This window comes from Sporosarcina sp. Y352 (assembly GCF_056786535.1).
Genome location: NZ_JBXCJE010000009.1, coordinates 57,672 through 141,143 on the forward strand (window position 1 = coordinate 57,672; position 83,472 = coordinate 141,143).

At 41.1% G+C, this 83,472-nt stretch carries 69 protein-coding genes, 2 pseudogenes and 5 riboswitches; of the genes and pseudogenes, 63 read left to right on the forward strand and 8 right to left on the reverse strand.

What is annotated here, in order from left to right; all coding sequences use genetic code 11:
* Positions 1 to 209: 209 nt before the first annotated feature.
* The 6 genes and pseudogenes from tatA (at position 210) to AC1TO6_RS14955 (ending at position 7,798) form a co-directional block, all read left to right on the forward strand.
* Complete coding sequence (gene tatA / locus AC1TO6_RS14930) at positions 210 to 413, forward strand: twin-arginine translocase TatA/TatE family subunit (protein WP_482102415.1); 204 nt, start codon at positions 210 to 212, stop codon at positions 411 to 413.
* 275 nt (positions 414 to 688) lie between these two features.
* On the forward strand, positions 689 to 958 hold the full coding sequence (locus tag AC1TO6_RS14935; RefSeq protein WP_482102416.1) for an excalibur calcium-binding domain-containing protein: 270 nt from the start codon (positions 689 to 691) through the stop codon (positions 956 to 958).
* A gap of 261 nt (positions 959 to 1,219) precedes the next feature.
* A complete protein-coding gene (locus AC1TO6_RS14940) occupies positions 1,220 to 2,629 on the forward strand; it encodes a GGDEF domain-containing protein (RefSeq protein WP_482102417.1) in 1,410 nt (469 codons plus the stop codon).
* Between the two features lie 587 nt (positions 2,630 to 3,216).
* Positions 3,217 to 4,581: a M20/M25/M40 family metallo-hydrolase gene (locus tag AC1TO6_RS14945; protein WP_482102418.1), complete on the forward strand. Its 1,365-nt coding sequence runs from the start codon at positions 3,217 to 3,219 to the stop codon at positions 4,579 to 4,581.
* Positions 4,582 to 4,611: 30 nt separating this feature from the next.
* Positions 4,612 to 6,036: a YfcC family protein gene (locus AC1TO6_RS14950; RefSeq protein ID WP_482102419.1), complete on the forward strand. Its 1,425-nt coding sequence runs from the start codon at positions 4,612 to 4,614 to the stop codon at positions 6,034 to 6,036.
* Positions 6,037 to 6,350: 314 nt separating this feature from the next.
* Positions 6,351 to 7,798, forward strand: a pseudogene (locus AC1TO6_RS14955) (RNA-guided endonuclease InsQ/TnpB family protein).
* A 239-nt stretch (positions 7,799 to 8,037) separates the two neighbouring features.
* Here the strand turns inward: AC1TO6_RS14955 and AC1TO6_RS14960 are convergent.
* Positions 8,038 to 9,705: a glycerol-3-phosphate dehydrogenase/oxidase gene (locus tag AC1TO6_RS14960; protein WP_482102420.1), complete on the reverse strand. Its 1,668-nt coding sequence runs from the start codon at positions 9,703 to 9,705 to the stop codon at positions 8,038 to 8,040.
* 217 nt (positions 9,706 to 9,922) lie between these two features.
* A riboswitch (SAM riboswitch) is annotated at positions 9,923 to 10,025 on the forward strand.
* A gap of 73 nt (positions 10,026 to 10,098) precedes the next feature.
* On the opposite strand from AC1TO6_RS14960, the gene mtnK reads away from it, so the two are divergent.
* Complete coding sequence (mtnK, locus tag AC1TO6_RS14965; protein ID WP_482102421.1) at positions 10,099 to 11,304, forward strand: S-methyl-5-thioribose kinase; 1,206 nt, start codon at positions 10,099 to 10,101, stop codon at positions 11,302 to 11,304.
* The gene (locus tag AC1TO6_RS14970) at positions 11,304 to 12,497 is read left to right on the forward strand and encodes a 2,3-diketo-5-methylthiopentyl-1-phosphate enolase (protein ID WP_482102422.1); all 1,194 of its coding nucleotides are present in this window, start codon (positions 11,304 to 11,306) and stop codon (positions 12,495 to 12,497) included. Before mtnK ends, AC1TO6_RS14970 begins: the two co-directional genes overlap by 1 nt.
* 587 nt (positions 12,498 to 13,084) lie before the next feature.
* On the opposite strand, the gene AC1TO6_RS14975 is transcribed toward AC1TO6_RS14970, so the two are convergent.
* Entirely contained in the window at positions 13,085 to 15,124 is a 2,040-nt protein-coding gene (locus AC1TO6_RS14975; RefSeq protein ID WP_482102423.1) for a molybdopterin oxidoreductase family protein, read from the reverse strand.
* A 421-nt stretch (positions 15,125 to 15,545) separates the two neighbouring features.
* A riboswitch (SAM riboswitch) is annotated at positions 15,546 to 15,636 on the forward strand.
* Between the two features lie 125 nt (positions 15,637 to 15,761).
* Here AC1TO6_RS14975 and AC1TO6_RS14980 point away from each other — a divergent pair.
* From AC1TO6_RS14980 to AC1TO6_RS15115, 28 genes are all read left to right on the forward strand, one after another.
* Complete coding sequence (locus tag AC1TO6_RS14980) at positions 15,762 to 17,012, forward strand: MFS transporter (protein WP_482102424.1); 1,251 nt, start codon at positions 15,762 to 15,764, stop codon at positions 17,010 to 17,012.
* Positions 17,013 to 17,222: 210 nt separating this feature from the next.
* Positions 17,223 to 17,897, forward strand: coding sequence for a 2-hydroxy-3-keto-5-methylthiopentenyl-1-phosphate phosphatase (locus AC1TO6_RS14985; protein ID WP_482102425.1), 675 nt, complete (start codon positions 17,223 to 17,225; stop codon positions 17,895 to 17,897).
* 38 nt (positions 17,898 to 17,935) lie between these two features.
* Positions 17,936 to 18,448 carry a 1,2-dihydroxy-3-keto-5-methylthiopentene dioxygenase gene (locus tag AC1TO6_RS14990; protein WP_482102426.1) on the forward strand — a complete coding sequence of 171 codons (513 nt, stop codon included), beginning with the start codon at positions 17,936 to 17,938 and terminating at the stop codon, positions 18,446 to 18,448.
* A gap of 47 nt (positions 18,449 to 18,495) precedes the next feature.
* The gene (gene msrA / locus AC1TO6_RS14995) at positions 18,496 to 19,029 is read left to right on the forward strand and encodes a peptide-methionine (S)-S-oxide reductase MsrA (protein ID WP_482102427.1); all 534 of its coding nucleotides are present in this window, start codon (positions 18,496 to 18,498) and stop codon (positions 19,027 to 19,029) included.
* Between the two features lie 1,008 nt (positions 19,030 to 20,037).
* Entirely contained in the window at positions 20,038 to 20,919 is an 882-nt protein-coding gene (locus tag AC1TO6_RS15000; RefSeq protein WP_482102428.1) for a DUF1672 family protein, read from the forward strand.
* Positions 20,900 to 23,113, forward strand: a complete 2,214-nt coding sequence (locus tag AC1TO6_RS15005) for an SA1320 family protein (protein WP_482102429.1) — start codon at positions 20,900 to 20,902, stop codon at positions 23,111 to 23,113. Before AC1TO6_RS15000 ends, AC1TO6_RS15005 begins: the two co-directional genes overlap by 20 nt.
* A gap of 335 nt (positions 23,114 to 23,448) precedes the next feature.
* The gene (locus AC1TO6_RS15010; RefSeq protein WP_067212644.1) at positions 23,449 to 23,742 is read left to right on the forward strand and encodes a WXG100 family type VII secretion target; all 294 of its coding nucleotides are present in this window, start codon (positions 23,449 to 23,451) and stop codon (positions 23,740 to 23,742) included.
* 76 nt (positions 23,743 to 23,818) lie between these two features.
* Complete coding sequence (gene yukD, locus AC1TO6_RS15015; RefSeq protein ID WP_482102430.1) at positions 23,819 to 24,058, forward strand: ESX secretion system protein YukD; 240 nt, start codon at positions 23,819 to 23,821, stop codon at positions 24,056 to 24,058.
* 13 nt (positions 24,059 to 24,071) lie between these two features.
* Positions 24,072 to 25,394, forward strand: a complete 1,323-nt coding sequence (essB, locus tag AC1TO6_RS15020; protein ID WP_482102431.1) for a type VII secretion protein EssB — start codon at positions 24,072 to 24,074, stop codon at positions 25,392 to 25,394.
* 34 nt (positions 25,395 to 25,428) lie between these two features.
* Entirely contained in the window at positions 25,429 to 29,910 is a 4,482-nt protein-coding gene (essC, locus tag AC1TO6_RS15025) for a type VII secretion protein EssC (RefSeq protein WP_482102432.1), read from the forward strand.
* On the forward strand, positions 29,907 to 32,723 hold the full coding sequence (esaA, locus tag AC1TO6_RS15030) for a type VII secretion protein EsaA (protein ID WP_482102433.1): 2,817 nt from the start codon (positions 29,907 to 29,909) through the stop codon (positions 32,721 to 32,723). Before essC ends, esaA begins: the two co-directional genes overlap by 4 nt.
* A gap of 4 nt (positions 32,724 to 32,727) precedes the next feature.
* The gene (gene essA / locus AC1TO6_RS15035; protein WP_482102434.1) at positions 32,728 to 33,243 is read left to right on the forward strand and encodes a type VII secretion protein EssA; all 516 of its coding nucleotides are present in this window, start codon (positions 32,728 to 32,730) and stop codon (positions 33,241 to 33,243) included.
* 11 nt (positions 33,244 to 33,254) lie between these two features.
* Positions 33,255 to 33,617, forward strand: a complete 363-nt coding sequence (locus tag AC1TO6_RS15040; protein WP_482102435.1) for a YwqH-like family protein — start codon at positions 33,255 to 33,257, stop codon at positions 33,615 to 33,617.
* Positions 33,617 to 33,919 (forward strand): YwqI/YxiC family protein, encoded by a 303-nt coding sequence (locus AC1TO6_RS15045; RefSeq protein WP_482102436.1) that lies wholly within the window; start codon positions 33,617 to 33,619, stop codon positions 33,917 to 33,919. The genes AC1TO6_RS15040 and AC1TO6_RS15045 overlap by 1 nt, the downstream gene beginning before the upstream one ends.
* The gene (locus tag AC1TO6_RS15050) at positions 33,916 to 35,433 is read left to right on the forward strand and encodes a ribonuclease YeeF family protein (protein ID WP_482102437.1); all 1,518 of its coding nucleotides are present in this window, start codon (positions 33,916 to 33,918) and stop codon (positions 35,431 to 35,433) included. The genes AC1TO6_RS15045 and AC1TO6_RS15050 overlap by 4 nt, the downstream gene beginning before the upstream one ends.
* Positions 35,434 to 35,482: 49 nt before the next feature.
* Complete coding sequence (locus AC1TO6_RS15055) at positions 35,483 to 35,797, forward strand: DUF4176 domain-containing protein (RefSeq protein WP_482102438.1); 315 nt, start codon at positions 35,483 to 35,485, stop codon at positions 35,795 to 35,797.
* A gap of 49 nt (positions 35,798 to 35,846) precedes the next feature.
* Positions 35,847 to 36,410 (forward strand): hypothetical protein, encoded by a 564-nt coding sequence (locus AC1TO6_RS15060; protein WP_482102439.1) that lies wholly within the window; start codon positions 35,847 to 35,849, stop codon positions 36,408 to 36,410.
* 83 nt (positions 36,411 to 36,493) lie between these two features.
* The gene (locus tag AC1TO6_RS15065) at positions 36,494 to 36,859 is read left to right on the forward strand and encodes a hypothetical protein (protein ID WP_482102440.1); all 366 of its coding nucleotides are present in this window, start codon (positions 36,494 to 36,496) and stop codon (positions 36,857 to 36,859) included.
* Positions 36,860 to 37,325: 466 nt separating this feature from the next.
* On the forward strand, positions 37,326 to 38,006 hold the full coding sequence (locus AC1TO6_RS15070) for a hypothetical protein (protein WP_482102441.1): 681 nt from the start codon (positions 37,326 to 37,328) through the stop codon (positions 38,004 to 38,006).
* 771 nt (positions 38,007 to 38,777) lie between these two features.
* Positions 38,778 to 38,888: riboswitch (SAM riboswitch) on the forward strand.
* A 99-nt stretch (positions 38,889 to 38,987) separates the two neighbouring features.
* Entirely contained in the window at positions 38,988 to 39,548 is a 561-nt protein-coding gene (gene msrA, locus AC1TO6_RS15075; protein ID WP_482102442.1) for a peptide-methionine (S)-S-oxide reductase MsrA, read from the forward strand.
* 69 nt (positions 39,549 to 39,617) lie between these two features.
* Positions 39,618 to 39,728, forward strand: a riboswitch (SAM riboswitch).
* Between the two features lie 118 nt (positions 39,729 to 39,846).
* Positions 39,847 to 40,014: a YezD family protein gene (locus AC1TO6_RS15080; protein ID WP_482102443.1), complete on the forward strand. Its 168-nt coding sequence runs from the start codon at positions 39,847 to 39,849 to the stop codon at positions 40,012 to 40,014.
* 114 nt (positions 40,015 to 40,128) lie between these two features.
* Positions 40,129 to 40,950 (forward strand): MetQ/NlpA family ABC transporter substrate-binding protein, encoded by an 822-nt coding sequence (locus AC1TO6_RS15085; protein ID WP_482102444.1) that lies wholly within the window; start codon positions 40,129 to 40,131, stop codon positions 40,948 to 40,950.
* A gap of 5 nt (positions 40,951 to 40,955) precedes the next feature.
* Positions 40,956 to 41,957 carry a methionine ABC transporter ATP-binding protein gene (locus tag AC1TO6_RS15090; protein ID WP_482102445.1) on the forward strand — a complete coding sequence of 334 codons (1,002 nt, stop codon included), beginning with the start codon at positions 40,956 to 40,958 and terminating at the stop codon, positions 41,955 to 41,957.
* Entirely contained in the window at positions 41,947 to 42,600 is a 654-nt protein-coding gene (locus tag AC1TO6_RS15095) for a methionine ABC transporter permease (RefSeq protein WP_482102446.1), read from the forward strand. Before AC1TO6_RS15090 ends, AC1TO6_RS15095 begins: the two co-directional genes overlap by 11 nt.
* A 13-nt stretch (positions 42,601 to 42,613) precedes the next feature.
* Positions 42,614 to 43,633, forward strand: coding sequence for a CoA transferase subunit A (locus AC1TO6_RS15100; protein WP_482102447.1), 1,020 nt, complete (start codon positions 42,614 to 42,616; stop codon positions 43,631 to 43,633).
* A 2-nt stretch (positions 43,634 to 43,635) separates the two neighbouring features.
* Complete coding sequence (locus tag AC1TO6_RS15105; protein ID WP_482102448.1) at positions 43,636 to 44,394, forward strand: CoA-transferase subunit beta; 759 nt, start codon at positions 43,636 to 43,638, stop codon at positions 44,392 to 44,394.
* A 30-nt stretch (positions 44,395 to 44,424) separates the two neighbouring features.
* Positions 44,425 to 45,210: a CoA transferase subunit A gene (locus AC1TO6_RS15110; protein ID WP_482102449.1), complete on the forward strand. Its 786-nt coding sequence runs from the start codon at positions 44,425 to 44,427 to the stop codon at positions 45,208 to 45,210.
* Positions 45,203 to 45,931 (forward strand): CoA-transferase subunit beta, encoded by a 729-nt coding sequence (locus tag AC1TO6_RS15115; protein WP_482102450.1) that lies wholly within the window; start codon positions 45,203 to 45,205, stop codon positions 45,929 to 45,931. The genes AC1TO6_RS15110 and AC1TO6_RS15115 overlap by 8 nt, the downstream gene beginning before the upstream one ends.
* A gap of 314 nt (positions 45,932 to 46,245) precedes the next feature.
* Here the strand turns inward: AC1TO6_RS15115 and AC1TO6_RS15120 are convergent, their stop codons facing one another.
* Together AC1TO6_RS15120 and AC1TO6_RS15125 are read right to left on the reverse strand one after the other, a co-directional pair.
* Entirely contained in the window at positions 46,246 to 46,887 is a 642-nt protein-coding gene (locus AC1TO6_RS15120; RefSeq protein ID WP_482102451.1) for a response regulator, read from the reverse strand.
* Positions 46,887 to 47,708, reverse strand: coding sequence for a sensor histidine kinase (locus AC1TO6_RS15125; protein WP_482102452.1), 822 nt, complete (start codon positions 47,706 to 47,708; stop codon positions 46,887 to 46,889). Before AC1TO6_RS15125 ends, AC1TO6_RS15120 begins: the two co-directional genes overlap by 1 nt.
* Positions 47,674 to 47,755, reverse strand: a riboswitch (cyclic di-GMP riboswitch). Its footprint overlaps the gene before it by 35 nt.
* Before the next feature lie 784 nt (positions 47,756 to 48,539).
* Between AC1TO6_RS15125 and AC1TO6_RS15130 the strand changes: the two genes are divergently transcribed.
* The 7 genes from AC1TO6_RS15130 (at position 48,540) to AC1TO6_RS15160 (ending at position 58,580) form a co-directional block, all read left to right on the forward strand.
* On the forward strand, positions 48,540 to 49,124 hold the full coding sequence (locus AC1TO6_RS15130) for a TetR/AcrR family transcriptional regulator (RefSeq protein ID WP_482102453.1): 585 nt from the start codon (positions 48,540 to 48,542) through the stop codon (positions 49,122 to 49,124).
* A gap of 14 nt (positions 49,125 to 49,138) precedes the next feature.
* Positions 49,139 to 50,641: a class I adenylate-forming enzyme family protein gene (locus AC1TO6_RS15135; protein WP_482102454.1), complete on the forward strand. Its 1,503-nt coding sequence runs from the start codon at positions 49,139 to 49,141 to the stop codon at positions 50,639 to 50,641.
* A 157-nt stretch (positions 50,642 to 50,798) separates the two neighbouring features.
* Positions 50,799 to 51,980 carry an acetyl-CoA C-acetyltransferase gene (locus AC1TO6_RS15140; protein ID WP_482102455.1) on the forward strand — a complete coding sequence of 394 codons (1,182 nt, stop codon included), beginning with the start codon at positions 50,799 to 50,801 and terminating at the stop codon, positions 51,978 to 51,980.
* On the forward strand, positions 51,973 to 52,872 hold the full coding sequence (locus tag AC1TO6_RS15145) for an NAD(P)H-dependent flavin oxidoreductase (protein ID WP_482102456.1): 900 nt from the start codon (positions 51,973 to 51,975) through the stop codon (positions 52,870 to 52,872). Before AC1TO6_RS15140 ends, AC1TO6_RS15145 begins: the two co-directional genes overlap by 8 nt.
* A gap of 65 nt (positions 52,873 to 52,937) precedes the next feature.
* A complete protein-coding gene (locus tag AC1TO6_RS15150) occupies positions 52,938 to 53,783 on the forward strand; it encodes a 3-hydroxyacyl-CoA dehydrogenase family protein (RefSeq protein ID WP_482102457.1) in 846 nt (281 codons plus the stop codon).
* A gap of 358 nt (positions 53,784 to 54,141) precedes the next feature.
* A complete protein-coding gene (locus AC1TO6_RS15155; protein WP_482102458.1) occupies positions 54,142 to 56,946 on the forward strand; it encodes a sensor domain-containing phosphodiesterase in 2,805 nt (934 codons plus the stop codon).
* The gene (locus tag AC1TO6_RS15160; RefSeq protein ID WP_482102459.1) at positions 56,943 to 58,580 is read left to right on the forward strand and encodes a thiamine pyrophosphate-binding protein; all 1,638 of its coding nucleotides are present in this window, start codon (positions 56,943 to 56,945) and stop codon (positions 58,578 to 58,580) included. Before AC1TO6_RS15155 ends, AC1TO6_RS15160 begins: the two co-directional genes overlap by 4 nt.
* Before the next feature lie 45 nt (positions 58,581 to 58,625).
* On the opposite strand, the gene AC1TO6_RS15165 is transcribed toward AC1TO6_RS15160, so the two are convergent.
* A complete protein-coding gene (locus AC1TO6_RS15165) occupies positions 58,626 to 59,255 on the reverse strand; it encodes a hypothetical protein (RefSeq protein WP_482102460.1) in 630 nt (209 codons plus the stop codon).
* A 455-nt stretch (positions 59,256 to 59,710) separates the two neighbouring features.
* Positions 59,711 to 60,187, reverse strand: a complete 477-nt coding sequence (locus tag AC1TO6_RS15170) for a VanZ family protein (protein WP_482102482.1) — start codon at positions 60,185 to 60,187, stop codon at positions 59,711 to 59,713.
* 492 nt (positions 60,188 to 60,679) lie between these two features.
* On the opposite strand from AC1TO6_RS15170, the gene AC1TO6_RS15175 reads away from it, so the two are divergent.
* The 3 genes from AC1TO6_RS15175 to AC1TO6_RS15185 all read left to right on the forward strand — a co-directional run bounded on the left by AC1TO6_RS15175 (position 60,680) and on the right by AC1TO6_RS15185 (position 63,081).
* Positions 60,680 to 61,192 carry an RDD family protein gene (locus AC1TO6_RS15175; RefSeq protein ID WP_482102461.1) on the forward strand — a complete coding sequence of 171 codons (513 nt, stop codon included), beginning with the start codon at positions 60,680 to 60,682 and terminating at the stop codon, positions 61,190 to 61,192.
* 257 nt (positions 61,193 to 61,449) lie between these two features.
* Positions 61,450 to 61,878 carry a MarR family winged helix-turn-helix transcriptional regulator gene (locus AC1TO6_RS15180; protein ID WP_482102462.1) on the forward strand — a complete coding sequence of 143 codons (429 nt, stop codon included), beginning with the start codon at positions 61,450 to 61,452 and terminating at the stop codon, positions 61,876 to 61,878.
* Positions 61,879 to 61,890: 12 nt separating this feature from the next.
* Entirely contained in the window at positions 61,891 to 63,081 is a 1,191-nt protein-coding gene (locus tag AC1TO6_RS15185; protein WP_482102463.1) for an MFS transporter, read from the forward strand.
* 59 nt (positions 63,082 to 63,140) lie between these two features.
* On the opposite strand, the gene AC1TO6_RS15190 is transcribed toward AC1TO6_RS15185, so the two are convergent.
* Positions 63,141 to 64,070 (reverse strand): YsnF/AvaK domain-containing protein, encoded by a 930-nt coding sequence (locus AC1TO6_RS15190; protein WP_482102464.1) that lies wholly within the window; start codon positions 64,068 to 64,070, stop codon positions 63,141 to 63,143.
* Between the two features lie 572 nt (positions 64,071 to 64,642).
* Between AC1TO6_RS15190 and AC1TO6_RS15195 the strand changes: the two genes are divergently transcribed.
* The 10 genes from AC1TO6_RS15195 (at position 64,643) to AC1TO6_RS15240 (ending at position 76,671) form a co-directional block, all read left to right on the forward strand.
* Complete coding sequence (locus tag AC1TO6_RS15195; RefSeq protein ID WP_482102465.1) at positions 64,643 to 67,027, forward strand: polyprenyl synthetase family protein; 2,385 nt, start codon at positions 64,643 to 64,645, stop codon at positions 67,025 to 67,027.
* A 469-nt stretch (positions 67,028 to 67,496) separates the two neighbouring features.
* Positions 67,497 to 68,843 carry a M28 family peptidase gene (locus tag AC1TO6_RS15200; protein WP_482102483.1) on the forward strand — a complete coding sequence of 449 codons (1,347 nt, stop codon included), beginning with the start codon at positions 67,497 to 67,499 and terminating at the stop codon, positions 68,841 to 68,843.
* Between the two features lie 159 nt (positions 68,844 to 69,002).
* Entirely contained in the window at positions 69,003 to 70,379 is a 1,377-nt protein-coding gene (locus AC1TO6_RS15205) for a M28 family metallopeptidase (RefSeq protein WP_482102484.1), read from the forward strand.
* A 57-nt stretch (positions 70,380 to 70,436) separates the two neighbouring features.
* A complete protein-coding gene (locus AC1TO6_RS15210) occupies positions 70,437 to 71,633 on the forward strand; it encodes a M14 family zinc carboxypeptidase (protein WP_482102466.1) in 1,197 nt (398 codons plus the stop codon).
* 55 nt (positions 71,634 to 71,688) lie between these two features.
* The gene (locus AC1TO6_RS15215) at positions 71,689 to 72,732 is read left to right on the forward strand and encodes a M14 family zinc carboxypeptidase (protein ID WP_482102467.1); all 1,044 of its coding nucleotides are present in this window, start codon (positions 71,689 to 71,691) and stop codon (positions 72,730 to 72,732) included.
* A 281-nt stretch (positions 72,733 to 73,013) separates the two neighbouring features.
* Positions 73,014 to 73,610: a class I SAM-dependent methyltransferase gene (locus AC1TO6_RS15220; RefSeq protein ID WP_482102468.1), complete on the forward strand. Its 597-nt coding sequence runs from the start codon at positions 73,014 to 73,016 to the stop codon at positions 73,608 to 73,610.
* 297 nt (positions 73,611 to 73,907) lie between these two features.
* Complete coding sequence (locus AC1TO6_RS15225) at positions 73,908 to 74,474, forward strand: DUF4256 domain-containing protein (RefSeq protein ID WP_482102469.1); 567 nt, start codon at positions 73,908 to 73,910, stop codon at positions 74,472 to 74,474.
* 156 nt (positions 74,475 to 74,630) lie between these two features.
* A complete protein-coding gene (locus tag AC1TO6_RS15230) occupies positions 74,631 to 75,059 on the forward strand; it encodes a hypothetical protein (protein WP_482102470.1) in 429 nt (142 codons plus the stop codon).
* A 186-nt stretch (positions 75,060 to 75,245) separates the two neighbouring features.
* Positions 75,246 to 75,605, forward strand: coding sequence for a hypothetical protein (locus AC1TO6_RS15235; RefSeq protein ID WP_482102471.1), 360 nt, complete (start codon positions 75,246 to 75,248; stop codon positions 75,603 to 75,605).
* A gap of 616 nt (positions 75,606 to 76,221) precedes the next feature.
* The gene (locus AC1TO6_RS15240) at positions 76,222 to 76,671 is read left to right on the forward strand and encodes a DinB family protein (protein ID WP_482102472.1); all 450 of its coding nucleotides are present in this window, start codon (positions 76,222 to 76,224) and stop codon (positions 76,669 to 76,671) included.
* A 783-nt stretch (positions 76,672 to 77,454) separates the two neighbouring features.
* Here the strand turns inward: AC1TO6_RS15240 and AC1TO6_RS15245 are convergent.
* Positions 77,455 to 78,339 (reverse strand): DMT family transporter, encoded by an 885-nt coding sequence (locus AC1TO6_RS15245; RefSeq protein ID WP_482102473.1) that lies wholly within the window; start codon positions 78,337 to 78,339, stop codon positions 77,455 to 77,457.
* Positions 78,340 to 78,665: 326 nt separating this feature from the next.
* Between AC1TO6_RS15245 and AC1TO6_RS15250 the strand changes: the two genes are divergently transcribed.
* From AC1TO6_RS15250 to AC1TO6_RS15280, 7 genes and pseudogenes are all read left to right on the forward strand, one after another.
* Complete coding sequence (locus AC1TO6_RS15250) at positions 78,666 to 79,406, forward strand: alpha/beta hydrolase (protein ID WP_482102474.1); 741 nt, start codon at positions 78,666 to 78,668, stop codon at positions 79,404 to 79,406.
* Positions 79,407 to 79,512: 106 nt separating this feature from the next.
* On the forward strand, positions 79,513 to 79,866 hold the full coding sequence (locus AC1TO6_RS15255; protein WP_482102475.1) for a glyoxalase superfamily protein: 354 nt from the start codon (positions 79,513 to 79,515) through the stop codon (positions 79,864 to 79,866).
* A gap of 221 nt (positions 79,867 to 80,087) precedes the next feature.
* Positions 80,088 to 80,561 (forward strand): SMI1/KNR4 family protein, encoded by a 474-nt coding sequence (locus tag AC1TO6_RS15260; RefSeq protein WP_482102476.1) that lies wholly within the window; start codon positions 80,088 to 80,090, stop codon positions 80,559 to 80,561.
* A gap of 138 nt (positions 80,562 to 80,699) precedes the next feature.
* Positions 80,700 to 80,822, forward strand: coding sequence for a hypothetical protein (locus AC1TO6_RS15265; protein ID WP_482102477.1), 123 nt, complete (start codon positions 80,700 to 80,702; stop codon positions 80,820 to 80,822).
* Positions 80,823 to 81,187: 365 nt separating this feature from the next.
* Positions 81,188 to 81,883, forward strand: a complete 696-nt coding sequence (locus tag AC1TO6_RS15270; RefSeq protein WP_482102478.1) for a hypothetical protein — start codon at positions 81,188 to 81,190, stop codon at positions 81,881 to 81,883.
* Positions 81,884 to 82,209: 326 nt separating this feature from the next.
* Positions 82,210 to 82,563 carry a DUF3221 domain-containing protein gene (locus AC1TO6_RS15275; protein ID WP_482102479.1) on the forward strand — a complete coding sequence of 118 codons (354 nt, stop codon included), beginning with the start codon at positions 82,210 to 82,212 and terminating at the stop codon, positions 82,561 to 82,563.
* Between the two features lie 252 nt (positions 82,564 to 82,815).
* A pseudogene (locus tag AC1TO6_RS15280) lies at positions 82,816 to 83,331 on the forward strand (bclA protein); the annotation flags it as partial.
* Positions 83,332 to 83,472: the final 141 nt, after the last annotated feature.

Sequence of the window (83,472 nt, forward strand, 5' to 3'; positions counted from 1 at the left end):
CTTCATAGTATCCCTGATAATCGAATTCAATTTTTCTAATTAATATTCCATTCATCTATTTATTTGAAATCAGCGTTCTTGTATTCAGCTGGTCATATTAAAAAAAGTGAGCAAATGAAGAGGAAATTTTAGCTCAAGGGGTGTAAAAAGTGGTATACTGATGTACGTACCTGAATAAAATGCACCACAATTCAAAGGAGGAACAACTCATGCCAAACATCGGTGTACCCGGTTTAATTATAATTTTAGTGATTGCGTTAATCATCTTCGGACCAGCTAAATTGCCTCAATTAGGAAGAGCTGTTGGACAAACACTAAAAGAATTCAAGAATTCAACGAAAGACATCGTCGATGATGTCGCTGATGAATTCAAATTAGACGACAAAGAATTAACAGAGAAAAAGAAAATATAATCGCTATTCCAAAAGAGCTAGCATCAAATACAATTTGTATTTGACTCTAGCTCTTTTTTTGATGACAAGGCAAGTTAGAGATTGGTGAAGTGTCCAACTAACAGGGAAGTGTCCAACAAACCGGAAGTTTTATAATCGGGCTTTAAGACGGCATTGGACATCAAGGTTTAGTTAAAAGTAGGTAATTTCCAGAAATATATCGAATTTCCTTTATCAGGGTTTCTATATCGCTTGAAAGCTGATAATATAGAATTATGGAATAGGAGGTCGTTCGTTTGAAGAAGATACTCACAGCAATACTTACACTTGCAATTGCCATCAGTTTCTCATTTAACGCGTTGCAAGTAGATGCAGCTAGCCCGAAAGCAGTGAGCTACAAAAATTGTACTGAACTGAACAAGGTGTATAAAGGCGGCGTGGCAAGATCAGCCTCTGTTAAAAATGTAGGCGGCAAAACAAAGTACGCTCCATTCGTATCCAAAGCTGTATATGATCTGAACAAAAAAAGTGATCGCGATAAAGATTTGATCGCGTGTGAGCGATAAGAATAACAATAACAATAACAATAACAACAGCTCCATTCACAGTTTCAATTGTGGAATGGAGCTGTTTTTATTGACCACTGTCCATGCCTTGTTCAACTATGAGTGATTCATCTAAAAAAACAGTCACTAGATTATTCAATAGATTAAAATAACTACAATCTGCACTTCTAAAATATTCCACAATATGATACAATGGAACTATTGAGTGAATTAGGACAAAGTCTGCAAAAAACTATAAAATTCGACAAGTAGGAGAAGGTTATGGAGAAAAAAGACTTAGATTTACTACTCGAAAACGTATCGACTTTAAGAGCTGAAGGCAAATACAAAGAAACAATCGAGGGGTGCCGCCATCTGTTGGAAAACGGGCTTAGGCTAAATGAATTTAAATTTGTCCTCGCGGCTCATGCGTATTCAGCCGCCGCCTACTACTCAATTGGTGATTTTACCGAAGCCTTTAACAGCATCGAAGCTCATGAAGAACTATGTGCTAAATATGGCGATGAAACCGACAAACTGCATTCATATAATACGTATTTTTTACTCCATGCCTATAACAAAGATTACAACAATGCAAAAGCAACACTCGAAAAAAGCATTCATTTGGGTAAGAAATTAAAACATTACAATCTAGTTAGCAACGGATATAGCAATTACAGTCATATATGCATTGTTGAAGAAAACTTTAATGTAGCGCTGGAAATGGCTGAAATCGGACTTGAGATGGCGAAATTACATCAACCGGCAAGCCCGATTTTAGAACTAAGGGTCACATTAAACATGGCAAATGCTTATATTGGTCTGGGGGATTTAACAACTTCGAAACTACTGGTGGATGAGATGATCAACCATCCAATTTTAGACTCGTTTATCAGGGAAAAGGCCCAGTGTTATTATTTACTTGGTAAATGGTTTGCTGCGCAAAACCAATTTAGGGAAGCATTTGATGCATACACCACTGCCAAAGATTTAGTATCAAGCTTAAATGATTTAAATTTATTGAAAGACATACAAGAACAAAGATGCGACTTATGCGAGCTCATGAATGACAAATTACTTGGCTATGAAGTTCAAAAAGAATACATCAGCGTGCTCAATGAAATCACCAATAGTGGACTAGCGTTAGCGGCACTTAAGTTTGAAATCAAACATGGTCTTTCCACCATTGAAAAGAGAGCCAACACGGACTATTTGACGGGACTTTACAATCGCTGCTATTTGGAAAGTACTACGAATGAGTGGCTTAAAAAAGCATCTCGGAACAATGAAAGCATCGTATGTATCGCATTTGATATCGATAACTTTAAGCTCATTAATGATGAATATGGACATCTGGTGGGTGACGCTGTTATGAAGCAAATTAGTCAATATTGCTCAACGGTTTTCAGAGAAACGGACTTAATGAGCCGATTTGGCGGAGACGAATTCGTCGTTATTCTGAAAAATATTTCTCTGGAAGACGGGAAAAAGAAAGCTGAGCAGCTATCGGAAACGATTAGAAGTATTCAAGTGGAACACGAAGGGAAGTTCGTTTCAATCACTGCAAGTATTGGTGTGGCTGATAACAGAAAAGGGACAGTAGTGGAATTTATGGAATTATTCAATTCTGCAGATGTCGCACTTTATCAGGCAAAAGAGAATGGGAAAAACCAAGTTTGCGTTGTAGGTTAAAGCATAACTGCCTGTGAAACGAATCAAAAAATAGCCCTCTCTGGAATGTCCCTAACCCGTTCAGTTCTGTGGTGCGAAATTCAAAATAAAGCACGAAATAGACCGCTAATTCGTATATGAATTTGCGGTCTTTAAAATGCCTATGCATCAACGTTTAATAACAAAGCGCAACTGTTTCAACAACCAAATCGACACACGAAATTATTGTAAGGTGAAAGTATCGTGTTAAAACCGCTGCTAATTCAGTAGTCAAATTGAAGGGAATTAGAGAAGAAAGATATGGTATTTATTCAACAAAAAAAAGACTGGAAATAATTCAGCTTTTTGTTTCTGTAAGTAAATTTTTCCTTCTCCTCTTATGAATTCCTGCATTAAAGCATCGGTATTGGATATCTCTGTTTCAGTGGAAATTAATCGTTTCTCAAATACAGCGGCAGGCTTCAGACATAGGGCTTTTAAAAACACTTGTCTAAAAGCACACCTTCCGATATAATTACTTTATTATTTTATCACTTTACCAAGGTAAAGTAACAGATAATAAACCTATCAATTTATTATCGCTAAATTCAAGAAAGTAGGAACTTCAAATGTCGCTTGAAAAGCTTCCACAACTCCTGAAAAGTAAAAGAGAGGAGTATTTGGAACAACTATTTACACTTATACGCCAAAGAAGCATCAGCACGCAAAATGACGGAATCACTGAATGTGCCGAACTTCTTAAAAATATAATGGAGGAAATCGGGATCAACACCACCATCAAGGAGACAAACGGACACCCGGTTGTTTACGGCGAGATGATCAAGGACGAAAATGCGTTCACCGTCCTTTTTTATGGACATTATGACGTCCAGCCTCCAGACCCGATTGAAGACTGGATTTCTCCACCTTTTGAACCGACAATCCGTGATGGAAGAATCTATGGCCGGGGCACTGGAGATAACAAGGGGCAATTAATGGCTACGCTGCTTGGTGTGAAGACGTATATGGAGCTAGTTGAAGAATTACCGATTAATATAAAATTTATCTTTGAAGGCGAAGAGGAGAACGGAAGTCCTCATTTAGCCGCGTTTGTCGAGGAAAACCAAGAACTTCTAAGCGCAGATCTCGTTTATACAGCAGATGGTTCTGCTCATAACAGTGGTGCCCCGCTTGTTTTATTAGGTGCAAGAGGCTCACTCCAACTCGAAATAAAGGCGAGCGAAGCAGCATGGGATAATCATTCCGGCAATACTGGCAATATCGTGCCTAACCCTGCCTGGAGATTAATAAATTTGCTGAAGACGATGCGGTATAAAGATGGAACCGTGTTAATCGAAGGATTCTACGACAACATCCGAAAGCCGTCAGCTACCGAAAAAGAGCTGCTTAAAATCATACCTTTTGACGCAGAAGATATCGGTGAAAAAATCGGCTATCCGCAGCTTGATATGGACGGACAAACCTATTACCATAAACTAACAATGGAACCGACATTCAATATCGCAGGAATCTCCAGCGGGTATTCTGGTGAAGGCGTGAAGACCATCATCCCTTCTACTGCTTCCGTGAAGTTAGATATCCGTCTTGTCGTGGATCAGGATCCTGCTGATGTGTTCAACAAAATCGTAAACCACATCAAAAAGCACGATCCAGGTGTTGAAGTGACACATTTAGTATCCATGGAACCGTCCAGGACACCTGCTGACCTCGAGATTGTCCAAGTCGTAACGGATGCGGTAGCGAATGCGTACGAGAAGGATCCGATTATCCAGCCAAGTTTGGGGAGTTCGCTTCCGGTTTATGTATGGACCAAAATTTTGAAGATACCGTCGATTATCGTGCCTTATGCGAATTTCGACCAACGAAATCATTCCCCAAATGAAAATATAATAATCGATAACTTTTTAAATGGGATTGCATGTACATGTCATGTGATTCAAGACCTTGGTGCTTACGCCAAAAATCTAGCATAGATATTTCAGTCAGAGAGGATAGTTAGTTACATGGCAGAGAAAAAACAGCTTCAGACAAATACAGCAAAAACAAAGAAACAACCTAAAAAACCGCCACACATTCTTGTGATTTTGTTTTGTATGGTCATTTTTGCCGCGCTCATCACATATCTTGTGCCGGCCGGGCAATATGAACGAACGACAAATGAGGATGGTAGAGAGATTGTCGTGAACGGTACCTACCAACAGACAGAAGGGAATCCAACAGGGTTCTTGGAGTTTTTCAATTCCCTTTATGACGGTATGACCCAAGCATCAGGCATTCTATTCCTGCTGTTTATTACCGGTGGCGTATTCGGTATTTTAGGCAAAACGGGGGCGATTGAAACGGCCCTCTATCATCTCATTAAAAAAATGCACGGGAAAGAGATTATCCTGATTCCGATTCTATTCACTATTTTTTCATTAGCCGGAGCGAGTTTCGGACTAGGTTCCGAAGCAATGGTTTATATTATTATCCTGCTCCCGCTGCTTTTACGGGCAGGTTTTGATTCCATTATTGCGGTTGCAGTGCCGATACTAGGTGTCGGAATCGGATACTCGGGTGGATTTTTAAATCCGTATAATGTTGGGGTCGCCCATGGAATTATCGGTTTGCCACTGTTCTCAGGGATGGAGGTACGGATCTTTTGCTGGATTATTCTTACCATCGTTGGTGCTACCTACCTTACGCTGTATGCAAGAAAAGTTCAGAAGGATCCAACCAGAAGTCTCGTATACTTTGAAGACCAACATAAAAATTTCGATGAAGTGACGATCGAAAACCGTTTATCTTACAAGCATATTGTCATTTTATTAGTCCTTGCAGCCACATTCGTCGCCTTACCTTTTGGCATTATCAATTATGGCTGGTTCTTTAAAGAGATTACAGGGTTGTTCTTATTAATGGGAGTGGTCGTTGGAATCATTTCGAGGATGAAGCCGAGTGAAATGGCGTCCGCCTTTACAGACGGATGTAAGGATTTAATGGAAGGTGCGCTCGCTGTGTCCTTTGCTTATACGATTGTAGTGATCCTGAACGACGGGAATATCATCGACACCATCGTATTCGGCTTATCGAATCTAGCTAGTCAATTCCCATCCAGCGTGGCAGCTGTCGGGATGTTCTTTGTTCAATTCCTGATCAACCTGCCAGTCAACTCCGGGAGCGGTCAAGCAGCATTAACGATGCCAATCATGGCGCCAATCGCAGACTTAGTTGGAATCAGCAGACAAACTGCTGTCCTTGCCTTCCAATTCGGCGATGGATTTACGAATGCCTTCTACCCTACCAACGGCGGATTGATGGCCGGGTTGGCACTTGCAGGAATCTCCTGGCTGAAATGGGCAAGATTTATGATTCCACTAGTCATCTTGCTGTTCGTTACGTGTGCGATTATGGTAACGATTGTTCATTTGTTTGTGTGGCCGGCTTAGGTTTTGGTATGTAGGGGTATTGTAGTTCTGTTGTTAAGTTGAAGAACTGAATTCATAAGGTTAATATCAAGGTAAATCGCATACCTTTAGACAATAAAATTGTACAGAAAAACGCAGAGGTTGTATCGATCCCCGAGAGTTAGAATTTTTCACTCTAACTTTCGAGGATTGTACCATTTTATGATTAAGCCAAGAACACCCGTGACTTCAGTCGTGGGATGAATTGGCTTTCTTTTTTTTGTTTTAAAGCGACATCGCTAGACGAACACCAGTTCTTTTCGGTAGAATATTCTTAGGAAGGCAGGTGACGAACTATGGAGCCGAATAAAGAATATCGAACTTTTCAAATCAACATTAAAAATGGCCATAAAATGTATACTTATTTCGATGAACTTTGTCTAAATAGTAATAACCTATATAACACGACAAACTTCTTTATCAGGCAATTTTATACTGCTTTAAACAATGAAGGTGTATTACAACCTTTACAACAAGAAGTAATAAAAATAGTTCTTGATAACATCAATAAAATGAATGTCATTCAACAAAAAGCTTATCTAAAAAGAATAGAAAAAGAACAAATGAAACCAAGAGATGAACAAATAGAAATAAAGGTAAATCTATTTGAGCTGCCTTCAAAAGAAAAGTCCTTCTTAGGTTACAATTTTCTGGATTGTTTATTTAAAACAATTAAACAAAAAGACTATTATTCACTACCAGGTCAGATAAATCAACAGGTTCTTAGAAATGTCGTGCAAAATTGGACAAGTTTTTTCGCAAGTTTGAAAGACTTCAAAAAGAATCCAGGAAAATATACAGGAAGACCTTCTATTCCTGGTTACCTACCAAAAGGAAGCAGGAAAGAATCAACACTTTCAAATCAAATTTGCAAAATTAAAGACGGTAAATTCCTGAGCTTTCCAAAAACCAAAAGAAAAATAAATATCGGTAAGTTAGCAAATTTCAACGGTAAATTTCAACAAGTGAGAATCATACCCAAGCACAATTGTTTTACTGTTGAATTAGTGTTTTTAGTCGAGTGAAAAAACAAATATCTACCAAAATGGAACGATGCATGAGCATCGATTTAGGTCTTGATAACATTGCAGCGCTAGTTTTTAATACAGAGCACGTTCCAGTCCTTTTTAAAGGCGGTAAAGTTAAATCCATCAATCAATGGTACAACAAAATGCGTGCTTACTTCTACGCAGCTCTTCGTAATGGAAAAAAACCAAAAGAAGGTCATTTCTATTCAAAAAAATTAGTGAAATTAGATTCCGCAAGACACAGACAAATCAAAGACTTTTTCCATAAAGTTAGTTTCAATATCGTGAAAATAGCCGTGGAAAGAAACATTGATGCAATTGTTATTGGCAAGAATGTGGGTTGGAAACAAAAAATAGAATTAGGGAAAAGAAACAATCAAAACTTTGTCCAAGTACCACACTCATTGCTAATAGATTTAATCACTTACAAAGCGAATGCCGAGGGTATTTCAGTAATTGTAACTGAAGAAAGCTACACATCTCAGGCGAGTTTTGTAGATGAAGACATTATTCCGACCTATAAATCGGGGAATAATACAAATCACATTTTCAGTGGAAAACGATTAAAGCGCGGTATTTACCGTGCAAAAAGTAAAACATTAATAAATGCAGATGTGAATGGTGCAGCAAACATCCTAAGAAAAGTAGTGCCGAAAGCATTCGCTAACGGTATAGCGGCTGTGTGTTCCCAGCCCCAAGTGGTCAATGTGCGATAGCACCAACCCTGAAACCCGTGACTTCAGTCGTGGGAGGTTCATCCGCTGCATTTTTTATAATTTATTACAGAAACCTCTCAATAAACATAAAAAAAGCACTGCTAAAAGCAATGCTGATTTGTACTTTGATTCAGAGAAATTTGTATTGTTATTTGCGGAGTTATTTTAAGTTTTGTACCATAGAACTGAACGGGTTAGAATCTACCTGGAGAAGGCTATTTCTGTATATCCGATTTAAACTATTCCCCCTCAACCGGAACAGTCGCATAATTCAAATGCTTTTCAAGGTCAGCACGGAAATCTGCTTTCTGCGCGTCACTCCAACCAAGCTCTTTGCTCATCATTTCGATGACGGGCACTTTCCACTCGTTCACCCATTGAATGTCAAACAGTAATGCGCCCGTACGTCGCCAGAAAAAGTCAACGGGCGTACGAACGAATTCATCTGTGATCGAGTAAAGGACTTGCGTATAGAGGTAGACGGGTAGCCCAGAATCCTGCGCCGCCTGCTCGTTTTTCTGTAATAAATCAAAAAGGATATCTACATTTGAGCCATACTTTTTCACGAGGGACTGAGCTCTTTCCTGATCCAATCCGAGCTTTATGCCTTGTTTGATTTTCCGATACATGAACGTTTCAAAGTTCCTTGAACCTCCGACGTGTCCGCCTGAAATGGGCATATTCTTCGTGCTAGACGAAGAAAATATTGTACCTGTATCTGTTTTGAGTTTTGATGCGACGACATCTACAATCGTTTCCGCCATTTTTCGATAGCCAGTCAGTTTTCCTCCAGCAATGGTAATTAGCCCCGAAGCGGACTCCCAAATTTCGTCTTTCCTTGAAACTTCGGATGCCCCTTTACCTTTTTCATTGATCAAAGGCCGTAGCCCAACCCAGCTGGATTCAATATCACTTGCCGCAATGGTCAACTTTGGAAAGATGAGAGCGATTGCGTTCATCAAATAATCGCGGTCGTTTACGGTCATTCGGGGATGAACCATGTCCCCTTTGTAATCAGTATCTGTCGTCCCGACGTACGTTTTCCCATCCCGTGGGATCGCCAACACCATCCGGCCATCTGGCGTGTCAAAGTAAACAATCTGATTCAAAGGAAATACACTTTGGTCAAAAACGAGATGAATGCCCTTCGTCAAACGAATTTCCCGTGAATCCAAGGAGTTGTCTTTCTCCCTCAATGTATCCACCCATGGACCGGCGGCGTTCACTATTGTTTTTGCACGTATTTCACTAGTTTTGCCATTTAATTGGTCAACTACGGATACGCCTGTAACTTTTCCTTCATTATAAATAAAATCGGTCACTTTTGTATAATTGTGTACAGTAGCGCCTTGACTGACAGCTTCTTTGATCACTTCAATCGTCAGTCTCGCATCATCCGATCGGTATTCGACGAAACGGCCAGCCCCAAGTAACCCTTCAGCCCTAAGTTTAGGTTCCGCATGCAACGCTCTTTCTCTGGTCAACATGCTTTTTCGTTCTTCTTTTTTCACGTCCGCCAAGAAATCATAGACGCGTAAACCGATAGAGGTACTGAATTTACCCATTGATCCGTCCTTATAAATCGGCAAAAGCAGCCACTCGGGCTTCGTCACATGGGGTCCATTTTCATAGACAACCGCCCGTTCCTTGCCTGTTTCCGCAACGATCTTCACTTCAAGGTTTTTCAGGTATCGCAAGCCGCCATGAATCATTTTTGTAGAACGGCTGGACGTCCCAGCAGCAAAATCCTGCATTTCCACAAGCACTGTTTTCATGCCGCGACTCGCAGCATCCAAGGCAATTCCGGCCCCCGTAATGCCGCCCCCGATGATTAATACATCAAATTCTTCCGCTTGTAATGTTGAAAGTACTTCACTTTTATGTAACTCATTAAATTGTTCAGTCATTTTAGTTAAAGCCTCCACATATTTTATTCGTTCATTAATTATACTACAATTTAGATAACTGAATCTCTTGATTTACAAAACGTTTAGAAAATAGCAATATATAGTCAGTGTTTTAACTATTTGGTGGGTTTCAATTAAATAGACAATGGGTAAAAGTCATGCTATAATTTCATATAACATTGTGAGAATCTAATGGTAATTAAAAATAATAAATATACTCTTATCAGGAGCAGGCGGAGGGAAAAGCCCGATGAAGCCCGGCAACCGACTCAATTGAGCACGGTGCTAATTCTTACAGCATTTATGCTGAAAGATAAGAAGTTGTGTGAAAAACCTCTTCTTAACTGAAGGGGTTTTTTTATCATCATAGACGATGCAGAAGGAGGATAAAACATGAATATATCAAGTAGTCAACAGGAACTGGCAACCTATGCATTCTTAGAATTAGATGAAATTGTGATGTATGTTAAAAAGCGTGGCTTCTTTAGTGAACAAGAAGAAGTTGTTGTGACGGAAGTAAGTGATGGGAAGATCAATCATGTTTATCGATTAACGGGGGAACAGAAGAGCTTGATACTCAAGCAGGCTGTACCTTACGCGAGGATTGTAGGAGAGTCAATGCCTATCCCAATCGACCGGGTCGTTCTCGAAGCGAAAGTATTACAGGAATACGATAACATCATTCCCGGTTCTGTTCCGAAAGTGCATCTTTTGGATGAAATCATGGCAATTGTTGTGATGGAAGACATGCATCCGATGGAAATGGGACGCACGGCTTTGAATAATGGGACGGAATCTACCGTATTTGCGAAAGACATAGGCGTATTCAGTGCGAAGACCACTTTTTATACGTCCGATTTCTACCTGGATCCAAAACTAAAGAAAGAGTTGAATGCCTCTTTTACAAATCCGGCTATGCGGGAAATGACGGAAGAGCTCTCTTTCGATTGTCCATACAATTTGCATGACAGCAATTTCTTTGAAGAAGGCTTGAAAAATGATGTGTTATTTCTAAGTCAAGACCACCAGTTAAAGCTAGAAGTGGCGAAATTAAAACATAAGTTTATGACGAAAGCGGATGCGCTCATCCATAGTGATTTACATAGTGGTGCCATTTTTATGGGTGAAGACAAAACAGTTGTATTCGATACCGAGTTTGCTTGTTTTGGACCGTTCGGATTTGACATGGGGCATTTTATCGCAAGCTTGTTGTTAAATGGAATCGGACATCCTGAATTTCAAACGAAGCGCTATGAACAAGCGCGGGAAGCTTGGTATGCGTACGCCGATACATTCGCTCAAGTTTGGAGAGAAGAATCCAATGAACCATATACACAACTCGACGGCTTCCTGACGCATGTAATGGATGAGAACTTTACCGATATGCTAGGGTATGCAGGCTGCGAATTGGTCCGCCGCTCTATTGGTATTGCACAAATTGACGATTTAAATTATGAAGAAGATGAAGAAAAACGTATGGCCAGAAGGAAAAAAGTGTTGGAGCTCGGGAAGTATTTGATACTTAACCGTAATACAATACGCTCTCTTGAAGAATTGGAGAGCTGGTTCATCGACAGTAGTCACAAGGAGGAATTTTAATGGGAGTTACAGCCACTTATCTATTTCCGACACATCCAGAGCAAGAAAAAATAGCGGAGCAACATGCACTCGGGCTCACAATTGGGTCTTGGACAGACATTCCGCATCTTGAACAGCAGCAATTGAAGCACCATAAAGGTGAAGTCGTTTCTGTGGAAAAAGGGGAAGTGAAGGATACGGTGAAAATCTTTTATCCATCCGCTAACTATTCGGCAGATCTTCCCGCGATCTTCACGACTGTCTACGGCAAGCTTTCTTTCTTTGAAGGCTATGAATTAATCGATTTGGATTTTGGCAAACAATTGCTTGCACAATTTCCGGGGCCACGATTCGGTACAAAAGGGATTCGAGAGCAGTTGAATGTGATGGATCGCCCATTGCTGAAAGCCATATTCAAAGGGGTCATGGGAAGGGATCTGTCCTTTTTCTCCGCTCAACTAGAAGAATTGCTAGCAGGCGGTGTCGATCTCATCAAAGACGATGAAATTCTTTTTGAGAATGAATTAACACCGTTTTATAAGCGAATTACAACAGCAAAAGACATTATCGATCGGCATTATGATAAAACAGGAAATCGGGCATTGTATGCAGTGAACTTATCGGGGCGGACGAATGAGCTTCATGACAAGGCAGAACAGGCAGCAGCGCTCGGCGCGAACGCGTTATTATTCAACGTCCATGCGTATGGGCTAGATGCACTTCAAACGCTGCGTGAAAATAACAATATCGGTTTGCCGATTGTTGCGCATTCCGCATTATCGGGCGTTCTAGCAGGACAAGCAGGTGGCGGATTCTCTTACTCGTTATTGGTAGGGAAATTAACGCGACTCATCGGCGGAGATCTGTCCTTGTTCCCAAGTCCTTATGGCAATGTCGCCATTTCGAAATTCGATGCGTTGGCAATCAATGAAGCGCTGATAGAAGACAATGGCTTCGAAAAAACATTTGCAGTACCATCCGCTGGAATTCATCCAGGCATGGTGCCGCAATTGCTGAAGGATTTCGGAGATAATCTAGTCGTCAATGCTGGGGGCGGAATATTTGGCCATCCAGATGGACCGACGCAAGGTGCCAAGGCATTCCGGGCGGCGATTGACGCAAGTGTCAAACAAGTTTCACTCGTAGAAGCAGCAAAAACGTCAGAACCTTTGAAGCGCGCCATCGACCAATGGGGCGTTGTCGAGTCAGTATAAGCACAAAACGAGCCTCCTGGGATAATCCCGAGAGGCTCGTTTTTTTATATAGAATGAAATTAGAAATCCAGTATATAATCTAAGCGAAGGGGTAGCTACGCCTAATTCAGAGTGTAGATTGTAGACCGCTTGGCGCTTTGGGGATGCCTCTGGCCCTGAGCCTGGATTAACGCTACGCATCCAGTCTCACGGCTTCGGCTACCCCTTTGCCGCGCCTGCGCTGGAGTGTACATTATTGAAAGTGATTTTGAGATGTATAGACTGAAATTATAATGTGATTACTATTTAATACAAATTTCATTGTAGAAAGATTCACTATGGGCTGCAGATCTTATCCCTGATAACGAAATGTGCTTTTTATAATAAGAACTAGTTGATTGTAGTGGAGAGCGGCGACTCCAGCGGGAATAGCGCGAGCTGAAGACCCCGCAGGAACGCAGTGACGAGGAGGCTGAAGCCGTGCCCGCGGAAAGCGTCCGCTCGGAACGGAAATCAACGGGATTGAAGGAAGTCGGACTTTTTTAGTGCCCTCGCTCATGGCCAGAGGCATCCCAAGGCGCAAAGCAATCTCCAATCCACACTTCTAGTTATAATCCCGCCACTTCAACACGCCCCGAGAAGAACGTTGCGCCGCCGCCCATATCCGCAATCCGATCCGGCGTTAATGCATTAACCAGACGTTTATGACCCGATTGATCTCCCCATATCCCTTGGCTGACAACAACGCCAGGAAGAACCTGCTCGCCGACAGAAACAGTAAACTCACATTCACCGCGCTCATTCCATATACGGACAGCCGCTCCGTCTTCGATTCCTCGACTTTCCGCATCTAGTCGATTCATGAACAACTTAGGCACTTTTTCGAGCTTGATATGTTTTTCATTGTTCGAAAAAATCGTATTCATGAAGTTATGGTTAATTGCCGGTACATAAAGTAAAGGATGATCGGAATCCTGAATAATCGGGATATACGTAGGCAGGGCAGGGAATCCCGCTGACTTCATCTGTTCCGAATACAACTCGATTTTTCCACTAGGTGTCTTTAAATTGTTCAAGAAATCGCCGGTACCACTTGCTTTCATATAGCGTTTTTCCTTTAAAGCAGAATACGACACTTCGGATAAATGAGGGTTGGACAAATTGCTTAACGCTTGGTCAACCATTTCCTCATCGTTGTCTAGAAATGGTTGATCGTCAAAGCCCATTGCTTGCGCCAGCAATCTGAAAACGTCCGGGTTGGATTTACTGTCCCCGTAAGTTTCGATGACGGGTTCCTGCAAATGAATGTAGTGATGCCAGAAGGACGTATAGATGTCCGTGTTTTCGAAAGCGGATGTCGCTGGCAAAACAATGTCCGCGTACAAGGCAGTGTCTGTCAAAAATAAATCATGGACAACTGTGAACAAATCTTCACGGGCTAAGCCATTCCGTACTTTATTGGCTTCCGGTGCGACAACGGCGGGGTTGCTATTATAGACATACAAAGAGCGAATCGGCTGTTGTTCCTCCATTAATGCTTGTCCCAATAAATTCATATTGAATCTGCGCGTTGGCACTACCTGAAGTTCGGGACGTTCGAGTGCGGCAGTATTATGCGTCAAATAATCGGAATTCGATTTGAGCGCCCCTCCGCCTTTCAATGCCCATTGCCCTGTCAAAGCAGGCAAACAGGAAATCGTCCGGACCATCATGCCGCCGTTATCATGATGCTGCAGCCCATTGCCGATGCGAATCATCGAAGGGGAGACGGTCCCGTACATTCGCGCCAATTCATAGATATCTCCCTCTGGCACGCCCGTAATGGCGGAAACCGTTTGCGGGTCGTAGTGCTGCAATACATGCTCGCCGAGCTCTTCGTGGCCGATTGTATATTGTTCCAAAAACGATTGATTGACCAGTTTTTCCTTATAAAGAACATGCATGATTCCGAGTGCAAGCGCTCCATCAGTTCCGGGAAGGATGGGGATGAACCAATCAGCCATGCGTCCGGTCTGGTTTTTATGGACGTCAATGACGACGATTTTAGCACCGTTTTTTCTCGCTTTTTGTGCAATCATGATTTGGTGCATATTGGTACTGACGGCATTGATGCCCCAGAAAACAAATAATTTCGTTTCCGTCATCTCTTCCGGATCTGTTCCAAAACGCCCGCCCATCGTGTAATTGTAGCCGACCTCACCAGCGACTGAACAAATCGTCCGGTCCAGTTGACTCGAACCAAGGCGGTTGAAGAAACGGCGATCCATCCCTTTGGAACTGAGTTTCCCCATATTGGCATAGAAACTGTAAGGAAGGATCGATTCCGGACCTTCTTCCGAAATCAGTTTTTTCCATTGATCTGTGATGGTTGTAATGGCTTCTTGCCAACTGATTGGAACGAATTGTCCATCGCCTTTTTCCCCGACGCGTTTTAAAGGAGTAGTAATCCTTTTTGGGTCATAAAGGCGTTCAGTCATATGTCGAACTTTGTTGCAAATACTTCCTTTTGTGATGGGATGATCGGGATCGCCTTCAATTTTAACGATTTTCCCGTCTTCTTTATGAATAAGCAATCCACATTGGTCTGGGCAATCAAGCGCACAAACCGAGGGGACAACCCCATTTTCTATATCAATAAAAGATTTCATAGCAAAAATCCTTTCAAATGAATCAATTTTATAATTTCTTATTTTAGTTGAAAACTCTAACATTAACTAAAATAATCGAATCTTCGTTTGCATAGCTGAGTTCCGTTGATTGTAACGTAAGGCGGCGACTCCAGCGGGAATAGCGCGATCTGAAAGCCCCGCAGGAACGTAGTGACGAGGAGATTGAAGACGTGCCCGCGGAAAGCGTCCGCCTGGAGTGTAAATCAACCTTGTTCGGATTTTATTACTATATCCTCTATTATGAAATTGACTAAAACAAACGATTCATGGTAGAAAGTATACCATATACCAAACTATTTTTTTAGAAAGTTTGAATAAGTGGTTGACTTAAGATTAATTGTTCTATACAGTTAACTCATTAGTTTAACTTCCGACACTGTTCGACCAATTTCATAGTTTTTTTCTATCGAGAGAAGTTGAGGGACTGGCCCTATGAAACTTCGGCAACATAATTGTGCCAAATCCAGCAAGCGTAGCTTGAGAGATAGAAAGGGTAAAGCATATTTACATTGCACTAGCGATGTATGCCACCAACTCTTTCTGTCTTTACAGGAAGGGTTTTTTTATTTTTCAGTCAATTTGTCCCGCATTTATAAATAGAAATGGAGAGAACAGTATGTTAGAAAGAATTGGAATTACGAAAAATTTAGGATGGGGTTTTTTCGGAGTCATGCTGTTCATGATGGGAGACGGAATTGAAGCTGGTTGGCTAAGTCCGTTTCTAATTGAAAGCGGGTTAACCATTCAACAGTCAGCTGCTATTTTCACGGTCTACGGAATCTCGATCGCGCTGTCTTCTTGGTTTTCAGGCGTCTGTGTAGAGGTATTTGGTCCAAAACGTACAATGGCAATCGGCTTAGCTGTTTATATTGTCGGTACCGCAGGGTTTATCACATTCGGTTTTTCAACGATGAATTATCCGATTATGCTACTCACTTATTTCATTAAAGGTTTCGGTTATCCATTGTTTGCCTATTCCTTCTTGACATGGGTCATTTATAAAACTCCACAAAACAAATTGAGTTCTGCCGTTGGTTGGTTCTGGTTTGCGTTTTGTGCGGGAATGATGGTGCTGGGCGCATACTATTCAAGTTACGCAATCCAGTATCTCGGTTACATCAATACAATGTGGTCATCTATTTTCTGGGTATGTCTCGGTGCATTCTTTGCTTTAGTACTCAATAAAGACAAGTTCCAAAAGAAAAAACTCGCGAATAAAAAAGAAGCGGTCACGGAATTATTGAAGGGTATCACCATTTTGAAAACAAACAAACGGGTTGCTGCAGGTGGGGTTGTCCGTGTTATCAATAGTTTAAGTGTCTATGGATTCCCAGTATTCTTACCGATGCATATGGCGCAACATGGCATTGAAACAAGTGCTTGGCTGCAATTATGGGGAACGTTTTTCTTAGGAAACATCATTTTCAATTTAGTGTTCGGGTTCATTGGGGATAAATTCGGTTGGAAAAACACAATCATTTGGTTTGGTGGAATCGGTTGCGCGATATTCACGCCACTTCTGTTCTATGTACCAGTGATTACAAATGGTAGTATTCTCATGACGAGTATTGTTGGATTCATCTGGGGTGGCTTGGTAGCGGGCTACGTTCCAATCGGTGCCCTGGTACCATCCGTTGCAGGTGAGGATAAAGGCGCGGCAATGTCCGTGTTGAACTTTGCCGCGGGTCTGTCTACATTCGTAGCACCAGCAATCGCTTTGGCGTTTATCGGGTTAGTTGGAGCGGAAGGGGTCGTGTGGATTTTCAGTGCCCTCTATGTAGTGAGTGCGATCATCGTGAAATTCATTCGTATACCGGAAGAGGAAGAGCGAAAGGCGCAGGAAAAAGCTTCGCTGGTTACCTCATAAAACCACTGTCGGGTAGGCATTGATTGACAAAGTTATGGGTAGATGAAATAATCACAATTAATTGAAAAAAATACGAGATTTCTTATCTAGGTAGAGGGACACTAGGCTATTTCTCGCTATGTGTTGTTGTAGATAAGAAGATGTATCAATAAAACCTCTTCTTATATAATAGAAGAGGTTTTATTGATAAAAGGCAAGGAGGACATATAGATGAGTGCAGAGTTCAATCCAGTAATTTTCTGTGATTTCGATGGTACCATTACGATGAAAGATAATATTATCAATATTATGGACAAGTTCGCTCCCGCTGGTTGGGAAGAGATCAAGGACGATATTATGGCGCAAAAGGTGTCCATTCAAAAAGGGGTCAAAGAGCTCTTTGCTCTATTGCCCACTTCCCAAAAAGAACAAATCGTGTCGTTCGTTTTGGAGGATGCGGAAATCAGGGAAGGTTTTGGTGAATTTGTTCAGTTTACCCGTGAAAAAAACATACCGCTCTATATCGTAAGTGGCGGCATCGACTTTTTTATCCATCCATTGCTTGAACCATTCGGTCCATTCGATCAAGTCTATTGCAACGAAAGCGATTTTACAGGGGAACACATCAACATCCTTTTCCCGCATGAATGTGATGCAAACTGTGTAAATCAAGGCTGCGGTTGCTGTAAGCCGACGATTATTCGCGAGAACACTGCCCAGCAGCAAACGAGCATTGTCATCGGCGACTCGATTACAGACCTAGAAGCGGCAAAGCTTGCCGATATCATCATTGCTAGGGATTTCTTAATTGAAAAATGCGAGGAATTGAACATTCCTTATTCCCCATTCACTAATTTCCATGACTGTATTCGGATCATTGAAGCCCGCTTAAATGTGCAAGTGTAAATAAAAACCAAAAATCGATTAGAGGAGAGATGAGTAAAATGGCGACAATTACAATTCAAGGAACAAACGAAGTTATTGAAACACACACAGAGGTTGCAGCATTTCTAGAGCAACAAGAAGTCGTTTATGAGCACTGGGATATCGCAAAGCTACCCGAAAACCTTCGTGAAAAATTCAATTTAACGGATGAAGAAAAAGCAGAGATTTTAAAGGCTTTTAAAACAGAAATCGACGACATTTCAGAACGCCGCGGTTATAAAACGGCAGACATTATCTCACTATCAGATGCGACACCTAATTTGGACGAGCTTCTGAAAAACTTCGAACAAGAACACCATCATACAGACGATGAAGTACGTTACATTGTCAGTGGACATGGCGTATTCATCATCCAAGGAAAAGACGACCGTTTCTTTGAAGTGCATCTTAACCCAGGCGATTTAATCTCCGTTCCGGAAAACATCCGCCACTACTTCACACTCGCTGCTGATCGCAAAGTAGTAGCTGCACGCATCTTCGTAACACAAGAAGGATGGGTACCGGTCTACTAAAAGAGGCGTTTTGTACACGCGCTATATAATGAAGGGAGATATTGACAATGACTGAAAAAAAGTTTGAAAAAGCTGCATTTGCAGGTGGATGCTTCTGGTGCATGGTGAAACCATTTAAAGAATGGCCAGGCGTCCAAGACATCGTATCAGGTTATATGGGCGGACATCTCGATAATCCAACGTATGAAGACGTGAAAAAAGGCGATTCCGGCCACATAGAAGTCGTTGAAATCACTTTTGATCCTGCCTTATTCTCATACGATAAGTTGCTCGAAGTATTCTGGCAACAAATCGATCCAACAGACGCAGAAGGTCAATTCCACGACCGCGGCTCATCTTACACAACTGCCATTTTCCATTACACAGAAGAACAACAGGAAATTGCTGAGAAATCAAAAGCCAACCTAGCGGCAAGCGGCATTTTCTCTAAACCCATCGTCACAGCAATCCGTCCCGCAGAAACCTTCTACCGGGCAGAAGAGTACCATCAAGATTATTACATAAAAGAAAAAGAACATTACACGGACAACCGTGCCCGTTCCGGCCGCACTGAATTCATCGCGGAGCACTGGGGAAAATAATAAGAAATAGGTAGAGGGTCGAGCGTTTGCTGGACGCTCTGCCTTTTTTTGTTGGGAAATAGGGGAGGGACCACCCACTCGACCGCCCGAATATCGTTTGTGACCGCTCAAACCCCGTGGCTGACCGCCCGTATAAAGAATGCAACCGCCCAAATCCCGCGTTCGACCGCCCGTATCCCGAATGCGACCGCTCAAACTCCGCGTCCGCCCGCCCATATAACGAATGCAACCGCTCAAACCCCGCGTCGGACCGCCTGTATACCGAATGCAACCGCTCAAACCCTGCGTCGGACCGCCCGTATAACTAATACCACCGCCCATACACCACACCAAATCAAGTAACCACTCCACTATTCAAAATAAATCCCCACCCAATTTCTATACCAATTAAATCCCTTCATTTCAAGCATCTTTATATCGAGATATATATTAAATATTCAAAAACTTAAAATGAATCCAAAGTAACGAGTCTAGAGTGGGTATATCGATATTTTATCAAAAAAGTACCAGTATACTAGATTTGAAACAACTTTTTATCACTTCGTAAAATAGAGACTACATGGTTAAGTAGGCTAAACTATCTAAGCCTAATTCGTGAAATATTGGCGTTCTTTGACAGTAGGTTAGCAGAGTGGTATTTATTATTAGAATGAAACTAGCTTATTAATAAAAGGGTGAGAGAAAATCACGCAATACTTAAATTTGTCGGCTAGTGATAATGACTTATTTAAATTTCCTAGATAATCTAAGCAGCGTACTCCGAAGTTGTTAGATTTATTTTGCGAAGCCGTATTCCATCAAGATTAAATGCCTACATGAAAAACACATACAAATAATTTACAAAAAAATACAAACTAACTTACATACGAGGGGTACAATTGGAAGGAGACATAGAAGTGCGATGGAAATCTACTTTGAAAATTCGAGGTGTATTTGTTGAATATTATTTATAAAAATATACTGGCACTAACATTGAGCTCATCATTACTAGTAGGAGGATGTACGGGTATGGACAATTTAACCAGTAAGGAAAAAGTTGAAGTTAAGGAACCGTCAACTGAAAATAAGAAAAATGCATACGAAACAGAGAACTTCGTACGTATACAAGACTACACTGGTGAAGGATATAAATTGCGCGACAGCCGACCAGAAACGGGGAAATTGGCTGAAGAACACCGTGGAGAAATTGAAGAAGCGGTCCAAGAGTTTTTCCTTAGCAACTATAAAACAGAAGTGATTGTTCATAACATCGTTGGGGCAGTCGATGGTGCAACCGTATTTGTGGAATCGGTAGGTGAACCCCATTTTTATACATATGCAATTATATCAATCGATGTGGATAGTGGAACCGTTGAAACTGATGAAGTCTGGTCCGAAGAAGGGCAAGTTGAAAATGCGATCCAAGGTGCACTATATGCAATGATTTATGAAGATGAATTTGCGACGCTAGATAACTACTTGGAAAGTATACTTCAAAATCATCCTGTTGTCGGAATGCCCGTAGAGGCAGTAGAAAAAGTCGGAGGGACTGGATTCTCAAGTTCAGTGTACAGAACAAGCAAGCTCGGTGACGCATTTCAAGGGATATATGATATGTATTTAGAAAACCCAGAAATTAGTAAAGAAGCATTACAAAAAAGTTTGAGTAAAGCTGATTTCAAGCCAAATCAAATGTTGATTCTCATAGAATTATATATGAAAGAATCTGACACTGAACCCGATCAGGCGGTCTTTGATAAAATCGTTTCAGATATTAATGAGATGGAAGGTATACCTAGAGGTGCATATACAATTATTTTGAATGATAACTTGATTGATAAAAGAAGAGGTATCGGAACAAAGGATAATTCGCTGGAAAGTATGAATCCAAATGAAATCATTAAAGAATAGTGAGGGAATCAGAGAGATGCCTAAATTCACTGATAGTTTGAATTCTACGGATAGCCCTTCCTTTATCGAAGATGTCATTAAACTCATCGATGTAGATGCAGTTAAACGCTTCAATCCGGAAAACGTAAATCATATATCGAAGGCTAATGACGAGGACTTAGTTGAAATGGCGGGATATCATGCTTATAAGCACCATAATAAAAATGATGTATTCACTTTAAATGGATCAGACTACAAAGTGATTGACACTAGATACGACACTGATTCAGGGCTTGACGCACTAACTGTCCAAAACTTCGACACGAACGAACTAACCATCGTCTTCGTAGGGAGCGAACAACTGAAAGAAGACTGGATCGGCACGAACTTAAAATTATTAAGCGATACAACACCTGTACAACTAAAAGATGCCCAAGACTATTTCAAAGACGTAAATGATGATTACGGAAAAGTCTCCTCCGTGACAGGAAATTCCCTTGCAGGTGCATTGACAAACGCAGTTGCAATTGAAAATCCGCGCGTCAAAGCTGTTACATTAAATCCGGCGATGCTACCTGAAGGCATGGTGGATCCAACAAAAAACTACTCCAACATAACGAACTACTATAGTAAATACGATTTTCTGACGAGTACACAAGGTACACTCAATTTGGAAGACCGCATCCCCGGCAAAAAATCTAACATCAACAACGGGCTACCGCTATTCTCCATGTTCACTTCCAATCATACAGGTTATGTGGAAGCAGACAAAAATGGTGATTATACAATTCAAATAGGACTTAAAGGGGAACCGGGATATGGCTTCATTCATATTGGTGCAGCCGACCATATAGTGACCAGCATCTGGACGGGGTCCCCTCTTCATGGAGGCAAAGCTGAAAAAATTGCTATCGACCATAAACATATGACCGCTCTCGCAAGCGGAATAAAAGATCATGTGAAAGGTCGAATGGGCTTGGCAACGGGCTATTTAGAGAATTCGGTCAGCATTGTGGATGATGAAAGTGCACATTTTTCCCAGCGTGTAACGATGCTGCAGATATTATTTACACAAAAACTTGAAGAAACGGCAGGCAATCCAATTTTCATCGGTATTGCGGGTACAGGTTCTCTAATTAAAGCCTGTATTGATGGTCTAATTTTACTTCTAGACCTAGCTGAAGAAAGATGCCGCTTTTTAAACTCTATCTTAAATTCTAAACCTGTAGAGCTAATAGAATATGTGATGTCAATAGAAATTAGTGTAGAAAGTCTATTTGCTCCTGTTAGGAACTACTTAAATGATTTAAAAGACGATGTAGATAACTTAGTCGCCGGTGCACAAACCATTATCTTAAAAGACATACCAGACTTCTTTAGAGGCGGAAAAGATTTCTTTGTCGATGCTGTTGTTGGGGAACTGACTGCGCACTATGCCATAATGCTTACGAACAAAGACAAAATGAATGGGCAGTTGACTGACTATGAAAACCAAGTTCAGTCTGTGGCAGATGCGTTTACCAATAAAGACGCGAGCTTGGCAGGAGTAATCCGTACAAATGCCTCATCGCTTGAAGATACAGATTCCGTACAAAAAACAGCTGTTTTTTCCCTAGACCCTTCGCCGTACTTAGAGACGAAAATGAAAATCAAAGAAACACAAGTCGAACTCGCTCATACCAATATGACTGCAGTTACGACTAGGGTTCTCATGCCAATTCTTCTAGCGATGGAAATCGTACTTCTATTAATTGAGGCAGCTCTTGTAATGATTGTCGCTAGTATTAATACAGCAGTAAATGTCGGCTTATATGGAAATCCTGTCGGGCTGGTTGTCAGTTTGTTTTCCGATTTCGATCAAAAAGTGAAAGCAGCAGCAAAACAAGCCTTGGAACCGATAGAAGAAATGAAGTCTACGATTGAAGGTCTTCTAAAAGGGGTAGGTAGTATGATAGGGAACTTGCCCGAAATGGTGAGTAATTTTAAGCCCTATATCGATACAGCTATTTTTGAACCGGGTAAATTTGAAAATGTTCGTTTATACAATCTCGCAGCCTCTGCAATTATGGATGAAATGGAAATTCTGTTTAAAGATATAACATTTCAATTGGCATATGAAAAAGGAAATGCAATTGAAGCCTCATTGGAAATATCGGAAAGCGTGTTAAGTAACATTGTCCTATTAAATGAGCAGGTGGACCGGGGGACGATTTAACTTCATTCAGTAGAAGTCTACTACCGTTATAGGTGGCAAGAATTGGCGATACAGGCATTCATTTCAGAATGGCAACCGCCTGAATAGGGGAACTCAGACTAAGATCGCCGCGTCCTGCGGCAACGTCTGAGTAACCAACATCCTGTCGGCCCAAAGTCTCCGGCGCAAACACGCTGAGGCGTGTTTGATTAAGTCCCATCAACTTAAGGAGGTGATGCTACAAAAAAACGGTAGTCTAACTTCAGAAGTTTCTGTATCGTAATGAGAAATTGTCATTATCCATACAGTTATTTTATAAATGCACTAAAATTCGATCAAAAAGGGAGATGTTTTGAATGTCAGGAATTATTCGCGTAACACCAGCTGAACTGGATGCAATGGCATCACGCTACAACCATGAATCAGGAGAGGTTGCTTCACAAATCGGCCGTTTGGACGGGATGATTGGTGAATTGCAATCGATGTGGGAAGGGGCTTCTAGTGCAGCGTTCGCTGAACAATATGAGCGCCTTAAGCCAAGTTTCAATGAAATGCGTGAATTGCTTAGCGAAGTCGGCGTACAACTTAGCCGTGCAGGACAAGCTTTGCAAGACGCAGATCAGCAAATCGCAGGACAAATCCGCGGTTAATCGTACAGCGTCAGAAAATAGTGGAGCGTCATTCCCTCATAGGAAGGCGCTCTTTCCTTCATTGAGGTGAATAGGAATGTATATCGAAATTACAGTAGATCTGTCAAATTATCAAGGGGATGTCATCGACCTACGATTATCAGACTATTATTCAATGAAAAAGATGATAGATATTGCTTGGCAGGCCAATTCAATTTCAAAGGATCCTCGTGAAGGTCATTGGATTCGGGTAGTTAATAAAGATAAACGATTTCCTGGGCATTTAACGCTAGCGCATTGTGGGATCACGACAGGTGACCGTATCGAAATCATTTGAAGGAGTCAATAAGATGGCGGAAAAAGGACATACATATTTAAAAGATTTAATCGGTGCGGAGATCAACGAGGAAGAGAATAATAGCACCTTCGTCTTCCAAAAAGAACGAATCGGTTTGAAAAGTAGTAATGAAATCCTCTTTTTACAAGAAGTAAATCCTGAGATTGGTAAAGAGATTACCAGTACAGATGATGAATTGATCATCCAGGCAACGATTCCAAGTTCGTTGAAACGATTTAGTGAAATGCATTCGGAAGAAGTTAGGTCAAGATGGATGTTTGCGCATCAGCTTGTAACGAACGTCGAAGCGCATCCGTATCCCCGTCTCAATCTGATCGTCAGTCCGGAAAACATTGTTTACAGTAAAGGAATGACGCCGGTCTTCATTTATTACGGTGTGATGGGCAGTTTGCCGCCATTTGGAACTAATAAAGAGCGCGTCTGGCTGGAAACAAAAGCAGCGGTGGCCGCGGCAGTAGATGATTCATTCACATTTGAAGATTTTTTAAAGTATAACGAGGTCCTAGAGTTGAAAGAAGTCGGCGCGAAAGTAATGAATATGCCAGACAGTCAATCCTTACTAGATTATATTGAACAGCAGCTTGAGCTGTTGGAAACGAAAGAGACAACGATTGTAAAACTTCCGCGGAAAAAATGGAAAATGGCAAAATGGACATCGATCGGACTTAGCGTGCTACTGATACCCGCACTTCTATTCGCAATACTATACTTACTACACGAAAAGCCGAAAAACGAAGCGTACATCGATAGCCATGAATATTTTTTACTACGGAATTACAGTGAAGTTGTCACCGTGTTAAGCCCTTATAGCATCAAGCCAATGCCTTACGTGATGCTCTATGAACTGGCGTATTCATTTGTAACCAATGAAAGATTGGACGAAGAGCAGAAAAAGAATGTGTTGTCTAACATTACACTGCAGACGGATACGGACTACTTAAAGTACTGGATCTATCTAGGTCGTGGAGAAGCTGCGGATGCCGTGGATTTGGCCAGATCGATGGAAGACGGCGAGCTCATTGCTTTTGGATTATTGAAAAGGCGCGAAGAAATTCAAGCGGACCAAGATCTAACAGGGGAAGAGAAACAATACCTCTTGGAAGAAGTGGACACTGAAGTCGATGCTTATGAAGAGTTAATGGAGCAAGAGGAAGAAAATGTAGCAAAAGAACAAGAAGCTGAAGAAGCAGCGAAACAAGCTGAAGAGGAAGAAAAACAAGCCAAAGAGAAAGAAAAAGCAGCCGAAGAGAAAGCGAAGCAAGTAGAAACAGAGAAACAACTAGAAAAAGCGAAGGACAAAGAAGCAGGTTCCTAAGCTTCAACTCGAATTATATAAAGAAGGTGTGCATGTGCTACAACTATGGGTGTTTTACGGGGAGAATTATCAGCGTATCGATCTACATGAAGAAGAATTTACGTCTCTAACAATCGGACCCAACATCGAAAATGACGTCACGATTCGGTCTTTTCCCTTTATGTCAGGTCCTTTTACAGTGGTAAAAGATGAGGGCGGCTTTTCGGTGAGAGACGACGCTGATTATGTAGGGTCGCTAACGCCTGAAGCAAGTTTATCCATTGAGCAAAAAGAACTGGAACTGGTTTTGTATGTGGTAATTACGCCTGTAACTTCTAAAACGTACTACCTTGATTATGAAAATGAGGTTTCTTTTAATAGATTACATGACACGGCTACGTTCAATCGAAATGAAACCCGTTTTCCTGAAGCGGAGCCCGGTCAATTTTCATTGAACAAAACAGCAAAGGGCTGGATTATTAAAAAGAATTACAGTTGTCCTTTGTATGTAAACGGCAAAAAAGAGGACATCAATGAAGTGCTTCAAATCGGGGATGTGCTTCAATGGGCATTCATGGAAATGAAGTTAATTGAACAAGATATTTTAGAAGTCACTTCTGCGATTGACTACACTACCCATCTAACAGAAATCGATGTACCGACATCTGAAATTATCTCTATGTATCCTGATTATAGACGGACGCCGCGAATGATTTACGATCTCCCTGAAGAAAAAGTATCGTTGTCATTTCCAGCGCAGGAAAGTGATGATTCGGGCCGTGGGTTATTGCTCATCATTGCGCCACCTCTTGTGATGCTCATCGTCATGGGGCTCGTTGCAATCTTAATACCGCGGGGAATTTTCATCATCATTTCCATTTCAATGTTTTTAATGACGCTCGTTACATCGACAGTTCAATTTTTCAAAGATCGAAAACGCCGTAAGTCAAATGAAGCAAAAAGACGCCGAGTGTACGCAGCTTATTTGCAAAATATGCGCGAGGAACTTTATACGCTTTCCACGAAACAGAAGGAAGTGCTCGATTATCATTTCCCTCCATTTGAAGAGATGAAACAAATGACTGATCAGTTGTCAGGTAGGATTTGGGAGAAGGCGCTGGATAGTAACGATTTCCTAGAATTCAGGCTTGGTACGGGGAATGTCCCAGCGAGTTATGCCATTTCGCTGTCATCCGGAGATTTGGCGAATCGGGAAGTCGATGATTTGCTCGAACAAGCGCAGCGGATGGAGAGTGTTTACAAAGAAATTCCGAATGCCCCCATTACTGCTCGCTTATCAGAAGGGATTCTCGGTATTGTCGGAAAGGAATCGGTTAGCAAGCGTGCACTGAATCAGATTGTGGGTCAACTCGCTTTTTCACATAGTTACCATGACACGAGATTCATTTATATCTTTAAGAATAAGGATTACAAAGACGTTGAATGGATGAAGTGGCTGCCGCATTTCCAATTGCCGAATATGCATGCGAAGGGGTTAATCCATAACGAGGAGACTCGTGATCAGTTGCTATCATCGCTTTATGAAATCATTCGCGAACGCGATATAGATGAAATGAAAGGGAAAGTGAAATTTACACCTCATCTCGTTTTCATTGTATCCAACTATCCGTTAATCGCGGAGCATGTAATTTTGGAGTATTTGGAAGGGAAAAACAATGCGGATCTCGGTATTTCCGTGATCTTTGCAGAGTCCGCACAAGAGCGTATGACGGAGAATGTCCATACGCTGATCCGATACGTCAATGAGCGGGAAGGGGATATCCTCATCAATGCTGGGAAGGCAGTCAATACCCCCTTCCAGCTTGACGATAATGACCGCTCGACGAATGAGCGCTTTGCCCGCATGTTGAAAACGCTCAATCATCAAATCGGCATGAAAAATTCAATTCCTGATTCCGTCGCTTTCCTAGAAATGTTTGGCGTGAAGGATGTGGAAGACGTTCCAATTGCGCACAACTGGAAAACCAATGAATCAGCGAAGTCACTCGCGGTTCCGGTTGGTTTCAAAGGGAAAGAAGAGCTCGTCCACTTGAACCTGCACGAAAAAGCACATGGTCCACACGGCTTGCTGGCTGGGACGACGGGTTCCGGGAAGAGTGAATTTCTTCAGACCTTTATCTTATCGCTAGCCGTTAACTTCCATCCTCATGAAGTTGCATTTCTGTTGATTGACTATAAAGGCGGCGGGATGGCACAGCCCTTTAAGCATATCCCCCATCTGTTAGGCACAATCACTAACATTGAAGGCAGTAAAAACTTCAGTATGCGCGCACTTACTTCTATTAATAGTGAATTGAAACGCAGGCAGCGTCTTTTCGACCAATACGTTGTCACGCATATCGATGATTACACGAACCTTTATAAAGAAGGGAATGCAACGGAGCCCTTACCGCATTTATTCCTGATTTCAGATGAATTCGCAGAGTTGAAAAGCGAAGAACCTGAATTCATCCGCGAGCTTGTCAGTACTGCCCGTATCGGACGAAGCCTCGGTGTCCACCTCATTTTAGCTACACAAAAACCAGGTGGCATCATCGATGAGCAGATTTGGAGTAATGCCCGTTTCCGTGTCGCTTTGAAAGTACAGGATGCATCGGATAGTAAAGAAATTTTGAAAAACGGCGACGCAGCCACGATCACCCAAACGGGCCGCGGCTATTTACAAGTTGGGAACAACGAAGTGTACGAATTGTTCCAGTCCGCTTGGAGCGGCGCACCTTATATGGAAGAGACGCTAGAAGGGGAAGACGACATTGCCATTGTTACGGACCTCGGTCTATATCCGCTGTCCGGCATTGAAACAAGTGTCAGCAAGAAAAAGAACAGTTTAACCGAAATGGAAGCCGTCACCGCAAAAATTGCACAGACGCAAGCAGAACTATCCATTCGTAAACTGGCCAGTCCATGGTTGCCACCATTGTCACTGCGCATCGAAAGACCGAAAGATGCGTTTCCCAAGCTGGGCAGTTTCCCAATCGGTATGATTGATGAACCAGAAAAACAAAGTCAGACGCCGATTGATTATGACTGGATGAAAGACGGCAATCTTGGTGTTTTCGGTTCTTCAGGATATGGAAAGTCATACACATTGCTGACGACACTTATGGGCATTGCTGACAATCTGACACCAAGTGATGCGAACTTCTACATTTTGGATTATGGAAATGGCGCACTGCTTCCGCTTCGTCAATTGCCTCATACGGCAGATTATTTCACTATGGACGAAGAGTTGAAACGTGAAAAACTGATCAAAATGATGAAAGACGAGATATCGAAAAGGAAAATCGCCTTCCAGCAAGCGGAAGTCAGCAATATTACGATGTACAACGAAGTAGCAAGTCAACGTTTACCGCTCATCTATTTGGTTGTCGATAATTACGATATCATCCGTGAGGAAATAGAAGAACTTGAAATGCAACTGATCCAATTCGGCCGGGATGGGCAGTCGCTGGGTATCTACCTCTTCGTCGCCGCGACAAGGGTTCAATCGGTCAGACAGTCGCTCATGAATAACTTGAAAACGAAAGTGGTTCATTATTTGATGGATTCCACAGAATCTTTCACAGTCATTGGGCGCGTACCGTTTGAACTGGAGCCGTTCCCTGGGAGAGCGATTGTGAAGAAAGAGGATGTGTATTTTGCACAAATGATTCTCCCCGCGTCTGGGGAAAATGATTTCGAAGTACTGGAAGCCATAAAAGTGAAAGCCCGCGAATTGAAGGAGCACTACCGCAACGACGAAATGCCTCAATCGATTCCGATGTTGCCGCTTGAATTGACGTCAACCATTTTCCCTTCCTTCATTCAGGCAGAAAAACAAGTAGGCCTTGTGCCAATTGGTTTGGATGAAGAAAGCGTCCAGCCAGTGATGATCGATTTCAGGAGAAACCGTCATTGTCTTCTTGTAGGCCAAGTCCAACGTGGGAAAACGAATACGTTGAAGTGGATTCTTCAGACATTACTAGAGCAAGATGCTGGTTTCATCGCCATCTTCGACTCATTCGACCGTGGTCTGTCACTATTTGCTGGCGAATCAAAAGTCGACTACTTGGAAACGAAAGAACGTCTCATTGAATGGATCACACAGGTTGAACAATTTTATATACAAGCAGAAAAAGAGTATCTTGAATCTGTAACAGCAGGACAAGGAACCTTAGAAATATTGCCTTCCTATTTTATAATCGATGGCTATACACGGTTCTTACAAGTTGCGGATAGTGGGATACAAGACCGCTTATCGAAATTGATGAAAAAGTATTCACACTTAGGATTCAATGTCTTAGTCTCCGGAAACAACGCAGAGATTACAAAAGGATATGATGCATTTACGAACGAATTGAAACTCGTTCGCCAAGCGCTCATCTTCATGAAGAAATCGGAACAGACCTTATACACAGTTGCTTACGAGCGTAAAGAAGCGGAACTTCCGTTAGGATTCGCTCATTACATTTTGAACGGCAATGCCGCTAAAATTCAAATCCCGTTATGTAAGATTGAAAGGAAGATTCTGCAATGACAACAAATAAGAATATCAAGATGATTAAAATGATTGTGGGAATTGTGCTCATCGTAGCGCTTCCGATTCTTTTCTTCCAGCTCCTTGGCGTCAATCTCTTAAACGCTGACAACTCAAATAAACGGGTTATCGCGATTGTCAACGAAGACCAAGGCATATCAAAGGATGACGAAAATGTCGCAATGGGTGAAGAAGTCGTTTCCATTCTCGGGGAAGATTCACCGTATGAATGGAAAGTAATGAGCCGTGGTACTGCCGTTAACGGATTGAAATCGAATCAGCATGAGGCAATTGTGTTCATCCCATCAGACTTTTCGGATAGCATCATGTCTTACGATCAACAGAATCCGGAAAAAGCGGAATTTTCTTACCAGGTACAACCTCAAAAAGCGGGTACTAAAAAGGAAAAAGTACTGCATGAAATTGAAACGGCTACAAACCGTGTCAATGATAAAGTGTCGACACTGTATTGGAGCTATATTGCACAAGAAATGGATCATATCAAACAAGAGTTTAATAATATCTTAGGTAAGGAAACGGAATTTCTCACTGCAATGTCCGACTACTACAAACCAGGTTCTGAGAAACTAGCAGCAGAGATGAATTTTCAGAAAGAACAGATGGATGTTTTACGTACTGAAATGAGTGATGCGAATGAAGGACATACGACCCGAATTGAAAATGCAGATTCGTTCGGGCAACAAATGGACGGTTTCATAACTTATGTACAGCAGTATAAAGAGTTCCAAGCAAATCAGAAAGACATTCTGCAAACCGTCCAAAATGACAGTCTGGCTAAGATTCACGCAGCAGCTGCCAACCAAGCAAACCAATTTAACCAATCGGTTCAAACACTTGAAGACAGTAACGAACATTTAAACAGCAAAATTCAAAAAGTGAATAATATAATTGACGTCAACAAACAGAAATTCGACGCACTGTCCGACCTACGAAAAAGCGAAGTCGATCGGCAACTGAAAGATCTCCTCGTCGTACAAGGAACAGCAATCGACCGTTATAATAATTCCATTTTACGCAATTTAGAAAATGGCATCGCAAATGGGAAAAACGGCTCCACAGAAGGAACCTCTAACCCATCTGCTATAGAAGCACAGATGCTTGCGATAAAAGAAGAAATGGATCGTAAAGCAGCTGATCAACTGGCTTTGGCACTGCCAGGTCTAGAAGAAGAACAAACGAAAGTCAACGCAGTTCTAGCAGCTCTTTCTACTATGAAAGCAAATGTGGCTGTAACAAATCCCGAGTCAGCACTCATTAGCGAACTGACGAATCTTGAAAACGAACTTTCATCCATGAATACAATTCTGTCCGAAAAAGAATCAATCTGGAACAGTTCCAAAAAAGAGGGTGTAGATAATTACGTCAAAGCATCCGCAGACTATAATGACTTGATTGGCAATTACAAAGTATTGTACGGCGAGTATGACACCGTTCAACATCTAGTGAAGTCCAACCCTACAGATACGGCGCAAATATTAATCGAAATCAAAGAAAAAGAAGCATCTCTTCTAAAACACAACAGTTTATCAGCCGATCAGCGAGCTCGATTGGAAGGGATCTTTGCAAAAGGTGCTACCAGCAAAGATACACCGGCACTGCTGTCCTATTATGCAACGCTGGAACAATTTGAATTCATGCTCAATGAACAAGGGCAAAACACCCTTAAAGACGGCATTCTGAAAGATGAGATCTTAACTGCATTATTAAAAAACGTTGTCAACCTGAACGAAACGGAACTTGAAGGCTGGGACGCAGTGGGGGGAAGTATCCCTGCAACTGAAATCGGCATGAGTGATTTGAGTACAACGTTTGCAGCGATCATGTCCGGCTATAAAGAAACTGTGGAGGAGCAGCATGCAGCGTTATTGACTGAATTGAATGCCATTGATGAGCAGGCAAATCTTCTTCTGAGTCAGATACAAGAAACGTCAGGAGAACCAGTTCCCGCAACAACTGAAGGGGAAGTGGCAACAGGGCAAAGGGAAGTGAGCAATCAGCTTGTTGCGCTGAGCGGCATGATGAATTCACTATCCGACAGACAAAATGGCCTTGTCAACTATGCCAATGATTTAACTGTCAAAGCAGACGATATTAAAGCTACATCCACCGAATTCAGCGATAAATGGGAAACAAATGTGGGTGCCATGTCCGAATTTGATACTGATATTCAAGACTTCCTAGGCAACACCTATGTGGACGGTCAAGAGAATGGCTATGTCTTTAATCACTTTGTTAATCCACTGCAAGTCAAAGGGGAAGCCGCATTTTCGGATGAAGTGCAAAAAGTGCCGCCCGTCATTCTATTCCTCATTCTGTTAATGAGCAGTTTGTTAATCGGTTTCTTCACTTACCGCATTAAAGAAGGACCCATCGGTTTCCGTCTCGGAATGACTGGAATTCTTTCGTTGCTCGTAGGGCTAATCATTAGCTTGTATAGCATCAATATGTACATTCTAAACGACCAACGTGCAGTCCAGTGGACCATCTTCACGATTCTACTGCTTCTTGCCGGTAGTGCGATTATCCGTGCAACCCTGGAGTTTGGACAAACGGCAGGGTGGATAGCAAGTGTTGCTTTGATGAGTTTATACATCATTCCTTTACTCATTCTTGCTGTCCCGGAATTGAGTATTCCTGATATTTTATCGACAGTTTATATGTCTATAAGGTATGAACCTGAAACAAGTTTCATAGGAGGTTCAATCGTAACTGGCCTCGTTGCAATTGCGATGCTCGCTGTCTCTTATTTAATCAGTAACTATAAAAAGAATGAAATTGTAACGGAAGAATAAGCCTATGAAAAATAAAATAAGGGGCTTGTTTTATCTAACGCTGCTACTCTTTTGGACAGTGGGAGGGGTTAGTGCTCAGGCTTCTGTTGAGGATGAACCCAATCTCGATTTGGAACCGGTTATTTATGAGAAACTGAAATTCAAAAAAAACACCGATTATTTGCATGACAGTAAAAAAGTTGAAATGAAAAACACCATTCCGACTAAACAGTTCGATATTTACTTTGACGGAAGAAAGAAATTACCGAAAAGAAGCGACGGCTCCTCTCTTTTCAGGACTTCAGAACGTGGAGAGAAAAGTACTGTCGCGGTGAAATCAGCTGAACTCAATCTTTTCACAAAGACAGAAGTTGCTAAAAACGAGCGATCACCTGTAAACAGCATTGAAGAGGAAACTGCCGGCAATAGCACGCGGACAATGATTCTACTAGCCATCATTGCAGCCGGCCTTGTTGCGGTATTCACGATTTTCTTACCGAAACTGGTCAATGCACCAGACGGCAGTAAACCTACAGGATAGGAGGAAAAAGCTTGCTTGCATATTACATTGCCCTGTTAAAGAAAAAACAAGAGGATCTGAGACGGCTCATTGCCTGCCAAACAACCTTAACAGGAAAACAATCGGAATTTCAATCGCATGAACAAAAGTGCCTACAACCCGAGCTATCGGCAACAACATGGCATGGCACGATCGCCACGGCTTTCCAAGACATTCGCGAAGCGGGAATCCATACACCTTACCTGGAAATCGTGGGAACCCAGTTCACGAACGTATTCACTGCAATTACGGATAAAATAAATGCGCTCATTGCTGAAATCGCTTCAATCGAAGCAACCATTGCGAGTTTACAGGCGGCGGAAGCCAGGGCAAGAGCAGAGGAGGCACAAAGATAATGTCTACCGAAGTAAAAATAGTATACGCGGATGTTGAAAGCAAAATAGCAGAAATGACGCTTGCAACTACGTCACTGAAACCAACTGCAGAACCGCCGATTACAGGAAATACGTTGGATGTCGTGACAAAATTGACGGAGCTCTCAAACAAGCTGGAAACGCTACTGACAAATTACCAACGGGTACTCCAAGCGAATATCGCAACGACCACCAATTCAGTTCAATTCATGAGTGAATCCGACGAAACAGTTGCATCGGGTATGCAGAACACACTGTCTGGACCGAAGAAGGTGACCCAATGAAGGTACTGGACGTTGGGCCGTTTGAAGAAGGGGTGCAAAAGAATATTACGATGCTCGGTCGTTTGGAAGGCGAGATGAAAGCAATTGAATCTTCCATAGAAGGGCTTGTTGCGCTGGAGGATTCCCTGAAAGGGGAAGGTGGGAACGCGATACGGGCATTTTACAGTGAATGTCATTTGCCTTTTGTTCAATTTTTTCTTGTTTTCAAAAATACCTTTGATAGCGTTCTTACTCAAATCCAATCGTCCCTAAATACGCTTGAACCGAGTTCAAATGGTTTCATTCGTGAAAGTTTTCTTGAAGGAGAAGTCGAAAGTGGCCTATCTACGATATCACAATTGACTGGCGCGTTAACAGATGAGTCAAATGCGATCATGGATCAGGTTTCAGATATTGTGGGCTTACCTCACTTGAATGATCAGGGAATACAGCAAGGCGTGAGAGATGGAAAAAGAAAATGGGAGGAAACCGTCACCAATTTGAATCAATTTGACGCAGAACAGACGAATGCTCTTTCAACGATTGAAAGTAACTTGAGAACTATGGAAAATTGGCTGATTGATTTAGAAGGACTTTTTAAAAATAATCTTACGGGAATCAACTTTCCAAAGTCCGAGTGGATTGCGTATTCTTCGCTGAATCCCATAAAGAGAGATCTAACTCATCAGGCAATGTTCGATATGCCGCTATCTATGCTGGGAAAAGCTTCACCTCTAGGAGGCATTTCAGAAAAACAAAGCCCGTTTCCTTATGAAAATTCACTTCTCTTCAATAATGGAACCTTTTCAAATGCTGGATTTAATACCGGGTTCATTCAATACATGAACAACATAAGTACTAACGCGAAGAAAGTGGAGTCTCCAAAGAAAACCTCGGATACTGACTTTTTCATTGGTGGAGATACCGTAGAGGCAAATGAATATGTAACGGTTACTGGCGGAGCAGGTATGTATAAAAATGATTGGTCTGGTTTTGATGGGTATAGCAAAGGGGATAACAAAATTGGAGGAAGTTCAGAGGCCAGTTTGATCCATGGAAAAGTGGCACTTGATACAGATATTATTGATGCGGAAGGAACCATCAATGTTTTAAAAGGTTCTGCTGATGCAAGAATCGGTGGGGAATCTGTGCTAGGCTTGAATCTGCCTCTGCCATTGGCAAAGGTGAAAGGCGCCGCTTATGAGCTGGAAGGTAAAACACAATTTGATAGAAATATTCCCTACCTCGGAAAAGTGATTGGTGGAACCGGAATAGGTGCTGGTGCAAGTGTAGGTAACGCAGAAGCATATGCAGGGTTTGATAAAGGATCGATTGGAATTGGGGCAAAAGCTTCGGTGGCGGAAGCGGAGGTTAACCCAACACTCGGGATACCATTCACGGATATAAACGCGAAGTTTACGTTTGGTGTATCCGCGATTGGCGTTGGGGGTGAAGCAAAGATTGGTAAGGAAATATTATTAGACTTACGTTTATTATTCGGAGCAAAAGTGGGGGTCAGCTTTGAAACAGAGTGATAATAAGTTGCCTTCTACTTACTAAATGCTGAAAAAGGAGTTTTTTATAATGAAGAAACAATTTCAATCAAGATCAATCGATAAAGGAAATAACCTGTTGCCAATTGGGACAGTACTAAAGATAGAGGGTGTAGAGCCTTTCATCATGATCTATGGTAGAAAACAAAACCAAGTGGACGGCGACGGGAAGATGTGGGATTATGTTGGATGTCCTTATCCGCAAGGGCATATTTCAACGAATACGAATCTTTTTTTTCAGCACGATGATATTGCAGAAGTTGTATTTAAAGGGTTTGAAACAGAAGGAGAGCTAGCATTCCGAAAAGAGTTAGATAGACTACTTTCAAAAGAAAAGGTACAGTAACTAAATAATAGGCGTCAGTAATTTTTATTCATGATTGGAGAGTCTCGAAATGAAGAAGCTAATTGGAGTTTTATTCTTTGCAATACTATTAGTGGGGTGTAATGCCACCAATGACGAACAACCGAAGACGGGAGATGAAGAAAACGTGGAAAAAGATAAAGAGCAACAAGTTCTTTCGATGCAAGTATTGAAAGCGGACGAGGAAAATGGCGTCACGTTGGAAGAAGAGATGTATCAACAATTGTCCGGACTTGTAGAAGCCAATCCCGATATTGGGGTTGCGGAAGACTTTAGTATTCATGCAATTGACCTTGTAGAAAAGAGTGCAGGCGAGAGTGTCATGTTATTCTTAGGGATTAACCGGTTGGAAAAGGGAATCAAAAATATTACGTTAGAATACACGTTGAGCGTTGAAACGGAGGGTACTGTAAAATATGTATTCAATCGTGAAAAAGTAGACCTATCCGAATCATTTGCAGGTGTTATTCAGCCAAACCATGCGATTCCATTTACCGTTCCGGTTACACCAGAGGGGAAAGAACTGCTTCAATTGATGACTGAAGAAAACAAAACTGTGAAAATCGAAAACGCTAAATTCGAATTGGAAAAATAAAAAAAGTGCTACAGCTTTTCACGAAGTTGTAGCGCTTTTATGTTTAGGGAAATGATGGAGGTTTAGAAAACGTGAGGAAAATAATGAGCAACGTATGGGAAGTATTGAAGCAATCTTCTTCGGAAATAAAGGCGAACTGGAAGTTTAGTCAACTCGTTCAAGGAAGAAGTAAAAAGATGAAAATGTATGTATTAGTTTACATGAATACCGGTTTTTTTCTTGTCTACGCAAGTCTTTGTTTTATATCCATTCTTTATATTCTGTTTGGTATCATAGGCGGCACAATCCTAGGAATCACGGAAAGCCCATATTGGTTCTTGTTATTTCTATTGCCAGTAGCCGCGCTGCCATTTTTGTATTTTGTACATAACATTTGGACCTCTTACTATCCTGGCTTTAAAAGGGAATATTTAACAAAGAATTCGATTCAAGTGCGTCAAGAGGAATGAGTTTTTCTATGCATCCCTATTGTGCGGGATAGTGCTACAGCTTCACCAGGCTCCAAATACAGAAAAATCAAAGGAACCTGCCAGTGAAAAAGCGAAAGAAGCATAAATAAAGTAAACAAGAAAATCAAGAGAAGAAAGAAATGAAGGTATGATTCCTAAATTCACGGAAAATGAAATTTTCAGGATTGTAACGCTTTTAGTTGTTCAATGGGATATGTAATCGTCCAACTTGCCTTATCACTCCTTTATAGTGAATCAGCAAAAGTGCTTTTTTATTAGATTAGAAAGGATAAGTTATTTCTTCCCAGGTCGGTGTCACCCGGCATAACGACGGAGAAACAGATTCAATTTGTGATGCTATAAAAAGTTGTAAAAAACATTAACGATAATATTTTTTCTTGGTTTAAAGGATAGGAGAGAACCTAAAATCGAAAAGAAAAAAATTGATAAGATTGCGTTATCTTATTTGAAATTCCAAACACCTAAGGAAAACAGATCGAATATTATTGGGTTTTTCTTAATCTGCTTATATTTGGCTGGAATGCTTCCAATTCTGGGTGCGCCATTTTCGTTTATTTATTTTATGGCGGCAATTGTGCCGGTAGTAATCCTACAAATTTGGGGATTGCTTTATTTATTCGCCCCATACAAATTTGAGAAGTCCTATTATCTCTTTTTTGGTGTATATGGGGTTGTTAATACATATGTCTATTTTTTAGCATCGCAAAAACTGTTGTATTACAATGTTGGAGCGGTGGGGAAAGTACCTTTTATTATTGGGCTGTTTCTGCTTATCGGATTACTGTTGACGATTAATTGGCTAAATATAAAAGCCCTTTACTCGGGAACCTACCATAAAATGCAACAGATGAAGAGTATCAATATCCGTTGGCTGTCAATTGGTGGGATTGGATATGTGATAGGTCAACTTGTGCTATCACTCCTCTATAGTGATTCTGCAAAAATGCTTTTCTTAGTATTATTACTTTCCTTTGTCTCGATTATCACTGCCTACTTCTCTGTTTATATCCATAGGTATTTTTATATTGTTAAAAATATAAGTATTGTAAAGCAGGTTTATCCAGAGTTTGGTTTACCACTGAATGAAAGACAAGACGAATCTAAAAAAAGTAAAAGAAAGAAGTGAAGATATGATTCCAGAGTTTACGGAAAATGATATTTTCGTCATGGTATAAACGCTGAATACAATGTCAATCATTCCATCAGAAATAAGATAGACAATAGCCCGGAGTAGCTTGTTATCTTGTGTTGCAAGTTCTGCTTCAAAAGCTTTAATTTCGATAAAAGAGGTTATTTAGATATTGAACATGTAGCTAAAAGTAACTCTATGTGATTGACGGCCTGAAGCTCGTGCTGTACCGCTCATGTATCGGGTGAGTACCGCCCGATGCTCGCTGGGGACCGCCGATATAATGTGTGTGCCCGCTTGAATATCGCGGACGACCACTCATATATCGGTTGAACCCGCCCAACCAAACGCCCAAAAAACGTTTTAAACAAGCACCTAACGAATAAAATTATTATTATTAAAACAATAATTCATCACTAGCAATCCCCATCGAATTCCCACCCACTAAATCGACTTACTGACAGTCACTAAGTCACACAAAAAGCTATCCAGAAAAACCGTTAAGAAGTAACGAAGAAACCCAACCAAATTTAAATCGGCTAATTTTCTGTAATCCGAAAGTACCAAGAGTGCCTATTTCACTCACTTCCTCACCTAATTAAAAGCTTTGCCAAAACTGAAGACTTCTAGTTCTTTTCTCATAACCATATTAAACATTCAAACATCGTATATCTTACTCAATATAGTAAAAAATCACAAAATTATATTTTCAGACATTGACTTATCTAAATGGATAGACTAGTATGAATATCAATTACATAGCTAAAACTCTTATAAAGAGAGGCGGAGGGATTGACCCTGTGAAGCCTCGGCAACCATTGAACAGTGTTCAAACGGTGCCAATTTCAACAGATTTATTATGAATCTGACAGATGAGAGGTTTTGCACGCGATATTTGTCATGCGGCGACCTCTTCTTTTAGGAAGGGGTCGTTTTTATATGGCAGGGGCGTTTATTATAACGAAGAGGGGGATTATGATGACTCAGAAAAAAGTTGAATTGGCAACATTTGCGGGTGGGTGTTTTTGGTGTATGGTGCAGCCGTTTGATACGCAACCCGGTATTGAAAAAGTAGTTTCCGGTTATATTGGAGGCGTCACTGAAAATCCGACGTACGAGGAAGTGCGTGCGGGGGTTACGGGACATACGGAAGCGGTGCAAATCACATATGATCCGACAGTCTTTTCTTATGAAAAACTAGTAGACATCTATTGGCAGCAAATTGACCCGACGGATGCAGATGGTCAGTTTGGCAGTCGTGGAACTTCTTACCGCACGGCAATCATTTACCATCATGAGGAACAGCGACAGGTTGCGGAACGCTCAAAAGAGGCGTTAATCCAAAGTGGTCGCTTTGAAAAACCAATTGTTACTGAAATCGTTGAAGCCACAATCTTTTATCCTGCCGAGGACTATCATCAAGACTATTATCAAAAGAACCCAGAAAAATATAAAGTCTTCAAAGAAGAGTCGGGAAGAGCGCCCTTCATTCGCGAGAATTGGAATGAAAAATTGGTAGAGGCGTCACTTAAAAAGTAAATAGTTTTAAAGTATAGTTGACACATCGGAATAGATGGATTATTATGAATATCAATTACATAAACAAAACTCTTATAAAGAGAGGCAGAGGGACTGGCCCTTTGACGCCTCAGCAACCATTGAATTCATTCAAACGGTGCCAATTCCAGCAGATGTCGTTCGTCATCTGACAGATGAGAGGTTTTGCCTACAAACTACGTGTTGCGGCGACCTCTTAGTTCACAAGAGGCCGCTTTTTTGTAGTCGATCATCAGACTAGACGTTGTGACCGTCACTCAGAAAAAAAGGAGGATGCGCAATGGTTTTGAAAGTGAATGATGTAGTTAAAATCGATGCGATTACGCAGGCGCTGAAAGGTTTGGATTTTGGAGAGGTACACATTACCATCCATGAAGGACAAATCGTTCAAATCGATCGAACTGAGAAAAAACGGTTCCCAGTACTGAAAACTGAAAATAAGAAGTGAAGCTGACCGGACAACCGGAGGCCTCTTGACTTTCACGATATTGTTCAAAGACAATATTGCGAATTGCTGGAGGCCTTTTTTGTATATAAATTAGAAATTTAGGGGGAATAGAAGATGAAAAAAGTGTTTAGAAATTTATTGCTTATTGCAATTAGTGTACTGGTATTGGCGGGGTGCGGGTCTGCATCTGCGGATGATGAAAAGAAGATTAAGATCGGCGCAACAGCGGGTCCTTATAGTGATCAATTGAAGGAAGGGATTATTCCTATACTTGAAAAAGACGGCTTCGAGGTTGAGATTGTCGAGTTCAATGATTATATCCAGCCGAACAATGCGCTAAATGAAGGAAATATCGATGCGAACTTATTCCAAAATCGAAACTATTTAGTGAATTTCAATGAATCCCATGACATGGACCTCGTACCTGCATATGGCGTTCCGACTGCTCCAATTGCACTTTATTCGGACCAACATACAGCTCTTGAGGATGTGAAAGAAGGCATGACGGTGACGTTGCCAAACGACCCGACAAACCTGGCAAGATCTTTGAACATGATGGAAGACTACGGCTGGATCACAATCTCTGAGGATGTTAATCCGATAACAGCTTCCGAAAAAGACGTGGAAACCAATAAATACAACTTGAAAATCCAACCACTGGATGCGGCGCAAACACCTAGGTCACTCGGTGATGCTGACTTCGCATTCGTCAATGGGAACTTCGCTCTGGCATCAGGTTTGAAATTAACAGAAGCGGTCGATGTGGAGAAAACATCTGAAGATTACTTGATTTACTTGACGATACGAAAAGAAGACGAAGATAAGCCGTTTGCCAAAGCATTGAAGGCTGCGTATCATTCCGACGAATTCTATGAATACACGAAAGAAAATGCAGCGGGTTATGTGCTACCACCTTATCAAGCAGAAAAGGAGTGACTTAAATGATTGAAATCGTCAATGTGACAAAACAATATAAAGACGTGAAAGCCGTTGAAGATGTCACCCTGACCATTCAGCAAGGTGAAATCTTCGGAATTATTGGCTACAGTGGTGCCGGAAAAAGTACATTGTTGCGCTGCTTGAACATGTTGGAAGCACCGACGGCGGGGCAAATCTTCATCGACGGAAAAGAAATGACTTCATTGACGAAGAGAGAGATAAAGAAAGAACGTGTGAAGATTGGCATGATTTTTCAACACTTCCACTTGATTAGCTCGAAAACGGTCGCAGATAATGTCGCATTTTCATTGAAAGCTGCGGGCAAAAGCAAGAGTGAAATCAAGAAACGCGTAGCGGAATTACTTGACATGGTTGGCTTGTCGGATCGTGCGGGACATTATCCAGCTCAATTATCGGGTGGACAAAAACAACGTGTGGGCATTGCACGTGCACTGGCAAATGAACCGAAAGTGTTGCTGTGTGATGAAGCAACCTCGGCTCTTGACCCGACAACGACAGCGTCCATCTTAGAATTGCTTCAGGAAATCAATCAGACATTAGGCATTACAATTGTCTTGATCACGCATGAAATGGCAGTCGTACAACAGATTTGCCACCGCATCGCCGTGATGGAAAACGGAAAAGTCGTTGAAGCAGGTGACGTCTATGACTTGTTCGCGAATCCAGCAACGGCTTTAACAAAGCAATTTGTGCAAACGGTCCATTCTTTAACATTGCCAGAACGCTTGCTAACGGGCCGAAAAGGGTCAATCGTCCAAATCGTGTTCCGCGGGGAATCTGCTGAAGAAGGCGTCATTGCAGAAACGTTGAAGAAATACAACGTCGCCATCAATATTCTTCACGGTCAGATAACGTACATACAGGACCGTCCGCTTGGAACGCTCATCATTGAAATTGATGGAGAAAAAACAGAATTACAGAATGCAATCGACTATATTACAACACGGACAAACCAATTGGAGGTGCTCGCAAATGCCGCCTGATATTATAACTGATTTCGGAAATGCTTTTCTTGAAACGTCTTGGATGATGGGGATTGCCGTCGCATTTGCAATCGTCATCGGTGTTCCTTTAGGCGTTGGACTATTTGTAACAAGTGAAGGGATGTTCTGGCAAAACCGAGTCCTACAGAGTGTCGCAGGGACAATCGTCAATGTTATTCGATCGATTCCCTTCATTATACTACTCGTTGTTTTGATTCCTGTGACGAAACTTATTCTCGGTACGACGATGGGACCCACTGCCGCGAGTGTTTCACTGACTTTTGCCGCAATCCCATTCTATGCCCGTTTGGTGGAAACGTCTTTGCGGGAAATTGACAAAGGCGTCATTGAAGCGGCCGAATCTACGGGTGCATCTGCGTGGTTGATCATCAAAGATGTGTTGCTTCCAGAAGCGAGATCAGGGATGATTGCCGGACTTACCGTCACAGTTATTAGCTTACTTAGCTACTCGGCAATGGCCGGGATGATTGGTGGAGGTGGTATCGGGGACTTAGCGATTCGCTTCGGTTACTATCGTTTTGAAAATGAAATCATGCTGGCAACTGTCGTCATTTTAATCATCATAGTACAGCTCATTCAATTCGCCGGAGACCGCTCGGCAAAAGCAGTCGATAGAAGATAAGGGGGAATAAAAAATGACTACTACACAAGAAACAGCTTCATCCAAGTTATACGGATGGGCGCACCCAGACGAAATGAGGGCTTTCCGTCAACAGCGTAAATCGATGGTGAAAAGAGATAAGTTGACGACAATTGACGAGGCGGTATCGCGCGGTGTCAAAGCAGGCGATTACGTCGTATTCGGCGGCATGGGTTCTGTTCGTAACCCACTTGCGGCAGTCCACGAAATCATTCGCCAAAAAGTTGGAGACCTAACAATCGGAACGAAAGGATCTCAGCATGACTGGCAATTGCTCGCGGCATCAGGCAACGTAACGAAAGCAGAAGTATCTTACGGATTTGCGGATGAAGTGCGCGGATTGGCCAGACCTGCAAGAGCAGCGGTCGAATCGGGACGACTTAAAGTCCTATCGGAAACGACGAATGCAGGATTCCAATGGCGTTTCACAGCTGCGATGAAAGGACTGTCATTTTATCCGACCAGGTCATCTCTTGGAACAGATACATTGCAGTACAGCGGTTCTAAAACAATTGTTGACCCGTTTACCAATGAACCCGTGGAACTCTTGCCGGCATGCTATCCAGATGTAGCCATCATTCATGTCCATCGTGCAGATCGGTACGGCAATTGTCAAATAGACGGCAATATCGCGGAAGACATCGAAATTGCACATGCTGCGAAATTCGTTTTGATCACTGCGGAAGAAATCGTGCACGATGAAGTCATCCAGAATGATCCGGCATTGACGAAAATTCCTTATTTCGTCGTTGATGCGGTGGTCGAAACCCCATACGGTTCCCACCCAAATCAAGTTCCAGGCTTGTATTCATTCGATGAAGACCATTGGCAAATCTGGCTCGACGCATCTGTATCAGATGAGGGCGTTGCAGATTACTTGGAAACATACGTCCACGGAAGCAAAGATCATTTTCAGTACTTGGAAAAAATCGGCGGCGTCCGTGTTGTGAATCAATTGAAAAAGATCGAAAAGAAACTGGCACCATATCCAAAAGTAGCGAAAAGGAGAGGGTAAAGATGGCAACTGAAACTGAAAAAATGATCATTGCGGCTTCTCGCGTATTGCCGAAAGACACGGCTGTTTTCGTTGGAACAGGGATGCCGTTACTCGCATCCGTGCTAGCACTCAATACGCACGCACCCGACATTCTACTCGTCTATGAAGGAGGCGGTGTCGGTGGGAAACCAACCGGCAGATTACCGATTCAAGTAAGTGAATCATTAACATATGAAAACGGCGTAACAGTAGGTTCGATGGACTACGTCATGAGTTTAGCGCAAGCAGGCTGGATCCGTTATGGCTTTTTAGGCGGAGCACAGATTGATGCCTATGGGAACTTAAACACAACCGTCATTGGTGACTGGGAAAATCCAAAAGTGAGACTCCCAGGTTCAGGCGGAGGAGCGGATATCGCTTCGTTATGTGAACGGACAATTATTTTAATGAGACAAGACCGTAAGAAATTTGTCGCTGAACTCGATTTCCTAACGAGCCCGGGATACTTAACAGGCAAAGGCGAGCGGGAAAAAGTTGGATTGCCAGCGAATACAGGCCCATACCGTGTCATTACACAGCTAGGGATTTACGGATTTGATGATGAAACAAAGAAAATGACATTACTGCAACTGTTCAAAGGATTTACGCTAGACGACGTGCAGGAGCAAAGCAGTTTCCCAATCGCAATTAGCAAAGATTGGACGTATGTTGATGCACCGACCAAACTTGAGCTGGATACATTGTATGCTTTGGATCCTGATGGGATTGTAATAGGGTGATTTTAAATCAGTTGAAATGGGGGATTTGATTTGTCTAAACAATTATCTATACAGGAGGCAGCCGCCTCAATTACAGATGGCTCACTGCTAGCACTCGGTGGTAATGCATTGCATCGCTCTCCGCTCGCTTTTGTTGTGGAATTAATTCGGCAGGAGAAAAAAGACCTTTCAATCATTAAAACAGCGGGTGCACTCGATATCGATTTACTTGCTTTGGCAAAATCAATCCGTTCGGTGTACGCGGGCTATATCGGTTTTGAAATGCTCGGTCTGGCACAAAATTACCGAAAAGGCGTTCAAAATGGAGAAATTACCGTCCATGAACACGCTTGCGCTAGTGTAATCGCTGGTCTTCGGGCAAGCATTTACGGCGCTCCTTTCCAGCCAATCAATGGCTTTCAAGGAAGCGAGTTACCTGAACTGACAGGATTGGTCCGTTACGTAACCTGTCCATTTACCAATAAAGAAACAGCTGTCGTTCCAGCATTACAGCCTGACGTCACCATTATCCATGCCAATATCGCTGATGAAAATGGAAATGCCTATGTAAATGGCGCATTGTTTGAAGACTTGATCATGGTCAAAGCAGCTAAAAGAGTAATTGTAACTGCAGAAAAGATCATTGATTCAGCTAGTTGGGAAAATAAACCGCAAATTCCTGGATTCCTTGTTGAAAGTGTTGTCCTTGCTGAGAAAGGGGCGGCGCCGGGAAGTTGTGCACCGTTTTACGCAATTGATGAAGTTGAAGTGGCTAGCTATCTAAAAGATCCCGCAAGCTATTTGGAACAGGCAAAGGGGGCCGTCACGCATGTCTAACTTACAAACGGGTGATTATATAACAGTGGCCATGGCGCGGCTCATTAATGACGGGGAGCGCGTTTTCCATGGTGTCGCTTCACCGATGCCAGCAATCGCCATTCAATTGGCGAAAAGATTGCACGCTAAAAACGCCGTCTATCTCAGTATCGCAGGCGGCGTGGACGCGAAACCTTCGAATTACTCAAGCGTTTCGACAGCGGATGCATCGTTAAGTGAAGGCGCAATCGTCGATTTTCCACTTTCGGATATTTTCGACTTGTCGGCACGCGGTGGACTGGATGTCGCCTTTTTAAGCGGCGCACAAATTGACGGCCAAGGCCGATTAAACTTAAGCGCAATCGGTACTTTCGATAAACCAAAAGTCCGTTTACCAGGCGGAGCGGGAAGTGCAGCATTGCTTCCGACAGTGAAAAGAGGCATCTTGTGGAAAACAACCCACGACAAACGAGGGCTTGTTGACAAGCTCGACGTAGTCACAGCTGCCGGAAATACAGAAATCGTCATCACACCACTCGGTGTATTCAAAATATCTGAAACAGATAAGCGTTTGAAGTTGTTGTCCCTATTTCCAACAGTTACGTTCGATGAAGTCATCGAAAAAACAGGATTTGCCGTCGAAAAACATGAGGACTTTGAAGAGTTTGTCCCAGTGACGGAAGAAGAGATTCAACTGTTGCAGGAAATCGATGGAAATGGTGTTAGGTTTAGTGAGTTTTGAGAAATAGGCAATAAAATAGTCTACAAAAATCGTCCACACGTATTTTCCGTGTAGGCGATTTTTTTGTAGTTGAATTGCGGAGGACGGCACAGGGGCGACCGCCCGAATATTGGTTTGGACCGCTCAAATCCCACGCGCGACCGCCTGAATATCGTTTTGGACCGCTCAAACCCATCGCGCGACCGCCCGAATCACGATTTGGACCGCTCAATCCCACGCGCGACCACCCGTATATGGTTTTGGACCGCTCAAATCCCACCCACGACCGCCCGAATGGAAAATGTCTATGGACGTTTTTTCACCCGTTAACCCACTCAATTCGCATGATAAGTCACCAGCCCCTTCACATTGGCATACAGCGCGGCATTCGTCCTATCAGCTAAATCCAATTTCGCCAAGACCTGGGATACGTGTTTTTTTACAGTGTACTCGGTGATATACAATGCCTGTGAGATTTGCTTATTGGAATGGCCCATGCCGAGTTCAAGCAAGACTTCCTTTTCCTTTGGAGTCAGCTGTTCGATATGTACGTCTTCCTCAACAGGCACTTCAGACTTCGTAACAAAGTCAAGCACCCCAGGGTCATAATACTTCCTGCCCTTGTCAATAATTCGCAAAGCGTGAAGGAGTTCCTCAGGGAATGCCTCTTTTAAAATATAACCATCGACACCTATTTGTTTGGCTAGTTCAAAATCGAGCGCATCTATTGATGAAGTGAGCACAACGAACTTGCAAGTGATGCCTTGTTGTTTCGCTTCTGCGATCAAATCCAAACCGAATTCTTTCCCTAATCGAAGATCGACAATCGCTAAATCAGGCGTAGCTGTTCGAAAAAGGATAAGCGCCTCATGGCTATTCGTTGCTTCTCCAACAATTTCCATTGCATCGTCTGAAGAAAGGATTGACGCTAGCCCTTTTCTAACCAGTGGATGATCGTCAACACTAACAATTCGCATTATCCGATGACCTCATTTTTCATATTTAAATTGGGAATTTCAATTTGAATTTCTGTTCCAATGCCTTGTAATCCACCAATTGAAAATGTACCAAAGAAAGAACGAACACTATCTTTCATATTAGCGAGACCGATTCCTTTTTCCTGCTGACTCTCGTACGTGTCTACATTAATGCCGATCCCGTTATCCTTAATTTCCAAAACCGTTTTCTCTTCCAATAAAAACAACCTTAGTTCAATGGCAGTACACTCACCATGACGAACCGCATTGCCACACGCTTCAGAAATAATCCGATAAAGCGCCTGCTTTAATTCCTCCGAAATAAACGCTTCGTCACCCGTAATTTGGTAATCTATCCGTACATCAACGAGACGTGCGTACTCGTCCAAAAAACTTTTAAGGCGGATAAGAAAATCGTTCTCGCCTTCCTTGATGGAACTGAGTTGATAGATAGCTGTTCGAAGTTCTATAATGGTCATATTCACCGACTGAGATAAAAACTGGTACTCTTCATTCAATTCATCAGAAGTCATATCTTGACCGTTCATCTGCAAACTAAGCAGGGAACTAGACAGACCAAACAACCTTTGCGAGACACTATCATGGATTTCATTGGCAATACGGTTCTGTTCATCACGAATAATTTCATCGACATAAGCCTGTCCTAAAGCAAAAGAGGGTCCTGACGTACTGCACGCTTGTACCTTATTATCTAGGATTTTATTAATACCACTCATTCCTCCCATCATAATAAAAACCCGACTGAATTGGACATAATGTCCAACTCTAATCAGGCCGGTTGCACCAATAACTCCATACATCCAAGGTGCCCACATGGAGGATGTACTTCACAGTTTCCGCTCATTATATTCTTCGATCCCCACGTCTAGTATTCTCGGGAATGAAAACAACAGTAGGGAACCCACTGCCCATAAATGCCCGAATGAGTCAACTAACCATCAGTGGGGGGTGGGGGGCTCCCTCGCTGACTTTATATAGTTCAGTATAACCAACTTAGGTTGAATATTACGTCACCTGCTGCGGTTGGGGAGGTTCTATTTTTGTACTATTAGCATATATTTTATCGTTTTAAGATTATTCTGCTACTTAATACCCACCCAAACGCAAATGATGATAAGAGTTCTTCTAATAGAAGTACATTCAAAAGAACATTGAGCTGGTACTAAAGTGTACCAGCACTACACTAAAGTGTACCAACACTACACAAAAGTAGAACAACGGAGAGACAAGGAGAACTGAAAAGTGCACTTTGGAGTGAGGATTGCCACGAGAAATCGGACCGCTCAATCTCTACGCGCGACCGCCCGGAAATCAGTTTGGACCGCTCAATCTCCACACACGACCGCCCGAATACCACCATCAACCGTCCAATCCCCACACGCGACCGCTCAAATATCGCCTCCAACCGCCCGTTACACACACATTTGAACTTCAATTTAAAATTCAAACAATGTTCAAAAAGGACTTGCAATCTAATTTGTAGATTGCTAAAATAACTACAAGGTTAGAATTATCAGTCAATTTAACAACGATTAAATGTAAAAATATAAAATAGCAAGAAGGTACCATCCAAAAAGGTTCTATCCAAAAAACCATTACCGAAATGAAAACGCTTGCGTAGAGGTGGAAAAATGAAACTCTCTGAGAAAAGAACATTGAAGAAGAAAGAACAGATATTATTGACAGCAATCACTGTTGTAAATCAAAGAGGCTATGATGGAGCGACGATGGAGGAAATTGCAGCAGAGCTTTTGATGACGAAAGGTTCTTTGTATTATTACTTTAAAAGTAAGAGCGACTTGATGTACCAATGTCATAGTTTCGTACTCTCTCAAGCAACGATTGAACTTGAAAATGAATTAGATGGAAAAGGGTCGGCAGAAGCAGTCCTTCGAAGAATGATTGCAATGCATATAGATTACGCAATTGAAGAAAAAGAGACATTCAATATGATTTTGGAACCTAAACAAATCTACGACGCGGATCAATTAGAAGAGGTTTTAAAACTTCGTAAAGATTACGCGGAGTTATTCGATCGGATCATCGAAAGGGGTATCAATTCAAAGGAGTTTCACCCAACAGAGACAATCATCGTAAGAATGATGATACTCGGCGCGATGAACTGGATTCAACAGTGGTATAACCCAAGTGGAAGAATCCCGAAAGATGAGTTAAAAACCTACTTTGGAGATTACATTGTTAAATTATTGAAATGAGGGGATGGGAAGAAATGTTCATGCCAGAAGTTTTAGCAAAATATGCTGAAAATCAACCGGGTAAAGTCTTCACTTTTTATAACGGACGCAAATGGACATATGGCGAATTTTACGAGAAAGTGAAAAGAGTATCCGCTTACTTTCAATCTAAAGGATATAAAAAGGATGATATTATTGCGCTGTATTCACTGAATTCAGATGTATTTCTTGTATGTTACTTCGGTATTCAATTAGGTGGATTTTCTGTCATGCCCATCAACACGAAATTAGCGACTCCTGAAGTAGAATATATTTGCAATCAATCAGAAGCAAAAGCACTCATTTATGATATACGGATTGAACAAGTAATTAATGAAATAGAACACGTATTTCAAGATAAATTAACAATTGACGGGGGAGAACTACAAGGGGGTATTTTAGAAGAGTCTTCCCTGGAATTTTCTCCTGTCCAATTAAATGCAAACGACACAGCCGTTGTTATGTATACTTCGGGCACAACAGGCAAGCCAAAAGGTGTCATGTTGACACATCAAAACATTCTTGCGACTGCAGAGATTTGGTCAGAAGCAATGAGTGTATCGGATAGGGATAGAATGCTAGTCTCAACGCCATTATTCCACTGTGCGGCAAGTCATGTTTTTGTTGTACCGGTAACGTATAAAGGTGGTTCAATCATTATCGAAGAAGCATTTTCCACAGTCCAAACCCTTAACCTGTTACAAGGGGCAGGCCCGACAATGTTTTTTGGTGTACCGGCAATGTACACAATCATTTTGAACTTACCTCACATTCATGATGTGAAGCTTCCAACACTTCGATTATTTGCATACGGTGCAGCTCCGATGCCTTATGAATTAGTAAAGAAATTGAAGGAAACTTTCCCGAATGTCAAAGTTCAAAATCTATATGGGCAAACGGAAAATGCGCCAGCCGCTTCGACATTAAAAGATCATCTTGCACTTGAAAAAATAGGTTCGGTAGGAGAGGCACTTCCGCAAACTGAGATCAGAGTAGTTGATGAATACGGAAAGCCGCTTCCGGTTGGTCAAGTGGGGGAAATTGTCGTCAAAGGACCACAAGTAATGAAAGGTTATTTGAAAAATGAGTTAGCAACCCGACAAGCGATTAAAGATGGCTGGCTATACTCGGGCGACTTAGGGAGATTTGATGAAGATAGACTCCTATATATCGTTGATCGGAAAAAAGATATGATCAATCGCGGTGGAGAAAATGTCTATCCAGTTGAAGTGGAAGAGGTATTGTATCAAATTCAAGAGTTGTTGGAAGCGGCAGTTGTCGGTGTGCCGCATGAAGTTTATGGCGAAGTACCAAAAGCATTTGCAGTGATGAAAGAGGGTAAATCGATTACTGAAAAGCAGGTTATTGACTACTGTGCAACACAACTCGCGAAGTACAAAGTGCCAATAGAAGTGGAGTTCTTGGATGAACTGCCGAGAAATGCATCCGGAAAAGTGTTGAAGCACACACTTTGGCCGAAAGTTGAAGCAAAGGCGTGAGTCAGATTCTATATGAAGTGCGTGATGAAATTGGATAAATAGCGATATAGGTAATACGTGAAAGCAACTATAGATATAGGGAATTTTGAGATAGTCGATTCAATGGGGAAATAAAACTCACAGGAAATTGTGAGTTATGGGGAGAGGAAGATGGGATATGAGTAATGTATACATCGTCGATGGAGCACGAACGGCATTTACAGAGTTTGGCGGATCTTTTGCGAAGGTAGGTGCGACGGAGCTCGGTACAGCAACCGCAGTGGAAGCATTGAGGCGCTCGAATGTGCAACCTGAACAAGTCGATCATGTCATCTATGGCAATGTGATTCATACAGGAAAAGGGGCCGCATATATTGCGCGCCACATTGGATTAAAAGCGGGCGTTCCTGAAGAAGTTCCTGCACTGACGTTAAATCGACTATGCGGTTCGGGTATGCAATCTGTAGTAACAGCGGCACAACATATTTTATTGGGTGAAGCAGAGATTGTTTTAGCTGGTGGAGCGGAAAATATGTCGCAATCTCCGTACGCCAATTTCGAACAACGTTTCAGTGGTTCGAAGCTAGGAAATTTACAATTTGAAGATATGTTAACGGCGACATTGACAGATCAACACACAGGAAGCGGTATGGGCATGACGGCAGAAAAACTGTCTGAACAGTATTCGATTTCTAGGGAAGAACAAGATGCGTTTGCCGTCGAGTCCCATCAACGTGCAGCGAAAGCAGTTGAGGACGGCTTGTTTGCTGAGGAAATTATTGCCGTTGAAGTGAAAACACGCAGAAATACAGTGTTGGTCGACAAAGATGAGCATATTAGACCGGATGTGGATGGTGTCGGAATGGCAAAGCTCCGACCTGCATTTAAAAAAGAGGGAACGGTAACAGCCGGAAATGCCTCTGGGATTAATGACGGCGCAGCTTCCGTTGTTGTCGCCAGTGAAAAAGCTGTACAAGCGAATGGATTAAAGCCAATCGCACGTATTGTTTCATGGGGAGTCGTTGGCGTGGATCCAACAATTATGGGAATAGGTCCAGTTCCGGCCATCAAACAAGCGTTAAAACGGGCGAATCTGACCATTGAAGATATGGATATTGTGGAAGTGAATGAAGCATTTGCAGCACAATACCTAGCCGTCGAAAAAGAGTTGGGACTCGATCGTTCGAAAACAAATGTCAATGGCGGCGCGATTGCACTGGGACATCCAGTAGGCGTAAGTGGCACAAGGATTTTATTGTCAGCTGCTTATGAATTAAAACGGCGTAACGCGAAGTATGCTGTGGCGAGCCTGTGCATTGGCGGCGGACAAGGCATTGCAGTGGTGCTTGAAAATGCTTAAAATCCCTGTGATTATTGCCCCTATGTTTTTAGTTTCTACACCAAAAATGGTGATTGAGGCAGGAAAAGCAGGCGTCATTGGCTCATTCCCTCTATTAAATGCACGTCCAATAGAGAAATGTGCTGAATGGCTACAAGAAGTGAATGAAGGGTTAAATGATATTCCTTGGGCAGTGAACTTTGTTTGCCATAAAAAAACAAATACACGCTATGAGGATGATTTGGAATTAATTCGGAAATACGAACCTCCAATTGTCATTACTTCGCTCGGGCATCCTGGGGAAGTGAAAGAAGTCGTTCATGGCTATGGGGGTCTGGTTTATTCAGACGTGGCACATGTGAAACACGCGAAAAAAGCGGCGCAATCGGGAGTAGATGGCCTAGTTTTAGTGTGCGCTGGTGCAGGGGGCCATGGTGGGACATTAAATCCATTTGCATTTATTGCAGCGGTAAAAAGCTTTTATAAGGGGACAATCATATTATCAGGAACCATTTCAACAGGCGCAGACATTGCGGCTGCACAGTTAATGGGGGCAGATTATGCCTATATGGGTACGCGTTTCTTAGCGGCAGAAGAAAGCAGCGCACAAGAGGAATTCAAACAAATGGTCATCGATTCAACAATTGAGGACATCATTTACTCAGATTCATTTAGCGGCGTCCATGCAAATTATCTAATTCCAAGCATTATAGAAGAAGGCATTGACCCAGCAACACTCAAACCAAAAGATGATGTAGATTTAACGCATTTGGTGGACGTCAAAGCCTGGCGCGATATTTGGTCCGCGGGTCAAGGTGTAACAACCGTTACGAAACGTGAAACAACAAAGGAAATTGTGGAATTGCTAATTAAGGAGTATGAGGACGGGGTCGCCCTGCTTAGCAGAGCCTGAATTTCTTAAATGAAAGCAACAGAATAACCAAGACATTTTAAAAGAGTAACAAAAGGAGTGACAGTATGATAAGAAAAATTGCTGTAGTTGGCGCAGGTACAATGGGCAATGGGATTGCTCAGGTAGCAGCGGAAGCAGGTCATGAAGTAATTCTGTTGGATAAAAATCCAGAGGGTCTTGACCGAGGAATTAAGCGAATTGAACAGACGTTAAAGCGCAATGTAGAAAAAGGGAAAATAGATCAATCAGTAGCCGATCAAATCAGAAACAGCATTCAGCCAACTACTTCAATAGAAGACCTTAAAGATGTAGACTTTGTCATAGAGGCAATTATTGAGCAGATAGAGCCTAAAAAAGAACTGTTTAAAGAACTGGATCAAATATGTAAGCCTTCGACCATTTTTGTTTCTAATACGTCTGGGCTAAGCATTACTGAAATGGCGAGTGCAGTTAGTCGAAGTGAACAGGTGATTGGCATGCATTTCTTCAATCCCGTCCCTGTTTTGGAATTGGTTGAAATCATCAGAGGCGAACAAACGAGTGACGAAACCTTCCAAACCGCTCATGAACTAGCTGAAGAGTTCCATAAAGTCGCCATTTCAGTAAAAGAAGCACCATTGTTTGCTGTGAATCGCATTTTGACGCCGATGATTAATGAAGCGATTTTTGTCTTGTCGGAAGGAATCGCTTCAGCGGAAGACATTGATAAAGGGATGATGCTTGGAGCGGGTCACCCAATCGGTCCACTTGCACTAGCTGACTTGATTGGTCTGGATACGTTGCTTTTTGTCGTAGAAACGCTTTATAACGAAACAAATGATTCCAAATACCGCCCAGCTCCTTTACTCAGAAAATATGTACGCGCCGGACGTCTCGGAAGGAAATCAGGAGAAGGCTTCTTTAAATACTGAGCGTTACTAGGTGAAGAAGTTCATTTGATGGAATCTGTTGTTCGGCTTCAGAATAGATATATGATGAAGATTGGCTATCTGTATCAATAGCTAATCTTCATTTTGTTTTTAATCAACCGCTTACGCGCGACCGCCCGAATATTGCCTTCAACCGCTCAATCCAGACGCGCGACCGCCCACCCCCCACACGCGACCGCCCAAACATCGCCTCCAACCGCCCGAAGATACCCATTAACCGCCCAAAAACCCCGAAAATATCCAACAAACCACCCTCCCCGTGGTATTATTAAGAAAATACCAAAAATCATCCGATGAAACACAACTATAAAGTACAACAAGGTAGAAAGGGGTAGCTAAAGTGGAAGAACAAACGAGATATTCCAGGCTTGCTAATATCACGAAGTTAATCAATACGAAACTCGAATTACGGGATGTACTTGAAGTGGTCGTAACCGCCATTTCTGAAGAAATCGTTCAATGCGATTCAGTGGGCATCTATTTGCCGGAGGAGGACGGAACATTCAGGGGGGTGGTTGGGAAACCGGCAATCATTAATGGAATGACGCTCGATATGCAGGTCATTGAAACGGAATACGATTTGTTGGCAAAAGAAGTCATTGAGACGCAGCAAACGATTTATATAGCCGATACAAATAAGGACAACCGTCCCGATCCAAGAGCTGTTAATGCCTTTAAGATTAAATCATTATTGGCGCTACCGATCTCTTATGAATCTGAACTGTTTGGCCTTGTTTTTCTGTTCGACTATGGAATCCCTATGAACTTAACAGAGTCTGAGATTCAGTCGGTTGAGGCGTATCTCAATATGGCTGCTGTCGCGATTCAAAACGCGGCGAATTTAACGCGCAAGGAAAACTTGATTGCCGAAAAGCAATTACTGCTGGATGTGACGCGAGATCTATCCATGTGTTCGTCGATGCAAGAGGGGATTGAGAAATGCTTTTTCTACGTTGGAAAAGTGCTGAATAATAACAATGTTGGGGTGCACTTACTTGATCCTTCCTCAGAACGTCTTATTAAGCCTGCGCACTTAAGCAAGGACAGTGATTGGACGGAAGAAGATTGGATGGAGACCCACGGCAAAACTAAAATCGAAGCCAGTACGGATGCTGCGCTACAGGAAGTCCTCCGTACGAAAAAAGCGCTTCTCATTCCGGACGTTTTTGCGGATGAACGAACAAACCACGACGGTTGCCGTGAATTTGGTATTAAAGGAATGTTTCTACTTCCATTAGTGTCAATGGGCGAAGGTTTAGGTGTCATTGCCGTCGTCGATTTAAAGGAGACAGGTATGGTTTATTCAGTTGCCGACCAACAGCTTGCACAGTCAATTGTTGATGCAACTGCTTCTACGCTGTCGAATTTATTGTATATGGAAAAGCAGGAAGTCATTATCGAAGAGCGAACGTCGGAAATAACGGAAAAAAACAAGGAACTTGAAGACTTAGTGACAGAGCTGCAGCACCTAAGCCGCGAAAAAGAGCTTATTCTTAACTCGGCAGGGGAAGGCATATTCGGTTTGGACCTGGAAAGGAGAATTACATTTTGTAACCCGGCAGGTGAATCGATGCTGGGTTATGAAACAAAAGGCGAACTGATTGGAAAACCGTACAAAATTATTTTCAATAAAACCAAATCGCGAGACCTGGATTTAGTATCGGCTTTTATAGAAGAAAAAGAAGAGAAGTACAGTGCAGAAGGCGGCTTTATCAGAAAAGATAAGTCCATCCTAGCGGTTGAATACGTCATTTCCACCATTATCGAGAGTGACGAAATTGTCGGGTACGTCGTGACGTTTAAAGACATCGTGCAAAGGAAGCGGATGGAAGAAGAGATAAAATACCATGCCTATTACGATAGCTTAACAAATTTGCCGAATCGGATTCTGTTAAAAGACAGACTGGAACAAGGGCTGACTTATTCCAAAAAACATGGAGGCAAATTGGCCGTTTTGTATATGGATTTGGATCGTTTCAAAACTGTCAATGACACACTTGGACATAGTTATGGGGATTTGCTGCTCGGTTATGTGGCAAAACGACTAGCCGCCTGTATTCCGAAAGGTGCCACGGTGTCGCGGCAAGGCGGAGACGAATTCATCGTCTTTTTACCAAGTATTACAAATGAAATTGATGTGTTAAAAGTCATTAACTGCATCAATGAAGAATTCGTCGATCCTTTCACACTTAGAGGAACTGAAGTCTACATTAAAAGCAGCATTGGGATCAGTCTATTCCCAGAAAACGGGGATACAGCCGAACAGTTGATAAAAAATGCGGATATTGCGATGTATCAGTCTAAAAAACTGGCGGGGGACAGCTACCACTTCTATGAAGCCGGTATGGATACGGTCACTTTTGAAAGTCTGATTATCGAAAACGCGTTGTATAAGGCCATTGATAATGAGGAACTCGTTATTGCCTATCAACCGCAAATTAATTATAAAACGAAAACAGTTGTCGGCGTGGAAGCGTTAGTCCGATGGAATCATCCAATTGAGGGGGTGATACAGCCCGACAAATTCATCCCGATAGCAGAAGAAACGGGTTTGATCGTCCCTATTGGCGAATGGGTGCTTGAGAATGCCTGCAGACAAATGAAGCAATGGCAGAACCAGGGTTATCCACGGCTCAGCGTGGCCGTCAATTTATCCGTCCGTCAGTTTGAAAAAAATGATTTGTTTATGGTTGTAAAAACGATTTTGGATAAAGTCGAGTTATCCCCGGAATTTTTACACCTGGAACTCACGGAGAACCAAATCATTAAAAATTCAGCGTTAACGTTAAAAACGATGGAGCAGTTAAAAGAAATCGGCATCAAAATAGCCATCGATGATTTCGGTACGGGCTATTCATCACTAGGCTATTTGAAGGACTTTCCCATTAACTTGTTAAAAATTGATAAATCATTCATTTCAGAATTACGAAAAGACGATAATAGTGCGGCGATTACAAATACCATTATTACGCTGGCTCAAAATCTAAACCTTGATGTCATTGCGGAAGGCGTCGAAACCATAGAACAGGCAGAGTTTTTGGCTTCAAGAAATTGTTACTTAATGCAGGGCTTTTACTTCGATCGGCCAATGAATGCAGAAGAATTCGAACAAAAATATCTCATAAACCAAGGAGGAATCATATGAAAGCAGTACGCGCAGTTGTAGATTATTTAAAAGACAATGGGGTTACGCATGTTTTTGGCATACCCGCCGGTTCAGTCAATGCTTTTTTTGACGAACTGTATGATACGCCCGAAATAACACCTATCGTAACAAAGCATGAAGGGGCAGCTTCTTATATGGCAGCGGCTTATGCAAAATATGCGGGAGAACTTGCCGTATGCATCGCTTGCAGTGGACCAGGCGGAACGAATCTTGTAACAGGAGCTGCCAATGCCATGCGGGAACATTTGCCTGTATTGTTCCTAACCGGTGCCGTTCCAGTTAACACCGTCGGATTAAATGCGTCTCAAGAACTGGATGCTGAACCCATCTTCCGTTCCGTGACAAAGTATAGTGTAACGATTACGGACGCTAAGGACCTATTGAAAGAAGTGGTGAAAGCAACTGAAATAGCGCTATCCGGCGTGCCGGGGCCTGTTCACATCGCTATGCCGATTGATGTCCAACTTGAGGAAATAGAACCGCTTGAAATTCCGCGTTTTCCCCTTAGAGCGCCGATTGAACCGAACCGCGACACGATTAGAACCGTAGCCAAAGAGCTAGTGAATAGAGAAAATGGCTATCTATTTGTGGGACAAGGAATTCGAAATTCTGTTGAATCAGTGATCGAACTGGCGGAACTACTAAACTGGCCAATCATGACAACACCGGTGGCAAAAGGCTATATTCAAGAGGATCACCCCTTACTCGTAGGCGTGTTCGGGTTTGCGGGGCACGAAGAAGCCTCTTTGCTCATCAATGAAGGCGACAGCCAGGCACTGCTAGTCATCGGTTCAAGTTTAGGTGAAACAGCAACAAATAACTGGAATGCCAATCTGACAAAAGACCGTTTTACAGTTCAGATGGACTTTGACGAAACCGTTTTTAACCGGAAATATGCCATTGATATCCCAGTGCTAGGTGATATCGAGTGGAGTGTACAAGTATTAATTGAGGAATTAAAGGCACTTGGTCTAACGAAGAAAAGTGTGAAGGTAGTAAAACAGGATAAAAAGAGTGAAGATGCAATCGAATACAACACCAAAAACGTCTTAGTGCAACTCCAAAAATTCGTCCCAGCATCGACGCGTTACACAATCGATATCGGCGAATACATGGCTTACGTCATTCACCATATGAATGTGCTGGCTTCCGATACCTATAGCATTAATGTCCACTTTGGTGCCATGGGAAGCGGCATTGGATCAGCAATCGGCTCAAAATTAGCCGAACCTGAACGTCCAGTTGTCTGTATAACAGGCGACGGCAGTTTCTTCATGCACGGCATGGAAATACTGACGGCCAAAGAGCATAAATTGCCGATTGTGTTCGTCATTATGAATAACGCTCGTTTAGGAATGGTTTACCATGGCCATTCCCAGCAGTACAAACGCACGCATGCTTCTTTTGGACAAGAACCTGTTAATATTGCCGCAATGGCGGCGGCTATGAATATCCCGAGTGCGCGAATTGAATCTATGGACGATCTCCATCAAGACGTCGTAAATAGCTTACTCAAAGTAGATGGACCTTCCATCTTGGAAATCGTTTTGGTCGATGAAACCGTTCCACCCATGGGCGACCGTGTGAAATTCCTATCGTCGTTCGGAAAATAAAATAGATGGAAGACGAGGACAGGCTATGTACCTGTCCTCATCTGATTAAACATCAGTGCTCCATCTCCGAATTGTTTCAATAAGCATGTCCATTGTTTGTTTTTTAAAAGAATTGTGAACCGCTTCTCCTGTGGGATTTACATACGAATAGTGTCCCGTCTTCCCATCACGGGTATAACCGAGTTGTGTCAAAGAATGTTGTAAGTCGCTAGGCAAATCAATCTCTCCGGTTTTTTCCGTGAAATAGTCCGTTGGAAAGATACGTACATCTACATCGCCAACTCCCGTATCGACAACAACTAAATCGGTGTCATGTTGAACAATCCATTGCCCTTTGGAATACAACGAAATGCCGGACATCTTAAGTGAAGCAATGCCAACTAAATTCATACCTAAAAAGTGATTGATCATCACCCGAACTTCGTCACCCGTCATCGTTTTGCCGTATTGAGTGATATACTCATCCATCAAGGCTCTAGTTGAGGGTACAACGCTTGAACCACGATAGCGGTCAGGTAAAAGAGGTGCCAATTCTAAATTGATACCGAAAACGTGTTGAACAACTTTGTGAATAGCCAAACTCGTTAATTCATCACCATAACCCGCAAGGCAATCGTCCATCATTTCTAACGGTGTCATCAATTCAATTTGTTCGTCTGCCTTTAAGTTTGCCATGCAATATCCCCCTTGTTGAATGAATGAAAAATGTACCAACTCAACGAAATTATATCACAAACCAAAAGTCCCACACGAATCGGCAATCTGTCGAACTAGCAGACATGCATTAATCCGAAATGTCGAAATTTCCGTGTTTCGCTACATCGTAGAACTTATACTAATTGTCTTACTCATTATCGTTGTTTCTACATGGTATTTCTATCGCTTGACAGTCTCCTATCACAAGCGGATGGCGGATTGAATACATTGGACGGCAACGCGAAAAAAGAGTATACGACAAAGTAAGCGAATGGTGAAAGCGCCAGCTATGGCTACTTCTACGACAAACCCTACGCACAAAGTTTCGGAAAGGATTACAATGCTAAGATACTAGCACATCGAATAGACTATGAAGTAAAGTACTCAATCACCAATCAAGACAAAAAAGAAGAAAACGCAGGAGACATTTTGTCTCAGCGTTTTCTTCTTTTTTTAGGTCGTTTCATAAACAAAATTAGCCGTAAAATGATGAGAAACGTAGCCGCGCCCGCCATATCGAGAAGTACGTCTTGAACCGCTGGCGTCCGTCCACCCGTCAAGGACTGGTGGTACTCATCGCCAATTGCGACAAACAGTGTCAGCCAAGTAGCCGTCATGAAACGAAACAGATGCTTCGGCAAAACGAGATAAATTGCAGTAGCGATGAAGCCGAAAATGAAGAAATGCGCACTCTTTCGAAGCAGAAACTCAACAAACGCGTAATAGCCACGCTCATCAACTGAAATCGTCTCACCCCAATACGGGATGCGCAAATTCGATAGCAATGATGCTAACGGCTCGCCCGGCAGCCACTTCTCCAAAGTTGGGATTAGCGATTGCTGCTCATACGTTTGCCCCGATGAAAAGAACAAAACACCTAATAGAATTATCAAAACAAGTATTTTTCTCATAGACAAATTATACCATACTACTTGCGAGAATACATATACGTTAACAGGCTAAACAGCAAAATTGAATACCATCTATGCAAGGTGGTTTTATTAAAACCCAAAAGAAATCTCCAAATCGTTACTGCATTCGGGGATACTGATTTAGGCTACACAAGCTCCGGACGAGTCTATAACTCCAATGCGCTTTTAGCAGAACAAGTAGTACGGAAGGTCTTTGATTGATCCGCAAAAAGGAATCGCACGTATTTAAATGGCAATGGGCAAGCCAGAGAAGTGGGGGGAGCGCCCGAAATTGTATCTTCGTGCGCTTTGAATGGTGTTAGAGAGGAATCTATTGTTTCATTATAAAAAGAAAGAGCGCTTTTTTACCGATTTTTATCAGCGAATGATGGACAAATAATGTTAACTAGTTCACCACACTTTTTGGTAATCTAATTGGAGAGGGATTGTTTTTTGGGAGATTATAAAATGAAAGTATAGGAGATGATTACGATGGCTTATGCTTCATTTAAAACCCGAATTTACGCTTTTTTGTTGGATTATCTCGTTATTGTTAGTTACGGTGTTTTTGTTGTAGGTACGATTTCTCTCGTATTTCGATCATCTATTACTCCCTTATTTTCAAGTTCCCCAGCAACAGCTCAACTGACAGGCTATTTTATGATCACGTTACCCGTTTCGCTCTATTTTATTTCATGTGAATCCTCTAGATGGCAGGGGACATGGGGGAAGCGGAAAATGGGCATCCGTGTTGTTGACGGCGTCGGTCAGCGTATTGGAATCGGTCGCTCCGCTTTACGAACGGCAATTAAGTTTCTTCCTTGGGAGGTTGCTCACTTTGGTATATGGCGATTAATGCTCCCAACTGCCTTTTCTGAGGTTACCATTTTTGTGATTTTAAATGCTGTCAATCTTGCAATCGTAATCTATCTAATTATTCCTCTTACGAATAAAAAAAGGAAAAATGTTTATGATTGGGTTGTAGGTACGGAAGTGGTTCGCTGATTTTCTGACGCATAAGTACTATATTGATGCTTCCCATGGGGAGTCTCCTTTCTATATGATAAAAACTGGTTTAGTCCTCAGTTATTATTTTACAGACGGAGCTCCTTTTTGCATTTTCAAACACTATTATTTGTAGGTGTTTTTTTACAGCTATGCAACGCCAGTGGGTACCAATTTTTATGTACAATTTAATTTGTTTCTGATAATATATATAGTTACCTAGGGTAATTGTTATCTACGCTAACTATTTAAGAGGAGTGTTATTCATAAATACATATCGAACGTTTTTTCAACAATTCATGTTATTGCACCGGCGCTTTGAGCATCACCTTAACGTTCAACTAAGTAAGTATGGTCTTTACAGAGCGCAATGGTCTACTTTGTTCTACATATACAATAATGGCTCAGGAACACTCGTTGAGATTTCCAATTATCAAAGCGTAGAAAAACCTACCGTTACAAGGACCATACAACGTTTGGAGGAGATGGGTTATATTAGCCATGTTCCAAGCAAAGACAAACGAGAAAAAAGGATGCAGCTAACAGAGCTTGGGGAAAAAGTATATATAGATATCCGTGCTACCATTGATCAATTCGAACAAGTTATTTTAAAAGGAATCTCAGAAGAAGAACAACTTGAGACAATCAGAATTATGGGAGAAATACAGAATAATTTGAGAGAATAAGGGGATAGCGTTTTGAATCAATCTAAACAAAAACTGTGGACAAAGGATTTTTTGATTGTGTCCTCTGCCAATTTCTTATTAATGCTAATCTTTTATTTATTAATGGTGACGATCGCCGTATATGCAGTCACGGAGTTAGGTGCTTCTACAAGTGATGCCGGACTCATTACAGGTGTTTTTATTGTTGGGACTTTATTTGGAAGGCTCTATATCGGACGTGTCATTGATATAATCGGTCGCAAGAAAACCTTGATAATCGGGTTAGTCCTGTTCACTTTGACAACAGCATTGTATTTCATAAATCTAGGCGTTCCTTTCCTGTTGTTTAACCGGTTAATCCACGGGATGTCACTTGGGATGGCGAGTACGGCAGCCGGCACCATTGTGGCACAGATTATTCCACCAAGACGAAGGGGAGAGGGGATTGGCTACTTCAGCATGAGTGCGACACTGGCTACCGCGATTGGACCCTTTATAGGGCTTTATATGAGCCGGGTTACGAGCTTCCAAATGATCTTTACTTTCTGTCTTATTTTAGGAGTCATTTCTTTAATTGTTGCATTCTTCGTACATGTACCGAAACTTGAAGTAACTAAAGTGAAAGAATCCAAAAAATTCAAGTTCTCGAATTTCATTGAACCTAAAGCATTACCTATCGCATTCATCACATTGATGGTTTCTTTTTGCTACTCTAGCATCCTTTCGTTCATCAATTTCTATGCCATCGAAATTGATTTAGTAGAAACTGCAAGCTTTTTCTTCGTTGTCTATGCAGTCGTGATTCTATTATCCCGTCCATTCACGGGCCGCTTAATGGATAATAAAGGTGCCAATTTCGTGATGTATCCCGCTTTCATCCTCTTTGCAGCTGGAATGTTCTTACTTAGTTCAGTAGGTGCGGGGGCTACATTACTTATAGCAGGTGGTCTGATTGGCCTTGGCTTCGGTAATATGCAATCAAGCACCCAAGCCATCGCTGTTAAATTAACGTCACCACATCGATTAGGTCTTGCCACATCGACATTCTTCATTGCCCTTGATGCTGGCCTTGGTTTTGGACCATTCTTACTGGGCTTTGTCATACCAGTTACGGGTTACAGAATGTTATTTGTCATTTTAGCCTTTGTCATTTTGGGGACCGCCGTATTGTACTATTTCTTGCATGGCAAAAAAGAGAGTGCGGAAAGAAGAATTCTCACATAGGAACCAAATTTGATTACACAAAAAAAGGAGCTTGCCTAAGCAAACTCCTTTTCAAAAGATTAAAGTCGATTACGATTATTCAAAGGATCATTCAAAGGATCGGTCAAAGGATTGTCATTTAAATCACTTCGCTCAAATCGCTTCGCTTCCAATGGGTCAATGACCGTTTCGTCATGTGCATCCAGCAGATTATCCGTCCGGTCGATATCCGCTTCTTCACGACGCACGCTTTCACTGACCGTTTCCGTGTCATGGACTTCGCGCTTGCCAACGATGATTTCTTCGCTGACGACAGGACGTTTTGTCACTTCAACCCGTTCTTCCATGACGGGAATATGAATGTTTTCGCCATCATCAAAGACTTCGCCGGCAGCAGTCTCGTCAGTTACAGCGCGCCGCTCAATATACACTTCTTCCCGCGTCACGGGCACTTCAACTGTTTGTATATCTTCTACAACATGCTTAGTGACGTTCACTTCGCCAGCCTGATAGCGTTCTTTGTCGACATTGAGCTTCTCTTCATGTAGTTGCAGACTTTCTTCTCGTTCTGCATCCATTGCTATATTTGTAGGTTCATAATCATCAACGACAAGATTTGAGCCGATGTTCGGATCTGTATACCCGGCTTGGTATTCCTTCTCAGGATTTCCATAGAGATTTCCGTATTCACGGTCTACGTAAAGTAAGATTCCGCCAGCTTTGACTTCATCGAAATAGCGGTTGGATTCATCTTCACTGAACCCCATGTTCGTAAATGCGCCTCTGACGGGTTCATCTCCGCTAAGGAAAGCCATGAATTTGTCCATCCAGTTGCCTTCCGGTGTGCGAAGGTCGACATCTGTTTCCCCACGGACAATCGATAATCGATCCGCATCATTTGTCACAATATAAATGTCATCATCAGAATACCCCTGTAGTTTTAACTCATCAATCTTATTCAAAACCTCGGTTTCATTTTGGAATGTACCTACAAATTTTTTGTCAGCCATATCAATTTTCCTCCTAAGATTTTTATTATTTTAATAGTGTTGGTGCTAGTAAGTGAAATACCCTGCTATCAAATAATAAAACCTCTACGAAGATTCGGATAATAAAATATAGATGCCTATAAATGAAATAGTAGGTTTCCAACAAACGCTTGGGAGTGTCCAACGAACTCGGCCGAGTGTCCAACAAACTCTTCAAAGTGTTCAACAAAAGCCCGTAGATGCCAACTATCCGCATTCTGTCTCCAATGAACCTCCTCGAATTTCCGACGGGCTATGTTTTTGTGAATGAATTCCAGGTACGCTGTTCGTGAAAAAAGTCGGAGTATACGCTACAATTTGATAATAATACAATCAAAATCAGCTGTATGGCTGACTGTATGACTAACTACTGTGAAATGCTTGTCTACGACGTTTAATGCACAAGCACTATTTTTAAGTCGGTGTATCGTTTCTTGAATAAAATAATTTAGTTTTTGTGAAAAGTTTGGGATAGTGTTTAGGTTAGTAACATTGAACTGATCAATATTGCATACATTTATATATGAAAACTTTAAGTAGAGGTATTGATTCGTATGAATGAGAAGTTAATGATAAATGCCGATGCAAGTTATCGGTTGGCGGAGCAGAAGGCTGCTGATTATTTTAAATCACTTTCTGAACAGCTCGTGCAAAAAGCGTATGTCCCTGTTTTGATAAAAGACATACAGTCTTGGAAACAGAACCATATGCATCCTTTCCCGATGCTATCTTTTTTTTCGCGCGGAAAGGGAAAGTCTGGTTCGGAAGGGTATCACGCTTATATCCAATGGCTGAATTACACAGGTAAACTAGATAATTACTTGGATCGGAGTATCTCCTATATTTACATGCGCGATCTGGGTAAGGCATTGAACTTACCGGATACACAAGCCAGGGTTCAACGTACAGTCGATAGTTTGAAAAATCACCTGATTGATTCCAATCCGAAAAATCCTGGAAGCAATTTGGAGATGTTTAGCATGGCTGGAATGTATCGGCTCGCCCAGAAGGAAGGCGTTGAATCCAGCATGATCTGGGTGATGGACAAAATAAAGTCTGTATCCGCCCATATTCCAGAGGGTATGGATGCTGAGGAAGCCAAGCGGAAACTGATTAAAATCATCGCCGGGGTTATCCTGCATGTGATCGAAGAAATGGACGCTGAGATTACGCCTGAAGAACGTACCCGGAAGCTTCATGAGGCGATTAGGCTTGGGTATGCCTATGGTCTGACGTATCCATTTATTGACGACCTTCTCGATGCCAGTGTTTTATCAAGTGAAGAGAAAAAACGTTATTCAGAATTAATTCGGTCCACACTTATCACAGGAACTGTTCCTGAATTGGATAAGTGGACGGGGAAAAACGCCGAACTCATCCGGTTTGCTCATTCGGAACTCCGAGATGCCTTTGAGTATATTAAGGGCCAACAGCTGCCAGAGACAAGAAAAAGTTTTTTCGAGCAGTCCTACGTGTTTTTTAATTCCCAGGAAGTGGATCGTGTAAAGAATCTATCTAATGCGAATTACACCAATGAAGAACTTTATATCCCTGTCATTTTAAAATCTTCTTCTTCACGTTTGATTACCCGTTCAGTAATAAGTGCTCCTGAAGACGCGGGCTTCCATAACCGAACATTTTTATATGGCATTTACAACCAGCTGGCGGATGATTTTGCGGATATGTTTGATGACTTAGGTGAAGGAAGCGTCACACCTTATACCTATTATATGAAATATCATGATACACGCGCGGATCTCATAAATCCCTTTGAATTATACTGGACGGTCATCTTCAATTTGATCCACAATGTCTATGACTCAGATAGCAAGACGCGTGAGGTGATACTGGGTCGTGCCATCAACGGGCTGAAACGATTTAAAAAGCGTATGGGCACTAAAAAGTACAATGAGGTTATGGAGTTATTCGCTTCGGGAAATCCTTCATTCAATCGTGTCATTCAACATATGGTTCGAAAAGCAGATAATGTGGATTTCTTTGATAAACTGCTGCGCGATCATATGATTACGAATCTAAAGAGTGAACGGGAAGAGCAGGAGACCTTTTTAGATACAATCGAGACTGTACGCAATCAAATCAACGAATTTTTACCTATTCCAGAGGTAGGGAATGCATTTTTGATGAAAGAGCCAATCATCGATGCGGCAAATTACAGTTTGGCAGGGGACGGCAAGCGACTCAGGCCAATCATGACCTGGGTTATGGGTGTTAACGGATACGGGCTAAATGAATCGTCCATCTATCCACTTCTGAAATCATTGGAATATATGCATACGGCATCCCTCATTTTCGACGATATGCCATCCCAGGATAATGCGCCCACGCGGAGAGGGCGTCCAACCCTGCATCAGGTGTATGACAGTGCCACAGCTGAATTAACTGGACTTTTCCTGACCCAAAAAGCGGTTGAAGAACAAACCTCACTTGACGGGTACGAACCGAAAACGGTGCTACGCTTGATTCGCTATTCGTCTCAAATCGTAGCGGATATATGTAGGGGACAGGCGATGGACTTGGACGCCAGAGGGAAACCATTGACAAAGGAACAATTGAATGAGATGTGCTTTTATAAGACTGGAATCGCATTTGAAGCTTCTCTCATCATGCCTGCCATTCTCGCCCACGCAACGGAGTTGGAAATGGCAGCTTTGAAAAAATTTGCCCGTCATGCCGGCATTGCCTTTCAGATTAAAGATGACCTACTGGATGTGGAAGGCGATCATAACGTACTAGGAAAACCCATTGGAAAAGATGCAGAAAACAACAATACGACATTTGTATCCATCCTAGGAGTGGTAGATGCCAGAAAAGAGATGTGGGATCATTATTGTTCTGCGATGGAAACACTGCAAGAAATCCCACGCAATACGACTTTTTTGAAGCATTTCTTGAATTATATCGTGAACCGGGATCATTGAGATTATTAGCGTTCGTAAGTGGATAGAATACCTGAGTCACGCGCCTTCTGTATAGGGAGGCGCGTGACTTTTTTAGTGTGCGATATATCACTAACTGGAGAGTAGATACGTAACTGCGTCCCTACTTTTTTTATCGACAATTGATGGGTTATGCTCAGCCAATCTTGTTACATAACTGCCATGAGATATAGAATATGAAATACAAAAATCACCCAAAATTCGCAGTTTCAACAATCAGGAAGTAGTGTACTTTACTAGTTCTAAATATATAGTAATGGAGAAATAAACGAAGTAACTGAAAGTAGTTCCAAATACACATAGGGCATGTAATTCATATGAACTCTTCTTTCGTTAAAAGGTATGAGGTTATAACTGTTTTAATTTTTATGGAAGGGATTGGTAAGTCGGGAAGGGAATACCCTCTTTAGTAGTCAAAATTTTCAGGGGATAGGAGTGTGCTCATGTGAAGATGAAAAAGAAGTTTAGGATTGTCATGCTGACTGCTTTAATTGCTACATCTAGCATTAATGGTATGCCTGGACATGTGTTTGAGTCGGGGATTGCGGTTGCTGCATCGGAAAAAGGGCAAAGCAATGCGGCTTTCGATCAAAAGGTCATTGCTCGAATTAGTGCGGCAAACTTGTATAGAGATGCGGCTTTTTTAAGTGAAACGATTGGTCCACGTGTGGCGGGAACCGAGGAAGAAAAATACACGGCAAACTTTATTAAGGAACGTCTTCTATCCTACGGGTATGAAATTGAGGTACAAGAATTCAGCATTCCGGATAAGACGATAGGCCATTTACAAACTGCTAATGGTGATGAAGTGCTTATTACCATTCCCGCAGGTTCAGCGGCTACAGCCGATGAAGGATTGGTAGCCCAGCTTTATGATGCGGGTTTAGGGCATACGGCTGATTTCAATGCGGAATCCGCAGGGAAAATCGCATTAATTTCGAGGGGAGAATTAACATTCCAGCAGAAAGTGGAGAACGCCTATGCAGCTGGCGCAGTTGCTGTGCTGATTTACAACAATGTTGAACAGGCTAGCCCTTTGAATCCGTCCATTAGTAATAATGCGCCAATCCCAGTAGGTGGAATCACGAAAATGAGCGGTGAAGCTTTACGGGAAGATGTCTTGTTGAAAAATGAAACTGTCACACTAAACGTGAAGCTTATAGGGAATATGACTTCGCAAAACATTATTGCAAAGCGTACCCCGAAAAAGAATGGCAAACACGATATTGTACATGTATCTGCACATTACGATAGTGTTCCATTTGCACCCGGTGCAAGCGACAATGCTTCAGGGACGGCCGTTGCATTGGAAATCGCGCGTGTATTAAAAAGTTATCCAATTGAAAAGGAATTAAGAATTGCTTTTGTAGGTGCTGAAGAAATCGGTTTGGTCGGTTCCCGCTTTTATGTCAGCCAATTGACCGCAGATGAAATCGGCCGCAGCATTGGTAACTTTAACATGGATATGGTCGGAACTTCGTGGGAAAATGCAACTGCGATTTATATGAACACGGTTGATGGCAATTCGAATCTAGTTTCACAGACAGCTGCTGAGACTGCAGCAAGAATCGCCACACCTTCCGAGTTAGTTCTTTATCAAAGAGGAGCATCTGATCATGTTTCATTCCATGATGCAGGAATTGCGGCAGTGAATTTCATTCGCCGTGAACCAGGCACCGCCAACTTGGAGCCTTACTATCATACGCCGCAAGACACGATTGAACACATCAGTAGGGAAAGGCTTAAAGAAGCTGGAGATCTAGTTGGTGCCTCTGTTTATAAAATGATTGGAAAGTGAGAAGAAAACAGTGCAAGTGACAGGTATGTAAACGAAATGAATTAATAAGTACATCTATTAAGAAAAATAGATACAGGGAGAGGGATTTTATTGAAAAAGGTCGGTATTAATCAAAGTAGAATGAAGAAAACATTACTAACGTTTACGCTAGCTGGAACAATGGTGCTAAGCTCATCACCGTTTGCATTAACGATTGCTGCACCTGTTGAACAAGTGCCGATTAGTTACACGATCGCTGGAGAAAATGGGGGATCTGGTGCCGCGCATGATAATAAAGTTGTAAAAAGGGTCGAAGCACAAAGAGCGGTTGAACATGTCAAATACTTGTCAGAAAAAATCGGTCCAAGACCCGGCGGACTAGAGGCTGAAAAACAAGCCGCCGATTATGTAGCGAATACATTAAAAAGCTATGGATATGAGATTGAGTATCAATATTTCCCTGTTGCGGATCAATTAATAGCGGACGTTTCGTTTGCCGATGGATCTTCATGGCAAATGGGAGCGGCCGCGAATGGCAAAGTAAGTGATGTGCCAGTGAATTCAGAAGTCATCTACGTCGAAGATGGAACAAAGGCAAGTGACTTTCCGGAAAATGCGACAGGGAAAGTGGTTTTATTGAAGCAAGCAAGTCCGACAGCTAACTACCGTTTGCAAGTTGAGAATGCAATCAATGCTGGAGCAGAGGGTGTCATTCTTCATAGTGTTGGTGGAAGTCGTGGAAACTATGGTTCGACATTTAATCCGAACCTGACAAAAGCAGTTGATATCCCAGTGTTCGGAGCAGCTTATATTCAGGGTGAATGGTTAAAAGAACGGTTGGCTAAAGAAACCGTCACGATTGGATTAACTGCAAAACGCCATTCGAACTTGCAATCTGTGAATGTAATTGGAACGAAAAAAGCGAAGAGTAAAAATGGAAATGGAAAAGAAGTGTTGTTAAGTGCACATATGGATAGTGTTGTTGGTGCACCTGGGGCCAATGATAACGCATCTGGCGTAGGCTTAATGCTTGAGTTAGCACGCGTTTACAAAGGATATAACACGGACAAGGATCTCAAGTTTATTGCCTTCGGATCAGAAGAACGGGGCTTGCTAGGGGCGAGGCATTATGTGGATCAATTAACCCCAGCTGAAAGAGCTAATATCGAAGTCGTCTTTAATCCGGATATGGTTGCAACAAAATACGAAGCGGCTACAAACCTTTACGCGATGACTGTAGATGGCAGTACGAATCTTGCAACTAACGCGACTGTAGCGGCGGGCGCTCGGTTAGGTAATTCTGATATTTTACCAGGGAAATTTGGATCTAGTGACCATGTTCCTTTCCATAATGCAGGTATTCCTGCAGCACTGTTTATTTGGATGGGGATCGATAGCTGGGACCCACTAGTTTACCATATTGAAAAAGTGTATCACACGCCACAAGATACAATAGCTGACAATATCTCCGTTGAACGTATGCAATCTGCTTTAGAAATTATCGGAGCGGGTGTGTTCGATGTCGTGCGCAAAGATGTACCGGGGTTGAATAGGTAAGTAGATTTATTGGCAGGAAAAGGTTCAGTGAAAATGACAAAGGGGAGTGTTTGTTTTATGAAGAAAAAAATCATGAGTACGGTTGGCATCTTGACGCTATGCGCAAGTCTCGCAATGCCTGCATATGCGGCGGAAAATCCGGACAATCAAGAATCGCATCATAACAATTCAATCTCGGGATTCACGGATTATGGTGAGATGCAAAAGACGCTTCAGCAAATTGAGAAATCGAGCAAGGGGAATGTCGTTGTAGAAGTCGTCGGTCAATCCAATAGAGGCCGGGATATTTACAAAGCGACCGTTGGGACAGGCAAGAAGGTTATCCTCATTGAGAGCGAAATTCATGGGAATGAAAAGACTGGGACTGAAGCGGTCCTCAATTTACTCAAATCAATAGGGTCAAGTAATTCACCTGAAGCAAAGAAGATTCGCGATGAAGTAACACTCGTCTTTCTACCGAAAATGAATCCTGATGCGTCAGAGATGGACAAAAGGCGGAACGATATGACTTGGGAAGAGATACTTGCTGACTTTCCACAGTTAAGTGAGGCAGCTCCTGCTTGGAACTATCTGGACCGTGGCATTAGCCAAATGTATGACTATAGTAAAAATCCTGGCTTTGACGTCAATCGAGACTTCAATCCGAATCTAAACTATGTCCCTCAAGCAAAAGACTTTCCAGGTAACTCTAGTTCACCAGGCTGGTTTATCACACCTGAAGCGCAAACCGTACGCGATGTATACAAATCGTTACAAGAGGAGTATGGAAAAGTAGATGTCTTCGTCGACCTGCATCATCAAGGGATGTATTATGTCGAAGGTACTGCCGATGAAGTGACATTATCCTTATCAGCGCAATTTGTTCCGGACCCGAATACTTCGGCGGGCGCAAAATATGCGCAGTATAAAGATGCATACAATTATGATTTCTCAAGACAGTTGAACCTTGCTGCCTATAATGAATTACAGTCCTACGGCAATTCGCCGTTCAAGAATATTACGCTTTATTCGCAGGGGCTGGACCTTCCTGGGACAGCACTTGGTACATTCGCTTTGAATGGCAGCGGCACTGTACTCTTTGAAGTAACTGGCCAAACACAAAATATGGGGCAAAAGAAAAAAGGACAACTCGTAAAAGCCGTTGAAAGAGGTCTGAGTGGTATTATTCACGCAGTTGCAGACGGATCAGTCGAAAATTTAAACCCTGATGACTACGAGAACATTCCATTGACTGCTTACAGGCCTACGAACTGAAGCGGGAAATTATCATCGTAAACAATACATTGTTAAAGAAAAGGGAGAGAAAAGAATGAAAAAATCAATACTCGCATTTTCACTTGCAGGAGCAATGGTACTAAGCGCATCCCCGTTTGCATCCCCTATTGCAGAAGCTGTAGGAAACGGGCCTAACTATGGCGGTAATGAAACAATAAATACATCCATCCTACACACGTATGACGAAATGGTGGATAGTCTCAAGAAGCAGGAAGCAAAACAAAAGGATATGAAACTTGAAGTGATTGGTCAAAGCGTGAAAGGAAGAGATTTGTATCTAGTTAAATACATGAAAAATCCCGAAAATCCAACGATTCTATTTCTTACGCAACAGCATGGGAATGAGCAGCTGACAACGGAAGGGACACTTGAGTTCATCAAACATCTCGGTACGGGCAAGATGAAAGGTGTCACTGACGGGGTTAATATATTAATTGTTCCAATGCTCAATGCAGACGGCGCAATGGGAGATGTCGATTTTTCCCTAGATGATTATATAGCTAGCGGAGGACGAAATTTAACCCGTTATAATGCGCTAGGGGTGGACTTGAACCGGGATCACGTAACGAAATTTCAACCTGAAACGAAAGCGCTTCATGACAATGTTATGCAGGCATATGATATTGACTATATGATTGATTTACACCACCAAGGCGCCCAAAGTGAGCGTGATGGAGAACTAGTGTCGGGCTCCATTCTTTACCCGACAACACCGAATGTCAATCCAGATGTATTACTGAAGTCAAAACAACTGGGTGCGGTTGTGTTTGATGCTGTCGATTCAACAGGCTGGGGACACCTAGGCAAATACAATGGAGGATCAGCTGAAACGATTAGCCGTAATGGAATCGCGGTTGAATATGGTATTTCTACGCTGCTGTTTGAGATGCGCGGCATGTCGGATCATTACAATGAGTCTGCCGTTCTAGGACAAAAAAGCAACGGTTACTTGATTAAGCAGACAATCACAACGCTTGATGCAACGGTGCGTGCGATAGCAGACCGTTCTATCGAAAACCAAGACATTCGTTTCTGGGAGACACTGGCTACACAGCAAACACGTTCTTCTGAAGAGTAAATAATGAGTAGGTCGTCACTTTCGGTAATTACGGCAATGCGTAGTATTAGAATAAATCCCCCTTCATGGTATTTTTGATTGGAGGGGGATCTTTTTGTTTCTTTTATGCACTGAATTTTATTACATAAAGCAAATAAAAGAAATGCAGCCATATCAACAAATGGTCGCTTTCCTCGTTTAATCCGTATTCAGAGCCTAGAGGGGGAATAGTCCCTTAAGGTTTTCATTTTTGCTATAATGATGGATAAGCTAAAATTATCTAATTAACAGAGGAGCGGCATATGGAAAACAACGTCTTTGAACAGATGGCAAAAAGATATGATACAGAGTTTAGAATTGAATTGGCTAAAGTTGTAGTGAAGGAAGTAAGACCAGTATTACGAAATAGTAAATCATTATCTTTAATCGACTATGGGAGTGGTACAGGGCTAGTTAGTTTGGAATTGTCAGATCTAGTAGATTCTGTATTATTGGTGGATTCATCAGAGCAAATGTTGGAAGTTGCGAAAGCTAAGATTGCGCACAAAGGCATTACCAATGCCAAAGTACTTCATTCAGATTTCACTCAAGAAACTACTGAACTAAAGGCAGACATCGTTTTAATGTCGCTCGTTCTTCTTCATATACCAGATACTCCAAAAATTTTGCAAGGCTTGTTCAACATTTTAAATAAGGGCGGCAAGCTCATTATTATTGATTTTGATAAAAACGATAAAATAAATCATCCGAAAGTCCATAACGGTTTTTCGCATGTAGAACTGAAAAAAGGATTAGCCGAAGTTGGATTTAAATCAATTGAAATGAAGACATTCCATCATGGAAATGAACTTTTCATGAATCAAGACGCGTCTATGTTCATATGCAGTAGTATAAAGTGATTTTGGTTTCTAAGTTCACACAAACTCTAAAAAAGAACCATTCATATCAAGGGTTTTGGTCTCGTTTATTCCTTGTTGATGTGACTGGTTCTTTGTTTATTTTTGGCTAGTTTGACTTTATGATGGAAAATAAAGGAGATCCATCGAGTTTGCTATTTTTAGTTGTCGAATGATAGAGGAATACGAATGAAAAATAACGAATACAGAACTATGCTCTTAATCAGCTTCCATGAAAATAAAACACCAAACTTGGTAAAAATAGCAGTAAGTAGTTAAAACAATAAGGGGGAAACGAATATGACAGAAGCAAATAAACAGTTGTCACAAGAACAACGTGAGGAACTCCTCGCAACATTGCAAACTCGTTTTGAGAAAAATAGGAACCGCCATGAAGGTGTTGAATGGGCTACAGTACAAGCTAAGCTCGAAGCGAATCCTGAAAAACTATGGTCTCTCAATGAAATGGAAGCAACTGAAGGGGAACCAGATGTTGTTGGCTTTGATGAAAAGACAGGCGAATACATTTTTTGTGATTGTTCCGTAGAAAGTCCTAAAGGTCGCAGAAGTGTTTGTTACGACCTTAAAGCACTCGAATCAAGGAAAAAACACAAACCAGAAAATAACGCTATGGATATGGCAAATGCCATGGGTATTGAAATTTTAACGGAAGAACAATATCGGGACCTGCAGAAAATGATGAATTTCGATATGAAAACATCGAGCTGGGTGCAAACACCTGCCAATATTAGAAATCTCGGCGGGGCTCTCTTTTGTGATCTTCGCTACGACACTGTCTTTCTATACCACAATGGAGCAGATTCCTACTATGCTGCAAGGGGCTTCCGTGGCTTGCTGAGGGTCTAAATCTAAGCTGAAATCGAAGATGGTTTTCATCAGAAGTAACAGATCCCTCTTCATTTATGCTTTTCAAGCTAACAAATATTACTGGAACAACAGTTACGCTTTTCATATAGTAAGTGAAGATGCTTTTTCACTAACGAGAAGAAATGAGGTGATTGTATGTTAGAAAAGCTTAGAAAAGTTAATATGAAAACAGCTGTAAATATGGGGATCTGTTTTTACTCTTTGACATTCTTAATACAATTTCTTATTATTAGCGGGATTATTCCATTTACGTGGGTAAATGGTGGAAGGTCAGAATCCTTAGCAACTCAACTGCCAATATCTATTTCCAATATTATTATTTCTATCATAGGATTGGTTTTCACGCTAATTGTTGGCGGAAATAAGATATACAAATACAAAAGAGCAATAACCGTTATGTGTTGGTTTTTTGTAGTACTTTGGTCTTTTGGATTTATACAACAATTGTTAGGAACACCTTTTGAAAAAATGGTTATGTCGTTAGTATTGCTTCTTGGTGTCATCTCAAATATGCGAATGGCGATCGAAAAGAGATCCGCAATAAAGACTATCATTAAAACATGAACCATAGGGACTTGTCGACAGAGTCTTTTTAAGTATAGATTGACTTTTTTAGTTCAACTAACGAAAGCGTTTCTACAATAAGTGGAGACGCTTTTTCACTAATGATGCAAGTTAGTTCTACAATAATAATATAGATTTATAGCAGATAGTGAAACATATATCCATATTAAGGGGAGGAACACTAAATTGAAACTGATTTGTAAATCCTGTAATTTAGAAGTTTCCAAACCAGTATCGGAGTTAAAAGACCTGAATTTATTGGATATGAATGTTGGTCACGGTTATATTCCTGAAGGTTTTTATGTAGTTGATGATGGAATAACTTACAAAGTAGGATTAAAAGGTTTTATCATAATAAACATTAAGGATCTAATCAATTCAAACTATCATTCGGATCAAAGCAGATTAAACGGTTGTTGCGGATTAGATGGTTGTGATGGTATGAATAGGAATTGCTTAAATAATCACGAAATCGGTACGGAACACTCTGATTGTTGGATGCCTCATTTCGTAGCCTTTAATCCAGAGTTAGTACAACTAATTTAACATATATATTTATTTTCTTTTTTCGCTAATGGTTGCTTCACTTCAAGAAGGAGTAAAGCCTTTTTTCTTATTGAACTAAAGAGGGAGGTTAGTTGAAGAGTGTTGTTTAACTTGAGTTCAAAGATCGGGCCAGATTGTTGAACAGAATTATAAAATAGATATGAAAGTGAGAGAGGATTTTTGAAACGAACAAAAATAATTGTAGCTATCATTTCTTTTTTTACTTGGATAATTGGGGTATTCTTTATTTTTAATATTTACAGCCGAAGTGAAAGACCAATATTCATTCTGATTCTTGGTGCAGCTATCATTGTTTTTCAAATTATTGTGTCTAGATATTTGAATAATAAAGAGAAACAATATTAGGCAAACTGGCGCGATTGTTTAATAAGCGTCTCTGTTCTTATTAAACTAACGGTTGCTTTAGTTGAATAACATGGGGTGCTTAGGCAGCTCTTTTTTTCTTATTGATCTAATGAAGCAATTTAGTTGAAGAGGAATCTTTTTAAATCTCTCGAACTAATGGGGTTATGTTGTGATATTATGTTTGGGGAATTATGATTTTTATAAGGGGAAATACTATTGGAAAATTCAATCATTGGCGGTGTGATTCTCATTGAAAACGATTCAAAAGATGTATGACCATTTAAATTGGGCTAACCAACGTATCCTTGAAACATTGCAAAGTATTGAAGGTGGAAATCAAGAGGCAAATCGTTTGTTTTCTCATATCCTGTTTGGAGAAAGAATTTGGATTGCCAGATTACAAGGAATGGACAGTTCACAATTGCCGGTCTGGGAAGACGTTGACATTGAAATCTGTGCAGAACTTGTAATGCTCAATGAAGTAAGTTTTAAAGAGTATCTCACTGACTTAGTAGAAGCTGATATAGATAATTTAATAATCTACACAAATACCAAAGGAACAGAGTTTAAGAATTCTTTACGGGATATTTTGACTCATGTAGCATTGCATGGTCAGTACCATCGAGGACAGATTAATTCACGGCTTCGAGCAGATGGTTTTGAACCAGTTAATATTGACTTTATTACATTTGTGAGATAAATGTATTCGAGGTAGCCTCGTTAGTGGAACCTAGTTTATGAAATGCGTCTAGCTTCCACTAACAAGTGCAAAGTAGGCATTTTTGCTCTTCAACAAAAGAGGAAATGAAGTTGGCAATACCAAGAAATTCACACTACCTAGACAGCAAGTTGTCGATCGACAGTCCTGATTCAACATAAACAAATTTCATTTTTTCTTTTTCTTTTTAGCGGCGAAAATTGCGATAAAGGTACCTGAGAAAACAGTAATCCACAAAAATAAATCCATTTTTCCAGCTCCATTCGTTAGTCTGAAAAGCCAATTATCTTTGACCAAGATGTATTTTTTCGAAGGGCAGATTGGAAATTATTTAGAGGAATATACTCACTAATATATTGCTAGGATTGATAGGAAAATACATATTAATGCTAAAGTAAATAAAATGAAGGAGTTTCTAAAATTTCTTCTCATTTTAATACCATAAGCACAAAAAAAGATAGCAGCGGCTAATTTGGAACTACTTTGAAAGTAAGCATTACTCGAGAAAAATGAACTACTAAAAATTACTGAAATGAGCAAAGTTGTCGAGATTAATATTCTAAACCACATAGGCTCGTATAGGAATTGTTTAAGCGCAAACTTTATCCGTTGCATAATTGTATAAATCCCTTCCGAGAAATTTTCTTGATTATATATATCGTATGTTTGTCGATGCGAATTAGCCATGATTTCGAGATTTTAGTCATGTAACATAATCGCTTTAAAATACAAAACAGTGTGAAGCATTTGCCTCACACTGTTTTGTTAAATTAATTTACCTTTTGACAATTTCATTGATTTCGTTTCACTAACAAATGTTGCACCTAAAAGCAATGCACCACCTAGCATTTGAATAAATGTCATTTGCTCTTGCAAGATAATAGCTGAAATTAGTAATGATGTGATTGGATCTGCGTAGCTTAGTGCAGCGATGCTTTGCCCTTTTAATTTCTGCATACCTGAGAAGAATAACAAGAATCCAATACCTGTATGTACAATCCCTATGATTAAAATAAATGGAATGGAGGAGCTCGATACTTCCAAAATTCCGAATCCCTCCGTAAAGAATACATACGGAATGAGAAGTATTGTCGCCGTTCCAAGTTGAAGTAATGTAGTTTCTAACCCATCCATGTTTTTGATAAATTTATTTAGTAGCATTAATGAAGCATATAAGACAGCTGCCATTAATCCATAACCAATCCCAATTAAGTCATCCAATCCAGACGTACTAACACCAACATTACCAACAATGAACAATATACCTAGCATGGCAACACCGATACAGATTATTTTCTTAGCTGATAATTTTTCCTTGAGGACAAGTGGTGAAAGAATCAGGGCAATCACAGGTGCAAAATAGTAACTTAATGTTGCGTTGGAAATGGTCGTATGTTTGAATGCTTGGAAAAAGAAAATCCAATTCCCCCCGAGTGCAATACTCGAAAGTATTAAAACTAAAGCATTTACTTTAACCAATGCCCATGAAATTTTCTTCTTCATCATGAACATGACTACCGTTAAAAATATACCGCCGATTAAACCACGTAATAAAGCGATCTCACTCGAAGATAAATCAATGTATCTTACAAATACACCAATAGTGCCGAAGAGTATCATTGATACTAAGAACTGAATTTTAGAGTTCATCGTCTACTCCTTCGATTCTGCGAAAGAGCTTATAGCTCGCAGATTCTTATTCTGTTATTAATGTAAGTTTATAGCTGGAGTAAACGGTGGTGACATTGATGTAAAAAATGGCATGATAATTCCCCCCGTTTCTGAATGAACTAATTATACTGAATAAAATCTTATTAGACTATCTGGTTGCTCTACTGAAACAACAATAATGCCTTTCTTATTCGCTAACAAGACAGTTTAATGAAGTAGCAGGTTTTTACTAGTAATTTATAGAAGTAGTTTATTGAACGAATAATTTTGCCGTTGCTAAAATTAAAAGTGAGGTATTAAAAATAATGATGAAAATAGTACCCCCTAAGTCTTTTTTCTATAAAGGTGGAGAGAAAGCTGTATTACTCTTACATTCATTTACAAGCAATACCACTGATATGAAAAAATTGGGGAAGTATTTACAAAAGGAAAATTACTCTTGTTATGCACCATTATACAGTGGACATGGTCTAACAGCAGAAGAACTTCTCACATATAGACCGTCAGATTGGTGGCAAGATGTACTAAACGGTTACCAGTTGTTAAAGGATGAAGGTTTTGAAAAAATAGCTGTGATTGGTCTCTCCCTTGGTGGTGTGTTTGCATTAAAAGTGGGTCAAGAGTTGGAGATAAATGGTGTTGTTACAATGTCAGTGCCTTTACATAGAGAAGCTACTTTTCTTCAAAAGCGTGTCTTTCATTATGCAAAAAGATACAAACAACTTGAAGGGAAAAATGAAGAACAAATAAATATAGAAATGAAACAGCTTCAAAATATGTCTATCGATTCATTAGTTGAGTTCCAACAGCTAATTGATAGTACGATGGATGAATTAACACTATTAAAATCACCAATTCGTATTATGTATGGTGAATTAGATGAACCATTGTACAAAGAGAGTGCAGAGGCAATTTTTCAAACCGTCGCGACGAATCAAAAAACAATGAAGGGGTATCCGAACTCTAAACATTTAATGACATTAGGCACGGACATTAACGATGTGAACAAGGATATTCTTACATTCTTAAATGATTTAACTTGGTAGTTTTAATGAATCTTCCACTAACAGTAGCTTTACTTCAAGAAGGAGTAACCGAATTTCATGATTAAATCACTTAACTAAAATATATGAAATAGGGGTGCTATATTACATGATTACACCTATCTTTCGAATTTTTGATATTGAAAAAGCCAACTCATTTTATATAAATTACTTAGGTTTTGAAATGGATTGGAAACACCAGTATTCGGAAAATATGCCTGTTTATTTTCAAGTATCCTTAAATGATGCAGTTTTGCATCTTTCTGAACATCATGGTGATTCCTCTCCAGGTAGTACAATTCGAATTAAAATAAATGACTTAGAAAATTTCCATTCTTCATTATCGAAAAAGGAATATTCATACTCCAAACCAGCTATTGAAAAAACACCCTGGGATACTATTGAATTAACAGTTATCGACCCTTTCTCAAACAGAATTATATTTTACGAAGAAATTAAGTAACAGAACCAATTTAGGGGCCAATCTTTTTATCGACTTTGTGAAAGTATGTACTTATAGTAACTGGCAGGTTAGTTCAAGAAGGAACTTTTAAGTCTGTGGTTATTATTGTTCAATTTTTCCAAACGAAAAGAGCCGAATAAAAGTCACTGATTTTAAAGTTGCATGTAAACATGTGTGCATACACATTGAATTAAGTGAACTCTTTATGGGGGTAGTAAATTATGATGGATAATGAAATTACTTTGGAAGCCAGAAGACTGATCGATAGACTTAAGATGAAATATCCTGATTTTGTTGGTAAAACAGCAAGCGAAAGTGACATTGAAAAATTAGAAAATGAATTGAAGATAAAGTTACCAAATTGGTATATCGAACTTTATACAACCGTTCCTTTAATTGACACGGAGTTTGGGGTCCAAGAGGATGAGCCAGATGAGGAATATGAAGGAATTTCTTATATGATATGTGGTGGTGTTAACGACATAATTGAAGAAAGTACTGAATTTGAACCTGGAATATCTGCATTAAAAGACGGATACGTTTTTCTAGCTAGTTGCTCTCATGGTAGCGGCGATCCTATATTTGTCAAACTAAATTCAGACGAGACAAAAATTTATCGTATATATCACGATGATCTTACTAAAGCTCAACTAGTAGAAAACCTTGCATCTTTGTTTAAAAATGCAATAGTCTAACAAAATAGATACCTGCTCAACTATTCAATGAAACCTTGTTGAACTAATGGGCAGGTTAGTTGAAGAGTGTTGTTTAACTTGTATTCAACAATCGGACCAGATAAATGAATAGCACATTATGTCGGGAGGGTTTTATTTATGGAGCAAGCGGCTGTGGGAATTGCATTGATAGCCTTAATATTTGTTTTAGACACGCAATCTAAAATTAAAAAACTAGAAAAGCGTGTAAAAGAATTTGAAAATAAATCAGAGCAAAATTAAATGTTTCAATAATAATCGTGCGCGATTGTTAAACAAGCGTCTCTGTTCTTATTAAACTAACGGGGCAGGTTAGTCGAACAAGAACTTCGGAAAACGATTATTGTAATCAGCTATATCTATTAATAGATGTATAAAAGAAAAAGGATTTTAGAGAAAGGGCCGTAGGGGGAATGAAAGTGATGGGAAGTCTTATATGGTCATTGGGTGAATATAGTCACAGTATTGTTCTTTGTTTTTATTTCACAAAAAATCGGTATAGACTTTGTTTGTGATATTATGAAACTTTTTCCAAATAAAAACGACTACTGTATTTAGTAATGGTTTTATTATAACTGGTACAAATAAATTAAGATGGGATTGATTTTATGAAAAAGTCTTTGGTACTGGCTTTTTCTTTGACTGCATTTTTCTTATTTGGACTAAGTACAGTTGAAGCAAGTTCTTTACAGCAAGAAAATTTATCTAAGTTCGATGCTATTTTAAAAAATCACAATTTGACAAGCGAAGAATTTAGAGATTTGGGTAGCCGTTATTTCAACGAAAAAGATGAGTTAGTTGTTCAATTTAAAAAGAATCCTGCAGCTAAAATTACTTCAAGTTTGTATACTGATTTTGCTGATGAAAAGAATATAATTGTTGAAAATGTCCGATTTTCTGAGGTCGAACTCTTTACAATTCAAGATAATTTTTTTGGAAAGACTAAGCATTTGAATCTATCAAAGTATACTAAAATTGCCCTAAATGAAGAAAATAATGGACTTAAATTACAGACACCTGTTCTTACTGACGAACAAAAAGAACAAATTTTAGAACTATACAACGAGTATGGAGAAGGATTCATAGAGTTTGATATCGACTCAAAACATGAATTTATAGCAATAGCCCTCTCGAAAGCTCCAAGCACTACTGCTATAGAACCAAATCTTAGTAATGCTTTATCAACACAAACAAGATTCTCTGATTTTAGTGAACTAGGTGCTGGGATAGGGCTTAAACTTCCTATCGGTAATTACTGTACCATCGGTGGTAAAAGTCTGGCACCAATACGGATCGAACAGTAAGAACTGTGACTAACACAGCAGAGCCTGGATACAATATCTTTTGAAAATCAATCCTTTTAAAACAGTAGTGACAGGATATTTACATAAAGATATTAAAAATTAGCTTTATGACCTTGTTCAACTAACGTGGTGCTTTAGTTCAACAACAGGGGCTTCTTAGGGAGCTCTTTTTTCTTATTGAACCAGTTTAGTTGTATAGCGATACCATATATTTGGAACACAAAGCAGAGGGTGCAAATGATAAAATGAAGGAGATAATTGAGTTGAAATATAGCGTTAGGCAATAATCATATAATTAGGGTTTAAATAAATTGGGGTGAAAATAAATGAAAAGATTTTTTTTATTAGTATTATTATTAGCATTTACAGTTTCAATCATTTGGTTTTTCAATCAAAGTATTAGTGAAGGATATGTTGTATCAACTTCTGATTCAAATGTTTGGGTAATTGATGTTAATGAAGCTGAGATTGAAGGGAAAACAAAAGAAGAAATAATCACTATATTAGAGACCAAAGCTTCTGAATCAAAGGGGTCGTTTTATGATGTTCCCTTTATCAATAGTATCTTGAATACGAAATTTGAAAAGGGGCAAAAAGTTAAAATCTACTGGACTGGGGGTGTCCAGCTATCTGCACCAGGTCAAGTTGAAGATACTATATTTATAATTCAAACCAAATAATTATTTACAAAAAATAGCTAGACGATTCTCCAAAGTTTTACTAACGGGGCAGGTTTGTTCAATAAGAACCTGAGTAGGCTTTAATCCAATCTCATATTTCTTAAAAACATATTCTATAAGAAATGATGGGGTGAAATTATGTGCAAAGAAAAGAAAATTACTAGAATAAAACCTAACGGATGTTGTCCGCCGCTTAAGTACACAGCACTTAATAGTTGTTGTCTTCCTCCTCCAGACTCCCCTTGTTTGAGTCTTTGTGACTGTTGTGTTTCTCCAATGCAGTCCGTCTTACAACAACTCGTTGGGCAAACTGTAATTCTTAGCACGATTGCAGATGCACCAAATGTACCTCCACTCTTTTTCTTATTCAATATTGTTGAAGTGAATGATTTTTTAGTAACTGTCACAGGTGCAGCGGGAACCTTTGTGGTAAATATTTCTGATGTAACAGGGGTAGGATTTTTACCACCAGGACCTACAATCAACTTGTTGCCACCTGTTAATTCTGGGTGCGATTGTGATTGTCGTGAACGACCAATTAGATAATTGCTAGATACACTAATCGGTTCTACAGTAAGTCTTTTAGCAATTAATGGTTCTATTGCAGTAGATTTTAACGTGGAACAAACAGGTCTTGGCATAGTGTTAGGTACTTTATCAATAGACCCTGGTAATCCTGATTCAATCGCAAGATTTGCAATTTCAACTTGCAAAATTACGGCTGTAGGGCAGACGACTGGAATAAGTAATGATGTTGAGAACAACTAGTTAGTGAGAAGGTAGTAACTAATTTCTTATTAAGCTAACGGGTGCTTTAGTTGGTGCGAAACGTTCCTGATTCAAATGAAATGTGGTCACACAATTTCGGTAAAGGTCAGGCAGTTTCAGGTTTCTGGAAATTGAAGGGTT

Coding starts and splice junctions, on each gene's coding strand:
- tatA (WP_482102415.1), top strand. CDS start 210: ATGCCAAACATCGGTGTACCCGGTTTAATTATAATTTTAGTGATTGCG.
- AC1TO6_RS14940 (WP_482102417.1), top strand. CDS start 1,220: ATGGAGAAAAAAGACTTAGATTTACTACTCGAAAACGTATCGACTTTA.
- AC1TO6_RS14945 (WP_482102418.1), top strand. CDS start 3,217: ATGTCGCTTGAAAAGCTTCCACAACTCCTGAAAAGTAAAAGAGAGGAG.
- AC1TO6_RS14950 (WP_482102419.1), top strand. CDS start 4,612: ATGGCAGAGAAAAAACAGCTTCAGACAAATACAGCAAAAACAAAGAAA.
- AC1TO6_RS14960 (WP_482102420.1), bottom strand. CDS start 9,705: ATGACTGAACAATTTAATGAGTTACATAAAAGTGAAGTACTTTCAACA.
- mtnK (WP_482102421.1), top strand. CDS start 10,099: ATGAATATATCAAGTAGTCAACAGGAACTGGCAACCTATGCATTCTTA.
- AC1TO6_RS14970 (WP_482102422.1), top strand. CDS start 11,304: ATGGGAGTTACAGCCACTTATCTATTTCCGACACATCCAGAGCAAGAA.
- AC1TO6_RS14975 (WP_482102423.1), bottom strand. CDS start 15,124: ATGAAATCTTTTATTGATATAGAAAATGGGGTTGTCCCCTCGGTTTGT.
- AC1TO6_RS14980 (WP_482102424.1), top strand. CDS start 15,762: ATGTTAGAAAGAATTGGAATTACGAAAAATTTAGGATGGGGTTTTTTC.
- AC1TO6_RS14985 (WP_482102425.1), top strand. CDS start 17,223: ATGAGTGCAGAGTTCAATCCAGTAATTTTCTGTGATTTCGATGGTACC.
- AC1TO6_RS14990 (WP_482102426.1), top strand. CDS start 17,936: ATGGCGACAATTACAATTCAAGGAACAAACGAAGTTATTGAAACACAC.
- msrA (WP_482102427.1), top strand. CDS start 18,496: ATGACTGAAAAAAAGTTTGAAAAAGCTGCATTTGCAGGTGGATGCTTC.
- AC1TO6_RS15000 (WP_482102428.1), top strand. CDS start 20,038: ATGGACAATTTAACCAGTAAGGAAAAAGTTGAAGTTAAGGAACCGTCA.
- AC1TO6_RS15005 (WP_482102429.1), top strand. CDS start 20,900: ATGAAATCATTAAAGAATAGTGAGGGAATCAGAGAGATGCCTAAATTC.
- AC1TO6_RS15010 (WP_067212644.1), top strand. CDS start 23,449: ATGTCAGGAATTATTCGCGTAACACCAGCTGAACTGGATGCAATGGCA.
- yukD (WP_482102430.1), top strand. CDS start 23,819: ATGTATATCGAAATTACAGTAGATCTGTCAAATTATCAAGGGGATGTC.
- essB (WP_482102431.1), top strand. CDS start 24,072: ATGGCGGAAAAAGGACATACATATTTAAAAGATTTAATCGGTGCGGAG.
- esaA (WP_482102433.1), top strand. CDS start 29,907: ATGACAACAAATAAGAATATCAAGATGATTAAAATGATTGTGGGAATT.
- essA (WP_482102434.1), top strand. CDS start 32,728: ATGAAAAATAAAATAAGGGGCTTGTTTTATCTAACGCTGCTACTCTTT.
- AC1TO6_RS15045 (WP_482102436.1), top strand. CDS start 33,617: ATGTCTACCGAAGTAAAAATAGTATACGCGGATGTTGAAAGCAAAATA.
- AC1TO6_RS15050 (WP_482102437.1), top strand. CDS start 33,916: ATGAAGGTACTGGACGTTGGGCCGTTTGAAGAAGGGGTGCAAAAGAAT.
- AC1TO6_RS15055 (WP_482102438.1), top strand. CDS start 35,483: ATGAAGAAACAATTTCAATCAAGATCAATCGATAAAGGAAATAACCTG.
- AC1TO6_RS15060 (WP_482102439.1), top strand. CDS start 35,847: ATGAAGAAGCTAATTGGAGTTTTATTCTTTGCAATACTATTAGTGGGG.
- AC1TO6_RS15065 (WP_482102440.1), top strand. CDS start 36,494: ATGAGCAACGTATGGGAAGTATTGAAGCAATCTTCTTCGGAAATAAAG.
- msrA (WP_482102442.1), top strand. CDS start 38,988: ATGACTCAGAAAAAAGTTGAATTGGCAACATTTGCGGGTGGGTGTTTT.
- AC1TO6_RS15080 (WP_482102443.1), top strand. CDS start 39,847: ATGGTTTTGAAAGTGAATGATGTAGTTAAAATCGATGCGATTACGCAG.
- AC1TO6_RS15085 (WP_482102444.1), top strand. CDS start 40,129: ATGAAAAAAGTGTTTAGAAATTTATTGCTTATTGCAATTAGTGTACTG.
- AC1TO6_RS15090 (WP_482102445.1), top strand. CDS start 40,956: ATGATTGAAATCGTCAATGTGACAAAACAATATAAAGACGTGAAAGCC.
- AC1TO6_RS15095 (WP_482102446.1), top strand. CDS start 41,947: ATGCCGCCTGATATTATAACTGATTTCGGAAATGCTTTTCTTGAAACG.
- AC1TO6_RS15100 (WP_482102447.1), top strand. CDS start 42,614: ATGACTACTACACAAGAAACAGCTTCATCCAAGTTATACGGATGGGCG.
- AC1TO6_RS15105 (WP_482102448.1), top strand. CDS start 43,636: ATGGCAACTGAAACTGAAAAAATGATCATTGCGGCTTCTCGCGTATTG.
- AC1TO6_RS15115 (WP_482102450.1), top strand. CDS start 45,203: ATGTCTAACTTACAAACGGGTGATTATATAACAGTGGCCATGGCGCGG.
- AC1TO6_RS15120 (WP_482102451.1), bottom strand. CDS start 46,887: ATGCGAATTGTTAGTGTTGACGATCATCCACTGGTTAGAAAAGGGCTA.
- AC1TO6_RS15125 (WP_482102452.1), bottom strand. CDS start 47,708: ATGTATGGAGTTATTGGTGCAACCGGCCTGATTAGAGTTGGACATTAT.
- AC1TO6_RS15130 (WP_482102453.1), top strand. CDS start 48,540: ATGAAACTCTCTGAGAAAAGAACATTGAAGAAGAAAGAACAGATATTA.
- AC1TO6_RS15135 (WP_482102454.1), top strand. CDS start 49,139: ATGTTCATGCCAGAAGTTTTAGCAAAATATGCTGAAAATCAACCGGGT.
- AC1TO6_RS15140 (WP_482102455.1), top strand. CDS start 50,799: ATGAGTAATGTATACATCGTCGATGGAGCACGAACGGCATTTACAGAG.
- AC1TO6_RS15145 (WP_482102456.1), top strand. CDS start 51,973: ATGCTTAAAATCCCTGTGATTATTGCCCCTATGTTTTTAGTTTCTACA.
- AC1TO6_RS15150 (WP_482102457.1), top strand. CDS start 52,938: ATGATAAGAAAAATTGCTGTAGTTGGCGCAGGTACAATGGGCAATGGG.
- AC1TO6_RS15160 (WP_482102459.1), top strand. CDS start 56,943: ATGAAAGCAGTACGCGCAGTTGTAGATTATTTAAAAGACAATGGGGTT.
- AC1TO6_RS15165 (WP_482102460.1), bottom strand. CDS start 59,255: ATGGCAAACTTAAAGGCAGACGAACAAATTGAATTGATGACACCGTTA.
- AC1TO6_RS15170 (WP_482102482.1), bottom strand. CDS start 60,187: ATGAGAAAAATACTTGTTTTGATAATTCTATTAGGTGTTTTGTTCTTT.
- AC1TO6_RS15175 (WP_482102461.1), top strand. CDS start 60,680: ATGGCTTATGCTTCATTTAAAACCCGAATTTACGCTTTTTTGTTGGAT.
- AC1TO6_RS15190 (WP_482102464.1), bottom strand. CDS start 64,070: ATGGCTGACAAAAAATTTGTAGGTACATTCCAAAATGAAACCGAGGTT.
- AC1TO6_RS15195 (WP_482102465.1), top strand. CDS start 64,643: ATGAATGAGAAGTTAATGATAAATGCCGATGCAAGTTATCGGTTGGCG.
- AC1TO6_RS15200 (WP_482102483.1), top strand. CDS start 67,497: ATGAAAAAGAAGTTTAGGATTGTCATGCTGACTGCTTTAATTGCTACA.
- AC1TO6_RS15205 (WP_482102484.1), top strand. CDS start 69,003: ATGGTGCTAAGCTCATCACCGTTTGCATTAACGATTGCTGCACCTGTT.
- AC1TO6_RS15210 (WP_482102466.1), top strand. CDS start 70,437: ATGAAGAAAAAAATCATGAGTACGGTTGGCATCTTGACGCTATGCGCA.
- AC1TO6_RS15215 (WP_482102467.1), top strand. CDS start 71,689: ATGAAAAAATCAATACTCGCATTTTCACTTGCAGGAGCAATGGTACTA.
- AC1TO6_RS15220 (WP_482102468.1), top strand. CDS start 73,014: ATGGAAAACAACGTCTTTGAACAGATGGCAAAAAGATATGATACAGAG.
- AC1TO6_RS15225 (WP_482102469.1), top strand. CDS start 73,908: ATGACAGAAGCAAATAAACAGTTGTCACAAGAACAACGTGAGGAACTC.
- AC1TO6_RS15230 (WP_482102470.1), top strand. CDS start 74,631: ATGTTAGAAAAGCTTAGAAAAGTTAATATGAAAACAGCTGTAAATATG.
- AC1TO6_RS15245 (WP_482102473.1), bottom strand. CDS start 78,339: ATGAACTCTAAAATTCAGTTCTTAGTATCAATGATACTCTTCGGCACT.
- AC1TO6_RS15250 (WP_482102474.1), top strand. CDS start 78,666: ATGATGAAAATAGTACCCCCTAAGTCTTTTTTCTATAAAGGTGGAGAG.
- AC1TO6_RS15255 (WP_482102475.1), top strand. CDS start 79,513: ATGATTACACCTATCTTTCGAATTTTTGATATTGAAAAAGCCAACTCA.
- AC1TO6_RS15260 (WP_482102476.1), top strand. CDS start 80,088: ATGATGGATAATGAAATTACTTTGGAAGCCAGAAGACTGATCGATAGA.
- AC1TO6_RS15265 (WP_482102477.1), top strand. CDS start 80,700: ATGGAGCAAGCGGCTGTGGGAATTGCATTGATAGCCTTAATATTTGTT.
- AC1TO6_RS15270 (WP_482102478.1), top strand. CDS start 81,188: ATGAAAAAGTCTTTGGTACTGGCTTTTTCTTTGACTGCATTTTTCTTA.
- AC1TO6_RS15275 (WP_482102479.1), top strand. CDS start 82,210: ATGAAAAGATTTTTTTTATTAGTATTATTATTAGCATTTACAGTTTCA.